We start from the raw sequence: 115,343 nt of genomic DNA, 5'->3' as shown, positions 1-115,343 counted from the left end.
GCCATCGCGCCTCCCCCGAGACAGCGCGCCTCCCCCGAGAACGCGTGCGGCCTGTCTCTCGAAGAGAGCTTCGCACCCGCCACTGACAGCAGCCCTTTTCGGGGCCAATCCCATCAGGTCGGACACAGGGGTATCAGGGGTGCGGGCGCGCCCCAGCCGTGACGCGCACCCGTCACACCCGGACCCGGACCGGGCCGGGATCCCGGCCCGGATCCGAGGGGAATCAGGCCGGTTCGAGGAAGCCCTGCTCCACCAGGAGGCGGATCTGGGCCGGTGTGCGGTCGCGCAGCAGGACCGGGTCCTCGCCGACCAGTTGGGCGATCGCGTCCAGGATGCGACCGGCGCTCAGCGAGCCGTCGCACACGCCCGCGAACCCCGCGCCGACCGTGTCGACCTTGGTGGCCCGGCGCATCCCGCGATGCTGGCGCAGCACGACGTGCTCGGGGTCCTCGGCGCCGGGCAGCCCGACCTGCTCCTGGATGACCTCTCCGGCCAGCCTGAAGTGTTCTTCGAGCAGGGCCGCGTCGTCGTGCGCCCGCAGGTAGTCGAGGCGGTCGAAGTGCGCCCGTACGGTCTCTCCGAGCGGCTGTTCGACCGGGTGCGGCCACTCCTCCGCGAGGATCGAGGGCTCGGCGGCGTCCGTCCTGCGCAGGGTGATCCAGCCGAAGCCCACGGCCCGCACCTTGCGCGCCTCGAACTCGTCCAGCCACGCGTCGTACCGCGCCTGGTACTCGGCCGGGTCCTCACGGTGGTCGCCGGCGTCCCGCAGCCACAGCTCGGCGTACTGCGTGACGTCCTGCACCTCTCGCTGCACGATCCACGCGTCGCAGCCGCGCGGCACCCACGACCGCAGCCGGTCCTGCCAGTCCTCCCCCTCCACGTGCTGCCAGTTGGCGAGGAACTGCGCGAACCCGCCCTCGGCCAGCCGCTCCCCCGCCTGCTGAACGAGCGTGCGGCACAGATCGTCCCCGCCCATCCCGCCGTCCCGGTACGTCAGCCGCGCGCCCGGCGAGATCACGAACGGCGGGTTCGACACGATCAGGTCGTACGTCTCCCCGTCCTTGACCGGCTCGAACAGCGAGCCCTCGCGCAGTTCGGCGGCCGGCGCGCCGGAGAGCGCCAGCGTGAGCGCGGTGATGTGCAACGCGCGCGGGTTCACGTCGGTCGCCGTCACGCGCGTGGCGTGCCGGGAGGCGTGCAGTGCCTGGATGCCGGAGCCGGTACCGAGGTCGAGGGCGGCCGGGACGGGCGTACGCACGGTGATGCCCGCGAGGGTGGTGGACGCGCCACCGACACCCAGGACGACGCCCTCCTCGCGGCTGCCGATCCCGCCGGCCCCGCCGACCGCGCACCCCAGGTCCGACACGATGAACCAGTCCTCGCCACCGGGTCCGCCGTACGGCCGCACGTCCACGGTCGCGGCGACCTCGTCCGCCCCGACGGCGACGAGCCATCCTGCCTCCAGACACGCGGCGACGGGCAGAACGCCCTCCACGCGCGCGTGCGGCACGGGCTGCTGCAACAGGAACAGCCGCACGAGCACCGCGAGCGGGGTGTCCCCTCTGGTCGCCCTCAGCGCGGGCACGGTCTCACTACGGGCCAGCGCCGCATAAGCGGGGGCCCCGAGCAGATCGAGCAGCCCGTCGGCGGTGAAGGACGCGGCAAGAAGGGCGTCCCGCAGCAGGGCGGCGACGTCGGAGCGGTCGGAAGCGGGCAGGGCGGGCAGGCCTGAGTTACTCACACACCCATTGTGTCCGGGCGCACGGCTAAGCGCGTAGCGGTGCGCCTACGACAGCCGTACCCGCCCAGTCCGGACGCCGAGCGCCCCTGCCCGCACCCCCTGCAGCGTCAGCTGGCCGTGGACGAGGAAGAAGCCGACGCGCTCTTGCAGGTGGCCTGCTTGGCCATCGCCTTCCCCACGTCACCCTCCTCCAGCGTCTTCAGCGCGTCGTTCCCGCTCTGCCCCAGTTTGTCGAGCGAGGTCGCGATGTCCTTGAGGCCGTCGGCGAACTTCGCCTGGTCCTTGGTGTCGAGCTTGTCGACCTGCGTCTTCAAGGAGGCGTACGACGTGGCGATCCCGTCGAGCTCCTTCACCGCGTTCGTCTGCTTCTTCGCACCGTCGTCGACATCCGGGGCCCCGGCCTTCTCCACGGCGTCCCCGATCGCCTTGTAGGCGTCGGACATGTCCTGGAAAGCCTGTGCATCCGTCTTCTGGACGTCCTCCGGAGTGCTGTTGTCCGAGGTCTGCTGCTGGATCGCGGCGTTGGCGGCCTCGATCTTCTTGGCCTGCGGCTGCACCGCGTCGCACACCTGCTTGGCCCAGGCGTCCAGCTTCTCGTTGCTGTCGTCGCTGCTGCATCCCGACAGCGCCAGTACCAGTACCGCACCGCCGGACAGTGCGGCCGTGAGCTTCTTGTTCACCGGATTGGTCCCTTCCATGGCTCTCGGCCCCGGAACATACACGCCGTGCGGACGTCAGCCGTATGTCGGGCGTCCCCTACAGACGCTTTTAGAGCCATTTGCACCAGGCGAGAGAAGGCTCACGAAAAGGGCGCGCCCACACGACGGCGGGCGGTCGACGCGTCAACGCGCGCCTCCCGCCCGCCCCTTGGGCCGGCCCGGTCGGACCGTGTCGTGGGACCGCCTACGAAACCACCGCGGGATCCGGCGACTTGGTCTTCTGCTCCCCGTCCTCCTCCTCGTCGCCCATGGTGATCCCGCGCCGCTTGGAGATGTAGACCGACCCGACGATGACCAGGAACGCCAGGACCGCGATCGTGATCCGGACGCCGAGGTTCTTGTCGGCGCCGTAACTGAACTTGATGACCGCGGGCGCGATGAGCAGCGACACCAGGTTCATCACCTTCAGCAGCGGGTTGATCGCGGGTCCGGCGGTGTCCTTGAAGGGGTCACCGACCGTGTCGCCGATCACGGTGGCGGCGTGGGCCTCACTGCCCTTGCCGCCGTGGTTGCCGTCCTCGACGAGTTTCTTGGCGTTGTCCCACGCCCCACCGGAGTTGGCGAGGAACACCGCCATCAGCGTGCCCGCGCCGATCGCGCCGGCGAGATACGACCCGAGGGCGCCGACACCGAGCGTGAACCCGATGAAGATGGGCGCCATGACAGCGAGCAGACCTGGCGTGGCCAACTCCCGCAACGCGTCCTTCGTACAGATGTCGACGACTCGTCCGTACTCCGGCTTCTCGGTGTAGTCCATGATCCCGGGGTGCTCGCGGAACTGCCGCCGCACCTCGTAGACCACCGACCCCGCCGACCGCGACACCGCGCTGATGGCCAGCCCCGAGAAGAGGAAGACGACCGCGGCGCCCGCGATGAGCCCGACGAGGTTGTTGGGCTGCGAGATGTCCATGGAGAGGGTCAGCGGCGCACCCGCCCCGGTGAGTTTCTCGCCCACGTCCGCCACATTCGTGGTGATCGCGTCCCGGTACGACCCGAAGAGCGCCGACGCGGCCAGGACGGCGGTGGCGATGGCGATGCCCTTGGTGATGGCCTTGGTCGTGTTGCCGACCGCGTCCAGGTTGGTGAGCACCTGCGCGCCCGCGCCCTCGACGTCGCCGGACATCTCCGCGATGCCCTGCGCGTTGTCGGAGACGGGTCCGAAGGTGTCCATGGCGACGATCACGCCGACCGTGGTGAGCAGGCCGGTGCCGGCCAGCGCGACCGCGAACAGCGCGAGCATGATCGACGTACCGCCGAGCAGGAAGGCGCCGTAGACGCCCAGGCCGATCAACAAGGCGGTGTAGACGGCCGATTCGAGCCCCAGTGAGATCCCGGCGAGGACGACGGTGGCGGGCCCCGTGAGCGAGGTCTTGCCGATGTCGCGCACCGGGCGGCGGGTGGTCTCGGTGAAGTAGCCGGTCAGCTGCTGGATGACGGCCGCCAGCACGATGCCGATCGCCACCGCGACGACCGCGAGGATCCGCGGATCGCCGTCCTTGGCCCGGATCGCGGCATCGGTGACGCCATCCAGGTCGGAGTACTTCCCGGGCAGATAGATGAAGACGGCCACCGCGACCAGTACGAGCGAGATCACCGCGGAGATGAAGAAGCCGCGGTTGATCGCGGACATGCCGCTGCGGTCGGTCCTGCGCGGGGCGACCGCGAAGATGCCGATCATGGCGGTGACGACGCCGATCGCGGGCACGATCAGCGGGAAGGCGAGTCCGGAGTCGCCGAAGGCGGCCTTGCCGAGGATCAGCGCGGCCACCAGGGTCACGGCGTACGACTCGAAGAGGTCGGCGGCCATGCCCGCGCAGTCGCCGACGTTGTCGCCCACGTTGTCGGCGATGGTCGCGGCATTGCGCGGGTCGTCCTCCGGAATACCCTTCTCGACCTTGCCGACCAGGTCGGCGCCGACGTCGGCGGCCTTGGTGAAGATGCCACCGCCGACACGCATGAACATCGCGATCAGCGCGGCGCCGAGGCCGAAGCCTTCGAGCACCTTCGGCGCGTCGGCCGCGTACACCAGCACCACACACGAGGCGCCCAGCAGACCGAGCCCCACTGTGAACATGCCGACGACGCCGCCCGTGCGGAAAGCGATCTTCATGGCTTTGTGCGAGACGGTGATGAGATCCTTTTCCGGTTCTCCCTCCGCCGGGGTCGCTTCCCGGGCCGCCGCGGCGACCCGCACATTACTGCGCACGGCGAGCCACATGCCGATATAGCCGGTGGCCGCCGAGAACCCCGCGCCGATCAAGAAGAACACCGATCGTCCGGCGCGCTGATTCCAGTCGTCCGCGGGCAGCAGCATGAGCAGGAAGAAGACCACGACGGCGAATACGCCCAGTGTGCGCATCTGTCGGGCCAGATAGGCGTTGGCGCCTTCCTGGACCGCCGACGCGATCTCCTTCATCTTGTCGGTGCCCTCGCCCGCCGCGAGCACCTGGCGTACCAGGACGCCCGCGACCACGAGCGCGGCCAGGGCGACCACCGCGATCACGATCACGATGATCCGGTTGTCGTCGGTCAGTACCGCGGCTGCGAGGGTTGTGGGGTGGTCCAACTGCTGAGGGGTAGAAAGCCCCGCCATTCGTCCTCCTTGACGCCTGTGCTGAGCTCAAGATGTGGACGGATTCTAGGTACCCGCACCTGATCAAAACAGAGCGCGGTAAACGGAATCAGCATTCACATGCCCTACAGCAAATGATCGACAACACGCCACGGAACCCGAATGGAGTAATGCCCCGGAGGCATTGACGCCTGCATCGGCGCTTGATCGAATTATCGGGCCATTGATCGTGAATTGATTCACGAATTCCCGGGATGCGACTGAAAAACACCAAGGGCCCTGCTCAGCAGGGCCCTTGAAGATCGTACGCGAGTTAGTTCAGTGGCTGAACTGGGGTGAGCTCAGGAGAGGACCGCGGCCGGCGGCGTGGTCGGCCAAGTCATGCGGATCAGTCCGCCGTGCTCTCCTGCGGTCACCTCGACATCGTCGACGAGCCCGCTGATGACCGCGAGACCCATCTCGTCCTCTTCGATGTCCACATCGTCGCCCGCCGATCCCGAAGCGCTGTCACCGGGGGCCGCATGCGGCGCCTCGTCGCCGACCTCGATGGAGAACTGCTTCTCCTCCTCGATCAGCAGCACCTTCACGGGGGCGGTGATGCCACCGCTCTGGTGCAGCCCCACGGCACGGGTACAGGCCTCGCCGACCGCGAGTCTGACCTCGTCGAGGACGGCCTCGTCCACTCCGGCCCTGCGCGCCACCGCTGCCGCCACCAGTCGGGCGGTCCTGACGTGCTCGGGCAGCGCGCTGAAGCGGAGTTCAACGGTGGCCATGCATCCCCCTCAGACTTCGGGCGTGCTGTCGGGGGACCGGGCCGCCGAAAGCCCGGACCCCCTGTTGGTACTGCTGCCGTCCCTGGAGCGGTCCTTTCCCGCTCGGGTGGGACGGTGGTCAGTCGGTGGCCGCCACCGCTTCCTCGACCGAGGTGTGGATCGGGAACACCTTGGTGAGGCCGGTGATGCGGAAGATCTTGAGAATGCGCTCCTGGTTGCAGACCAGGCGCAGCGAGCCCTCATGGGCACGCACCCGCTTCAGGCCGCCGACCAGCACGCCGAGCCCGGTGGAGTCGAGGAAGTCGACGCCCTCCATGTCGACGACGAGGTGGAAACTCCCGTCGTTCACCAGCTCGACCAACTGCTCGCGCAGCTTTGGCGCGGTATATACGTCGATTTCTCCACCGACCTCGACGACCGTACGATCGCCGACGGTACGGGTCGACAGGGACAGGTCCACGGATCCTCCAGCACCTTGCTATCGAGCGGTCGCCCCTCGGGACACCTCGGCAGAGCCCCCGGAACGGATCGCCAGCCGCGATGGCATTCAATCACTTACCGGCAGGCGTGCACGACGCCTTGGTCCCATTGTCCGTCACGCCAGTGACACACTCGGTGCCGATGGCCAAGAATCATCGATCCGACAGATCCCCGACGGACCCCGTTTCCCAGCTCTCGCCGGGCACGGTCCTGGGCCGACTCGCCTCCGGGCCGAGCCGGGCTTCGCGCATCACTCATACGGAGCACTTGCCCCCACGTGCGGGCCGTCATGCCGTCTGGCCTGACCGGATTCGTTCGGAAGTCATCGCCGCCGTGCAGGCGGCCGGTATCGAACACCCCTGGGCCCACCAGGCACGGGCCGCCGAGCACGCCCTGGACGGCGAATCCGTGATCGTCGCCACAGGGACTGCTTCCGGCAAGTCGCTGGCGTACCTGGTCCCGGTGCTCTCGACCCTCCTGGACGGTTCCGAGGCCCCGAACGGCCGCGGCGCCACCGCCCTCTACCTGGCCCCGACCAAGGCGCTCGCGGCGGACCAGCGGCGATCCGTGAAGGAACTTTCACAACCTCTGGGAAATGCGGTACGTCCCGCGGTGTACGACGGTGACACCCCGTTCGAGGAACGCGAGTGGATCCGCCAGTACGCGAACTATGTCCTGACCAACCCGGACATGCTCCACCGCGGCATCCTCCCGTCCCACCCCCGCTGGTCCTCCTTCCTGAAGTCGCTGAAGTACGTCGTCATCGACGAGTGCCACACCTATCGGGGCGTCTTCGGCTCGCACGTCGCCCAGGTACTGCGCCGGCTGCGCCGCCTCTGCGCCCGCTACGGCTCCTCTCCCGTCTTCCTGCTGGCCTCCGCGACCGCCGCCGAGCCCTCGGTCGCCGCCCGCCGCCTGACCGGCCTCCCGGTCGTCGAGATCGCCGACGACGCCTCACCGCGCGGTGAACTGGTCTTCGCCCTCTGGGAACCCCCGCTCACCGAGTTGCACGGCGAGAGAGGCGCCCCGGTCCGCCGCACGGCCACCGCCGAGACGGCCGACCTGCTCACCGACCTCACGCTCCAGGGCGTGCGCTCGGTCGCCTTCGTCCGCTCCCGGCGCGGCGCCGAGCTGATCGCGGTGATCGCCCAGGAGCGCCTCGCCGAGATCGACCGCTCCCTCGCCCGGCGTGTCGCGGCCTACCGCGGCGGCTACCTCCCCGAGGAACGCCGCGCCCTCGAACAGGCCCTCCACTCCGGCGAACTCCTCGGCCTCGCCGCCACCACCGCCCTCGAACTCGGCATCGACGTCTCCGGGTTGGACGCCGTCGTGATCGCCGGTTACCCAGGCACCCGCGCCTCCCTGTGGCAGCAGGCGGGCCGCGCGGGCCGCTCCGGGCAGGGCGCGCTCGCCGTCCTGGTCGCCCGCGACGACCCCCTGGACACCTACCTCGTCCACCACCCCGAGGCCCTGTTCGACCAGCCCGTGGAGTCCACGGTCCTCGACCCCGACAATCCCTACGTCCTCGCCCCGCACCTGTGCGCTGCCGCCGCCGAACTCCCGCTCACCGACGACGACCTGCCCCTCTTCGGCCCCGCCTGCGAGGAACTGCTCCCCCAGCTGGAAGCCGCGAAGCTCCTGCGCCGCCGATCGAAGGCCTGGCACTGGACGCGCCGGGAGCGGGCCGCCGACCTGGCCGACATCCGCGGCGAGGGCGGTCGCCCGGTCCAGATAGTGGAAGCCGGCACGGGCCGCCTCATGGGCACGGTCGACGCGGGCTCCGCCCACACGACCGTCCACGAGGGAGCGGTCCACCTCCACCAAGGGCTCACCTACCTCGTGCGCTCCCTGGACCTGGAGGACTCGGTGGCCCTGGTCGAGCAGGCCAGCCCCTCCTACTCGACGGTCGCCCGCGACACCACCGCCATCTCCGTCCTGTCCACGGACACCGAGATCCCCTGGGGCGACGGCCGCCTGTGCTACGGCTCCGTCGAGGTCACCAACCAGGTCGTCTCCTACCTGCGCCGGCGCCTCATCACCGGTGAAGTGCTGGGCGAGACCAAACTCGACCTCCCTCCTCGTACGCTGCGCACCCGCGCGGTGTGGTGGACGGTCACCGAGGACCAGCTCGACGAGGCCCGGATCAACCCGGAGATCCTCGGCGGCGCCCTGCACGCCGCCGAACACGCCTCGATCGGCATGCTCCCCCTCTTCGCGACCTGCGACCGCTGGGACATCGGCGGAGTCTCCGTCCCCCTGCACCCGGACACCCTGCTCCCCACGGTCTTCGTCTACGACGGCCACCCGGGCGGCGCGGGCTTCGCGGAGCGCGCCTTCCACACCGCCGCCGCCTGGCTCACCGCCACCCGCCAGGCCATCGCCTCCTGCGAGTGCGAGGCCGGTTGCCCGTCCTGCATCCAGTCCCCCAAGTGCGGCAACGGCAACGATCCGCTGCACAAGCGGGGGGCCGTGCGGCTGCTCACGGTGCTGTTGCGGGGGGCGCCGGAGAAGAAGAGCGGGGAGGAGGGGGTGGGGGAGGCGGGGGTTCGACCACGGCCTGGGGAGCCACCCCTGGAGGGGGAGGCTGGGGTTCGACTGCGGCCCGGGGAGCCACCCAGGGAGGGGGACGCTGGGGTTCACGTACGGCCCGGGGAGCCACCCCTGGAGGGGGCGGCGCCGGAACCAGGCCCGCGAGACCTCACGACGGAGGAGCCGACGCCGGGTCCGGGCCCGCAGGCCCCGCCCGTGCCCTGACCTCCGCCGCGAACGGCCCCCGCCCCGACGCCGCCGTCACGTCCGAGGTGTCGCCGACGAGAGCGCACCGCACGAGCCTGGTGCCCTGCGCGCGAGCCACCTCGTCCGCCCGGGCGCAGGCCGCCGCGGCACCCTGCGCCCAGTGGTCCGCCGCCGCGAGCGCCGCGAGATCGGCACCACCGGCCGCGCGATGCCGGGTCACGACGGCGTGCCCCATCGCGAGCACGATCCCGAACACCACGCACAGCACGGCGATGGCACCGAGGCTCCAGACGGTGGCGGAGCCACGATCGGCGTCCGCAGAGGTCACGGTCCTGCTCCTCATCCCCCGACCCCCACCATCTCCTCCGCGTCCGCCACGGCCTCCTCCCGCACCTCGAAGGGCAGACCGCTCAGAGCCGGCGGCTTCGCCACCACGACCACGCGGACTTGATCCCCTTCCCGGCTGACCGTGACGTCCGCGCCGCCCGGGGCCGTCCCGCGAGCCACCTCCACGACGGCGTCGGCCGGATCCTGGCGGGCAGCCGCACGGGCTCCCGCACGCGCCGCGTCCACGCACTGGATCTGCGCGGCCACCACCAACAGCCCCCAGACCAGCCCCATCGCGAAGAGCACCAGCACGGGCAGCACCACGGCCGACTCCGCCGTCACGAACCCCCGGTCCGCGCCCTCCACACGTCCGCTCCCGCCGCCGCGCTCACACCCCCGCATCGAGCGCCCTCTTCACGATGCCCTGCAGCTCAGCGCTCACCTCCCCGCTGGTCACCACCTTGTAGAGGACCACCGCGAAGGCCACCGCGGCCACGATCCCCATCGCGTACTCCGAGGTCACCATCCCGGCATCCCGTCGCGCCGCCCACGCCCTGCACACCAGAGCAGTCAGCCGCGCTCGCATCACCTTGTACATCTCAACCCCCGTAAGAAATCAGTCCCGTTGACGATCTGTCTCGCGATGCCGCGCTGGTCGACGCCGCACCTTTCACTGCCGTGGTTCTTCACTGCCGTACTTCTCAGCGCCGCGCTTCTGGCGGCCGTACTTCTCAGTGCCGCGGACCTCGCGGCCGCACGTCCCGCTGCCGCGCCTCTTGGTGCCGACTCTCTCGGTGCCGGCTCTCCCGGTGCCGGCTCTCCCGGTGGCGCTCTCCCGCCTACGGATCCCGCCCGCCGGCCACGGCTACGCACCCCCATCACCCACCACCCCCTCCCAGCACCCCACCCGCCAACCCGATCACCACGGGCAGTACGCCGACCGCGATGAACGCGGGCAGGAAGCACAGCCCCACCGGCACGGTGACCATCACCGCCGCCCGTCTCGCCCGTGCCGTGGCCGAGCGCGTCCACTCGGCTCGGGCCTCCGCCGCGAGCCGGGCCACCGGCCCCGCGGCGGGGAGCCCGGACACATCGGCGCGTTCCAGCAACCGGGCCAGGGGCCCGGCACCGGGCAGTTCGGCCAACCTCCGCCAGGCCTCGGCCGGTTCCCCACCGAGCCGTACTTCCGCCGCACCCCGGGCGAGCGCTTCCCCGACGGGGCCACCGAGCGCCTCGCCCACCGCCTGTGCCGCGACCACGGGACCGGCGCCCGCGGCGATACACGCGGCCAACAGATCGGACGAGAGAGGCAGTTGGCGCGCCGCCTCGCCCTCGTCGTACGCCCGCACACCACCCGCTGCCGACTGCCGCTCACGCCACCACCACAGGCCGGCCGCGACGACCAGCCCCACGGCGACACCGGCAAAGCCCCCGACCAGTGCCCACCCGGCGCACCCCGCCGCCACCAAGGGCAGTTGCCGCCACACGCCCGTCCGCATCTCGCCCCACGGACGCCCGGACGTCAGTTCCGCGGCAGCCAGCAGCTCGGCCACTCGCCGCCGCACCCGCCGTTCACGCCGGACCCCTTCGGCCCACCGCAGCAGCCACCCCAGGACGCACAACACCCCCAAGGTCACCCCCACCCTGTGGACAACTTCCGCACTCACACCGCCCAGCCCCTTCCGCACTCCCGATCCACTCCCGACACCACGCCACGGCCTCCCGCCCGTGCCCCGCTTCGTCTTCACACCGTTGACCCGTCGCACCCGCTCTCGTCCTCACACCACCTCCCGCCCGCGCCCCTTCTCCGACCGCGCGCCACGCTCCCGATCACACGCCCACGTCCGCCCACACGGCGCCTCCCGCCCACGTCCAGGGCCTCACTCGGGCCCGCGCAGCCCCCGGCCCTCTCCGCCCCGGCCCGCACCGGACCCTCTCGTCGGCCCCGCCCGGCTCACGCCCTCACACCGCCTCAGCCCCCTTCACGATCCGCATCGCCCACCACATCCCGACCCCCTCCAGCGCGCCTCCGACCACCAGGCACCCCAACCCCGCGCCGGTGTGCAACAGGACATGCAGTGGGTCGGCGCCCAGGGCCACGCCGAGGAGGAGACCCAGGACCGGCAGGCCCGCGAGCATCACGGCCGTCGACCGGGCGCCGGCCAACTGAGCTCGCAGATCGGCACGTTGGTCCCGCTCCGCGCGCAACGCCCCTTCGAGCCGGTCGAGTCCGGCCGCCAGACCCGCGCCCTGGCCGACCGCCACCCGCCAACACGCGGCCAGGCCCAACAGACCCTCTGCGCCCGGTCGTCGAGCCGCCACAGCGAGCGCCGCGGGGACATCGCCTCCGAACCGCGCCGCCGCCAGCACGGCGGCCTGCCCGTCCCCGAGCCCGCCGGAATCCCGAGCGGCATACAGCAACGCCTCCCCCGGCTGCCGCCCCGCCCGCACCTCCCCGGCGACCGCCCCGCACAGCGCGATCACCGCATCCGCCCGCTGCTCCCGGCAACGCCGAGCTTCGCTCGCCACCCGCACCCGGCGCAGCAACGGCACCCCGGCCGCCCCCGCGACGACCGGCAACACCGAACCACCCAGCACGGCCAGCACCAGCCCGGCAACCGGCGCCCACCACTCGGCGCCCAGCCGCCCCCGAAGCCGCCGCAACTCCCCGACCGCCTCTCGCCAGAACGGCGGCCCGCTCCCCACCGCCCCGCCACCGGCGAGCAGCAACTGCGCCCGCCGAGCCCCGGCCTGCCGCCCGCTCAAGAGCCACACCACCGCGCCGGCACACAGCACGGCCGCACCCAACACTGCCTCCGCCATCCCGATCTCTCCCATCCGGATCACTCCCATCCCGTCCTCCACCACCGCTCCGTCATTGCAGCCGTCGCCGTCTCACCCATCGCGTCCTCCCTCGACGAACCCGCTGTTCAGCAGCCCCTGCGCCCGCTCCCGAGGTCCCGCACGCGATGCCCGCCTCATCCACATCCGTCTCGCCCGCCCTCGAAGAACCCGCCGTCCAACAACCCCCGCAGCCGCTCCCACCCCCGCTCGTACACGAACGCCGTCTCCCCCCACCGCAGCGCCGGCACCGTCCGCACCAAGCCGGACTGGTCCCGCTCCAACACATGCACCTCAGCGATCCGCCGCCGTCCGGTCCGGTCGCGCACGAGATGCAGGACCACCGCCAACGCCGCCCCCAACTGGCTGTGCAGCGCCGCTCGATCGAGCCCGGCCGCCGCGCCGAGCGCCTCCAACCGCGCCGGTACATCCGCCGCCGCGTTGGCGTGGACGGTGCCGCAGCCGCCCTCGTGGCCGGTGTTCAACGCGGCCAAGAGATCCACCACTTCACTTCCGCGCACCTCACCGACCACCAACCGGTCGGGCCGCATCCGCAGCGCCTGCCGGACCAGGTCCTGGAGGGTGACGAGGCCCGCTCCCTCCTGGTTGGCGGGTCTGGTCTCCAGGCGGACGACGTGGGGATGGTCCGGCCGCAACTCCGCCGAGTCCTCCGCGAGCACGATCCGCTCGCCGGGCCCGATCAACCCCAGCAGCGCGCTCAAGAGAGTCGTCTTTCCGGTGCCGGTACCCCCGCTGATCAGGAAGGACAGCCGTGCGTCGAGCAGCGCCCGCAGCACCCGGTCCCCGCCCGGCGGCACCGTACCCGCCGCGACCAGTTCGTCAAGCGTGAAGGCCCGGGGCCGTACGACCCGCAGGGCCAGGCAGGTGCAGCCGACGGCAACCGGCGGCAGCACCGCGTGCAGTCGCGTCCCGTCGGGCAACCGCGCGTCCACCCACGGCCGGGCGTCGTCGAGTCGGCGTCCGGCCACCGCCGCCAGGCGCTGCGCGAGCCGGCGTACGGCCGCGGCGTCCGCGAAGGCCACGGAGGTCAACTCCAGGCCGCCGCCCCGGTCCACCCAGACCCGGTCCGGCGCGGACACCAGCACGTCGGTCACCGACGGATCGGCGAGCAGCGGTTCCAGCGGGCCGCTGCCGACCAACTCGGACCGCAACTGCTCGGCCGCCCCGAGGACTTCGGCGTCCCCGAGGACCCGCCCCTGCTCCCGCAGCGCCTGCGCCACGCGCGCGGGAGTCGGCTCGGCCCCGCTCTCGACCAGCCACTGGCGCACTCCGTCGAGCAGCCCGGACGGCATCTCAGGCGCCGCCACCGAAGTCGCCGACCAGCCATCCGACCCGCCGTTCGACCCGCCGTTCGACCCCCACGGCAGCCCCGAAGAAGCCTGGGAGGCCACCCCGGAAGCATCCCAGGACGGCAATCCCGGCGACTCCGACTCCCGCAACGACACCCCCGGCGCGGTCCGCAACGGCACCGCCGACGCCGTCCCGAACGGCACCGCCGACGCCGTCCCGAACGGCACCGCCGACGCCGTCCCGAACGGCACCGCCGACGCCGTCCCGAACGGCACCGCCGACGCCGCCCCGGACGACACCCCCGTAGACGCCTCATGCGGCACTCCCGCCGACGCCCACGAAGGCACCCGCGCAGCCATTCCCGCAGATACCCGCACCGCAGCAACCGCCGAACCACCCCCGCCCCCGCCCCCGCCTCGGCCTCGGCCTCGGCCCCCAACTCCGTCTCGGTCTCGGCCGCCGTCTCGACCTCCCTCGTCCCGACCTCCCTCGTCCCGACCTCCGCCGTCCCGACCTCCGCCGTCCCGACCTCCCCCGTCCCGACCTCCCCCGTCCCGGCCCGCGCCTCCGCCCCTGCCCATCCGCTCAACCCCAGACCCGGAATCCGTCCTCACGCGCTGCCCACCTCCAGCAACGCCCGCTCCCAGAACTCCTTGCAGAACCGCGCCAGCGGACCGCGCCCCGCCCCACCCGGTGGCGCCTTCGCCTCGCCCGCGCGCAGCAGTCCCGACTCGACGGGCACTTCGCCCGCCAGGGGCAGGCCGAGCAGTCGGGCCACCGCGCGGTCGTCGAGCCCCGGCGCGTACGGCCCCCGTACCGCGATCCGCAGATCGCGCAGGACCATCCCCACCGCCGAGGCCACCCGGCCGGCCGCCGCGACGGCGCGCAGTTCGCCGGGGACCACGAGGAGCCCGAGGTCGAGCTGGGCGAGGACCTCGGCGACGCCGTCGTCGACGCGGCGGGGCAGATCCACGACGACCGTGCCGCCCCGGCGTCTGGCAGCGGCGAGGACCGCCCGCACGGCCTGTGGCGGGACGGCGACGCAGTCGCCGCGGTCCCAGCTGAGGACCCGCAGGGAGTGGAGCTCGGGCAGCGACTCCTCCAGGGCGCCGCCGCCGACCCTCCCGCGCGAGGCGGCGAAGGCGGGCCAGCGCAAACCTTCCGCGGTCTCGCCGCCGAGGAGTACGTCGAGTCCGCCGCCCAGCGGATCGGCGTCCACGAGCAGGGTGCGCAGCCCCTCACGCGCGGAGGTGACGGCGAGGGCGCACGCGAGCGTGGACGCTCCCGCGCCGCCTCGGCCACCGATGACGCCGACGGTGAGGGCGGGGCGTCCGACGCCCTCGGCCACGTCCGCGATGCGGTCGACCAGCCACTGCTCCCCGTCAGGAAGCATCAGGACGTGATCGGCGCCGATCTCCACGGCCCGGCGCCAGACCCCCGAGTCGTCCTGATCGCGCCCGACCAGCACCACTCCACGTCTGCGGGCGGCCCCGCGCACCCGCCGCGCGGCGTCGTCGCCGACCAGCACGAGCGGCGCGGCCTCCCAGCCGCCCGCGCGCTCCGGCACCGAGTGGTGCACCTCCGGCGTCGCGCCGGCCGCGGCGCACAGGCGCAGCAGGTCGTCCAGCAGACCCGGGTCCTCCGTGACGATCAACGGTCCGGCCTGCCGCCCCGAGGCGGCGGGCGGTGGTTCGTGTGTGACGGCTCCGGCCACGATCTCCATCCCCCTTCGCTGCATCTCTCGCGCAGCCCCTGCGGCCACGCGATTCCCAAACGCATGAAGAACCGGTGAGCGGCCCTCCATATGAACGGCCGATAGGAACCGGCCAAACCCGCCCGACAAACCACGGTTCCGGTCACGAACTCGGTGCCGGCGGGACGCGTTTGAATCACGGTGCAGCGATCCGGAAAATCTTGTGGATCTTGGTCGAAATCTGTGGACAACTCGAAGCCTGTGAATATCGCCGTCACCCATACCGGTGAGGCCTGTACCAATGGCTGTACCGCGGCCCAGGCCGCCCAGGGACCGCCCGGAAAACCTCCGCAGAGCAGCCCGACGGCTACGTACAGTGACGGATCGCGGACATGCGAAAGAGGCGGCCGCAGCCGCCTCGACACGGCCGAACGGCCGCTTGCAACAAGGGAGAAACCCACCCGGACATGCGACGACCCCCACCGGGGGGGGAGAGTGGGGGTCGCCTTCACGGCCGACTCGGGGGGGGAGGAGCCGGACCGCGTTAGCACGGTCGCGAACGATCCGTGACTTCCATGGTGTACCCGAAGGCCCTCTCAGGCAAACCCACGCGCCACACCTTACGCCGAATGGGCTGCGCCTATGCTCGGGGTCGTGGAAAACCACTCGTTGCCCCGCACAGCCGCCTTCTTTGACCTGGACAAGACGGTCATTGCGAAGTCGAGCACGCTCACGTTCAGCAAGTCGTTCTACCAAGGCGGCCTGATCAACCGCAGGGACGCCCTGCGGAGCGCCTATGCCCAGTTCGTCTTCCTCGTCGGCGGTATGGACCACGACCAGATGGAGCGCACACGCGAGTACTTGTCCGCACTGGTTCGCGGCTGGAACGTCCAGCAGGTCAAACAGATCGTCGCCGAGACGCTGCACGACCTGATCGACCCGATCATCTACGACGAGGCCGCCTCGCTCATCGAGGAGCACCACACCGCCGGCCGGGATGTCGTCATCGTGTCGACGTCGGGTGCCGAGGTGGTCGAGCCCATCGGTGAACTGCTCGGCGCGGACCGGGTGGTGGCGACCCGCATGGTCGTCGGCGAGGACGGCTGCTTCACCGGAGAGGTGGCGTACTACGCGTACGGCCCGACGAAGGCCGAGGCCATCAAGGAACTGGCCGAGTCCGAGGGGTACGACCTCGAGCGCTGCTACGCCTACAGCGACTCGGCGACCGACCTGCCGATGCTGGAGACGGTCGGCCATCCGCACGCCGTCAACCCGGACCGGACACTGCGGCGTGAGGCACTCGCGCGCGGGTGGCCCATTCTCGATTTCCACCGCCCGGTGCGGCTCAAGCAGCGCATCCCCACGCTCTCCGTACCGCCCCGTCCGGCACTCGTCGCGGCCGCGGCCATAGGTGCCGCGGCGGCCACCGCGGGCCTGGTCTGGTACGCCAGTCGGCGTCGGGCGGCAACTGCCTGATCACACCGCCCTTTTTGGACCTGATTGAGAGTAAAAGTAAAGAAGCACAGCCGGGGGTTCCGCTTGCTTCGGTCCTGGAGTACAAAGAGATTACGGCCCGCGAAGCCAAGGACGTCCGAGAGGATCACCTTTACTAATCGCATTTGGCCCCACGGACCGCGCATGGACACAGGGCACCCACGCGACGTCGACCCGTCGATTACGGGCCAGCCGCACCAGGTGACGGGCTATGTTCCCGACCTGATGGGCAATATTTCGAGGACGCTTGGTAACCCGGTGAACATGCCAGCGGCGGTACGAATCCTCGTACCGCCGCAACTCTTGTCCGGGAACTCCAAGAACGCCGAGGACTCCGAGGGTTCCACGAACTCCCAGGCCCCGCACGCTCCTTACGCCGCCCCGCGCTGCAACGCCTCGCACACCGCCGTCGACTCGCGCGCGCCGAGTTCGGTCGACCTGCCGCAGTGGGCGATCCACGCGCCCATCCCCTCCGGGGTGCCGGAGACGTATCCGTCGAGCGCCGCGAGGTAGGCCGCGCGGCCCTGTTCGGCGTGGCCGACCTCCGCAGGGCACACGGACTTTGGGTCGAGGCCGCTGCCCACCAGGACGATACGTTCGGCGGTGCGCGCGATCAGGCCGTTGTGCGAGGTGAAGGGGCGCAGCGCGAGCAGTTCACCGTGCACGATCGCGGCCGTCACCAGGGCGGGCGCCAAACTGCCCTTGATGATCAGCTCGGAGAGGCCCTCCAGCCGTCCGTGCACCTCGGCCGCGGCCGGCAGCGGCAGTTCGACGAGCGGCTCGTCGACCGGCTCCCCCTGCTGCCGCGGTCGTCCGACGGTGTCGTCGGAGCTCGCGGCGGCCACCAGGTGCAGCCGGGCCAGCACGCGCAGCGGCGACTGCCGCCAGATGGACAGGAGTTGGCCCGCCTCGGCGGTCAGCCGCAGGGCGGCGCCCACCACGCGCGCGTCCGCGTCACCGCTGAAGTCGGTCCGCCTGCGCACCTCTTCGAGCGCCCAGTCCGCGCCGGACAGCGCAGCGGAACCGCGCGCACCGCGCAGCGCGGCCTCGGAGGTGATCTCGTTGCTGCGGCGCCGCATGATCCGGTGCCCGTAGACCCGGTCCACGGACTTGCGCACGGACTCCACGGACTCGGCCACGCCGGGCAGTGCGCCCAGGGCCGCGAGCGGATCAGCGGTCGCGCCTGTCGTACTCATGAGTACGACCCTACGCACCCCGGGCGCGGACCCCACGAAGGAGTGGTCTTCTTCACGTACGCCTGACACGTACAGCTATCGCCCGACTACCCTTCGTGAACATGAAAATTGCTTTCGTCGGGAAGGGCGGCAGCGGCAAGACGACCCTGTCCTCCCTGTTCATCCGGCATCTCGCGGCGGCCGGCGCCCCGGTCGTCGCGGTCGACGCCGACATCAACCAGCACCTGGGCGCCGCGCTGGGACTGGACGAGACCGAGGCGGCCGGGCTGCCGGCGATGGGTGAGCGGCTGCCGCTGATCAAGGACTACCTGCGCGGCTCCAACCCGCGCATCGCCTCCGCCGAGACGATGATCAAGACGACTCCGCCCGGCGAAGGCTCCCGGCTGCTGCGCGTCGACGAGGACAACCCGGTCTACGAGGCCTGCGCGCGGCCGGTGGAACTCGACGGCGGCGCCGTCCGTTTGATGGTCACCGGCCCCTTCACGGACGCCGACCTGGGGGTCGCCTGCTACCACTCCAAGACGGGAGCGGTGGAGCTGTGCCTGAACCACCTGGTGGACGGGCAGGGCGAGTACGTCGTGGTGGACATGACGGCGGGCTCGGACTCCTTCGCCTCCGGCATGTTCACCCGCTTCGACATCACGTTCCTCGTCGCCGAGCCGACCCGGAAGGGGGTCTCCGTCTATCGCCAGTACAAGGAGTACGCCCGTGACTTCGGCGTCGTACTGAAAGTCGTCGGCAACAAGGTGCAGGGCCAGGACGACCTCGACTTCCTCCGCGCCGAGGTCGGGGACGACCTGTTGGTGACCGTCGGGCACTCGGACTGGGTGCGCGCCATGGAGAAGGGCCGCCCGCCCCGGTTCGCGCTCCTGGAGGACGTCAACCGCCGCGCCCTGCGCACCCTTCAGGTCGCCGCCGACGCGACGTACGACCTGCGTGACTGGGAGCGCTACACACGCCAGACGGTGCACTTCCATCTGAAGAACGCGGCCTCCTGGGGCAACGAGCGCACCGGGGTCGACCTGGCGGCGCAGGTCGACCCCGGTTTCGTGCTCGGCGAGGGGCTCACCACCGCCGTGTGACACTCACGACGGCCGAGCCCGCCGATGACGGCTACCGCTTGGCCGCCGGCGCTCCGGGCACGCCCTTGGGGGCCGGGGCCGGCCGGCCCGACAGGAAGGACGCCCAGCCCTGCTTCGGGGCCTCGCCGACGGTCAGGCCGTGCAGCTTCTCCAGCACCTTCGGGTCCTGGGCGTCCAGCCAGTCGGCCAGCTGCCGGAAGGACACACAGCGCACGTCGGGCTTGTTGCAGACGCTCTCGACGACCTCGTCGACGGCACGCATGTAGGTGCCGCCGTTCCAGGACTCGAAGTGGTTGCCGATGACCAGGGGCGCGCGGTTGCCGTCGTAGGCGCGGTGGAAGCCCTTGAGCAGGCCGTCGCGCATCTGGTCGCCCCAGAACTGGTACTTGTCGGGGTCACCCTGGGTCTGCGTGCCGGACTGGTTGACCATGAAGTTGTAGTCCATGGTGAGCTGCTCGTAGGAGTGCCCGGGGAAGGGCACGAGCTGCATCGACAGGTCCCACAGGCCTTCCTTCTTCTTCGGCCAGAGCTGGTCGTTGACGCCGCTGGTGTCGTAGCGGAAGCCCAGTTCGCGGGCGGCCTTCATGAAGTTCCGCTGGCCTTCGAGACACGGTGTGCGGGCTCCGACGAGTTCCTTGTCGTAGTCGAAGGGCAGCGCGGCCGCCTTCTTCATGCCGGTGTTGGTCTTCCAGGACTTGACGAACTGCTTCGCCTGGGCGATCTCGTCCTTCCAGTCCGCGACCGACCACTCGCCGACGCCACCGCCCTTGCCGCAGAAGTGGCCGTTGAAGTGCGTGCCGATCTCGTTGCCCTCCAGCCACGCCAGGCGCAGCTGCTTGACGGTGTCGGCGATGCCCTTGGTGTCGTTGAAGCCGATGTCGGAGCGGCCCGGTGAGTGCTGCGGCGGCTTGTACTCGTCGCGCTTGTCCTCCGGCAGCATGTACACGCCGCTCAGGAAGTACGTCATCGTCGCGTGGTTGGCTTTGGCGACCTTGCGGAAGTGGGAGAACAGCTGCTGGCTGTCCTCGCCGGCGCCGTCCCAGGAGAAGACGACGAACTGCGGGGGCTTCTGACCCGGCTTGAGCCGCTCCGGCCTCGGCAGATGCGGCTGGGCCCCGGTGTACGAGGTGGAGCCGTCGCCGATCAGCCGGACCACGCTCTTGGGCGGCTGGGCCGGCTTGGCCTTCTGCGGACCGGGAGCACCTGCCTTGGAACCGTCGGAACCGATCCCGCAGCCGGCGAGCGATGCGGCACAGGCCGCGGCGATCACGGCGCCCGCGGCGATCCTCTGGGTGGCGGCCATGTTCCGCCCACCTTCTTCCTTCTCTCAGGCCAACGCCGCTGAGGGCGTTTTCTGGTGATATGCCGGGAAGGCCCGACAGCGCCGCCAAGGTGACACGGGGCCGAGAAGGAATTAGTACGACAAGCCGATCAAATAATTGCTTCGCTCTTCCGGGTGACTTATAGGGCTATTTGCCAGGAAAGTCCATGCCTAGCCTTTACTCTGCATTACGATTCGTTTACCGAGCGTTGATTCATCCCGCCGCTGCACGCCGTGACCCACGGCCGCGACCCGACCCCGCCACCGACGGGGACCCCTGTTCCGCGACCGCGCTGCCCCGGAGGAGACGGGAACCATGTCAGCCTGCGTACGTACTCACGCCACCGACCCCCACTCGACCCGCACCGAGCGCACCCACCGACCCCACAGCCCGCCGCCGGCCCCCTCCCGCCGCTTCCGGATCGCCGGCGCCGACGTGTCGGCCTCCATCGCCGTCTTCCTGATCGCCCTGCCGCTCTCCCTGGGCATCGCCCTCGCCACCGGCGCCCCGCTCCAGGCGGGCCTGGTCGCCGCCGCGGTCGGCGGCCTCGTCGTCGGCCGGCTCGGCGGCTGCCCGCTCCAGGTCAGCGGCCCCGCCGCCGGACTCACGGTGGTCACCGCCGACCTCATCCAGCGCTACGGCTGGCGCACGACCTGTGCCATCACGGTCCTCGCCGGTCTCGCCCAACTCGGCCTCGGCTGCCTGCGCGTGGCCCGCACCGCGCTCGCCGTCAGCCCCGCCATCGTGCACGGCATGCTCGCCGGTATCGGCGTCACCATCGCCGTCGCCCAGCTGCACATCGTCCTCGGCGGCACCCCGCAGAGCTCCGTCCTCGCCAACCTCCGCGCCCTGCCCGCCCAGTTGGCGCGGCTGCAGCCGGCCGCCGTGTCGGTGAGCGTGCTGACGCTGGCCCTGCTGCTGCTCTGGCCGCGGATCCCTGGCCGGGTCGGACACCTGCTGCGCAAGATCCCCGCCGCGCTGATCGCGGTCGCCGGCGCCACCACGGCCGCCTCCCTCATCGGCCTCAGCCTGCCCAAGGTCGACCTGCCGTCCTGGAGCAGCCACGCCCTGGCCGGACTCCCCGAGGGCCCGGTGCTCGGCATCACCGCCGCCGTGCTCACCACCACGCTGGTGTGCAGTGTGCAGTCGCTGCTCGGCGCGGTCGCCGTGGACAAGATGATGGCCACCCGGCCCGGCCTCACCGCCCGCGTCGGCCGCTCCCGCCTGGACCGCGAACTGCTCGGCCAGGGCGCCGCCAACATCGTCTCCGGCGCCCTCGGCGGACTGCCGGTCGCCGGGGTGGCCGTACGCAGCGCGGCGAATGTCAACGCGGGTGCCGTGAGCCGGAACTCCACGCTGCTGCACGGCGTTCTCGTAGTGATCGCCGCGCTGCTGATGGTCCCGATCCTTGAGCTCATCCCGCTCGCCTCACTCGCCGCCCTGGTGATGGCCGTCGGCATCCAGATGGTGTCCCTGCACCACATCCGCACGGTGACCCGCCACCGAGAAGTGCTGGTCTACGCCGTCACCACCTTCGGCGTGGTCGTCTTCGGCGTCCTGGAGGGCGTCACGCTGGGGATCGCCGTCGCCGTGGCCGTCGCCATGCAACGCCTCGCCCGCACCCGCATCACCCACGAGGAGAAGGAAGGAGTCCATCACATCCAGGTCCGCGGCCAGTTGACGTTCCTCGCCGTGCCACGCCTCAGCCGGGCCCTGCATCTCGTACCCCAAGGCGCGCACGCCGTCGTGGAGTTGGACGGCTCGTTCATGGACCACGCGGCGTACGAGTCCCTGCACGACTGGCAGAGCACGCACACCGCACAGGGCGGCACCGCCGAACTGACCGGCCGCCGTACGAGCACGCGCGTCGCCGGTGCCGGCCACACCGGGGGCGAGGCGACCCCGACCGGTGAGCGGACGGCATCCCCCGGCTGCCGCTGCCGCCCCTGGACGCCTTGGCGCAACCACCAATGCGAGCCCCTGGAGACCGCGCCGCCGAGCGGCCACCCGGGTGAGCCAAGCGGCAGCGCCTCCCTCGGCAACTCCCAGTCCGACAGCTCCGATCCAGGCGACACCAGCACCAGCCCCGCCCACAGCACCAACACCAGTACCTCCGACGTCGGCAGCGGCGTCGGCAGCGGTGGACGCCAACTCGCCCAAGGCATCAGCGCGTTCCAGCGCAACACCGCTCCGCTCGTGCGCGGTGAGCTGGCTCGGCTGGCCAGGGAAGGGCAGCGGCCCTCGCAGCTCTTTCTCACCTGTGCCGACTCCCGGCTGGTGACCTCGATGATCACCTCCAGTGGTCCGGGCGATCTGTTCGTGGTGCGCAACGTCGGCAACCTCGTCCCGCTGCCCGGCGAGGAGGGCGGCGACGACTCGGTGGCGGCCGCGATCGAGTACGCGGTGGACGTGCTGAAGGTGCGGTCCATCACGGTGTGCGGGCACTCCGGGTGCGGGGCCATGCAAGCGCTGCTCACCTCGGAGCCGGGGGGCGCGCGGACTCCGCTCAAGCGGTGGCTTCGGCACGGGCTGCCGAGTCTGGAGCGGATGGCCGACGACAACAGACCGTGGGCGCGGCTCGCCGGGCGGGCGCCCGCCGATGCCGTCGAGCAGCTCTCGCTGACCAATGTGGTCCAGCAGTTGGAGCATCTGCGGGCGCACGAGTCGGTGACGCGGGCGCTGCGGGACGGGGCGCTGGAGCTGCACGGGATGTACTTCCACGTGGGCGAGGCGCAGGCGTATCTACTGACCGAGGGGAGTCCGGAGAACGGGGAGAACAGGGAGAACCGGGACGAGGTGTTCGACCACGTGAGCGCGGCGGACCTCCCGACCCGAGACCTCGCCTGAACCCCCTTCACCCGGGGTCCGTGGCTATGGACAACCCCTGGCCGCACGAGTCCGATGACAGGTCTAAACCAATTCCAGGTCGACTCTTGTCATCGGACCCCCGGGTCTGATGAGCTGGCCCGGGACACAACGGACACCCTGGGAAAGGCAGATGCCGTGAGCAACGAAAGCCTGGCCAACCTGCTCAAAGAAGAACGCAGGTTCGCACCCCCCGCGGACCTGGCGGCGAACGCCAACGTCACGGCGGAGGCGTATGAACAGGCCAAGGCTGACCGGCTCGGCTTCTGGGCCGCGCAGGCCCGTCGGCTGACCTGGGCCAAGGAACCGACCGAGACGCTGGACTGGTCGAACCCGCCGTTCGCCAAGTGGTTCAAGGACGGCACGCTCAACGTCGCGTACAACTGCGTGGACCGCCATGTGGAGGCCGGGCTCGGCGACCGGGTCGCCATCCACTTCGAGGGCGAGCCGGGCGACAGCCGCGCCATCACCTACGCCGAGCTCAAGGACGAGGTCTCCAAGGCGGCCAACGCCCTGCTGGAGCTGGGTGTCCGCAAGGGTGACCGGGTCGCCGTCTACATGCCGATGATCCCGGAGACGGCGGTCGCGATGCTCGCGTGCGCCCGGATCGGCGCCGCCCACTCGGTGGTCTTCGGCGGCTTCTCGGCCGACGCGCTCGCGACCCGCATCCAGGACGCCGACGCCAAGGTCGTCATCACCACCGACGGCGGCTACCGGCGCGGCAAGCCGTCCGCGCTCAAGCCGGCCGTCGACGAGGCGGTCACCAAGGTCGACAACGTGGAGCACGTCCTCGTGGTCCGCCGTACCGGCCAGGAGGTCGCCTGGGACGGCGAGCGGGACGTGTGGTGGCACGAGATCGTCGAGCGCCAGTCGGCCGAGCACACGCCCGAGGCCTTCGACGCCGAGCACCCGCTCTTCATCCTGTACACGTCCGGTACGACGGGTAAGCCCAAGGGCATCCTGCACACCTCCGGCGGCTACCTCACCCAGGCCTCGTACACCCACCACGCCGTCTTCGACCTCAAGCCGGAGACCGACGTCTACTGGTGCACGGCCGACGTCGGCTGGGTGACCGGCCACTCGTACATCGTCTACGGGCCGCTGGCCAACGGCGCCACCCAGGTCATGTACGAAGGCACCCCGGACACCCCGCACCAGGGCCGCTTCTGGGAGATCGTGCAGAAGTACGGGGTGACGATCCTGTACACGGCGCCCACCGCCATTCGTACGTTCATGAAGTGGGGCGACGACATCCCCGCGAAGTTCGACCTCAGCAGCCTGCGCGTGCTGGGCTCGGTGGGCGAGCCGATCAACCCCGAGGCGTGGATCTGGTACCGCAAGCACATCGGCGGCGACAAGGCCCCGATCGTCGACACCTGGTGGCAGACCGAGACCGGCGCGATGATGATCTCCCCGCTGCCCGGCGTCACGGCGACCAAGCCCGGCTCGGCGCAGACCCCGCTGCCCGGCATCTCCGCCACGGTCGTGGACGACGAAGCCAACGAGGTGCCCAACGGCGGTGGCGGTTACCTGGTCCTGACCGAGCCGTGGCCGTCGATGCTGCGCACCATCTGGGGCGACGACCAGCGCTTCCTCGACACGTACTGGTCGCGCTTCGAGGGCAAGTACTTCGCCGGCGACGGCGCGAAGAAGGACGACGACGGCGACATCTGGCTCCTGGGCCGGGTCGACGACGTGATGCTCGTGTCCGGCCACAACATCTCCACCACGGAGGTCGAGTCGGCGCTCGTCTCGCACCCCTCCGTCGCCGAGGCGGCGGTCGTCGGGGCCGCCGACGAGACGACCGGACAGGCCATCGTCGCCTTCGTGATCCTGCGCGGCACGGCGAACGCCGAGGACGAGAGCCTCGTCAACGATCTGCGCAACCACGTCGGCAGCGTCCTCGGCCCGATCGCCAAGCCCAAGCGGGTGCTGCCGGTGGCCGAGCTGCCGAAGACCCGCTCCGGCAAGATCATGCGCCGCCTGCTGCGCGATGTGGCCGAGAACCGCCAGCTCGGCGACGTGACCACGCTGACCGACTCGACGGTCATGGACCTCATCCAGGCCAAGCTGCCGGCCGCGCCCAGCGAGGACTGAGCAGTCGTACGACCGTAAGAGGGGTGTCCGGTGCGAAGAGCGCCGGGCACCCCTCTTAGGTAAACTAAGCAAAACTGCGTGACCCTCAAGGTGTGCCGGGAAGTCTGGTCGGCGAACGGTTCAGCCCTGCCCACCACCCGGAGGCCCCCCGTGAGCGCGCCCCGCACCACCCCCGCCCGCAAGGTCCTCGGCCGTCTGTCCCTGCCCGAGCGGACCTTCGTCACGGACGCCCTGCGCGCCGAGACGGTCGGCGGTGTGCTGCTGCTCGTGGCCGCGGTCACCGCGCTGATCTGGACCAACATCCCGGCACTGCACAGCAGTTACGAGAGCGTCAGCCACTTCCACTTCGGCCCCTCCGCCCTCGGCCTGAACCTGTCCGTCGCGCACTGGGCGGCCGACGGCCTCCTCGCGGTCTTCTTCTTCGTCGCCGGCATCGAGCTCAAGCGCGAACTGGTCGCCGGTGACCTGCGCGACCCCAAGGCGGCCGCCCTCCCGGTCGTGGCGGCCCTGTGCGGCATGGCCGTACCGGCACTCGTCTACACGCTCACCAACCTCACCGGCGACGGCTCCCTGGCCGGCTGGGCGGTGCCCACCGCCACCGACATCGCCTTCGCGCTCGCCGTGCTCGCGGTCATCGGCACCTCGCTGCCGAGCGCCCTGCGTGCCTTCCTGCTCACGCTCGCCGTCGTCGACGACCTCTTCGCGATCCTGATCATCGCGATCTTCTTCACCAGCGACATCGACCTCGCCGCGCTCGGCGGCGCCGTCGTGGGCCTCGCCGTCTTCTGGCTGCTGCTGCGCGGGGGCGTACGCGGCTGGTACGTGTACGTCCCGCTCGCGCTCGTCATCTGGGCGCTGATGTACAACAGTGGCGTCCACGCCACCATCGCCGGTGTCGCCATGGGCCTGATGCTGCGCTGCCACCGCCACGAGGGCGAGGCGCGGGCGCCCGGCGAGCGCGTCGAGCACCTCGTGCGCCCCCTGTCGGCGGGCCTCGCCGTCCCGCTGTTCGCGCTCTTCAGCGCCGGCGTCACCGTGTCGGGCGGCGCGCTGGGCGATGTGTTCACCAGGCCCGAGACGCTGGGCGTGGTCCTCGGCCTGGTCGTCGGCAAGGCCGTCGGCATCTTCGGCGGTACGTGGCTGACGGCCCGTTTCACCAGGGCCTCGCTCAGCGAGGAACTCGCCTGGGCCGACGTGTTCGCGGTGGCGACGCTGGCCGGCATCGGCTTCACCGTGTCGCTGCTCATCGGTGAACTGGCTTTCGACGGCGATGCCGTACTGACGGACGAAGTCAAGGCCGCCGTACTGACCGCCTCGCTGATCGCGGCCGTCCTCGCGACCGTGTTGCTGAAGGTCCGCAACGCCAAGTACCGCAGGATGTGCGAGGACGAGGAGCGCGACGAGGACCGCGACGGGATCCCGGACATCTACGAGCAGGACGACCCGGCGTACCACCTGCGGATGGCCGAGATCTTCGACCGCAAGGCCGCCGAGCACCGCCGGATCGCCGCGCTCAAGGAGGCCGAGGCGCGCGGGGAAGCCGAGGCCCGGTAGACAGGGCGCACGACGCGGGCTTGCCGAAGTGGTGGGCGGGGCAGGCGTCGAGGACCACCGTCCGGCATGATCTGACGGGACGGTACAAAAGACTTACGAGGGAGACGGCGATGAGCGCACCCGACGGCAGCCCGGTCGGCGCCGAACGCAGCATCGGTCAGTTGTTCGCCTCGGCGACGACCGAGATGTCCGCGCTGGTGCATGACGAGATCGCGCTGGCCAAGGCGCAGCTCAAGCGGGACGTGATCCGCGGGGCGATGAGCGGCGGCGCGTTCACCGTGGCCGCCGGCGTACTGGTGTTCTCCCTGCCGATGCTCAACTTCGCGCTGGCGTACGGCATCCGCACCTGGAGCGACTGGAACCTGGCGATCTGCTTCCTGCTGTCCTTCGCGGCGAACGTGCTGGTCGCGGTCGTCCTCGTGCTGGTCGGCGTGTTCTTCGCGAAGAAGGCCGCCAAGGGCAAGGGCCCGCAGAAGGTGGCCGCGTCGGTGAAGGAGACGGCGGGCGTGCTGCAGAACGCGAAGCCGCACACGCGTCCGGAAATCCCGGCTCTGGAGGACCGTGCGCCCGCGGCCCTCGAGGCTGTGGCACGCTCGTCCTCATGACGGACCCCGCCACACCTTCGGCGCAACCCACGTCGGTCGTCCGAGTCGACGGCCCCTGGACGCACCGGGACGTCGCCGCCAACGGCGCGCGCTTCCACATCGCGGAGATCGGCGACGGGCCGCTGGTCATGATGGTGCACGGCTTCCCCCAGTTCTGGTGGACCTGGCGGCACCAGATGACGGCCCTCGCCGACGCCGGCTTCCGCGCCGTCGCCATGGACCTGCGGGGCGTCGGCGGCAGCGACCGCACCCCGCGGGGCTACGACCCCGCCAACCTCGCCCTCGACATCACCGGTGTGATCCGCTCCCTCGGCGAGCCGGACGCCGCGCTCGTCGGCCACGACCTGGGCGGCTACCTCGCGTGGACGGCGGCCGTGATGCGGCCCAAGCTGGTGCGGCGGCTCGCGGTCTCCTCGATGCCTCATCCCCGGCGCTGGCGCTCGGCGATGCTCTCCGACGTCAAGCAGACGCGCGCCGGTTCGTACATCTGGGGGTTCCAGCGCCCCTGGTTGCCGGAGCGGCAGCTGACCGCCGACGACAGCGCGCTGGTCGGCGAGCTGATCCGGGAGTGGTCCGGCCCGAACGCACCGGACGACAAGGCCGTGGACACCTACCGCCGCGCGATGAGCATCCCCTCGACGGCGCACTGCGCGATCGAGCCGTACCGGTGGATGGTCCGCTCGATCGCCCGCCCGGACGGCATCCAGTTCAACCGGCGTATGAAGCGCCCGCTGCGCGTGCCGACCCTCCACCTCCACGGCTCGCTGGACCCCGTGATGCGCACCCGCAGCGCGGCCGGCTCCGGCGAGTACGTCGAAGCGCCCTACCGCTGGCGGCTGTTCGACGGCCTCGGGCACTTCCCGCACGAGGAGGATCCGGTCGCTTTCAGTACAGAACTGGTCAACTGGCTGAAGGACCCCGAACCCGATCGGTGACCGCTCCGATGCGCCCGGTATCCGGAACGGAACACCTGTCCTACGAACAGCCACTTGCCCGGCGCATAGGCCGATTGGGGGCCCCTGGGGCGGTTATCGACCATGGGGCAGGGGCAGACGTCGGGGTATGGGCTGGACGCACGACTACAGTGACACAGCACGCAGTCGCCGCTCGGTGGGCGGCCTGAGTCCCCACCAGCGAGGCAGCGCCCCGCAGCTGGCGGGCACGGATCTCCGCGTGGGCATTCCGCGCATCCTGCGTCGCCGGGCCCGCTGGGTCTCGGTGCGCCTGCGCCATCCCCGAGGCTGAGCGCCTTCTTTTTCGAGCCCCTCCCAGGGCTTCGAAGATCTTTACCGGTACGGCGGTCTACAGCGCGCAGCTGTCGCTGTCCACCTGCTGGTTGGCGGTGCGCCCCTTGACGATGTCCTCCTGGATCTCGTCCGCGGTGAGGGCGTATCCGGTGTCGGCGTCGTCGAGCGACTTGGCGAACACCACGCCGTACACCTTGCCTTCCGGCGTGAGCAGCGGGCCGCCGGAGTTGCCCTGACGGACGGTCGTGAACAGCGAGTAGACGTCACGGCGGACGGTGCCGCGGTGGTAGATGTCCGCGCCGCTGGCCGGCAGCCGCCCACGCACGCGTGCGGCCCGGACGTCGTACGACCCGTTCTCCGGGAAGCCCGCGACGATCGCGCCGTCGCCGCTTTTCGCGTCCGTGGCCGTGAACTTCAGCACGGGCGCCTTCAGATCGGGTACGTCGAGCACGGCGATGTCGCGCTTCCAGTCGTACAGGACGACCGTCGCGTCGTACTTCCTGCCCTCGCCGCCGATCTGGACGGTGGGCTCGTCCACGCCCCCGACCACGTGCGCGTTGGTCATCACGCGGCGGTCGCCGAAGACGAAGCCGGAGCCCTCCAGGACCTTGCCGCAGCTCTGGGCGGTGCCCATGACCTTGACGATGGAGCGCTTGGCGCCGGCGGCGACCTGGCTGCTCGCGAGCGCGGGGTCGGGCGGCTGGACCTCCTTGATCGGCTCGTTCGAGAACGGGCTGAAGACCTGCGGGAAGCCGTTCTGCGCGAGGACCGAGGTGAAGTCCTTGAACCAGGTGTCGGCCTGGGTGGGCAGCACCTCGGACACTCCGAGGAGCACCTTGGAGCTGCGGACCTCCTTGCCGACCGTCGGCATCGTGGTCTGCGCGAGGGCGGAGCCGATCAGCCAGGCGACCAGGAGCATCGCCAGGACGTTGACGAGGGCGCCGCCGGTCGCGTCCAGGGCGCGGGCCGGGGACCAGGTGATGTACCGGCGCAGCTTGTTGCCCAGGTGGGTGGTCAGGGCCTGGCCCACGGAGGCGCAGACGATGACGACGACGACCGCGACGACGGCGGCGGTCGTGCTCACCTCCGAGTTGTCGGTCAGCGCGTCCCACACGACGGGCAGCACATACACCGCCACGAGACCGCCGCCCAGGAAGCCGATCACCGACAGGATGCCGACGACGAAGCCCTGGCGATAACCGACGATCGCGAACCACACGGCGGCGACCAGCAACAGGATGTCCAGCACGTTCACGGCAGACACCCTGTCATGACCTCCAGTCGAGGGGGACCTGCTTGTCCTGGTCCCAGGGGCGCTCCCAGCCGGCGTAGTGGAACAGTCGGTCGATGATTCCGGCCGTGAAGCCCCACACCAGGGCCGATTCGACCAGGAATGCCGGACCTCGGTGACCTTGGGGGTGCACGGCCGTCGCGCGGTTGGCCGGGTCCGTGAGATCCGCCACGGGGACCGTGAAGACCCGCGCCGTCTCGTTCGGATCGACCACTCCGACCGGGGTCGGCACGCGCCACCAGCCCAGCACGGGGGTCACAACGAAGCCGCTGACCGGGATGTAGAGCCGGGGCAGCACGCCGAAGAGCTGGACGCCGGAGGGGTCGAGCCCGGTCTCCTCCTCGGCCTCGCGCAGGGCGGCCCGCAGCGGCCCGTCGGTCCCCGGGTCGCCGTCCTCGGGGTCGAGGGCGCCGCCCGGGAAGGACGGCTGCCCGGCGTGCGAGCGCAGCGAGCTCGCCCGCTCCATGAGCAGCAGCTCGGGACCGCGCTCACCTTCGCCGAACAGGACGAGGACCGCCGACTGCCGGCCGCCCCCGTCCTCGGGCGGCAGGAAGCGGCTGAGCTGCGGCGGCTGCACCGTCTCCACCGCCCGCACCACCGGCTCCAGCCAGTCGGGCAGGCCTTCCTTGCTGAGCGTCACCGCACCGCCCCGCGTATTGCTCGCACGCGTCATCGCCACCCCCGAAGTCCTGCTGGTTCCAACGCCCGCCGCCCCGTTGATCGTTCCTGTCGGCGACCCTGAGATCGCCCCCGAGAACACCCCTGAGACGGAGTCCGGGTCCCCGGCGCGCAGTGCGCCGCCGCCAGAGAACCCGGTGAACCCGGCGAGCGGTCCGTCATCCGGCCGCCCCCAGCGGCGGCGCCGCCTTGCCGCCCGCGTCCAGGTAGGCCTGCGGCGGGTTGAGGCGCTGGCCCGGGAAGCCGCCCTTCTCGTACTTGAGGAGCTTCTTCGCCTTCTCCGGGTCCGTCTCGCCCTCGCCGTACGCCGGGCAGAGCGGGGCGATGGGGCAGGCGCCGCAGGCGGGCTTGCGGGCGTGGCAGATGCGGCGGCCGTGCCAGATCACGTGGTGCGAGAGGTCCGTCCAGTCGCCCTTGGGGAAGAGCGCTCCCACGGCGGCCTCGATCTTGTCCGGGTCGGTCTGGTCGGTCCACTGCCAGCGCCGCACCAGCCGCTGGAAGTGGGTGTCCACGGTGATGCCGGGCCGCCCGAAAGCGTTCCCCAGCACCACGAAGGCGGTCTTGCGGCCGACGCCGGGCAGCTTGACGAGGTCTTCGAGGCGGCCGGGGACCTCGCCGCCGAACTGCTCCACGAGCCCCTTGGACAGCCCTATGACCGACTTCGTCTTGGCCCGGAAGAAACCGGTCGGGCGGAGGATCTCCTCGACCTCCTCGGGATTGGCGGCGGCCAGGTCCTCCGGGGTGGGGTACTTGGCGAACAGCGCGGGCGTCGTCTGGTTCACCCTGAGGTCGGTGGTCTGGGCCGACAGGACCGTGGCCACCACCAGTTGGAAGGGGTTCTCGAAGTCCAGCTCGGGGTGGGCGTACGGATAGACCTCGGCGAGCTCGCGGTCGATGCGGCGGGCACGGCGGACGAGGGCGGTGTGCGACTCGGCGCTGGGCGGCTTGGCGACGGCGGCCGTCTTCTTCGCGGGCGCGGCCTTCTTCGCGGGCGCCGCCTTCTTCGCGGGTACGGCGGTCTTCGCGGCCGCGGCCTTCTTGCCGACCGCGGCCTTCTTCACGGCCGCAGTCCTATTCACGGCCGCAGTCTTCTTAACGGCCGCGGCCTTCTTCACAGCCGCCGTCTTCTTCACGGCCGTCGCCGCCTCGGTGGCCGTCGTCTTCTTCGCCGGAGTCGCCTTCTTCACCGCAGCCTTCTTTGTCACTTTTGCCGGTTTCTTTCCGCCACCAGAGTCCTGTTCGCCCACAGCGGAATCACGACGTACAGCCACCCGCTCAGCCCCCTTGGCCTGTGCTCTCACCGGCGATTTGGACACCCGGCCAGCCTAGAGCCCGACACTGACATCCGCCCCGGACCCAGGAGATCAGCCCCCAATTGGACCCCTGCCGCTTACCTCGGGACACCAGTGCGGCATCCTTGTGACAGATCACACTGTTTGGACCGTCCGGCAAGATGGGGAGCACGGTCCCCTGGTACCAAGGGGAAGATCCCCTGAGCAGGTCGACAAGGAGAGAACTCGTGGACGACGTTCTGCGGCGGAACCCGCTTTTCGCGGCGCTCGACGACGAGCAGGCCACGGAGCTTCGCGCCTCCATGAGCGAGGTGACCCTCGCGCGCGGAGACTCGCTCTTCCACGAAGGCGACCCCGGAGACCGGCTGTACGTGGTCACCGAGGGCAAGGTCAAGCTGCACCGCACCTCCCCCGACGGCCGCGAGAACATGCTCGCCGTCGTCGGCCCCGGCGAGTTGATCGGCGAGCTGTCGCTGTTCGACCCGGGCCCGCGCACCGCGACCGCCACCGCGCTCACCGAGGTCAAGCTGCTCGGCCTGGGCCACGGCGACCTCCAGCCCTGGCTGAGCGCCCGACCCGAGGTGGCCGGCGCCCTGCTGCGCGCCGTCGCCCGCCGGCTGCGCAAGACGAACGACGCGATGTCGGACCTCGTCTTCTCCGACGTCCCCGGCCGCGTAGCCCGCGCCCTTCTGGACCTCTCCCGCCGCTTCGGCGTGCAGTCCGAAGAGGGCATCCACGTCGTCCACGACCTCACGCAGGAGGAGCTGGCCCAGCTGGTCGGCGCCTCCCGCGAGACCGTGAACAAGGCGCTCGCCGACTTCGCCCAGCGCGGGTGGCTCCGCCTGGAGGCGCGTGCGGTGATCCTGCTGGACGTCGAGCGGCTGGCCAAGCGGTCGCGCTGACGCTGGTCTTGGCGGTACGACTTCGGGGCCCTTCTTAAGAGGTGGGCCCCGTTTTCGTGTGCGCAGAGCGCCTGAGTGCGCAAGGCGCCTAGATGAGGCCGTGCTCCCGCAGATAGTCCAGCTGCGCCCGTACCGACAGCTCCGCCGCCGGCCAGAGTGAACGGTCCACATCCGCGTACACATGGGCGACGATCTCGGACGACGTGCCGTAACCGTTCTCGACGGCCGTCTCGACCTGGGCGAGGCGGTGGGCGCGGTGGGCGAGGTAGAACTCGACGACTCCCTGGGCGTCGTCCAGGACGGGACCGTGGCCCGGGAGCACCGTGTGGACGCCGTCGTCGACCGTGAGGGATCTGAGGCGGCGCAGGGAGTCCAGGTAGTCGCCGAGGCGGCCGTCGGGGTGGGCCACGACCGTCGTACCGCGTCCCAGGACCGTGTCTCCCGTCAGGACCGCCTGATCGGCCGGGAGATGGAAGCACAGCGAGTCCGAGGTGTGGCCGGGGGTCGGGACGACCAGCAGCTCCAGGCCGCCGACCCGGACGAGGTCCCCGGCGCCCAGCCCCTCGTCACCCAGTCGCAGCGCCGGGTCCAGCGCTCGCACCTTCGTGCCGGTCAGCTCGGCGAAGCGGACGGCTCCCTCGGCGTGGTCAGGGTGACCGTGGGTCAGCAGGGTGAGCGCGATCCGCTTGCCGGCCTTCTCGGCGGTGTCGACGACATTGCGCAGGTGCCCGTCGTCCAGGGGGCCCGGGTCGACGACGACGGCCAGTTCCGAGTCGGGCTCGGCGAGGATCCAGGTGTTGGTGCCGTCGAGGGTCATCGCCGAGGCGTTGGGCGCCAGGACGTTGACCGCGCGGGCGGTGGCGGGACCCGAGAGGACCCCGCCCCTGGGCTGACCGGGAAGGGCTGCTGCATCCGTCATGCCGTGGCTCCACCGGTCGCGAGGTCGTTCGGACGGTCGGTCGGGATGTGCTTGGTGAACTCGTCGTGGCCCGGCCAGGACAGCACGATCTCGCCGTCCGCCAACCGGGCGCGGGCGAGGACCGGGGTGAGGTCACGGTCGGGGGCCGCGGCGAGGGCCTGAGCCGCCGTGGCGTACGGCAGCAGCTGGCGCAGGGTCGCGATCGTGGGCGGCATCATCAGCAACTCGCCCTTGTCGTAGGCGACCGCCGCCTCCTCGGGCCGGATCCACACCGTGCGGTCGGCCTCCGTGGAGGCGTTGCGGGTGCGCTGGCCGTGCGGGAGGGCGGCGACGAAGAACCAGGTGTCGTAGCGGCGGGTCTCGAACTCCGGGGTGATCCAGCGGGTCCAGGCGCCCAGCAGGTCGGACCGCAGGACCAGGCCGCGCCGGTCCAGGAACTCGGCGAAGGACAGCTCGCGGTCCACCAGGGCCGCCCGGTCCGTCTCCCACTGAGGGCCGGTCGTGTCGCCGACCACGGAGTCGGGGGTCTCACCGGCGAGCAGGACGCCCGCCTCCTCGTACGTCTCCCGGACGGCCGCGCAGACGATCGCCTGGGCCTCCGTCTCGTCGACGCCGAACCGCTTCGCCCACCACGCGCGCGTGGGGCCCGCCCAGCGGATGTGGTGCTCGTCGTCGCGGGGGTCGACACCGCCGCCCGGATACGCGTACGCGCCTCCGGCGAAGGCCATGGAGGCGCGTCTGCGCAGCATGTGGACGGCGGGGCCGCCGTCGGTGTCCTTGAGGAGCATGACGGTGGCCGCGCGCTTCGGGGTGACCGGGGTGAGTGTGCCGTCCGCCAGCGCGCGGATGCGGTCCGGCCAGTCCTGGGGGAACCACTGCCCATTCGCCATGGGCGGAGGCTATCCCCTGGTGCGCGAATGTTCGAGAGGTGCCCGAGGTCAGAGCGGGTTACCGGTCCAGCTCGACCTGGATCTCGACCTCCACCGGAGCGTCCAGCGGCAGCACCGCCACGCCGACGGCGCTGCGCGCGTGCACGCCCTTGTCGCCGAGGGCGGCGGCGAGCAGCTCGCTGGCGCCGTTGATGACGGCAGGCTGGCCGGTGAAGTCGGGCGCCGAGGCGACGAAGCCCACGACCTTCACCACGCGCGCGATGCGGTCCAGGTCACCGGCCACGGACTTGACGGCGGCCAGCGCGTTCAGCGCGCAGATGCGGGCCAGGTCCTTGGCCTCCTCCGGCGTGACCTCGGCGCCGACCTTGCCGGTGACGGGCAGCTTGCCCTCCACCATCGGGAGCTGGCCCGCGGTGTAGACGTAGACGCCCGACAGCACGGCGGGCTGGTAGGCGGCCAGCGGCGGGACGACCTCCGGCAGGGTCAGGCCGAGTTCGGCCAGCTTCGCCTCGACGGCGCTCATGCCTTCTCCCGCTTCAGGTAGGCCACCAGCTGTTCGGGGTTGTTGGGCCCGGGCACGACCTGGACGAGCTCCCAGCCGTCCTCGCCCCAGGTGTCCAGGATCTGCTTCGTGGCGTGGACGAGCAGCGGCACGGTTGCGTATTCCCACTTGGTCATGTGGCCGACTTTAGCGGCTGGTCCGGACGCCTCAGGGGGCGACTGTCGTCACGTTGTCCACAGGCTGCCGCGTAGCTTGCGCACAGACTGGTTAGGCTCGAAGACGTGAGCAGGCTCCAGGTCGTCAGCGGCAAGGGCGGGACCGGCAAGACGACGGTCGCCGCCGCACTCGCGCTGGCCCTCGCGACCGAGGGGAAGCGGACGCTTCTCGTCGAGGTCGAGGGCCGCCAGGGCATCGCGCAGCTCTTCGAGACGGACGCGCTGCCCTATGAGGAGCGGAAGATCGCCGTCGCTCCGGGGGGCGGGGAGGTGTTCGCCCTCGCCATCGACCCCGAGCTGGCCCTTCTGGACTACCTCCAGATGTTCTACAAACTCGGGGGCGCCGGACGGGCCCTGAAGAAGCTCGGCGCGATCGACTTCGCCACCACCATCGCGCCCGGCCTCAGGGACGTCCTGCTGACCGGCAAGGCGTGCGAGGCGGTGCGCCGCAAGGACAAGAGCGGCCGCTTCGCGTACGACTACGTCGTCATGGACGCGCCCCCCACCGGCCGCATCACCCGCTTCCTGAACGTGAACGACGAGGTCGCGGGCCTCGCGAAGATCGGCCCGATACACAATCAGGCCCAGGCCGTGATGCGGGTGCTGAAGTCCAAGGAGACGGCCGTGCACCTGGTCACGCTCCTGGAGGAGATGCCCGTCCAGGAGACCGCCGACGGAATCGCCGAACTGCGAGCGGCGCGGCTGCCGGTGGGCCGGATCATGGTGAACATGGTGCGGCCCGAGGTGTTGGACGCCGCGGACCTGGAACTCGTGGGCAGCACACCGCGTACGGCCCTCGCGAAGTCCCTGTCCGCCGCGGGCCTGGGCGGGGCGCGGCGCGGCGGGAACGCGGAGAAGCTGGTGGACCCGCTGCTCGCTGAGGCGAGGGAGTACGCCGAGCGGTACGCGCTGGAAGGCGAACAGCGCGCTGTCCTGGCCGAGTTGGGCCTGCCGCTGCACGAACTGCCGCTGCTCGCCGAGGGCATGGACCTCGGCGGCCTGTACGGACTGGCCAGGGAGCTGCGCCGGCAGGGCCTGTCATGAGCCGGGGCACGAGTGGGCACCCGGACCGGGACAGGAGTCGGTACGTGAACCGGAGCACGAGTCGAACGCGGCGCAACCAGCGGAAGCAGGAGATGTCATGAGCCCGGAGGCGGCCAAGACCGACGCCCAGGAGAACGCGCGCCACCGCCTCTCCCCCGCGCGCGTGCTCGACGTCGACCCGCTGCTCGACGACCCGAAGACGCGGATCATGGTGTGCTGCGGCTCGGGCGGGGTCGGCAAGACCACCACCGCGGCGGCACTGGGGCTGCGGGCCGCCGAGCGCGGGCGCAAGGTGGTCGTCCTGACCATCGACCCGGCCCGCAGGCTCGCCCAGTCCATGGGCATCGACTCGCTGGACAACATCCCGCGCCGGGTGAAGGGCATCGAGGACTCCGGCAACGGCGGCGAACTGCACGCGATGATGCTCGACATGAAGCGCACCTTCGACGAGATCGTCGAGGCGCACGCGGATCCCGAGCGGGCCGCCGCGATCCTGTCGAACCCCTTCTACCAGTCGCTGTCGGCTGGCTTCGCGGGCACGCAGGAGTACATGGCGATGGAGAAGCTCGGGCAGCTGCGGGCGAAGGAGGAGTGGGACCTGATCGTCGTCGACACCCCGCCCTCCCGCTCGGCGCTCGACTTCCTGGACGCCCCCAAGCGGCTCGGCTCCTTCCTCGACGGCAAGCTGATCCGGCTGCTGCTCGCGCCCGCCAAGGTGGGCGGACGCGCGGGGATGAAGTTCCTGAACGTCGGGATGTCGATGATGACCGGCGCCCTGGGCAAGCTGCTCGGCGGTCAACTGCTCAAGGACGTGCAGACGTTCGTGGCCGCGATGGACTCGATGTTCGGCGGCTTCCGCACGCGCGCGGACGCCACGTACAAGCTGCTGCAGGCGCCCGGGACGGCGTTCCTGGTGGTCGCGGCGCCCGAGCGGGACGCGCTGCGCGAGGCCGCGTACTTCGTGGAGCGGCTGGCGGCCGAGGACATGCCGCTGGCCGGACTGGTGCTCAACCGGGTCCACGGCAGCGGCGCCGACCGGCTGTCGGCCGAGCGCGCGCTCGCCGCCGCGGAAAATCTTGTGGAGCCCCGCATTGTCGATCAGCACGGCGGGAAAGCTGCTCTTCGTAACTCTCCCGACACGTACGGCAGTTCAGAATCTCCCGCATCCACGGCCCACGACACCGCCGACGACGCGACCGGCGGGTTCACCACGTCCGAGCCCGGCTCCCCCGGTCCGGATCAGGAGGACCAGAGCGTCGACCGGCTCACCGCGGGCCTGTTGAGGCTGCACGCCGACCGTATGCACGTGCTCTCCCGCGAGCAGCGCACGCGTGACCGCTTCACGGCTCGCCACCCCGAGGTGGCGGTGACCGAAGTGGCCGCGCTGCCCGGTGACGTACACGACCTCGTGGGTCTGCGGGACATCGGTGACCGGCTCGCGGCCAACCGGCCGGAGCTGCCCGAGGCCGACGCCGACTGAGCCGACGGCGACGGCTGTTGAGGCGTGGTGCTGTCGGTGCGAGGTGCCGAGGGGTCGCCTCAGCTCACCGCCGCGTAGTTCTCGTAGATCTCGTCGTCGTCGAGCGGCAGGATGCCCACCCCGCGCTCGTACTCGACACGAGCCGTCTCCAGCAGCCTGCGCCACGAGGTGACGGTCGGCCGCCGGCGCAGCAGTGCGCGGCGTTCCCGCTCCGTCATGCCTCCCCACACGCCGAACTCGACGCGGTTGTCGAGCGCATCGGCCAGGCACTCGGTGCGTACCGGACATCCGGTGCACACCGCCTTGGCCCGGTTCTGCGCTGCTCCCTGCACGAACAGTTCATCCGGATCGGTAGTGCGGCAGGCGGCCTGCGCACTCCAGTCGGTTACCCAGCCCATACCGGCGCCGTCCTCTCCCGAATCGAGGCTCCCCCACGGCGGTAGCGGCATATTCACCGCTGCCAGTTGAGGACGTTACGGAAGGTGGGCACAGCGCAACACCCCCTTCGGGCCCAATCTTGAATGGCCCGAACGGACTATGCGTAAGCGGCAGATCACCCGGGGGAGTGAGCTGGTGACATACGTGACTTTCCCGGAAAACCGGGACAGTTCAGCCGAGTCACAACGGGCACCTGGTGACACACAAGGCGGATTCGGACACGCCCCCACCAGAAAGTCGGGGAACCTCCGGAACGATTCGGGGTCGCCGGACGTATTGATACGTGGACCTACTGCTGTGACAGTTGTGAGCAGCTTAGGCCAAGGCATATACGTGTGTCCGGCGAATGAGAACGTAGGCTGCCCCCATGCCAAAGAAGCGTTCGGGCGGTGGTCTGTCCCCAACACAACAGGCCGCCAAGTTCCTAGGTGTCAGCGTCCTCGCGGGAGCCGTCCTGGCGGGCATCGCGCTGCCCGCCTTCGGCGCGCTCGGGCTCGCGGCGAAGGGTTCGGTGGAGAGCTTCGACGAGCTCCCGGCCAATCTGAAGACCCCGCCGCTGAGCCAGCGCACGACGATCCTCGACGCCAAGGGCGGCCAGATCGCGGCCGTCTACTCCCGCAACCGCACCGTGGTCGAGCTCAAGAGCGTCTCGCCGTACATGCAGAAGGCGATCGTCGCGATCGAGGACTCGCGCTTCTACCAGCACGGCGCCGTCGACCTGAAGGGCGTGCTGCGCGCGCTCAACAAGAACGTGCAGAGCAGCGGGGTCGCCGAGGGCGCCTCCACGCTCACCCAGCAGTACGTGAAGAACGTCTTCGTGGAGGAGGCCGGCGACGACCCGACGAAGGTCGCGCAGGCCACCCAGCAGACCCTCGGCCGCAAGATCAAGGAGCTGAAGTACGCGATCCAGGTCGAGGAGGAGCTGGGCAAGAAGAAGATCCTCGAGAACTACCTGAACATCACGTTCTTCGGCGAGCAGGCCTACGGCGTCGAGGCCGCCGCCCAGCGCTACTTCTCCAAGCACGCCAAGGACCTGAACCTCCAGGAGTCGGCGCTGCTCGCGGGCATCGTGCAGTCGCCCACCCGCTACGACCCGGTCAACGACGAGGCGGAGGCCACCAAGCGCCGCAACACTGTGCTGGCGCGCATGGCCGAGGTCGGCGACGTCTCCAAGGCGGAGGCCGACAAGGCCATGGAGGCGCCGCTGGGCCTGAAGGTCAGCAAGCCCAAGAACGGCTGCATCACGGCCGTGAAGGGCGCCGGCTTCTTCTGCGACTACGTGCGCGAGGTCTTCCTGAACGACCCGGTCTTCGGCAAGACCAGCGCGGCCCGCGCGAAGATCTGGAACCAGGGCGGTCTGACGATCCGCACGACGATGGACCCGCAGTCGCAGGAAGCGGCCCAGGCGTCCATCAAGGAGCACGTCTACCAGAGCGACGAGGTGGCCACCGCGGCCACCATCGTCCAGCCCGGCACCGGCAAGATCCTGGCGATGGGCCAGTCACGGCCGTACGGCATCGACACCAAGGACCACCAGACCACGATCAACCTCTCGGTGAACCAGGACATGGGCGGTGGCGCCGGCTACCAGCCCGGTTCGACGTTCAAGCCGATCGTGGCCGCCGCCGCCCTGGAGGGCGGCACCCCGGCGAACCAGCAGTACTCGTCGCCGTATGAGATGAACTACCCGAGCCCGGTCTCGGCCTGTGACGGCAAGACCTGGAGGACCGACCCGAACAGCCCGGCCAAGCTGACCAACGAGGACGAGTCGGAGCACGGCCCGTACTCGATGAAGGTGGCGACCGCGAAGTCGGTCAACACCTACTACGTCCAGCTGATCAGCGACATCGGCATCTGCCCGGTCATCGACATGGCCAAGAAGATGGGCGTGCAGCGGGCCAACGGCGGCAAGATCGACCAGGCGCCGTCCATCGCGCTCGGCACCCAGGAGATGTCCCCGCTGACGATGGCGAACGCGTACGCGACCTTCGCCGCGCGCGGCATGTACTGCACGCCGGTCGCCATCGAGTCGATCACGCAGACCGTCGGCAACCAGAAGAAGTCGCTCCAGGTGCCCAAGTCGACCTGCTCGCGGGCGATGTCGGAGACCACCGCGGACACCGTCAGCACGCTCCTGAAGGGTGTGGTCGAGGACGGTACGGGTTCCGAGGCGGGCCTCGGCAGCCGGCCGAGCGCCGGTAAGACCGGTACCACGGACAACCGCTACGCGGCCTGGTTCGTCGGCTACACCCCGAACATGGCGGCCGCGGTCTGGGTCGGCGACCCGGCCCACAAGCGCAGGATGATCAACATCACCATCGGCGGCGTCGATCGCGGCAAGGTGTACGGCGGTCAGGTGCCCGGTCCGATCTGGCGCGACATGATGAACGGCGCGCTGGAGGGCAAGCCGGTGGAGAACCTCAGCCTCGGCTACATCCCGCCGGACCCGCCCAAGAACAAGGGCGACGGGAACGGCAACGACGACGGTGACAACGGCGACGACCGGGGCAACGACAACGGCGGCACGGACGGGGGCACGACCCCGACGCCGAGCTTCTCCCTCCCGGAAGGCTTCATCCAGGGCAACGAGAACGGCGGGAACGGCAACGGCGGTAACAACGGTGGAAACGGCAACGGCGGGAATTTCCCGTAAGAGCTGAGCCCCCGGACACTGACCAACGGCTCCACGAGGCGCCTTCCTTTCGAGGGGGGGCGCCTCGTTCGCGCCAAGGGCGACGGAGACTTCCGCTCCGGACGGGACGGCCGGAAGATTCGGGCAGGACGGGACGGCCGGAAGGTCCGGGCAGCACGGCCTGACGCCTGAACGGCCATGCCAGGTGGGCGACATGACAGGTGAGCGACCAGGCAGGACCGCACCGTGGGCGAAGGCCCTCGGTGCGGTCCTGCTCGCCCTGGTGGTGACGCTCGTGGTCTCCTGGGTCGTCGCCGGCGCCCGGGAGTCCGCACGCGAGCACACGGCGTTCGAGAACACCCGCGACGACGCCCGCCGCTTCGCCGACGCCCTCATCGCCCGGGGCGGCCCGCTCTCCCGCCAGGACGTCGAGAACACCTTGGATCAGGCCACCGGCAAGGGGCGGGGCGACGGCCTGCTGTACAAGGTGAGTTCCGTGGACGGACGGACGCGTGCCGTCGTGCAGTTCGCCCGTGTCTACCAGCGCTCGGTGCACCTCTTCGGACCGGCCGAGGCCACGGCCGACCGCTGCTTCACCGTCGACCTGCCCCCGTCGGCGGCCACCCGGGACAACGTCCGCATCCTCGCCCACGGTGCGGACGAATCCTGTACGCAGGTGGCGGCGGGCGTCGGCTGAGTGGAGCGGCGGTGGCGGCGCCGGTCGGGGCGCCGCCGCCACTCTCGTACGAAGATGCGGGGCCGCTCTCGTACGAAGAAGCGCTCAGCCGCTGCCGGAGGAAGCCGGCGGAAGAAGCACCCAGCCCGCGGCCGCAGGGCCAGGGAGGAGGGCTGAACCGCCGCCGGACGAGCAGGTACTCAGCCCGCCAGCAGCTTCTTGACCACCGCGGCGACCCGGCCGCCCTCGGCCAGGCCGGCCACCTTCGGGTTCACGATCTTCATGACGGCGCCCATGGCACGCGGTCCCTCGGCGCCGGCCGCCTTCGCCTCCTGGACGGCCTGGGCGACGATCTGCTCCAGCTCCTCGTCGCCGAGCTGCTTGGGCAGGTACTCGGCGAGCACCACGCCCTCCGCCTTCTCCCGCTCGGCGCTCTCGGCCCGACCGCCCTGCGCGAAGGCGTCGGCCGCCTCACGGCGCTTCTTCGCCTCCTTGGCGATCACCTTCTGCACCTCGTCGTCGGAGAGCTCGCGCTTCGTCTTGCCCGCGACCTCCTCCTTGGTGATCGCGGCGAGCGTCAGCCGGAGGGTCGAGGAGCGCAGCTCGTCTCGCTCCCTGACGGCGGCGGTGAGGTCTTCCTGCAGCTTCGACTTGAGCGACGTGGTCATGTGGTCGATTGTCGCAGGTGCGGGGAGGCTGTCGCCTGTCGATTTGGAGGGGCGGTGCGGTGCACGGACCCAAAGGGCAGGAGGGGCTTCGGACTTGAGCGGGATCGCCGGAGTCGGCGAGTCACGGGACGAGGGACCGTGGGCACGAGGTGTCCGCGCGGTCTGACACGATGGCGGTATGCGCGCACGTTACGGAGTACCCCTGGGAATCGTGGCGGCCGGTGCCGCCGGTGTCGCCTACGCGGCGGGCTTCGAGGCCCGCTCCTACCGACTGCGACGGGTGACGGTCCCCGTCCTGCCGGCCGGGATGCGCCCGCTGCGGGTACTGCAGGTCTCCGACATCCACATGGTCGGCGGCCAGCGCAAGAAGCAGAACTGGCTGCGCTCGCTGGCGGGCCTGCGCCCCGACTTCGTCATCAACACGGGCGACAACCTGTCCGACCCGGAGGGCATCCCCGAGGTCCTGGACGCGCTGGGCCCGCTGATGGAGTTCCCGGGCGCGTACGTCTTCGGCTCCAACGACTACTACGGCCCCAAACCCCGCAACCCCGCCCGGTACTTGCTGGAGAAGGTCAACGGCAAGCACGGTCTCAACGGCAACCCACCGGTCGTCGGCGTGATCCACAACCCGTGGGAGGACCTGCGGGACGGTTTCGACGCGGCGGGCTGGCAGAACCTCACCAACACCCGCGGGCTGCTGAAGGTCGAGGGCGTGTCCGTCGAGCTGACCGGCCTGGACGACCCGCACATCAAGCGCGACCGCTACACCGAGGTGACCGGCGGCCCGTCCGGGACGGCGGACTTCTCGATGGGCGTCGTCCACGCGCCGTATCTGCGCGTACTGGACTCCTTCACCGCCGACGGCTACCCCCTGATCCTCGCCGGCCACACCCACGGCGGCCAGATCTGCGTCCCCTTCTACGGCGCCCTCGTCACCAACTGCGACCTGGACGCGGACCGGGTGAAGGGCCTGTCGACGCACCGCGCGGAGGGACGCACGTCCTACCTGCACGTGTCCGCGGGCTGCGGGCAGAACCGCTACACGCCGGTACGGTTCGCGTGCCCGCCGGAGGTGACGTTGCTGACGTTGGTGGGGCGGGACGAGGGGCGGGGGCGGAAATAAGGGGCGGATACAAGGAGCGGAGATAAGGAGCGGGGCAAAAGAGGGCTGAGGCAGGGACGACGGGTCGCTTACGTCGATGACCGCGACCTGAGCTGCGACCGCGGTGCGGACCGGGGTAACCCACACAGCCCGCCCGTATCGCCCGTTTCGTCCCTCCTGCTTAGCGTGAGGGCATGACCGCCCCGATACCCAGGGACATCCCGAACCTCCCCGCGATCCCGGGTGTACCCGCGCTGCTCCCGTCCCCCGTCCCCGCCACAGCGGTGGTGACTCCTGTACGCCGCCCCCTCACCGCCGTCTACCGACTCCTGGTCGCGCTGGTCGCGGCGGGGGCGGTGACCGTGGACCTGCTGCTCGGCAGCCCGGTCCGCGTCCTGAGCCACTTCGCGATCCAGAGCAACATCCTTCTCGCCCTGGTCCTTGTCCTCTCGGCCCGCCGAGCGTGGTCCGCCCGCCGCCCCCTCCCCTCGGCACTGACCGGCGCGACCCTCCTCTACGTCGCCGTCACCGGCCTCGTGTACCACCTGCTCCTGGTGGACGCGGCGACCCCGTTCTCGGTGACGAGCGGCTCCCTGACCGGCTGGCAGACGATCACCAACCACGTCCTGCACACGGTGACGCCGGCAGCCGCGGCCCTGGACTGGCTGCTGCTGACCTCCCCCGGCCGCCTCCACCTCCGGCAAGCGGCGGCGTGGCTGCTGTACCCCCTGGCATACCTGGCCTTCTCACTCGGCCGCGGCGAGCTGATCGTCCCGGGCACGCGGGGGCGCTACCTCTACCCGTTCCTGGACGTCGACCTCCACGGCTACAAGAGCGTCCTGGGCAACGCCCTCCTCCTCGGCCTCGCCTTCTACGCCCTCGCGATCCTGCTGGTCGCCCTGGACCACATCCGCCCGAACCTCATCCGCCACCGCCCCAAAACCGGATTTCGTCTCGGGCCACCCGTGGGCTAAAGTAGCGATGTCGCCGCGACGAGCAGTACAGCAGCGACATCGGGGTGTAGCGCAGCTTGGCAGCGCGCTTCGTTCGGGACGAAGAGGTCGTGGGTTCAAATCCCGCCACCCCGACAGCTGAAACACCAGGTCAGGTCCGGTTTCCAGAAGTGGAAACCGGACCTGACTCGTTCTCCGGGGGCAGCTGGGGAGTGACTGAGGAGTGGATCATGGAGATCTCACTCCGGGGAGTGGCAGGGAGCTCCGTCATCCGAGCGGCAGGGAGCACCTCGCCTACAGCCTGAGAGCTGTTGCGAGTTTCTCTCCATCAAGGGCGGCTCGCTCCGCGCCCTGGGCCGCCGCCCTTGCTCTCCGTCCCTCTCCGCCTGGACGGGCCAGCAGCTCGATCTCACGGTTCGCGTAGCCGCACATCACCCCGCGACTGACCCCGAAACTGCTGCCAGCTGCGCAAAAGTGCCGCTCCTCCGCAGCTACACCATCGCGACAAGCGACCGCTGGTGAGACGGAAGTTTGCGTAACCGGTTACTCGCGTGGATGACGGGCCGTATCGTGATTCCTCAACAACCTCGCGCGAGGCATTGAGTGCGGCAGGGTAGGTCACCAACAAGGGCGCCTTGCCAGCAAGCTGTGGGTATGACGCCGGGGTCAACAGCCTGGGGTTCCGTCCGTAGAGTGCTGAGCATCAATAGTCACCAAAAGGGGATCAGAATTGGTTTTCGATGCGGTTCAACGCACGATTGGGGAGATCGTTCTCATTGGGGAACATGTTGTCCCTCGCTACCAAAGGCCGTACGCGTGGGATGACGAGAATGTATTGGACCTCTGGAATGACCTCAGAGACAACTCGGTAGGACATTTCCTCGGAAACATGGTCGTGCATCCCTCGGATAGCGACAGTTGGGACCTCGTTGATGGACAACAGCGTCTCACAACTGTCCTTATCGCGATCAGGGCAATTAAAGATGCGTACGAAAAAATCGGCGAGATGGGGCGGGCGCAAGGGCTGTCCAATTATCTGCAGCGCGTCGACCTGTCCGGCGAACCCACCTTCCGTCTCAAATATCGAACGGAATCCGGATTCCTACACCTAAGTCTATTCTCAGATCCTGAATCAATAATCCGGCAGGCGAATCCGGAAAGCAGTGCAGAAAAAGCACAATATTCCGCCTACAAAATTTTCGCGAAAAACATCGAGGAGGAAGTAGCCAAGTCGACAGATCCTAACGCAGAAACTATCGACGCAATCCGCGATCGCTTCATTCGCTCAACCGTAGTCTACGTACGAGTGGATGATCGTCAGGATGCATTTAGAATCTTTGAGACTCTTAATGATCGCGGAAAGAGTCTCAATCAAGTTGACTTGGTGAAGAACCAGGTAATCTCGTCCATTGCGGCGACGGCCGCCCAGGAAGAGGAGCACCTCTGGGGAAAAAGCGTGAAGAGAATTGAATCCATCTCTTGGTCGAAGATGAAGGTGGAGGATTTCTTCGGTTATCTCTGGAACTCAACTTCGCACCAACCGGACGACGAAATTGTCGCGATAAACAGAATTCGTCGATCTGTTGATGCATTCATGCGCAGTAAGGCAAACGTCGAGCAGGGTGCGCGTGATTTTATCCGCCTCTTCAGCGAGACGGCAGAAATCTTCGCGGAGTTCGACGAATGCCTCGCTTCTCCCAACGGAAGGCATTGGGAGACGGTGGTTTCCGCAGCACGTTGGCGGGCCGACCGGTATGCAGCCGTCGACCGCTCCTTGTATGGCTGCCTGGTACCGGGATCAAATCTGCCGTTGAATCTTCTCTTCTCCTTGCTTCGGAACTACATTCATGGCCCTCGTAGCACGATTTCTAACGCTCGGTTGGTCGATTTTCTGAAGGCAATCGAGAACCTGCAGTTCAGGTGGTCTATTTCCCAGCGCCCTTCCACTTCAACAATCCGTCGAGCATACCGACGGGCGGCCTATTCAGTGGATTCTTCAACCTCAGCAAACGACATAGTAAAAGCCCTTCAACAATTCAAGCGTGACGCGAATTCTCTCATGCCCACCGATACACAGTTCAAAGACGGACTTAAGAAGCTAACGTACTTTACTCAACGACCGCAAGACGTTCATCGTGTTCGGTATACACTAGAGAAGATCGATGAATTCTGGGGCTCGCCGAAACTCTCACGCAATCAAAGCATAACCCTTGAGCATATTGAGCCTCAGGGAGGAAAATCTATCAATTCTAACCAGAACTTCTGGGTGGGGAAGCTAGGTAATCTCATGCTCCTACCCATGGAGGTTAATAGCGCCCTACCTTCCACTTTTTCGGGTAAAGCACCCAAGCTAGCAAAGTGGGTAAACGATAAAGACCTAATTCTTCAAGGGCAGATCCGTCTGGGCAAATGGAGTAATGCAGTCGCGAATAAACGCATGGAGGAGCTCCTTGATGCGGCTATCTCTGTTTGGCCGAAAGAGATGACCATTTCGACTTCGCCCTGAAATTCCCCCTTCCAGGCGACTGGCGCACTGGCGCAAGTTAATTCGGGGCGAAGACCTCAAAGCTGTAACACACTTGGCGCCGCGCCGGTAGCCGGAGTTGAGGAAGCCGCAGACCTCTTCGCTGCCGCCTGCTTTGGGCCCAAATACGGTGTCGATCTCGTCGAAGCGGAGTGTCGAGGTGCCCTCGTCTGCGGAGACGAGCCGGAACAGGGCGTTCGCCGATGCGTTGACGGTGGTGGCCGCGCGCGGGGTGAGGGTTTCGATGATCTCCAGCGCCCGTGACTTCCCGGAGCCGCGTTCGGGGCTGAGGAACGCGATGCGGGCGGTGCTGTCCAGTGCGTCCATCAGGTGCGCGTGCGCGTCCCACAACGCGACAGCCGCGTAGGCGTGTTCGGTGGGGAAGACATTGAAGCGACGGTGGAAGGCTTCCACCTCATCCAGCAGCGCGGCCCCGTCGATGATGTCGGTCATGCGGCGTTCCTCCCTTCGGAGTTACGTGTCGAGCGCGAGGTACGGTGGGTCAGGGGAAGAGATGAAAGGACGCCCTTGCGGGCGGCCTCTTTCGGGCGCCCACTCCCCGCCCATCGCGGGCGGGTGGGGCGTGCTGCGGCCGGTCGGGCGGGGATGAGGCAATCCAGGCGGGGGGAACGGGCGGGCGCGGTGGTCATGCGGCCTCCCGCGGTGTGGCGTTGGCGAGGATCCACTGCATGGCGCTGCGGATCGTCGTTCGGCACTCGGCAGCCGGCGGTCCCGTGGACTCCCCCGCCGCCTGGATTGCTTCTTCGACCGTGTGGCGGGGGATGTGTCCCCAGGCCACGAACCGGGCCACCTTGCACGCGCTGCGGTACAGCGTGGTGTTGCAGCCGGTCGGGCCCGCCCTCGGTGGTGGCTCGAATGACCGCGCACTCCCGCTCCAGCGCGGTGCGGGCGGCCTTGGTGCCGTCTCGCAACGGAGCCAGCGAGGGCACAACCGCCGACTTGGCCGGCTTGGTGAGCAGGGCGGTGAGCCAGGCGGGCAACGTGGCGACCGGGGCAGCCTCGGCCACCTCCTAGGCGCCCTGCTCGGTGGTGCTGTTGGCGGCGACGACGTAGCCGCCCCACGCGCGGGTGTCGATGTGCGGGGCGAGCCGTTTAACGCTGCACTTCAACGTCACGCCGGGCGGGACGTTGAAGTACAGGTGGCGCCCTCCGCTAGGAGTCCGCACCTGGTGGGTGTACGGGTAAGGCTGTCCGGCGCGCTCGCAGAGCGCCTTGAAGGAAGTGGCGCCGTCAGGCGCTCCTTCCGGCTCTTCCGGTTTGGGCACGTCCAGATCGACCACGAGCAGGCCGGCCGGTCCGGTCGCGATCCCCACGTTGTACGGCCGGTTCACCCACGCGGTTTGGATCAACTCGGGGTCGGTGGCCCTGCGGTGCAGCGGCCTGTACGCGGGCAGTCCCGTTCGGGGTGTCCGGCGGGCCGCTTAGTGTTCGGCACGAGAGGGATGACGGGCCAGCCGCGCTCCGCCGACAGCAGGGCTGCGGCGAGCAGGTGCAGGGTCTCCAGAGAGACGGGCGGTGGCGCTCATGCCGCGCTCCTTGCTTCGAGGGCGAAGTACTGAGTGGCGATCCAGTGGGCGTAGACGGGTGGGATGGCCTCGCGCACGCCACTGACGGTGGTGATCCATGGGGTGCCCAGGGCCTGGGCGGCGGCGCGCTGCCACGCCTTGGAGAGCCGGCCGCCGGTGATGGTCATGAACGGCCGTTCGGGGGTGGGGAGGTAACCGTTGCGGGTGCAGCGCGCCACATGCGCCGGGCGGGGTGGGGCGGTGAGGGGGGAACGAGGTCTCGAACAGGCGGTGGCGGTACAGGGGTGGGTCGAACATGGGCCCGCACAGGGTGATGGGATGGCGCATCTGCCAGCCGGCGGCGGGGACGTTCTTCATCACGTACGGCTTGCCGACGTTGTGGAGGGCGGTGTGGGTGGGGCCGATCAGGCGGGGATAGGTCTTCTTGTTGTAGGCGTTGAGCGGGGGAGTCGGCCTGGCTGGGCGGGGAGGCGTGGATCAGGTCGTAGTCGTGGCCGGGGGCGAGCAGGTAGTCGATGGCGTCGCCGTGGACGAACGTGAACGAGTATTCCTCGGCGCAGGTGGCGTCCTGGTCGACGCCGACGACGTCGAAGCCGGCTTGGTGGAAGCCCATGGCCATGCCACCGCGATGGCAGTACAGGTCCAGCACCCGAGGCCGGCGATCGGAGCCGGTTGGGCGCAGGCGGATGGGGTGGGTCATGCTCGAGACCTCCATCAGTTCAGTCCCGTTGGCGGGTGGAGAAAAAGGGGCCGCCGCCGTCTTGCGGTGAGGGGCGGCCGCCCGCGAAAACCCCCGGCCACACGCGGAGCGCTCAGGCGGGGAGCGTGAGGCGGCCCCACCGGCGAGGGTGGGGCCGGGAGAATCGCGTGGGGCGTTGTCAGGGGGCCCGCTACGTTGAACGCAGGCGCTCGTGCGGGAACGTGCCCGCGTGCTGGCGTGTGGTTCGGTGTGCCTAACGGGAGGGCGTCATGACGGCGTGGTTGGTGCTGGCCAAGGACGGCAGTAAGCGGATCAGCGTGGGATACGACGACAACCCGGCCACCCACTACAGCTGGGACAGCACGGTCCCCAACCACGCGACCTTGCGGGTCGGTGACGTGATCGCGTTGTGGGACGCCACCGAGCTGTTGGGCCTGTCGGTGATCGAGGACATCGAGGTCGGCGAGGGTGAGAAGGAGACCCCGTACTGTCTAAAGTGCGGGAAGGCGGACGTGGCCAAACGCAAGCAGAAGCTCCCCCGGTTCGTGTGCTGGAACCAGGAGTGCAAGCACGAGAACGACAAGGCCGGCTGGAAGATCAGGCAGATCACCACCTACCGCAGCCGGCACGAGGCGGGCTGGATCGACGCGCGCGGCACCCTGAGCGCGCCGGAGTTGCGCGCCCTGTGCGTGAAGCCGGCCTCGCAGAACTCGCTGCGCGAGTTGCGTTTCGACGACTTTCACCACGCCCTCACCCACGGTGGCGTGCTGTTGCCATTGCGGGTCATAGACACCACCCAGAAGGTGATCGCCGAAGGGCACGGCACGGCCACCATCCGGGTCCGCAAGGGACAGCCGGCCTTCCGCAACCATCTGCTGGAGGTGTTCGGCGAGGTGTGCGCATTCACCGGACCGGCCCCTGTACAGGCGTTGGAGGCCGCCCACCTGTACAGCTACGCGGCCAACGGCAAGCACCACAAGGGCGGCGGTCTGCTGCTGCGCCGCGACTTGCGCCGTCTGTTCGACCTCGGGCTGATCGCCGTCCACCCACAGGCCCAGACGCTGCACTTGGACGACGCGCTCAAGGTCTACCCGGACTACGCCAAGCTCGATGGCGCCCCGCTCGCCGTGCCCGTGACCGCTGATCACGTGAAGTGGCTGGCCAAGCACTGGGACATGCACCGCCCGAACCTGCCGGCGGCCAGCCTCCAGGCGTAGATCACCCCCGCTGTGGGCGCCAGTACTCGCCGAACAGGGATGGGTTGAGCCATGGTGGATGCTCGCCAGTTCCTTGATGGGTGACTGGCTGGCAAGAGCGACCCCGCTTCTTTGGCGAGACATGGGGGGGGTCGCCCCTGGCACGGCTAGAAAGGGGGCTCGGCGTCCGCCGAGACTCCGGTACTGGTCTTGACCCACGGGTCGCCGCCGGCCGCACCGTTGGTGGCGGGCTTGGCGTTGATGTTCACGGTGGTGAAGCGGATCGAGGCGCCGATCTCGTCGACTTCAACGGCGAGCATGGAGCGCTTCTCGCCCTGCTCGTTGGTCCAGTCGTGCTGGCGCATTCGCCCCGAGGCGACCACGCGCGAGCCTTTCTTCAGGCTGTCGGCCACATGCTCCGCGAGAGTGCGCCAGGCCGCGCAGCGGTGGAACGCGATGGTGCCGTCCTTCCACGTGTTGGCGGTGCGGTCGAAGGGGCGCGGGGTGACGACGATGGTGAACTTTCGCGAGCGCGGCGCCGCCCTCGGTGAACTTCAACTCGGGTCGTCGGTCTTCACAAGGTAGCTGCGGGTGCGCTTGGCTGCGATCTCCAGTAGCTCGTCCGCGACACCGTACGAGTCCGCCGCCCCGTACGCGACGGCGGCCAGCACGCGGAGACCTTTTGGTAGCTGGAGTATGCGAGCTTGAGTGCGGAGGCTTTCCCAATGCTGTCGCCCACGATGTGAGGCCGCACATCGGTGCCGGCGAAGAGTTCGGCGATCCGGTCGGATTGCTTGTCTGGGCCGGACGGATAGAGCGTCGGGTACTTGCCGCTCCCCCCCCCCCGGAGGCGATCCGACCACGGCGGCGTCGACGAATGCCAATGGGGCCAGGCGGTCAGCGATGCGCTGCGCGCGCGATGGCGAGACGGCGTTCGCTTCAATGTAGATCGTGCCCCCGCCGGCCATACAAGGCTCGGCAACCTGGGCGGCGGTCTCCTCCGCTGCGGCGGGAGGGCACAGGGAGAGCATCACGTCGGAGCGGGAAACGAACTCAGGTAGTGCTTCGGCTTCGAGGCCCGCGTGCTCGGCCCGGCGACGGGTCGTGTCGCTGCGTCCGTCGGGGCACCACAACACGATGTGGCTGCGGGCACGCAGCTGGGCGCCGAAGGCTGATCATGCTGCCGGGGTGCACAGCCCGATGGTCTATGTCATGACGTGGTCCTCGTGTGGCCGACGGAGTGCAGAAGCAGCAGGTCGATGGCGGCGCGGGCATGCGGCACCGTGTGAGCCGGTCCGAGATCGTTCGGCGGCCAGGAGCGGTTGTTGCGCATCCAAATAATGCTCAGCCCCGCACTGCGTCCGCCGCCGATGTCGTTGACGGGGTTGTCGCTGACCATCCAGCCGCCGTCGCCCAGCTCGGTGCCGCAGCGGGACGCAGCCAGGGGGAAGTGCCGGGTCTGCGGCTTGCGTGCATCGGCCTCCCCAGAGACGAAGACACCGTCCACATGCTCAGCGACACCGGCAGCCCGCAGCTTGGCGCGCTGTATGTCCACCGCGCCGTTGGTCGCCACCCCACTCGCCAGCCGGCCACACGCAGCTCGTCCACGCCGTCGAGGTCGAAGAGAACGAGAAGGCGCCGCACATCCCGCATCCTAATGAGTGCGAGCGGCCCAACCTTTGGGCAGCACCCCGCCTGGCCGCGTGACCTGGGAAAATCGGCCCCGTAATCGCGGCCTACCTAAATCATGACGCCCGGCAGCCGCCTGGATCACAGTGTGTCAAGGTCCAGATAAGCGTCTGTAGTCGGGTGAGGCCACGGCAGTTCGTGATAGTCGCACACCTGCCGCGCTATGTGAGCCTTGGCCTCCACAACCAGCTTCTCAACATCGTGGACGACACCGCCGTGAGTACGCCGACGCCCATCATGCACTGTGTCCCACTTGCTCTTCTTGCTCTGGCGGGTCGTCGCCCCCTGCTCTTTGCTGCCGAAGCCCTTCAGCTTGCTGTTCCAGATCGGCGTGTATCCCACGCGCAGCGCGTTTTCGCCCAAGTCGGCGTGCACATCAGGCAGTAGGAGGGCCCGGAACCGGAACTCGGCGATCGGCAGGCCGCCTTCCATGATCGACAGACGATGTTGCTTGAGCCTGCTATGGAGGGGATAGCGCTCCCGAACCCTCTCCCCGGTGGCGGTGTTACTGGAAAGGGCCTGCCCCGCATATACCGGGATTTGAAGGCTGGCGAGCGGAAAGTACAAGTCTACGCTCGCACCGCGGTAGTACAGGGCATAGAGCCCGGAGCCCTCGAACCTCGGGATCTCGTACGTCATAGAGACCAGGGGTTGCCGCTCGAAGGTCTCGCAGATGGTGGTCGCGATCTGCATGGTCGACAGAGGGTCGAACCACGCGGGTGTGTACTCGGCGGGCATGGCTTCCTGATCGGTAATCCAGCGTATGCGGGGAGGTCCACTGGAACGGGCTCGGTTACGTTCGACTTCTGTGCTTCATGGTCACTCGCCAGCGTCGAAAAGATCGTCCTGGGTGATCTCCTCGGGCGACGCCTCGGGCTCGCTCTCGAACACTTTGCCAGACCGGTAGTACCGCCAGGCACTCTTGTACTCGTTCGGGGAGTCCGCGTACATGATCACGTACCCCATAAGGGCAGCGATCTGCCACGCCTCTGGAAGCGCCTCGGATACCAAATAGAACGCCGCGTCGGCGGACAGACCAGCATGCGGCACAGCCAAGAAGGTCGCCTTCGAGCGCGGCGGCTCGATGTGCCGGAAGTTGTACGGCAGCCCGTTCTCAAGAACCTTGAGAAATACGCTCAGCGGGATCTTGCCGGGCGCCAGTCCCTTGACGGGACGATCCAGGTCGATCGGGTAGACGACGTCGAAGTGATTCTTCTTCAGGACTGTGCTGCCACGCTGGCGTCCCGGGCCCTTATTGCCAAACCCATTGTTATCCACCGTATGTTTCCCATTTCCTTGTGGTGGTTTATGAGCAGCTGCTCGGGAGCCAGGGCGGAGAAATCCTCTTCGACGTACAGGCAGGAGAACGAAACGTCGCGGAGGTCGATGTTGTGCCGACCCGAGAGCTTTCGCAGATGGTTGGCCAGTCGACTGGGCAGCGACTTATCAGCCTTGCCCACGTAAACGAACTCACCGTGAAGGTACAGCTGGTAGACGCCGGGCCGCTCATCAAGACTGGCGAGGTACTGCTCGGCGAGCGGGGCGCGGCCGAGGTGCGTCAGCGCCTGCGCCAATTGATGGCCAAGGGCCTTGGTGATGCTCAGCCGGAAGTCGCCGCGGTAGGTGCCACGGCCGTCCGACCTGAACCGCCTGCGTCATCCCCTTGGGCCCCTTCTGCCGCGTTGATCACCACGGACGTTATGGCCTTGCTCACTTATAGGCGACTCGCTCGAGTGAAAACCCGCCATGATCACCATCTCCGCGGTATGGTTTCCTCATGGTTGACCTGCCTGAAGAAGCAAAGAAGCCGCGGACCAGCGTTGAACTGTTCGCGGGTGGGGGCGGCCTTGCCATGGCGGTCCATCAAGCGGGCTTCCGCCCACTCCTGTTCAACGAGTTCAACAACCGGGCCTGCGAGACGCTCATCGCGAGTGCGCGGAAGACCCTCGGAGTCCACGGCCTGGAGCGCACCGAGGAGAAGGAGCCCAAGCCGCCCCGACCAGGGCAGCCCGCCCCCCTATACCCAGGGGACGTGCGCGATCTAGACCTGAGCGCCCTCCAGGGTGAGGTCGATGTCCTCGCCGGAGGCCCTCCATGCCAGCCGTTCAGCGCCGGCGGGGCCGCCAAAGGCGACGAAGACAAGCGCAACATGTTCCCCGCCATGTTCAAGGCCGTGCGAGAGATGCGACCGAAAGCGGTTATCTGCGAGAACGTCCGCGGACTACTGCGGCCATCATTCGCCGAATATTTCCAATACATCCAGAACGAGCTGCGCCTCCCGTTTGAGAAGCGCGTCGATGAGATCAAGTGGCAGGACCACAACGCCCACCTGACCCGCATTCTCGACCAACTGTCCGATGGTGACAGCGACCCGGATCACTACAAAGTCGTGATGGTGCGGGTCAATGCCGCCAACTACGGAGTCCCGCAGGTGCGCAACCGCGTCGTGCTCGTGGCCTTCCGGGCTGACCTCGGCGTAGACGTCGACGCCTTCGAAAAGTATGTCAAGACGGAGAGGTTCTCCGCGGATGCCTTGTTCCGCTCCATGCGCGATGAGGACGGACCCTACTGGAAGCGCCACTCAGACGTAGAAGACCACGTTCGCGACCGAGTACGAAAGCACCTTCCGAAGGTGATCAAGGAAGACGACTGCAAGCCGTGGCGCACATTGCGCGACGCTATCCAGGGCTACGGCACGGACGTGAAGCTCCCGGCGCTGCCCCCTGTCGATCTGGAACGACTCCACGAGAAGTTCGACTTCGGCCGGGAGATCGACGCCGTCGGTCACATCGGATGGCCTGGAGCCCGCATTTACAAGGGGCACACCCCGAACGAACTCGACCGTCCCGCGAAGACCGTCAAAGCCGGCGTTCACGGCGTGCCGGGTGGTGAGTCAGTGATGCGACTGGACGAGCGGGCGCCCGACATCGACGGCTTGCACCGCTACATGACCGTGCGCGAGACCGCCCGGGTAATGACGTTCCCGGACGAATGGCACGGCTCAGGCCCCCGAGGCGAGCAAATGAGGCAGTTGGGCAACGCTGTTCCAGTCGTCCTCGGTGAGTTCTTCGCCAAGGCCGTCGCTGATGCCTTGTCTGCGGCGGGACACTAGAGTCATGCCGCAGACAAGGGTCGGGGGGCACTGGAAGGACAGGCTGCCCCCGGAGCGCGCATATAAGCGTCGAGCCGGTGCGGCCGCGCCAGCAGTTGAGCAAGACCGCGCCTCCGGAGGCCGCAATCGACGCAACGTCGACCTGGGCGACGGGCGCCTCGCACGCGCCTCGATCACGCTCCGCTTGTACCGGAGCACACGGCGCATTCGCGCCTATCTGCGCTGGTCACAGGACGGCAAGACCGAGGAGAGGTACGTCTGCGAGGTCGAGTTTGGCTCGCGCAAACAGAACCTGGCTGAGGCATGGCAACAAGCACGAGCAAAGGGGCTTCTGGCGGAAGAAACACTACCGCCCGAGTCGACCGCGTCGTCGCTGGAGGTGCGGGCCTCGATGCGCGGAAACCGCAGCAAGAACACTAAACCGGAACTGCTTCTCCGTGGCTTACTCTATCGCCGCGGCATTCGCTATAGAGTCGACACACGGCCAATCGCCGACGTCCGACGGAGAGCCGACGTCGTCTTCCCAGGCGACCGCATCGCGGTATTCGTGGACGGCTGCTTCTGGCATGGCTGCCCAGACCACTACCGGCCCGCCATGAAGAACGCGGACTTCTGGCGGGAAAAGATCAACGGCAACAGGGCAAGGGACGCGCAGACCAACGACACGCTGGCTACGGCCGGCTGGACAGTCATCCGCGTTTGGGAGCACGATGACCTCGCCCAGGCAGCGACTCGAATCGAGAACGCCGTCCGACGAAAGCGCGGATCAGCGCACGTCGCTGCTACAGCGGGCGACCAGTGATCAGGTCACTGCTAGCGTATCCAAACGGCGCAGAACGATCCTGCCACCCTCACCACTGTGAGCCAGCAATGTCTCACCAGGGTTAATGCCAGCCTCGACCAAGATGCTCATAGGCAGGGCAACCGTACCGTTGGTGCCGACGGTGACTTCGGAGGGGCGTCGAATCACCACCCCAGTCTTATATGCGTGGTAGAGGCGAGATCGGGTCGATGCGGCACTGCGGCGAGTAAGACAGCTCGCCGTATGGCTGAGTCGACGGGGTGCCGATGGCCGAGGCTCGGACGCTGCGGTTGGTGAAGGAGCGACCGCGGTCGATCGGATCGTGGGAGTCATGGCCCTTGGCGAGGGCCTCAATGCACGGCATCAAAGACAAGGGCCAGCGCCAGGGACGACCTTCTCGTCACTATCGCACGGACGGGGCGCGAAGACTCTGAAGTCGCGGCGGAATGCGCCGCGAACCTGGCGTGTGAGAAGATCGCGGCCGCGACGGCCATCCGCTACCTCACCCATCTCTGACCAGATCGTCCCTGTTCGCGAAGGTTCCACACTTTCGCTGGCATCCCGGGTAGCCACACGATTCGCCGAGGTTCGCAAACTCCGGCCGGATTGTCAGTGGTCGCCTCTACCCTCGGGTTCGAATACTCAACTCATGAGAGTCGGGCGGCTTCGCCGTGCCCACGCACGCCGCGGCCGTCATAACAGCGCCCCCACCCCGTCAGGAGGGTTCCGCCGGAGTGAAGATCACCCCTTCCGCCCGCGTGCTCAGCATGCTGGGCGAGATCGATTTCGACGAGTGGCAGTGTGTGGCCGAACTCGTCGACAACCCCTTCGACGACTTCCTCGACGTCCTCCGCTCGGGAGTGGAGTGGCCTGACGGCTTCACGGTCAGCGTGACCCTGCCGTCATCCCCGAAGGGAGTCCTGGAAGTCCGCGACACTGGACGGGGCATGTCGTACGACCGGCTGGCGCGCGCAGTGCGGGCCGGCTGGTCCGGGAACGACATGCACGACAAGCTCGGCCTGTTCGGCATGGGTTTCAACATCTCGACCGCCCGCCTCGGCAGGCGCACACGTGTCCTGACTACCCGCGCCGGCGACACGGAGTGGATCGGAGTCGAGATCGACCTCGACCAGATCAAGGACGACTTCGAAGCGAAGGACATCACCGAGCCGAAGGACAACCCATCCCACCATGGCACGAGGATCATCGTCGACCGCCTGCAGCCGACGCGCGCTGAGTGGCTGCGCCGCAACGGCGCCTCGCTCCGCAACATCCTGGGCTCGGTGTACTCGTGGATCCTGACTGAGCATCCCTTCGAGCTCTACGTCGGTGGGACCCAGGTCAAGCCGGTTCGCCACTGCCGATGGGGCGACAACCGTTGCGTGCTCTACAACGGCAAGGAGCGGGTCCCCGCCTATATCCCGATCAACGAGAAACTCCAGGACGGGATCGCCTGCCGGGACTGTGGGGAATGGCAGATCGGTTCGGGTGAGGTCTGCTCGGTCTGCGGCAGCGGCAACCTGGCCGTGCGCGAGCGCCGGATCCACGGCTGGCTTGGCGTACAGCGCTACCTCGACAAGACCGAGTACGGGATCGACTTCCTACGCAACGGCCGAAAGATTTTGCGCTGGGACAAGCAGCTCTTCACCTGGAACAACCCCGACGGCGTCGCGGGGAACGAAGAGCCCGAGTACCCGGTCGAGCTCGCCCACCAAGGCGGCCGCCTCATCGGTGAGATCCATCTCGACCACGTTCCCGTCACGTACCAGAAGGACGCCTTCGAGTACGGGGACCGCAGCTGGCTCACCGCCGTGGAACTGCTGCGCGGCGTGGCACCACTCCAGCCCCAGCGCGCCAGCAAGCTCGGCTACGCAGAAAACGAGAGCCCGCTGGCCCTGCTATTCAAGGGCTTCCGCCGCAACGACGCGGGCCAGCGATGCCTCGTCCCCGGCGACGGCCACAAGCCGATCCACGCGGACACTCGAGACTGGGGCCGAAAGTTCCGAGCGGGCTTCTCCGAGTTCCAGACAGACGAGCACTGGTGGCAGGCGGTCCTGCGCCACGAGGAGATCAAGAAGCGGGGCAAGGAAGCCAAGACCACGGCCAGTGTGCCAACACAGCCCGATGAACAGGCCGTCCTGGGTGCTCTCGGCCTCCCCGCCGACATCCCCGCTTCCGGCGCCGGCGCCGTCCGACCTGAGACCGGCTCCAAGGCCGTCTCCACCCTGCCCGCCCACACCGCCGTGGCGGTCAAGGAGAAGACGGAGACCCGCAGCGAGCGCCTGGGTCGGTACGAGAGGGCGGCGTCACCGCACATCTACCTGAGTCGGTCATTCGGCCACCCCGAGCTCGGTTACGTCAAGGTGCGGACCCTGCTGCTGAAGCCGAGCGAGCGGCTCCTCGACGACAACGGCCTGCGCATCCCCGTCCTCCTGGATCAGCGATCCGGCAACGAGCTAACCGCCCTCGTCGACCCCGAGCACGCCGCGTTCCAGCGGTTCGGCGCGGACTACGCTGACCTCCTCCTGGTCGAACTGGCCGCCGTTCTAAAGGTTCGGGCGCGCTCCGACTGGAGCCCTTCCCAGCTAGTCGCCGGGATCCGCGCCGAATCTCTTCAGGACAGCGCGCTCGACGGCACCACCGTCGGCGCGGAGGCCCGCAACCTCCTAGCGGAGATCCGCGAGCGTGTGGCCGAGGCCCTCAATCGGAGCGGCGACTACGCGACCGCCTACGATCACCTCTCCGACGAGGGAAAGATCGCGACCGAGGAGGCGGTGATCGCCGCCGGACGTGTCGGCCTCGCCGGCCGTCTCGGCCAGGACTCCGGGTTCGTCCATCACGTCCCCGCGCTGGCCCTGGTCCGGCTCGTTGAGGCGATGCCGGCCTCATTCATGGACGGAGCAGTCTTCCGTGGCCCGTATACCGGGGTGTCCTCGCCGTCCGGGAAAGCCCTGAGCCTGGCCCGGGTCACGGGCTGTCTCGCGGACGTCGCGACACTTGGCACCTTCGCAGGGGAGGCCACCGCGCCCCAGCTGCGGCGCGCCCGCCTGAGCATCGCCCTTCTGCGCGACGAACTGGCGGGTGAGGAGTGAGTGCCGCGTTCCTGACGGCCGCCGAACTGCGTGACGGCGGCCCGGAGGGACTAACCAAGGCACTCGAACGGACTCTGTGGCATCTGGGTTTCCACGACGTCCGCGTCATAGACGGCGCCCACGACCATGGCGCCGACCTGCTCGCGGTCCGCGACCGCGAGCAGTGGGTGTTCCAGAGCAAGTGGAAGGCGCACGGCACGGCCGACCACGCGGGCGTCGACGACCTCGAACGCGCTCGCACCCACTACCGCGCCGACAAGGCTGTCCTGGTGACCAACACGAACATCACCGCGTCGGCAGAGGCACGGCGCAGGGCGTTGGCGGGGATCGGTGTCGACATCGCCCTGTGGCACGGAGCCACACTGGACGCTATCGGCCAGAGGATGCCGGACCACGTGCCCACCCCCTACGCCCTGCGGCCGTACCAGGAGCAGGCCGTCGCCGCGATCGAGCGGGACCTCGACGCCGAAGGGACGGCGCTGCTGGTGCTGGCGACGGGGCTGGGTAAGACGGTCGTCGGCGGCGAGGTCATCGGCAATCACCTCGCCGTGCGTCCGGACGCGCGCATCCTGGTCGTCGCGCACATGCGCGACCTGGTTGGCCAGCTGGAGAAGGCTCTGTGGCGGCACCTCCCGAAGAACGTGCCCACTCGCCTCCTCACCGGTGAGATCAAGCCCCGGGCCCTCGATGGCGTCGTCGTCGCGACCGTCGAGTCGGCGCTGTCCGCCGTGCAGGCTGGCTACAAACCCGACCTCATCATGATCGATGAGACTCATCACGTGGCCGAGACCGGCAGGTTTGCGGAACTCCTCGATCTGTGCGGGACTGCGGGACGATTCGGAGTCACCGCTACCCCTTGGCGTGGCGACAAGTTCGACATCACTGCCCGCTTCGGCAGCCCCAGCTTCAAGATGGGTATCGCAGAGGGCATGGCAGCGGGCTATCTGTCAGCAGTCGACTACAAGCTGTACGCGGACGGTGTCGACTGGGACGCTGTCCAAGACATCAGCCGCCACGGCTACTCCATCAAGGATCTGAACAGGCGTCTGTTCCTTCCTCAACGGGACGAGGAGATCGTCGAGCACCTACGGACGGCCTGGCGGGAGACCGCCGAGCCCCGCGCCATCGTCTTCTGCCAGACCATTGAGCACGCCGAGCACATGGCGGACCTTTTCGCCGTCGCGGACCCGGCATGGGCCAACGCCTCCCACCTGCACAGCGGTCTGTCGAAGCGTCACCGTGACGTCCTACTCAATGAGTTCCGTCTCGGCCGCGTCCCAGTAATCACCTGCGTTGACGTTTTCAACGAAGGCGTCGACGTGCCCGACGTGAACCTGATCGCCTTCCTGCGCGTCACCCACAGCCGAAGGATCTTCGTGCAGCAGCTCGGACGGGGGCTACGCCTGAGCTCCGGCAAGAAGGCTCTGAAGGTCCTCGACTTCGTGACCGACATTCGTCGCGCCGCCGCGGTACTGAACCTGCGGCGGACGCTGGAGGCTGAGGAGACCGAGCACCTCGAACTCCCGCATGTCTCCCGGATCGAGTTCCAGGACGAGACAGTCGGCTCCCTGATGGACATGTGGATCCAGGACGCCGCCGACCTCGAGACCGCCGCAGACGAAGTCCGCCTCCAATTCCCCCTGCCGAAAGGAATCCTGTGACCGACTACAAGATCCCGCCCGCCGTCGAGAAGGCCGTGGTCACACGGATCTATACCCAGGCCGACGAGGCACGGTGGCCACACCTCCAGGACGGGGACCGCACCCGCCTTTACCGGGAATGGACGGAGGACCCGGAGATCGGCGGCCGCCTTCTCGACTTCGTGGGACAGCAGGCGAACATCCGCCCGTGGCTGAAGGACTGCCCTATGAAGGAGTACGAGCGGGCGCGGCGAGGGGAAGGCAAGTACGCCAAGTACGTGTCGCGGCCAGCCGCGACGCTCGAACAGATGGTGGCGGCGACCCTCGGACCCGACTGGGAAATTGTTCCCGGGACCACCCAGCAGAAGCCGATGCGTACGAGAATCCGCGAGATCGGGAAGGAGGACGAGGAGCGGCACTTCGTAGCTGGCACGGCGGCGAACCTCAAGCACCTTGTGTGGCCGGCCATCCTTGATCGGTCCACAGGAGAGACCTGGCCCTGGATGATCTGCGTCGTCGATCCGTTCCGCGCCCCCGTGTCGCCCGAGCAGAAGGAGGAGCACCGACACATGGCCAAGTTCCTCGGTGTGCAGGTCGTCTATTTCAACGAGATGTAGGGGGAACCAATGGGGGACCAGTGGTCAATGGGCGACTGGCTGGTGAGAGCGTGGAAGACTGGGGTCTTCGACGAGCGGGAACAAGCCGTCGTCACAGGCCGGGCAGAGGGTCGGACTCTGGACGAGCTCGGGATGACGCTCGGACTGAGCCGCGAGCGTGTGCGCCAGATCCAGAACCGGGCCCGTAATCGGCTCGCGGACATGTCGGACGTCGTCCAGGACGGCTGGCGGGAGACGGCCCGCGCCGCAGGAGCGGGTCCGGCCGCCCCGCGAGAAGCCTTCGCCGCCGCACTCGGGGTCGTCGACCATGTGGCGCTGGAGGAGCTTCTGACCGCAGCCGGTCTGAACGCGCCACGGACGTGGGCAGGGCCGCTGCGCGGCTGGTGGAGTGCCGACCCCGGCGCGCTGGGCGGCGCCCTGCGCCGTCTTGTTGACACCGCTCCCTTCAGGGGCGACGACCTCAGCCGGGCTGCCTCCGAGGCCGGACTGCCCGCGGGTCTCCCCTTGACCTGGCTCCTGAGCCACTCCGAGTCGCGGCTCGCGCTGAGTTTCGGCGGGCACTGGGTCCGCCGCAAGGCGCGGGGGCGCGACGCCGCGTACTTGTGGCTGCTGGAGGCTGGGCGTCCTTGCCAGCCCGGCGAGCTGCTCTCCCCCATGGCCGCGACGACCGTCGCGGCCGTGCGGGAGGCGTTGCGCCGTGACGACCGGTTTCGACAGATCCGCCCCGAGGGAACTTGGGCCCTGACCGAGTGGACACACCTACGCGCTTCTCCGTACGGCACGGCGGTGGAAGCAATGGTCACAGTGGTCACCGAGTCGGGCCCCCTCTCCCGCGCTCAGCTCTTCGCCCGGGTGACGGAGCTGCACCCGGTCACCCCATGGCGTCTGACGCAGTGTTTGATCAGCAACCAGCTGGGTGAGACTCCCGACGGCCTAATCGACCTGGTCTCCCGCGGCGCCCGACCAATTGAGGAAGAAGAACCAGTTCAGCCTGACTCAATGGCCATCGAGGGCGACGTCCTAGGGGCGCGGATCCCCGTCACCCAAGATGTCCTGCGCGGCAGCGGTATCAACGTAAACACCTGGCTGACCTGGCGACTCGGGCTCCGCCAGGCTCCCACGAGCCGCACGTTCGCCACGGCCGGCGAACACCTACCCCTCATCGTCCGCCGCCGCACCAGCAGCGCCCAGCTGTCCAGCCTCCGCCTCCACGCGCTCGAACTTGAGGTCGTCAACGGCTGCGTACTCGCCGTCCTCCTCCGTCTCGACGACGACACAGCACGCGTCGGTCACGGCTGCGCACCGGCGGTCTGCCCGGCGCGGCGGGAACGGGCCGCCGCGCCACCGACGGCAGTGAACGTCTGACGCAGGGTCGGGACCAATAGTCCCGGCCCCGCATGAGGGCCGCTGGCCGAGATCCACCTGCCTCGGCCCTCATGGGGCCGTCTCCGCCGAACGGAGCCGCCGTTCCAGAAGCCCGCTGCCGCCGGAGGCGCTCAAGCGCCTGCCCGACAGCTGCCCCCGCCACCTCGAGACAGCAGACGTCAGCGGCGCCACAGACCGAATATTTACCTCAAATGAGACCTCCAATATGAGGGAAACATGAATCGACTCTAACTGCGCAAGGTAGGGCACAGCTCCGCGAAACGCTGCAAGACACCGAGTTGGATGCTCGACGACGTCGATGCGGCAATCGCGGCGGGAGTCCCTGAGGAGAAGATCCTCCGCCGACGCCAGCTGCGCCACGGTGATGACTTCCCCGCCGCGAGCCCGGCCGCAGCAGCGCTTCGATACGAGGTCGTGGACCGTGGCGTGCTTGGCCTCGTCGACTTCGAGGCATCGCGCAAGCAGGGATCGCTGGTCATCGCGACGCGAGGCGTGACAGATGAAGAGCGCGTCCAGCTCTTCCTCGATGCGATGAGGCGAGTCCTCGTCGAGCTGCCTGAAATGGAACTGGAGGTGCTGAATACGCTCCGAACCGAGCCCGAGGGCGACGCTGGCAGCCGGAGCATCGCCGAAGAGGTCGTGTTCGAACCGGACGAAAGCGCTCGATCGCGCCGTACGCGAACGGAGTTCCGGGGCGATCGGATGCCAACTGAGCGACGTACACGCGTCCGTCAGCTGCTGGCCGATGTGACGAGAGAGGCCGGCAATCGAGCACTGTCGATCACCTGGTCAACGAGATCAAGACCCTTCTGGCGGCGGGGGCGGTATCGTACGACTCCGCTTCGAAGCCTTCCGATGTCTACGAGGGCTTCATCTTCTCCCTGATCGTCCCCACTGCGAGTCGGCACGGCGCTACTGTCACCTACGAGGACGTCTACGGGGCGAAGGCCAGCAGCCTTGTCTTTCGGACGGGCCCTGGTCATCTCTACGGCAATAGCCAGCCCTTCACCCACGCCGTGATCGAGTTCGGCGGTGCTCCCATTCTTGACGTCCACCTCGGCGTGTACGTGACCGGTACGTCGGGCGTCCTGCACGAGTGTGACGTACTGGTGCTGCCAGCCGAGGAAGCCGCCCTGAGCCGAGCACAGGGGATTGCGCCACGAGACAGTCAGTGCGTCCTCATCGTCGAGTGCAAGTACTACCTCTCCAACCTCGGCATCGGTCTCGCGCGGAACTTCGAGGGACTGCGCGCGGACATTCGCACCCAGAACGAGCTCTTCGTCTCCAACATCAGGTCATCGAGTATCGTGCGGTATCTCGATGCCCGAAAGAGGGACTTCGAGCCGGACGTGGTGCCCAATTCGCCGCAGGCGGGCTATCTCCAGTCGGAGATCAGGAAGACCTTCAAGAGCTACCTGAGCAAGCACCCACCCTCAACGGTGATCTGAGTCCCCCGGACGAGCGTCGCGCATCACGGCTTCCGCGCGCGCCGATGCTGCGGGACAGGCGGCATCAGCGGCCGTCGGCTGGGAGCCGACCCGCTCCCCAAGCCCCTCCGACACCACCCGAGAGCACCCCCGCCCCAGCGCTCTGAACAGGTAAAACACCAAACTGCCCAGTGTCGATCTTGCCCGAACCTCATTCGGGACGAAGAGGTCGTGGGTTCAAATCCCGCCACCCCGACGCTAGTCGGAGGCCTATTCGCTTGATCGCGAATGGGCCTCTTTCATGCCCGGGTGCCAAACGGGGGCTAACTGTCATAGACCTACGAGCACCTGGATCAGCTCGTGTTCCTCCTGACCTCCTCCGCGCTGAGATCGAGATGGTTTACGACCGTGGCAAGCAGGATGGTCGCGACGCGGACGTGAGCGTGCGTGATATGCCCAGCGACCTCGGTGAGCTGATTCCAGGCCCCCCAGCGTGTCCGCCACCCGCCTTGGCCAGGTTGTAGTGACCAAGAACCGCGCGGCCGGCTCGCTCGTCGAAGTCGTGCGACTTTGCAATGTCTCACATGGAATGAGGCTATGTGCCACCACTGACAGCCGTCCGCCCTACTTCTGAGTAGGGCTGGACGAGAGCTCCTAGGTGCCACGGAGCACCAAAGATCTCGTCCATCGCTTCGGCTCCCTGCGTCATCACCGGACGAAGCTGCTTGCGGTGGACCGCTTCTGTCGTCGTCTCCGGCGGTGCGGCCGCCGCGGTCACGACGTATCAGCCGGGCGTGGACGGGCTGCCGGGTGCGGTCGTCAGTTTCGGCTACGCGGCACGGTAGGAGGGTTCCGGCTGTATCGCCTGGCTGGTGGTACGGCCGGTTCCGCAATGTCACAATGTCCGGGTGAATTCTGAATTCTACGCGGACGTCATCGAAGCCGGCGGCCTAACGAACGCGCTGGAGCAAACGGCGGCCAGCCTCGATATCTCTCTCATTCTCGTTCCCGGTCGAAAGAAAGTGGCGGATTCGGTCGGTATCGCCAGCACGGCCCCCGGACGGCTTCCGCTGCTGGTGTTCGTGCGCGCCGACACTCGCGGCTTCCGGCTCGTCGGCCGGTCCAGGGAGGTCGACATCCTCACCGGGGAGACACGGGAGCTTGGGGACGTCGTCGAGGCAGGTGCGGCATGGGCGGCGGGAACACCGGTGCCGGTAATGCGCGATGTGCAGCCCTTCCTCCAGATCGACGTGCTCGCCGAAGCCCACGAGCTCGGACCTGAGGCGGCGGTAGCAGCGCAGTGGGAGCGGTTGAAGGAGAAGGCCGCCGACACCCCTGCCTTCCCCGAGTTCGGACGGCTGGTAGAGGCGGCGTACGCGGAACCTCGGCTGCGGCAGCTCTTCCCGTTCACCAGCCACTGGACGGTCGCATTCAGCTCCTGCACCGACCGCCCATACCACGACGAGATCGCGATCGCCCCGCAGTACGGCGGCGGCCCTTATCTCGTCCTACGGCATCCGAACAGCGGAATGCTGGGTGAAGCCGCCACCGTGGAGGAGGCGGTGGCGCTCGCCCTGGCGCACCTTCCGGAATCCTCCGGTCCGGCTGTGGCGGGTTTCAACAGCAATTCTGTCTAAATCCTCCGTAACAGTTCTCTGCATCCATCTGGTTATCCTCTTCCTTGGCAAATATCCCAGCGTTCGACAAAAGGGAATGGCAGGCCGACTGGGCAGCCTTCCCGGGGGTGGAAGAGGAAATTTGTGAGAGGGAAAAAATCTGGGCGCCCTGGAATACGCAAGGGCCCCCACAGACGCACGGCGGGTTCCCTGGCCCTGGCCGTGCTAGCTGGCCTGTTAGCCGCGTACCCGGCCGTCGCCGACGGCACGGCGGATGACACGGTCGTACCGGTATCCCGCAGCTCCCGTCAGCAGGTGGTGGACCTCTGGGCGGCCGGGGGCAGCGAGGTTCGGTCGGCCGCCGAAGCTGCCCTGGTCGGCAGCGGTGACGACATCGTCACCTTCCTCACGACCTATGGGAACCATCAGATCCAGGATTTCCGGGTCGAGGCGGCCCAGCTGGCCAGTGTCGGAGGGGGGAGCACCCTCGAAGCCGTCCGCACCGCGCTGAGCGGCAGCGACAGCGATCTCGCCGCCTTCATGAAATCAGGCTGGGAGGAGCCCCTGGAGCAGGACCAGCGGGTCCTGGTCGCGCGGGTGATCGACGCAGGTGGCCCTGAGGTACAGACGCGCGGCCGAGCCGCGCTGGCCGGCACCACCGAGGACATCCAGACTTTCCTGGACACGGAGATCACAGAGGCCCGGGAGCAGGACGACCGGGTCCTGCTGACCCAGATCATCTCCACCGGCGGCACCAATGTGCGGGCCGCCGGACGGCTCGCGCTGAGCGGCACCATCGACGACGTTCGAGAGTTCCTGGACGTCGGACAGTTCGTAGCTCGTAACCGCGACGAGGAGCACGCGAGCATCGCAGAGCTCGCGGAACAGGCGGAAAAGGCGGGCAAACTCGCCGCGACGGAGACCACCAAGGCCGAAGACGCCTCGGAGGAGGCCGTCGAAGCCGCCGCGCAGGCGAAAAAGGCCGCACAGAAGGCGGCTGCGGAGGCCGAAGCCACCCAGGCGGACACCAAGGATGCGGCACGCGCGGCAAACCGGGCGGCGAGCGCCGCGTCCGGAGCCGCGAAGGCCGCGCAGCGGGCCATCTCCGCGGCCAACTCCGCCGAGCAGTCCGCGCGGACTGCGGCGGCTGCCGCAGCCCAGGCGGCGGCAGCCGCGGTCGGCGCCGCCAACGCGGCTTCCGACGCGCGCAACGCGGCCGCAGCCGCCTCGACGGACGCTGCCAACGCGGCCGCCGCCAGGAAGGCCGCGACCAAGGCCAGTGACGCCGCAAAGGGCGCGGACAAGGCGGCGAACGCCGCAGACAAGGCGATGAAGGCCGCCAACGCAGCCGGTGACGCTGCGGTGTCCGCCGCCAGCGCGGGCAACAACGCCGCCGCAGCAGCCGACGCGGCGGTAACCGCCAGCCACTACGCCGGTGCGGGTAGTACGGCAGCGGCTAATGCCCGAGCCGCTGCGGCTTCGGCGCACCGGCAGGCCGCCGAAGCCAACCGGGCCGCAGGCCAGGCCGAGTCGCTCGCCCGTAAGGCGGCCACAGCGGCCGGCGACGCGCGAGACGCGGCACGGTCGGCCGCGACGCACGCCAGGAACGCGGCGAAGGCCGCGCAGGAGGCCGCCGACAGTGCGGTCGACGCATCCACCGCGGCCGCCAAGTCCACCGCCCACGCCAACGCGGCTACCGAGGCGGCGAAGGTCGCCACCAAGGCCGCAGCAGAGGCCCAGACCGTCTACACACTAGCCCGCGAGGTCGAGGCAGAGGAGCTGCTGGGCCGGACCAATGCCGGCATCGAGAACGCCCGAGACCTCAAGGCACAGGAGACGGAGGGACAGCAACAGCGCGAACAGGAGGCCGCCGACCTCGCCGAACAGCAGGCCACCGCACAGAAGCTGGCGCAGCAGGCCCAGTCCGGCACCGACGACGAGGAGATCACGGCGCAGGGCCGTCGCCTCGCCCTGCTCGACATGAAGAACGGTGAGCCCTGGCTGCGCGAGGCCGCCCAGGAGGCGCTGGGCAGCGACACCGCCGGAGTCGTCGCGTACGTCCGCACCGGGCGATCCGAGGCCCAGGCCCAGGACGATCGCACGGAGGTGGAGCGCCTCGCCGAGGAGAGCTCCGTCAAGGAGATCCGGGACGCGGCGGAGACCGCGCTGGACGGTGGCACGGCCACGGTCAATGCGTTCCTGAAGAATGGTCAGTACGAGGCCGGCCGGGAGGCGTTCCGGGTGGCGGTCGCCCGGGCGGCGGACGTCGGCGGCCCCAATGTCAAGGACAAGGCGCGCGCCGCCCTCACCACCGGCACCATCGGGGCCTACCGCACCTTCCTCACCAAGACCCTGGCCGAGGCCCAGGTACAGGACGACCGGGTGACCGCCGCGCAGCTGGTGGACAGCGGCGACCCGGAGGTGAAGTCCGCCGCGCGGATCGCTCTGGAGGGCCCCGCGGACCTGCTGCACCGGTTCGTACAGTCCGGGCGGTACACCGCCCAGCGCAAGGACTTCCTGTCCCTGACCCACCAGTTGCAGGTCCAGCAGCTCGTCGCCGAGGCCTCGCAAGTGGCCGCACAGGCACAACACGACGCCGCCACCGCCCAGGCCACCGCGGCGACAGCCCGCAAGGCGTCGGCGGAGGCAAAGAACTGGGCGGCGCAAGCAAAAGCGTCCTCCGAAAAGGCCGACGCCTACTCCGCACAGGCGGACCAGTACGCCAAGGACGCCAACGCGTCCGCAGCACAGGCCGCGGAATCGGCGAAGACGGCGCGTGCTGCGGCGAACCGGGCCGACACAGCGGCGCGGAACGCTGCCAGGTCCGCCAGCGACGCGACCGTGTCCGCAGAACTCGCCCAGACCTCCGCCGGGTCGGCTTGGGCCTCGGCCGCCCAGGCCCAGACCTCGGCGGAGCGGGCCGGCAAGAGCGCCGCCGAGGCGGCGACCGCCGCGACCGAGGCGTTCGTGGCCACCGTCCAGAAGTACCGCGAGGAGGAGGAGACCCGCCGCCGCGCGGCCGTCGCCGCGAAGGAGGCCAAGGAAAAGGACGGCGTCACGGCCGCCGAGCTCTATCGGTGCGGAATCCTCGGCTGCGAGGCGATCGGCAACCCCGGCCGGTGGTGCCAACACCACGAAGCCTACTGCGATGTACTCGTCCGGGGACCCGCCTTCGAGGCGAGCATGAAGCAGCTCAACGACATCATCAACGCCATCACCGGTCTCACCCAGCTGGAGAACTGCGCCCGCAAGGGCGATCTCGAAGCCTGCTGGGAACTGAACAAGGACGTCATCATGTCGTCCAAGTTCCGCATGCTGGGCGCGGCCTACCGCACGCTGCGAGTCCTTCAGCGCGGCTGCACGCAGTGTTTCCTGCCCGGTACCCACGTCCTGATGTCGGACGGCGGCACCCAGCCGATCGAAAAGGTCCAGGCCGGCGACCTGGTCCGGGCCACCGACCCGGAGACCGGCGAGACCGCGGCCCGACGGGTCGCGCAGCAGATCGTCACCGAGTACGACGACAAGTACCTCGCGGCCCTCACCATCCGGGGACCGACCGGTGACGTCAGCGAACTCTCCGCCACCTACGAGCACCCCTTCTGGAGCGTCGGTCTCCGCTCCTGGGTGCCCGCAGAGGACCTGCGTACCGGCGACACCCTGCGCACGGACGGTGGCGAGACCGCCACGGTGCTCGCCAACCGCCCCTACAACCGTACGACCGTCACGTACAGCCTCACGGTCGCGGGGCTGCACTCCTTCTACGTCCTGGCCGGGAAGACCCCGGTCCTGGCCCATAACTCCGAGTGCAAACCCCTGGTCCTCGGTCTAGAGAACTACATCGACGAGGCGACCACACAGCACAAGGGCTACAACTTCATGGACCCCGAGTACGCGAAGGTGGAGGGCAGGATGCCCGACGGAACGCCGTTGGCCACCTGGATGTCCGAGGTCACCAACGTGATGCGGAACAACGGCAAGATCGTCGTGAGCCTGAAGGGTTTCAGACCGATCGACGGCACATACCAGGAGAAGTTCAACCGAGCCGTGGAGAACTTCGAGAACGGTACGTGGAGTGCCACGGACTGGGAGATGGGCCAGCTCGTGAAGTACAACAGGTGGGGCAATCTGGACTGGGACAACGTGAAGTTCTATGACGACAACGGCGTGAAGGTGAGCATCGACCCGCCGAAGCCGAAGGGGTAGGCGGAGTGGGCAGCGCTTCGCCAGGGGCGCTGCCCAGCCCACCGAGCGCGGCAGACCAAGGGACACGACCGTGCGACGCAGCCCTCCGCCCCGAAGATCGCGGAGCCGGCCGGCCCGCAGCCCTTTCGAGGTCCGTTGCGATATTGTCCGCGCGACCGAGGGAAATCTGCCGCGGCCGGGCCACATCCGTGCCGCCCGCGGCGTTAGGGTTGGAGCAGGAGGCGGATTCGGTGCCGGATCCTCGTGGAGCTCGGGTCACGGACCCGGCCGGGCCGCTCGCCTCGCCCCGAAACGAAGGTGCCATGCCCGCTGAGAACGATCCCGTCACCGACAACCTGGACGATGACGACTACCCCGCCTACACCATGGGTCGGGCCGCCGACGTTCTCGGCATCACCCCGGCCTTCCTGCGGGCCGTGGGCGAGGCCGAGTTGATCACTCCGTTGCGTTCGGAGGGCGGTCACCGGCGGTACTCGCGGCGGCAGTTGCGGGTCGCCGCCCGGGCCCGTGAGCTCGTCGACCAGGGCACTCCCGTCGAGGCCGCGTGCCGCATCGTGTCGCTGGAGGACCAGCTGGAGGACGCCCTCCGGCTGAACGAGGAAATGCGCAAGATGCTGGCGGAGCGGGGCGCGAATATCTAGTGCGGCGGGTGCAGAAATGAGGAGTTCGGCCGGGCGAGAATTCTTGATCGAACTCCAGGCCGGCATGGGGTTTCCGGCCGACCTGTGTTAGCGTGATACCAGTTGCAGTTTTGGTTACCAGAGACTTGTTTCACAGCCAGTTTCTTTGCAGAGCTTTCCGGATCTTTCCGGAGGGGTGATCATCGCGGCGACTCGGGATCGGCAAAGTGCAGGTCCCGGCACTGCCCCCCAAGGGAGATTCAATATGGCATCTGGCACCGTGAAGTGGTTCAACGCGGAAAAGGGCTTCGGCTTCATCGAGCAGGACGGCGGCGGCGCTGACGTCTTCGCCCACTACTCGAACATCGCCGCCTCCGGCTTCCGCGAGCTTCAGGAAGGCCAGAAGGTTACTTTCGACGTCACGCAGGGCCAGAAGGGCCCCCAGGCCGAGAACATCGTTCCCGCCTGATTGCTTGACGCATGACAGTAGCTGGGGCCCGCACTCTATGGGGTGCGGGCCTCAGCTCGTTCACTTTTCGCATGTTCCCAGCCGCCGCTCTCAGCTGACTCCGACCGTCACCCGCTGCTCCAACGCAGTTCCCGTTTCAGTCAGTTCAAGCTGATTCCTGCGCGAGAACCGCCCCGGTTCACCCACCGGTTCACACCGGTTCATAAACCGCGAGGCGTTCGCACAGCGCGAGGCGCGGCTTTCGCTATTTTCACGGCTCATTCTTGTGAATCCTCATGCGGCTATTCGCCGCTGGACGGAATTCCTCGATACGTGCCGTATCGAGGAGGGTTCCACCATGAACCGCGACCGTCGCAGCAGCAGCGCCAGTTCGGGCCGCGTCCGCACTGACAGGAAGTCCACGGGAGGTTCCGGCTCCGCACACGGCAGCCGCTTCCGTACCCACGAACCCCGCCGGACCTCGCGTCCGGGCGGTGCGGGAAAGAACGGCCAGGGCCCGCGCTCGGCCGGCCCGCAGCAGGAGTTCGCGCTCCCCACCACGATCACCGAACCGCTCCCGGCCGTCGAGTCGTTCGACCAACTCGACATGCCCGAGGGCCTGTTGGCCGCCCTCAGCACCGAGGGCGTCACCGTGCCCTTCCCGATCCAGGCCGCCACGCTGCCCAACGCGCTGGCCGGCCGGGACGTCCTGGGCCGCGGCCGCACCGGTTCCGGCAAGACGCTCGCCTTCGGGCTCGCCCTGCTGGCCCGGCTCCACGGCAAGCGGGCACAGCCCCGGCAGCCGCTCGCCCTCGTCCTGGTCCCCACCCGCGAGCTGGCCCAGCAGGTCACCGACGCGCTCGCCCCCTACGCCCGCGCCCTGCGGCTGCGGACCACCACCGTGGTGGGCGGCATGTCGATCGGCCGCCAGGCCAGCAGCCTGCGCGGCGGCGCCGAAGTCGTCGTAGCCACCCCCGGTCGTCTCAAGGACCTCATCGAGCGCGGCGACTGCCGGCTCGACCAGGTCGGCATCACCGTGCTGGACGAGGCCGACCAGATGGCCGACATGGGCTTCATGCCCCAGGTCACCGCGCTGCTCGACCAGGTCCGCACCGGCGGCCAGCGGCTGCTGTTCTCGGCCACCCTGGACCGCAACATCGACCTGCTGGTCCGCCGCTACCTGCACGACCCGGTCGTGCACTCGGTCGACCCGACCGCCGGCGGTGTCTCCACCATGGAGCACCACCTGCTGCACGTGCGGGACACCGAGAAGCACTCCACGGCGACCGAGATCGCCGCCCGCGACGGGCGCGTGATCCTCTTCCTGGACACCAAGCACGCGGTGGACAAGCTGACCAAGCACCTGCTGTCCGTCGGTGTCCGCGCCTCGGCGCTGCACGGCGGCAAGTCCCAGTCGCAGCGCAACCGGACGCTCGCCCAGTTCAAGGACGGTCACCTCACCGCCCTGGTCGCCACCAACGTGGCCGCGCGCGGTATCCACGTCGACAACCTCGACCTGGTCGTGAACGTCGACCCGCCGGGCGACCACAAGGACTACCTGCACCGCGGCGGCCGTACCGCGCGCGCCGGTGAGTCCGGCACCGTCGTCACCCTGGTGCTGCCGCACCAGCGGCGCTCGATGGACCGGCTGATGCAGGACGCCGGGATCACCCCGGCCACCAGCACCCGGGTCAGCCCCGGCGAGGCCGAGTTGCAGCGCATCACCGGCGCCCGCACCCCCTCCGGCGTACCGGTCGTCGTGACGGCGCCCGCGCCGGCCGCGGACCGGCGTGAGCGTTCCGGTGCTCCCGGTCGTGGCCGGGGCGGACGGGCCGGCGGCTCCCGCGGGCGCCGTACCCCGACCCGTAACCCCCGCTAGTCGCACCCTCACAGGTCAAGGCGGTCAGGACGCCCACCCGCGTGTCCTGACCGCTCCTCGGTGTCACCCTCCACCGCTGTACTCCGCTCTCTTCCCCTGCCTTCCCCTCGGTTCAACTCCCCTTATCTGTTGGAGGCATTCATGCGCTGTGTCATCGCCCGATTCCCCTTCGACCTGCGCAAGAACGAGGTCGAGCAGTCGATGGACGGCATCACGCCCGAAACCGTCACCGGTGTCTCCGTCACCATCGGCCAGCAGGTCTACCCCGTCCTGCAGGTCGGCGAAGTCATCACCCGGCAGAACCGCCGCGATTTCACCACCGGCGAGATGCGCCGCGCGCTCACCCGGCTCGGTTTCGTGTGCCACGACGCCCCGCAGCCCGCCCAGCCCCGTACCGTGGCCACCGACCAGGAATCGCTCGGCTGGTGAATGACTGGGGCCGCTGAGCCCCCGGCGAACGGAGACCGGTGACCCGCGACGGGATGGCCGAGGCACTGCGGTCGCTACGGCCGGGCAGCGGCGCCGATCCCGCGGCGACCGGCGCGCGAGCGCTGGGCGTCGCGGGCGTCGTGATCTCCGTCTTCCCGGTGCCGGCCGCGGACCCGGACGCCATCCGCGCACCGGAACCGCGTTGGTGGTTCCCCGAGTTGAGCCTGCGGTTCGAGGAACTGCAGTTCACGCTCGGCGAGGGCCCCGGCCCCGACGCCACCCGCGCCGGCACCGCCGTACTGGAACCCGATCTCGACCGGGTGCGCCCGGACCGCTGGCCCGCGCTGCTGCCGGCCGCCCGCCAGCTCGGCGTCGACGGGGTCTGCTGCTTCCCGCTCGGCCTGGGGGCCGTACGCCTGGGCATGCTCACCCTGCTGTGCGACGGGCGGCACGGTCTGGACGACCGTCGGCTCGCGGACGCGAACACGCTGGCCGCCGCCCTGACCGCGACCCTGGTGGACGGACGGCGACCGGCCGGCCGCGACGACGGCCTGCCGTGGCCGGGCGACGGGCTGCACCGGGCCGTGGTGCACCAGGCGACCGGCATGATCAGCGTCCAGCTCGACATCCCGCTGGCCGAAGCCCTGGTGCGGCTGCGTGCCTTCGCCTACGGCAGCGAACGCCTGGTCGGCGACGTGGCGGAAGACGTCGTGGCCCGACGACTGAGATTCGACGACGATGGAAGCGGGACCCACGCGCCCGTCGGTGGAGAGGGATGATCGGCATGACGCGAGAACAACGCCTCGCGGAGGTGTTCGTCGAGATCGCGGACTCACTCATCGACGACTTCGACGTCCTCGACCTGCTGCAGCGGCTGTCCGCGCGCTGCGTGGAGCTCCTGGAGGTCTCCGCGGCCGGCATCCTGCTCGCCGACCCGCACGGTGAACTGCAGGTCATCGCCGCCTCGGACGAGCACACCCGGCTGCTTGAACTGCTCGCCCTGCAGCACGACCAGGGGCCCTGCGTGGAGTGCTTCCACACCGGTTCGGCCCGTACGAACATCGACTTCGAGCACCCCGAGGCGGCCACCGCCTGGCCCCGCTTCACCCCACGGGCGCGCGAGCTCGGGTTCGTCGCCACGCACGCCATCCCGCTGCGGCTGCGGGACCGGGTGGTGGGCGCCCTGAACCTCTTCCAGACCTCTGTGCACCGGCTCGACGACTCCGAGATCGCCCTCGCCCAGGCGCTCGCGGACGTGGCCACGATCACGATCCTGCAGCAGCGCACGCTCGAGAAGACCTATGTCGAGAACACCCAGTTGAACACCGCGCTGACCAGCCGGATCCTGGTGGAACAGGTCAAGGGCGTGCTGGCCGAGCGCTGGGGCACCTCGGTCGACGAGGCCTTCACCGCCTTCCGCGCCTACGCCCGCGCCCATCACCTGCGCCTGACGGACTTCGCCCGGCACATCGTCGACGGCACGTTCGACACGTCCACCATCCCGGCCCCGGAGACCGCCTAGATCGACTAGATCGCCGAGTTCACCTAGGTCTCCGAGAGCTGCGAGATCCAGCAGTTCTACGAGTCCTGCGAGTTCTGCGAGGTCTACGAGTGGCGGTCACGGGTCGAGGTACAGGACCCGGCGCGGATCGGCCGGGTGCGTCCGGTGCTCGTCGGCCGGGAGGTCCCGCCAGCCCCAGGCCCGCAGGGCGGCCAGCGTCGGTACGTCGAAACGGGCGACCAGGGTGACGCCGGTGGCGTCCGCGTGCTCACCGAGCAGGCGCCGCTGCAGCCGCCGGGCCAGATTCCAGTCGCGGTCCGTGGACTGCCGGCGCACCTGGGGGCGTACGACGATCTCGCGGATCGCGAACAGCCCTGCGCGGAGCGGGAATCCGTAGGCGCACGCCGTCGTCATCGTCGAGTTCTCCGCGACCAGCAGGGTGAAACCGGGGCGGCGCATGTCGTCGGTCAGACGGCTCAGGAACGTGTGGCGCAGGAGGTCCCACCGACAGGGCTCGGCGCCGGAGTTGGCCGCGTACATCTCGCACAGTTCCGGCAGCCGGTCCATGACCTGGCCGCGGGACAAGGGGCGCAGTCGCTCCGCCTCCCAGGGCGAGGGGCACTGCCGGCCGGGCCCGGCCCGCGCCCGCGGGTGCTCCAGGGCCGACCGGAGCGCGTTCTGTGTCATGAGGCGGACCTGTTCCGGGCGCCGTCGCAGCCGACCTGGTCTCGTCGATCGCCGAGAACGGCACGGGCGTGACAGCCGGCGCACGAGGAACCCTCGGTCCTTTCACGATACTCCGGGCCCCGCCGGCCGCCCGGGGGAGAGATCGCGCCTCAGTTGTTCCACGTCTCGTCGTAGGGATCCGCGGGCGTCGGCACCGGTGTCGCCGAGCTGACCTGCAAGAAGGGAATGGGGCCGTTGTTCACCGGGTCCTTGACCTCGCGGGTGGTGTACGTCCCGGTCACCTCAAGCCACTTGTCGGGCTGCAGGACCGGGGGGACCTTGCCGGTCAGGCCGATCTTCACCGGCTGGGCGTCCGCCGCACAGCAGTTGAGGGCCATGCGGACCAGGTAGGGCGTACCGGCCTTGTCCAGTGCGACGAAGCCGGTGACCTTGATCTGGCGGCCGTCGAGGGTGCGGCCGTGCTGGTAGACCGCGCGGCCGGCGTAGTCGACCACGGAGAGGCGCAGTGGTCCGGCCGCGGGCAACTTGTCGTACCCGTAAGGCTGTTGGAGCGCCGTCCCGGTGCGCATCGCGCTGTAGGAGCCGAGCGCCGGCGGGGCGACCAGGATCAGGGCGAGGAGGGGGAGGACGAGGAGCCAGGAGATGCGGGGTTCGCGGTGGGTGTGCTCGTGGTCGGCATCGGCGGCGGAGCCATCGAGGTCGGCGGGCCGGTGCTCCTCGTGCCCGTCCTCCGCACGCTCGGCCACGTCCGCCTTCTTCGCCCCCTGCGGCTCCCCTTCTCGTTCTTGCGACTCCCCCTGCTTGCGCCCCCGCCACTCGTACCAGACCGTCGCCAGCGCCGCCGCGATCAGCACCACGCCCGCCAGCAGCAACAACGGCTGCAGGCCCGCCTTGACGTACCGCAGATACAGATCCGTGAACCCGGCGTGCAGCAGTGCCGCGCCGGTGAGGAAGAGGACCGCCGCCTGGGCCTGCCGGTTCACAGCAGCACCGCCCCGGTCAGGACCGCGCCCACGATCGCGACGGCGAAGGTGGCGGGTCCGAAGCGCAGGGCGAAGCCCCGGCCGAACGTGCCCGCCTGCATCGCGAACAGCTTCAGGTCGATCATCGGGCCCACGATCAGGAACGCCAGCTTGGCCGTGAGCGAGAACTGGGTCAGCGAGGCCGCCACGAACGCGTCCGCCTCCGAACAGATCGACAGCAGTACGGCGAGCAGGGACAGGGCGAGGACCGCGACCACCGGGTTGTCCGCCGCCGTGCGCAGCCAGCTCGCCGGGGCCACCGCCTTCAGCGTCGCCGCGGCCATCGCGCCGACGACCAGGAAGCCGCCCGCGTGCATCACGTCGTGCCGGACCGACCCCCAGAACGCGGCGCCCTTGCTCTGGCCCTCGTAGTGCGACCGGTGGGGCATGCGCAGCCAGTCCGTGCGGCCCAGGCGCTGCCAGAGCCAGCCCATCGAGCAGGCCACCAGCAGGCTGCCGACGAAGCGGGCGAGGACCATCTCGGGGTTGCGCGGGAAGGCCACCGCGGTCGCGGTGAGCACGATCGGGTTGATCGCCGGCGCGGACAGCAGGAACGCGATCGCCGCGGCCGGGGTGACGCCCCTTCGCACCAGCGCGCCCGCCACCGGCACGGACGCGCACTCGCAGCCCGGCAGCACCGCGCCCGCCATCCCGGCCACCGGCACCGCGAGGGCGGGCCGGCTCGGCAGGGCGCGGGCGAAGAACGTCGGCGGTACGAACACCGCGATCGCCGCCGAGAGCAGTACGCCGAGCACCAGGAAGGGCAGCGCCTGGACGAGCACGGCGACGAACACCGTCATCCAGCTCTGCATCACGGGCGCCGACAGCGCGCCGCGGATGGGGTCCTGCATCAGCACCAGGACGAGCAGCAGCAGGATGAGGATCAAGGACGACCGGGACTGGGGCTGGTGCTGGGGCTGGGCGGCAGGTGGCGCTTCCGATGTCGGGGCACCCGCTGCCGGCTCCTGGGCATCCGCCACCTGCTCCGGCGCACCCCGTACCGGCTCATGGCTGTCCGCCCCGGTGGGGGCTGGTCTGGTGATGGCCACGGGCGAGGTACCTCCGGTGGTGCGGAAAGCGCTGGTTTCCGTCCCTATCCATACGAAGGAGAGGGAACAGCCGTTCAGTTGACTCTGGAACCGCCCCTCCCCATAAGGCAGTCTTTCCCCTCGTGGCGAGCGTTCCTCAGCAGGGTGTGACAGGCGACCTGTCCGGACACATGGTCGTGTGCGGCGACGACGGGCTGGCGCACCGGCTGGCCGCCGAACTGCGGGGGGTCTACGGCGAACAGGTCACGCTCATCGTGCCACCGTCCGAGCGCGGTGTCCGTCCCCCGGTGATCGGCAGGGCACGGGCGACCACCGCGGCCCTGCTCGACCGGGTGGTGAACGCGGCCGTCAACCGTGCGGCCGGCGGCGATCCGACCGCGCCCGCCACGACCGCCGTCAACGGCGGCGAACGGGTCGTCGAGGCCGCCGAGGCGACCGAGGCCGCGCTCGCCGAGGCGGGCGTGGAACGGGCCGCCGCACTGGCGCTCGTGTACGACGACGACGAGACCAACATCCGCGCCGCCCTCACCGCCCGCCGCCTCAACCCCCGCCTGCGCCTGGTCCTGCGCCTCTACAACCGCCGGTTGGGCCAGCACATCGAGGAGCTCCTCGACCAGGCGGCCGCGTTGGCGGCAGGCGACGGATCGGCTGACGGCAGTGGCACGGGCTTCGACGCTTCCACGACCGTGCTGTCCGACGCCGATACGGCCGCGCCGGCGCTGGCCGCCACCGCCGTGACCGGCACCAGCAAGGTCGTACAGACCGACGGGCTGATGCTGCGCGCGGTCGAACGGCCGGCGCCGGAGCCCGGGCAGGAGGCCGATCCGGGTCTGGCCACGCTGGCGCTGCTGTCCACGGCCGGCGGCGATCCCGCCGACGGCTCCGAACGCGACGGCGCCTTGGGGCCCCGGCTGCTGCCGGACGCGGCGACGGTACGGGCCGCGACCGGGCGCGGGACCGTCGTACTGGAGCAAGTGGCGTACTCGGGGCCCTCGTTGCCGCCCGCGCGCGGGAGTGTCGTACCGCCGTTCGCGTCGCTGTTCTCCCGGCGGCTGCGGTGGTCGCTGGCGGGGCTCGTGGCGTGTGTGGTCGGGCTCGGGGTCGCGCTGTCGGTGGTGACGCGGATGCATCCGCTGAACGCGTTCTATCTGACGCTCCTCGATCTGTTCGCCATCGACGATCCGGCGGTCGGTGCCTCCCTGGGACGGCAGATCCTCCAACTCCTCTCCGGTCTGGTCGGGTTGCTGCTGCTGCCGGTACTGCTGGCCGCGGTCCTCGAAGCGCTCGGTACCTTCCGTACCGCGTCCGGGCTGCGCAAACCGCCGCGCGGGCTGGGCGGGCACGTGGTGCTGCTCGGGCTCGGCAAGATCGGCACGCGCGTGCTGATCCGGTTGCGCGAGCTGAATATCCCGGTGGTGTGCGTCGAGTCCGACCCCGAGGCCCGCGGGCTCGCGGTCGCGCGCCGGCTGCGGGTGCCGGTGGTCCTCGGTGACGTCACCCAGGAGGGGGTCCTGGAGGCGGCCAAGATCCACCGCGCGACCGCGCTGCTCGCGGTGACCAGTGCGGACACGACGAATCTCGAGGCCGCGCTGTACGCCCGGTCCGTGCGGCCCGAACTGCGGGTGGTGCTGCGGCTGTACGACGACGACTTCGCGACCGCCGTGTACCGGACGCTGCGGGCCGCGCATCCTCTTGCGACCACGCGGAGTCGGAGTGTTTCTCATCTGGCCGCGCCCGCGTTCGCCGGGGCGATGATGGGGCGGCAGATTCTGGGGGCGATTCCCGTGGAGCGGCGGGTGCTGCTTTTCGCCGCCGTCGAGGTGGGGGCGCATCCTCAGTTGGTGGGGCGGACGGTGGCGGAGGCGTTTCGGGCGGGTGCTTGGCGGGTGTTGGCCCTGGACACCGCCAAGGGGGCACATGGGGACGTTCGGGGGGCGGGGTTGGTGTGGGATCTCCCTGATACGTATGTCCTGCGGGACTCGGATCGGGTTGTGCTGGCCGCCACTCGTCGGGGAATGGCTGAGTTGTTGGGGCGTCGGCGGCGGGATCGGGCCGGTTCCGGGCCCGGTTCCGGTTCCTGATCTGCGCCGGCGCCGGGGCGGGGGTCGGGTGGGTTTCGCTTGGCCGCGTTCAGCGGGTGCCGTGCGCCCACCCGTGCCGCCCCAGCGGCACGACTGCCCGCGGTCGGGCTAGGGGGCCAAATACCTTTCCGCGAACTCCAGTTCAAGCCGCACCTGCTTGATTCGTTCGTCCACCACCAACGACCCGTGGCCCGCGTCATAGCGGTACACCTCGTGGGGCGCGCCCCTCGCTTCCAGGCGCTTCACGTAGTTCTCGATCTGGCGGATCGGGCAGCGGGGGTCGTTGACGCCCGCCGAGATGTAGACGGGGGCCTTGACCTTGTCGACGTAGGTCAGGGGGGAGGAGGCCTCGAAGCGGTCGGGGACCTCTTCCGGGGTGCCGCCCAGGAGGGTGCGGTCCATGGCCTTCAGGGCTTCCATCTCGTCGTGGTACGCCGTGACGTAGTCGGCGACCGGGACCGCCGCGATGCCCAGGGTCCAGGCGTCCGGCTGGGTGCCGATGCCGAGGAGGGTGAGGTAGCCGCCCCAGGAGCCGCCGGTGAGGATCAGGCGGGCGGGGTCCGCGAGGCCGGAGGTCACCGCCCACTCGCGGACCGCCTCGATGTCCTCCAGCTCGATCAGGCCGACCCGGTGCTTGAGGGCGTCGGTCCAGGCGCGGCCGTAGCCCGTGGAGCCGCGGTAGTTGACCCGGACCACCGCGTATCCGTGGTCGACCCAGGCCGCGGGGCCGGCCGCGAAGGAGTCGCTGTCGTGCCAGGTGGGGCCGCCGTGGATGTCGAAGACCGTCGGGAGCGGGCCGGTCGCCCCGGCGGGCTTCTGGACCAGGGCGTGGATGCGGCCGCCCGGGCCCTCGACCCACACGTCCTGCACCGGGACCGAGCCGGGGGACTTCAGGCCGGGCGGGTCCAGGACCACCCCGCCCTTGGTGGAGCGGACCGCCGACGGCTCGGCCGACGACGACCACAGGTACTCCACCGTGCCGTCGGGGCGGGCCGTCGCGCCGGAGACCGTGCCGGGCGGGGTTGGGATCCGCTCCGGCGCACGGCTCGCGAGGTCGTAGCGGAACAGCTCGCTGCGGGCCTCGAAGCTGTGCGCGACGAGCAGGCCCGTGCCGTCCGGGTACCACTCGGCGCTCACGTCACCGGGCAGGTCCAGGGCGAGGTCGGTCTGCTCCCCTGTCGCCACGTCCCACACCAGGGGCTCCCAACGGCCGCGGCGCTGATGGCCGATGAGCAGCCGGGTGTCGCCGTCCACAGGCGCGAAGCCGAGGACCTCCAGGCCCAGCTCCTTCGTGCCGCCCTCGGTGTCGTCGAGGTCGGCGACCGCCGTGCCGTCGGGGCGCAGCACGCGCAGCGCGGAGTGCATCGCGTCACCGTGCTCGGTGTGCTCGATCGCGATCAGCGTGCCGTCGCGGGAGAGGTCGCCGACGCCCGCCGACTCGCGGTGGCGGTAGATCTGCACCGGGGGCTCGCCCTCGCGCACGAGATGGATCGTCGTACCGTCCTCGTCGGTCGAGCGGCCCACCACCGCCGTGCGGCCGTCCCGGCCGAGGGCCAGGCCCGCCGGGTACGACGGCTCCAGGCCCGGGGCGGCGGAGTCGTCCGCGCCGCCGCCGAAGGGCTGCCTGCGCCAGACGCCGAACTCGTCGCCGTCCTTGTCGTCGAACCACCAGATCCAGGCGCCGTCCGGGGACAGGACGCCGTCCGTCGTGCCGTTGGGCCGGTCGGTGACCTGGCGCTGCTCGCCACTGGCGCGGTCCCAGGCGTACAGCTCGTACGTCCCCGTCGCGTTCGACACGAACAGGGAGCGGTCCGGGGCGTCCTCCGCCCAGTCGGGCAGCGACACCCTCGGCGCCCGGAAGCGCTTCTCCCAGTCCGGCATTACCTCGCGCTGTGCCTGCTGATCCGGCGAGGCGGACCCGTTGCTCTCAGTCATGGCCCCATACTGCCCGTCCTCACAGACAATTCACTGGCCGGGTGCGCAGGCTGTGGACAACTTCTACCCACCGCTTACCCTGCACGCCTCCCGCGCCGCCCGGGAAAGGGTGTTTGTGCAGGTCGGGACCGATTGTCAGTGGCGGGGTGCAGACTCTTGGGCATGACCGAACTGCGCAAGACAGTCGAGAGGTTCTGGGCCGCCGCCGAGGCCCGGGACTGGACCGCGTTCGCCGAGACCCTCGCCGAGGACGTCGTCTACACCCTGCCGCAGACCCGCGAGCGCATCGCGGGACGGGAGAGGTACGTGCAGTTCAACCGGGAGTACCCGGGCGACTGGCACCTGCGGACCGAGCGCATCGTCGCCGAGCCCGGACAGGTGGTCACCTGGGCGCACTTCACGGTCGGGCTGGAGGAGATGTACGCGATCACGTTCTTCACCGGCACCGAGAAGATCACGTCCATAACCGAGTTCTGGCCCGAGCCCTACGAACCCCCGGCCGGCCGCGACCACCTCTCCGAGAGGTACTGACCCCGCGGCCGAGCCCCCCGCAGGGGCCCCGTACCGTGGAAGGCGTGTACCGGTTTCTGCTGACGCGCCGCTGGTGGGGAATCAACGTCTTCGTGCTGCTCGCCATCCCCTTCTGCATCTTCATGGGGTCCTGGCAGCTGAGCCGCTTCGAGGACCGCGTGCAGAGCCACCACACCGCGGACGAGCAGCTCGCGGACACCCACGAGAAGGCGCGCCCGCTGCGGGAGTTGCTGCCCGTGGACCAGGCGACCTCCGGCGAGCAGACCACCGCGACCGGGCACTACGGCAAGCAGCTGCTGGTCCCGGACCGCCAACTGGACGGCAGGGACGGCTACTACGTCCTGACGCTGCTGCGCACCGACGGCGGCCAGGCGCTGCCCGTGGTGCGGGGCTGGCTGCCGGGGAAGGCCGACGCGGCCAAGGCGCCGGCCGCGCCCACCGGTGAGGTCACCGTCACCGGTGCGCTGCAGGCGTCCGAGACGCCGGGGGACAACGGAGTGAGCGCCCAGGGCGGGCTGCCGGCCGGGCAGACCGGCGCGATCAGCTCGGCGTCCCTGATCAACATCGTGCCGTACAAGGTGTATGACGCCTGGGTCACGCTGGACAGGGCCGACGCCGGGATGACGGCCGTGCCGGCGACCGCGCCGCAGAACACCGGCCTGGATCTGAAGGCCTTCCAGAACCTGGGTTACACCGGGGAGTGGTTCGTCTTCGCCGGGTTCGTGGTGTTCATGTGGTTCCGGCTGCTGCGCCGCGAGGTGGAGTTCCTGCGGGACGCGGAGATGGGGCTCGTGGCCGAGGAGGAGCAACCCGTCACCGTATGACGGCTGAATCCGTCACCGTACGACGGCTGAATCCGTCAGCGTGGGACCGCTGAACCCCTCACCGTACGACCGGCTGTCACGCTCCGGACGCCAGCACTCCCGTGTAGTACACCGTGCCCGCGCACGCGTTGGTCACGACCGTCGAGACCGTCGGCGACCCGGACTCCGCCGTGTTCGACACCTCGACGCTGCCGTCGGCCGTGCCGCCGTCGGTGAGGAGCTGGGTGGTCGTGCCGTCGGTGGTGGCGCCGGACGTCGTGCCGGAGGTGCCGCCCGAGGGGTCGCTGGAGCTCGGGTCGGGCGAGGGCTCGCCGGTGTTGCCGCCGTCGCTGGTCCCCGTGCTGGGGCAGGTCTCCGAGGGCACCCAGGCGAACTTCACCTCGTAGGCGGAGCCGGGCTGGAGCACCAGGGCGGTGGACTCGGTGGACGGGTCGGGCAGTCCGGCCGCCGGGTCACCGGCCACATGCCGGACGGCACCGACCTTGGAGCCGTCCGCGGCGCCCCGGGCGGAGGTGCTGACGGTGCCGGGGCCGGAGACCGTACACGCGGCGGTGGAGATGTTGACGACGCTGAACGTGCCGTAGACCGCGCCCGCGGCGTCGGCGGCGGACGACGTGCCGGTGGGGTTGCCGAGCTGGACGGACGTACAGGCCGGGGCGTCGGCGGCGGTGGTCGCCGAAGGGTTGGCGCCCGAGGTGCCACCCGTGCCCGCCCCGGTGCCCTTGCCGCCGTCGCCTCCCTTGGTGCCGCCCGGGTCCTTGTCCTCGGTCTTGCCCGAGGAGCCCCCGGCGGTGCTCTCATTTCCGTCGGCGCCTTTTCCCGAGCCGGCCCCGCCCTGGGCCTGGGAGGCCTGGCCGACGGCGGACGGGTTGACGCCGGAGCCGGTGGCGCCCGAGACGTGCAGCAGGGCGGGGACGGCGGTGCCGACGAAGAGGGCGGCGGCCGCCATGCCGACGACGGCCTGTCGCTTGCGGGCCCGCCGGGCGGGAACGGCCTTGCGCAGGTGGTCGAGCGAGCCGTCGCGCGGCTCGACCGTCCGCACCGCCTCGTGCAGCAGCGTGCGCAGTGTCAGCTCTTCCGAGTCCAGCCCTTCCGGGCTCGGGTCCTCGGGGCCGTCGTGGTTCACAGTTCCGTTCCCAGCGTGCGGTTGCGTGTGGTTCTGGTCGTGCGGTGCCGTCGGCTCGTGCCAGGCGTAGGGCTCGTGACGTCCATGGGAATCCGGTCCTTCGGCGTCCCTGTCGGCGCCGGCGTCCTTGCTCATGCCGGCGCCTCCATCGCGATGCGGAGGGCCGCGATGCCGCGCGAGCCGTACGCCTTGACCGAGCCCAGCGATATGCCGAGCGAGTCGGCGACCTGGGCCTCGGTCATGTCCGCGAAGTAGCGCAGCACGAGGACCTCGCGCTGGCGGCGCTGCAGCCCCTTCATCGCCTTGATGAGGGAGTCGCGCTCCAGCTGGTCGTAGGCGCCCTCCTCGGCGCTCGCCATGTCCGGCATCGGCTTGGACAGGAGCTTGAGTCCGAGGATGCGGCGGCGCAGGGCGGAACGGGAGAGATTGACGACCGTCTGCCGCAGATAGGCCAGCGTCTTCTCGGGGTCGCGCACCCGCTTGCGTGCCGAGTGCACCCGGATGAAGGCCTCCTGGACGACATCCTCGCAGGAGGCGGTGTCGTCCAGGAGCAGGGCGGCGAGCCCGAGCAGCGAGCGGTAGTGGGCGCGGTAGGTCTCGGTGAGGTGGTCGACGGTCGTGCCGGCCGCCACCGCTTCGTCGGCGTCGTCGCGCTGGTTCGGGATGCGGGCGGGCCGCGCTGCGGGCATGGGCGCGATCACCGGCATGCCGCCGGGCGCACCGGGCATGCGGGGCCTGACGGCCGCGCGGGGCGGCCGTAGAGCCGTGCCTGCGGGCGCCGCGCTGAAGAAATCGAGAACCTCTGCCACGCCAGTTGGACACGCTTCCCCCCTGGAGGGTTGTACGTGCCGGGCGTCACGTTTGCTTCGCGTGATGCCATCGGTCGTCCGGTGTCAGGCAGCACAGCCGACCGTGCGTCAAGCGCCCTCATGCCTACCCGCTCTTCCCCTGTGTCCTGAATGACCAGGGCGTCCCCACGCCCCGTACCGCATCCCCGCGCCCCCGAAGGGCGTTCGCAAAGACGCTCCCCGCCCTTCGCGCGGTTGCGAAGAGCGGGGAGAGAATCTTCGGACGCCGAAGAGGTCGGGTTCAAGTGGTATGAACCATCGATCGGCTCACACTTCACGTGAATCCTACAAATGATTTCCGTGCTGGCCAGGGGGTTTTGCCAGGCGAGACCGCGGGCGGCGGCCGGTCGCCGCCCGGGCCTCAGACGAACTCGGTGGCGATCAGCTCGGCGATCTGCGCGGTGTTGAGGGCGGCGCCCTTGCGCAGGTTGTCGCCGCAAACGAAGAGTTCGAGCGCCGTCGGGTCGTCCAGCGCCCGCCGCACCCGGCCCACCCACGTGGGGTCGGTGCCCACCACGTCGGCCGGGGTCGGGAACTCCCCCGCGGCCGGATTGTCGAAGAGGACGACCCCGGGGGCGGTGGCGAGGATCTCGCGGGCCCCGTCGACGGTGACCTCGCCCTGGAAGCGGGCGTGGACGGTCAGGGAGTGCGTGGTGACGACCGGGACGCGTACGCAGGTCACGGCGACGGGCAGTCTGGCGAGGCCGAGGATCTTGCGGGTCTCGTCCCGCACCTTCATCTCCTCCGAGGACCAGCCGTCCTCGCGGAGCGACCCGGCCCACGGTACGACGTTCAGCGCGACCGGCTCCGGGAACGGCCCGGTGTCGTCGCCGACGGCCCGCCGCACGTCCCCGGGATGCGTCCCCAACTCCGTGCCGGCCACCAGCTTCAGCTGCCGGCGCAGGGTGTCGATGCCCTCCCGGCCCGCACCGCTCACGGCCTGGTACGAGGAGACGACCAGCTCGCGCAGTCCGAACTCGGCGTGCAACGCGCCCAGGGCGACGATCATGGACAGGGTCGTGCAGTTGGGGTTGGCGATGATCCCGCGCGGCCGCAGCCGGGCCGCGTGCGGATTGACCTCGGGGACGACCAGGGGCACGTCCGGGTCCATCCGGAACGCGCCGGAGTTGTCCACCACCACCGCGCCCTTGGCGGCGGCGACGGGCGCCCACCGCGCGGCCAGGTCGTCGGGTACGTCGAACATGGCGACATCGACCCCGTCGAACGCCTCCTCGGTGAGCGCCACCACCTCGACCTGCTCACCGCGCACGGCCAGCTTGCGGCCGGCCGAGCGCGGTGAGGCGATCAGGCGGATCTCGCCCCAGATGTCCGCGTGCTGGGACAGGATCTGGAGCATGACCGTGCCGACGGCTCCGGTCGCGCCCACGACCGCGAGCGTCGGTCGTCGAGTACCGGACATCAGCGTCCGGTGCCTCCGTAGACGACGGCTTCGACGGTGTCGGAGTCGAGCCCGAAGGCGGAGTGGACGGCGCGGACGGCCTCGGGGACGTCGTCGGCGCGGGTGACGACCGAGATGCGGATCTCGGAGGTCGAGATCAGCTCGATGTTGACCCCGGCGTCGCTGAGCGCCTCGAAGAAGGACGCGGTGACGCCCGGATTGGTCTTCATGCCGGCGCCGACCAGGGAGATCTTGCCGATCTGGTCGTCGTAGCGCAGGGAGTCGAAGCCGATGCCGCCCTTGTTGCGCTCCAGGGCGTCGATGGCCTTGCGGCCCTCGGTCTTCGGCAGCGTGAAGGAGATGTCGGTCAGCCCGGTGGAGGCGGCCGACACGTTCTGCACGACCATGTCGATGTTGATCTGGGCGTCCGCGATCGTGCGGAAGATCGCCGCGGCCTCACCCGGCTTGTCCGGTACGCCGACGACCGTGACCTTGGCCTCGGAGGTGTCGTGCGCGACACCCGAGATGATGGCCTGCTCCACCTTCTGGTCCCCTTGAGTGATCGGTGCGCTGCTGACCCAGGTGCCCTGCAGTCCGCTGAAGCTGGACCGGACGTGGATCGGGATGTCGTAACGGCGGGCGTACTCCACACAGCGGTGGAGCAGCACCTTGGAGCCGGAGGCCGCGAGTTCCAGCATGTCCTCGAAGGCGATCCAGTCGATCTTCCGCGCCTTCTTCACCACGCGCGGGTCGGCGGTGAACACGCCGTCGACGTCGGTGTAGATCTCGCAGACCTCCGCGTCGAGCGCGGCGGCGAGGGCGACGGCGGTCGTGTCGGACCCACCGCGCCCCAGCGTGGTGATGTCCTTCTTGTCCTGGCTGACGCCCTGGAAGCCGGCGACGATGGCGATGTTGCCCTCGTCCAGCGCGGTGCGGATGCGGCCCGGCGTGACGTCGATGATCCGGGCTTTGTTGTGGACCGAGTCGGTGATGACGCCTGCCTGGCTGCCGGTGAACGACTGGGCCTCGTGGCCCAGGTTTTTGATCGCCATGGCCAGCAGTGCCATGGAGATACGCTCTCCGGCGGTCAGCAGCATGTCGAACTCACGCCCGGCAGGCATCGGGGATACCTGTTCGGCGAGATCGATCAGCTCGTCCGTCGTGTCGCCCATCGCGGAAACCACGACAACCACCTGGTTGCCGTTCTTCTTGGCTTCCACGATTCGCTTGGCGACGCGCTTGATGCCCTCGGCATCGGCTACGGAGGAGCCTCCGTACTTCTGCACGACAAGGCCCACGTGCGCTCCTCGCTCAGTCCCGTATATGTCGGCTCAGTCTAACGAGCGCCCGAATCTCGCTTCCGCGGTATCGCATCGTGAGATTCGGACGCCCAGGTCAGCGCATGCCCATCTCGGAGAGCCGGGAAAAGTGCCGAGCGTCACAAGTGAGGGTTGTGAATTAAGTTTCAAGCACCGGAGCTGTCCTAAAGTGCCGCTGTGCGCGTACTCCTGGTGGAAGACGATGAGCCGGTCGCCGAGTCACTGCGACGGGGGCTGATCCGGTACGGCTTCGAGGTCGACTGGGTCACCACGGGCGCCGCCGCCCTCGCCCACTCCGCCCCCTACGACGTCGTCCTGCTCGACCTCGGTCTTCCCGACACCGACGGGCTCGACGTCTGCAAGGCGCTGCGGCTGCGCGGGAGCGTGCCGATCATCGTGATCAGCGCGCGCAGCGACGAGACGGACCGGGTGGTGGGCCTGGAGATCGGCGCGGACGACTACGTCTCCAAGCCGTTCGGGGTGCGGGAGGTCATCGCGCGGATAAGGGCGGTGATGCGGCGCGTGCAGCCGCCCACCGCCGCCGGCGCCGGTCCCGAGCGCTACGGCCCTCGCCTCACCCTCGACCGCAAGGCCGCCCGGGTCCGCCTGGACGGCACGGAGGTGGCCCTCGCCCCCAAGGAGTACGACCTGCTGGCCTTCCTCACCGAGGAGCCCGGCGCGCTGATGTCGCGCGAGCAGATCATGGAGGCGGTCTGGGACGCGAACTGGTTCGGGCCGACGAAGACACTGGACGTCCATGTGGCCGCCCTGCGAAGGAAGTTGGCGGGCGCGATCACCATCGAGGCGGTACGGGGAGTCGGCTTCCGGCTGGAGATCCTGGACGGCGAGGGGGCCGGGAGCGCCTCCGACGACGGCGGTGCCGCCGACGGCAGTCGCACCTCATGATCCGCCAGCTGATCGTCAGCTACGTCCTGTTGGTGGCCGTCGCGCTCGCCGCCTTCACCATTCCGGTGGCGTTCACGCTGACCGCGCAGTTGCGGGGAGACACGGAGCAGTCCGTGCGGCGGGAGGCCAGGACGATGGCGCTGCTGCTGGGCGACGGGCAGGCCGACTCGTGGGCCACCCTCGACCGGCTGATCGTCGCGTACGCCGCCGAGACGCCCGGCACCGCCGAAGTGCTGCCCGCAGCGCGGGCGAAGACCGCCACGCACTGGGGCGACGGCGCGCTGGAGGTCACCGAGCCGGCCGAGCGCGACGGGCGGATCGTGGGCGCCGTGCGGATCAGCTACCCGACCTCCGACCTGACCCGGCGGCTGTGGCAGATCTGGGGCTTCCGTGCGTTCCTCGCCCTCGGCGTGCTCGCGGTGGCCGCGGGGATCGGCGCGGTGGTGGCCCGGCGGCTGACCCGTCCGTTGCGCCAACTCAACGACATGGCCAGCAAGTTCAGCGACGGCGACCTCACCGCGCGCTCCCCGGTGGAGGGCCCGGAGGAGACCCGGACCCTCGCCCGCACGCTCAACCAGGCCGGCGAGCGCCTCGACACCCTGATCGCCTCGCAGCGCATCTTCGTCGCCGACGCCTCCCACCAACTCCGCACCCCTCTCACGGCCTTGCGGCTGTCGCTGGACAACATCGCGGACGGCACGGACGACGAGTTCGTACGGGAGGACGTGGAGCAGGCGACCGCGGAGGTCGTCCGGATGAGCCGGCTGGTCAACGGGCTGCTCGTGCTGGCGCGGGCCGAGGCCAGGGTGACCGCGGCCGAGCCGCTGCCGCTCACGGACATCGTGCGTGAACGGCTCTCGGTGTGGAGACCGGCCGCCGACGAGCGCGGAGTCACCATCGCGCTCAAGGGGTTCGCCGACGGCCGGCCGGCCGCGCTGGCCAGTCCCGGTCATCTGGAACAGGTGCTGGACAACGTGCTCTCGAACGCCCTGGAGGTGTCGCCGGACGGGGCGACGATCACCGTGCGGGTCGCATCACGGGGTGACGAGGTGGAGTTGTCTGTGACGGACGAGGGGCCCGGCATGTCCGACGCGGACAAGTCCCGCGCCTTCGACCGCTTCTGGCGCGGTCAGGGCCTCACCGGGCGCACCGGTTCGGGCCTGGGCCTCGCCGTCGTACGGCAGTTGGTGACGGACGACGGCGGAACGGTGGCCCTCGGGGACGCCCCCGGAAGCGGCCTGTCGGTGGTCATCACCCTTCGGGCATCACCGAGGAGTGGTGGTTGACGATCAGCCACTTGCCGCCGCGCTTCTCGTACTCGTAGGTGTAACGGGCCTCCACCACACGCTTGTCGCCGGTCTTCGGGTCGGTGAGCGTGATGTCGTAGGCACCGGCGTCGATGGCCGAGTTGCTGTCGAGGACGTCGATGTACGTCTCGACCTTCTTCGCGACCGGCTTGTTCGGCAGGAAGTGCTCGAAGTAGTCGATGATCTCGCCGCGGTCGGTGCGGATCTCGTTGGACACGGTGGGCAGCAGCACGGCGTCCGGCGCGTAGCGGTTCGCCACCTTCTTCGGGTCACCGGTCCGCAGCGCGGCGTTCCAGCCGTCAAAGAGAGCGGCTATCTGCTTCTTGGTCGGCTTGGCATCGCGCTGAGGGCCGGCGGTCGCGGCGACGGTGCCGGCGGTGCCGAGGGCCAGGGCGGTGGTGACGGCGACGAAGGCCGCACGCCTGCTGATGGGGCGAGTCATCACAACTCCAGTTGAGCTGGTGTCCGTTGGGATGACTCAAGACTCGCTTCGTGCCGGTTAGCGCCCGTGCAGCCGACGTACAGGAGACGTCCAGGACGTTGCCAATTCACGCACGGTGCGCGCCCGATGACACAGGGCGCGCACCGGATCCCGCCCGGCCCTGGGGCGGGCGGCTACTTCGCCGAGCGCAGGCCCAGCGGTTCCGCGATCTCCTCCACCATCACCTTGCCCGCCTCGAACTCGAGGGTCTCGTCGCCCATGCCCTGGTCCGTGTCGAGACCGTCCAGCTCTTCCAAGGGCTGGTCGAGGCGGATGTGGGCGAGGACGGAGTGCAGGGCGCGCAGGGTCGCGGAGGCGGTGGAGCCCCAGTTGGAGAAGTAGGAGAACTGCCACCACCACAGGGCCTCGGTCACCCGGCCCGCCCGGTAGTGGGCCATGCCGTGGCGGAGGTCGGCGATGACGTCGGCCAGGTCGTCGGAGATCCGCGCCGGGACCCGGGACTTGCTGGGCTCGTAGGGGTCGAAGACCTCGGAGTAGACGTCGATCGGCTCCAGCAGGCGCGCGAGGTTCTCGCGGAGCTCGTCCACGTCCGCCTCCGGGCCCAGGTCGGGCTCGTAGCGCTCGTCGGGGACGATGTCCTCGTGCGCGCCCAGGCGGCCGCCGGCCAGGAGCAGCTGGGAGACCTCCAGGAGGAGGAAGGGCACGGCCGAACCCGGCTCGTCGCCCTTGGCCACCTCGGCGGTGGCCACCAGGAAGCTCTCGACCTGGTCCGCGATCTGGACCGCGAAGTCGTCCGGGTCCTGCGCTGTGGCGTGCAGCTTGGCGTCAGACATCTAGGAGTCGTCTCCCCTCGAAGGCGCGGCCGAGGGTCACCTCGTCCGCGTATTCCAGGTCGCCACCCACCGGGAGGCCGCTGGCCAGGCGGGTGACCTTGAGGCCCATGGGCTTGATCATGCGGGCGAGGTACGTGGCCGTGGCCTCGCCTTCCAGATTCGGGTCCGTCGCAAGGATCAGTTCCGTAACCGTCCCGTCGGCCAACCGCGCGAGAAGTTCTCGTATACGCAGGTCGTCCGGGCCCACCCCCTCGATGGGGCTGATCGCGCCGCCGAGCACGTGGTAGCGGCCGCGGAACTCACGGGTCCGCTCGATCGCGACCACGTCCTTGGGCTCCTCGACCACACAGATGACGGTGAGGTCGCGGCGGCTGTCCCGGCAGATGTTGCACAGCTCCTCCTGCGCGACATTGCCGCAGGTCGCGCAGAAGCGGACCTTCGCCTTGACCTCCATCAGGCACTGCGCGAGCCGCCGTACGTCGGTCGGTTCCGCCTGCAGGATGTGGAAGGCGATCCGCTGGGCGCTCTTGGGACCGACGCCGGGCAACCGCCCCAGTTCGTCGATGAGGTCCTGCACCACGCCTTCGTACAACGGACTGCCGTCCTTCCTGGGGGTGGTTCCTTACGGTACGTACGGTAGTTGGCTGCGGCCCCTCTTAGATAGGCGGACCCGGCCGCGAAACGGACGGGCCCGTCCCCGAGAGGCGGGGCCGGTCTCAGAACGGCAGGCCCGGGATGCCGCTGCCACCGCCGCCCAGGCCCTGGGCCAGCGGGCCCAGCTTCTGCTGCTGGAGATTCTGCGCGTTCTCGTTCGCCGCCTGGACCGCCGCGATGATCAGGTCCGCGAGGGTCTCGGTGTCGTCCGGGTCCACCGCCTTGGGGTCGATCTTCAGGGCCCGCAGCTCGCCGGCGCCGGTGACGGTCGCCTTGACCAGGCCACCGCCCGCCTGACCGTCCACCTCGGTCTGTGCGAGTTCCTCCTGCGCGCGTGCCAGGTCCTGCTGCATCTTCTGCGCCTGCTGCAGCAGCTGCTGCATGTTCGGCTGGCCACCACCGGGGATCACGATTCAGCTCCTTGGTCCGTACGGTCTTCGGGCGGTCTTCCCGCTCGGCACGAGCCTACGTGCTCCGCGCAGGCATCGCCCCGGCACTCTTTCGAGTGGTTTGATCGCGAGGCCTATACCTGATCAAGGGCCTCTTCCGGGCGGAAAAGCCGTCAAAGCTCCTCCTTCGCCACCCATTGGGCGGTAGGAAGGGTCCGGCACATCAGCATCAGGCGTCACGCAGGGTGACCGATCAGTTAGGGAGCACCGGGTGGGTCAGCCGGAGATGCAGCCCGAGGGTCCGCCTCAGGACGGGTGGGGCGAGGGCGCGGCCGGGCTGCGGCCGGGCGATCTGACCGGGCGGGCCTTTCCGCTCGGGGACTGGGGTGAGCCCGCCGAGCGGCTGCACGAGCTGTACCGGTGGGTGGAGCGCGGGGCGCTGGAGACGGCGTCCTGGTACCTCGCGGACCGGGTGTGGAAGCGGCGGGGCGCGCGGGCACTGCGGGCCGGGGCGGCCACGGGCGCGGTCACGGCCGCCGCGCTGCCGCTGCTCGACCTGACCGGCGCGCTCGCCGGAGCCGCCCCCTGGGGCTATCTCGCGCTGCTGCTCGCGGTGGCCTGCGTGGCCGCGGACCGGTTCTTCGGGCTGACGTCCGGCTGGATAAGGGACGTGGCGACCGCGCAGGCGGTGCAGCGCCGACTGCAGGTACTCCAGTTCGAGTGGGCGACCGAGAGCGTGCGGGAGATGCTGGGCCCCGCGGACGGCACGGCGAGCGAGGCGGCGGAGCGGTGCCTGGGGGTGCTGCGGCGGTTCTCGGAGGACGTGACCGAGCTGGTGCGTACGGAGACGGCCGACTGGATGGTGGAGTTCCGCACCGGCACGGCCCCCATGGGCATCCAGTCGGCGGTCGCGGCGACGGCCCGCCCGGACGCCGGCGCCTCCCAGGGCCGCTTCCCCCTGCCCCCGGGCCCCAACGCCCGGCCGAACATGCCCAGGCAGCGACCGCCGGAGCCGCGGTGACCGACGCGGCCGGCGCACGGACACCCGGTGGGGTCACCGCGGGAATCGTCCTGCCGGACAAGGGCGTTGGGCACTGACCGGACGGCCCGGACGCTGTCACAATGACCGCGTGGAGGACGGGCCGAGGGACCGCGCGGCGGGGCTGACGAGCTTCCGTCGCTACACCTGGTGGGCCGTGCCGGGCACCACCGTCGTCCTGCTGGTGCTCACCTACGGCGCCTGGATCCTGGACGGCGACGTGCCACTCTGGGCCCGCGCGCCGGCCGCCCCCGCACTCGTCGTCGAGGTCGCGGCGACCGTCGTCCTGCTCAACGACCTGCTGACCGCGCGGGCCGACCCGCCCGCGCGACCCCGCCGGGGCCGGCTGCTCGCCGCGGGCTGCGCCTCCCTCGTGCTGGCCGCCCTCCCGCTGGCCCGGCACAACTACGGACTGTGGGCGATCGCCCCCGCGGTGACGGTCGCGATCGGCGCGACGTATCTCCCCGCGCCCGCACGGCGGTTGCTCGTGGCCGGCGCCACCTGCGGCGCGCTCGTGCCCGGCGCTGCGGTGAGTCTGGCCGCCGGGGACGGGGAGTCGGTGTACGCGGCGCTGTTCCCGGCGGGGCTGGTCGTGTTCACCGTGTGGATGATGCTCGGGCCGCTGTGGGCCTGGGACGTGGCGGGGCGGCTGGACCGGGCGCGGCGGCTGGAGGCGGAGCTGGCGGTCAAGGACGAGCGGCTGCGGTTCGCCGGGGACCTGCACGACATCCAGGGCCACCACCTCCAGGTGATCGCCCTCAAGGCGGAGTCGGCGTCCCGGCTCACCGGGACGGACCCGGCGCGCGCGTCCGCCGAGATGCAGGAGGTACGGCAGCTGTGCGCGGAGGCGCTGCGGGACACCCGGGCCGTGGTGCAGGGCTACCGGCGTACGACACTGGACGACGAGATCGCCAACGCCACCCGCGTGCTGGCCGCGGCCGGCATCGACGCCCGCACGGACCGGGCGTCCGGCGCCGACGAACTGCCCGCCACCGCAGGCCACTTGCTCGGCCTGGTGATGCGCGAGGCCACCACCAACGTGCTGCGGCACAGCACCGCCCGCCACGCCGAGGTCGACTACCGCGTCACCGAGGGCAGCGCCCGCCTGCGGATCCACAACGACGGAGCCGAGGAGACCACCGCGAGCCCGGACGGCACCGGCCTCACCACCCTGGCCGAACGACTCCGGGCGGCGGAGGGGGAGTTGACGTGGAACCGGGACGGGGACCGCTTCACGGTGACGGCCAGGGTGCCCGTGCAAAGGGACGGACCGGGCTGAATCCGGACCCGGCTCCCAGGCCCCGTGTCACGACTGCGGGTCCGGGAACGCCACCGGGCTGCGCAGGCCCTGCCGGTTCACCGCCCGCACGCCGAAGAACACGTTGTCCTTCGACAGATCCACCTCGTACGTCGTCACGTCACCGGCGCGCAGCACATGCGTCCACTCCGGTGCCGTCGTCTCGCGCCAGACGATCTCGTAGCCGGCGAGGTCCGGCTCGGTGCCCCGACTCCACACCAGCGTCGTGGAGTTGGTGAGTGCGTTGGTGAGGATCTTCGCGCCGCGCGGGGTGCCCGGCGCCTGCGCCAGGGTCCACAGGGCCGCGCCGTTGACCCGGGCCACCCGGCCGACGTAGCCGAAGTCGCAGAACTCGGGCAGGTCGCCGTACTGCTTGCCGGTCTCGTCGACGCGTACGTCCTGGTGCTGGTGGGCGAAGTCCTCGGCCGGTTCGGTAAAGCGGGCGGCCGGGTAGCCGCGCTCCAGGAAGGGGATCTGGTCGCCGCCGCGGAGATAGCGGTCCCGGCGGTGGACGACGCGGACATGCATGCCGGTGGCGTCGTTGTCGGCCACATCCCTGACGAACCGGGCGAGTTGGCGGGTCGCGGAGTCGTTCTCGCCGCCGACCGAGCGGCGCAGCGCGGCCTGTGCCGCCGTCTCCGAGGAGGGCACGCCCTCGGCGAACAGCCGGATCGTGTACGGGTCCCTCGTACCGTCGTCGGCGGTCGGACTGCCCACGATGTCGTTGGTGAACATGCCCTGTACGTCCGTGCCCGCCGCCTTCAACTGCTGGGCCAGATACGTCGATCCGTACAGTCCCTGCTCCTCCCCCGCCACCGCCGCGAACACGATCGTCGCGGCCGGCCGGCGCCGGGCCAGCACCCGGGCCAGCTCCAGGACCACGGCCACCCCGGAGGCGTCGTCGTCCGCGCCGGGCGCGTCGGAGGTGGCGTCCATGACGTCGGTGACACGGGAGTCGTAGTGCCCGGAGACGACGTAGACGCGCTCGGGGGTCACCGAGCCGCGCAGGGTCGCGAGCACGTTGGTGATCTTCGTGGCGGTGGGGATGCGGGAAGCCGGTTGCTGGACGTACGACTGGAGTTCGGCCGTCATCCGGCCGCCGGACGCGGCGGCGTAGGAGCGGAGTTCGGCGAGCAGCCAGTCGCGGGCGGCGCCGATCCCGCGCGCGGGGTCGTCCTGGACGGAGAGGGTGTGGCGGGTGCCGAAGGAGACCAGCTTGCGGACCGTGGCCTCGATGCGGGCCGGGTCGATCTCCCGCAGCAGGGACCGGAGTTCACGGGTCGGGGGCTGTGCGGTGGCCGGCGGGCGGGCGCCGCCCGAGGACGTGGCCTCGGCGCCGGAGGCCGCGCCCAGCGTCACCGCCGCGCTCGCCGCCGTGGCCGTCAGAACCGTTCTCCTGGTGGGGCTGGGACGCATGTGTCCTCCTGTGGCCGCGAATGCCTCCGGCCATCGTCATGGACACGCCAGCATGGGACAAGGGTGCCCGCCGTCCCGGCCCCGGCGGACTCCCGCCGCCGTCCCCCTCCCCTCCCGACCGGCTCGTCACACGTGGCACAGGACACGTTCATGACAGGTTGCGTCGGCGAGGGACCAGGGAAGTGATAGGGCGCCCACGATTGCCGTGAAAGGACGACCAGTGACGTCCACCGCGCCTCCCCCCATACCCCGAGCCGCGGGATCGTTCCCGCTCATCGGCCACGCTCTGAAGATGCGCGACAACCTCGGCTTCATCGACTCACTGCGCGAGACGCGGGAACCACTCGTCGAGATCATCCTGCAACCCGGGACGCGCACCATCGTGGTCCAGGACCCGGCCCTGATCCACCAGATGCTCAAGGCGCTGGGACCCTCCCTCGACAAGGGCAGGCTCTACGACAAGCTGGGCCAGCTGCTGGGCGACAGTGTCGTCACGGCCGTCGGCCGGAACCACGTGCGCAAGCGCCGCCAGCTGCAACCGGCGTTCGCCCACACCGAGATCAGCCGCTACGTCGACCTCATGCGCGCCGAGGTGACGGCCACCGTCGCCCGCTGGGAACCCGGGCGGACCCTCGACGTACGCGAGGCGATGGTCGGACTCAGCCTCGACATGCTGGCCAAGACGGTGTTCGCGGGCAGCCTCGACGACGCCGTCTTCCGCCGGCTGCGCAGCGACCTGTCGGTGGTGCTGAACGACGTCGGTGTGCGCATCATGGTGCCCGACTGGGCCGAGCGCCTGCCGCTGCCCTTCAACCGCCGCTTCGACCGGGCCCGGGACGGCGTACGCGCCACCATCAGCGCCGCCGTCGACGAACTGCAGGCCTCCGGGCACGACACCGGGGACATGCTCTCCATGCTGCTGCGCGCCGTCGACGAGGAGACCGGGGAGCCGCTGACCGGGCATCAGATCTGCTCCGAGATCCTCACCCTGGCCGTGGCGGGCACCGAGACCACCGCGTCGGTGCTGTCGTGGACCCTGTACGAACTCGCCCGCAACCCCGACATCGAGGCCCGGATCCTGGCCGAGCTGGACGAGGTCGTCGGCGACCGGCCGGTCACCTTCGACGACGTGACCCGGCTGCCCTACCTGAACCGGGTGATCACCGAGACCCTGCGGCTGCACCACCCCGGCTGGCTGGTCACCCGCCGCACCACCGAGGAGACCCGGCTCGGCGGGTGGACGCTGCCCGCGGGCACCGAACTGGCCTACTGCCAGCACGCCCTGCACCGCGACCCCGAGCGCTTTCCCGACCCGGACACCTTCGACCCGGACCGGTGGACCGACCCCGCGCAGCAGCAGCCTCCGCCGGGCGCGTTCCTGCCCTTCGGGGACGGCAAGCACAAGTGCATGGGGGACCGGCTCGCCCTCACCGAGATGGTCACGGCGCTCTCGACGATGCTGCGTTCGGTACGGCTGGAACTCTCCGAGGGCCAGGTCATCCGCCAGGTCGCCCGGCTGACCGTGAGGCCGCGCAGCCTGCGGATGACCATCCGGTCCCGCAACCGTCCCCGGGCCGAGGTCGGCCTCCAGCAGCCCTGACCACGGAGTCGGCCTTCAGCGGTCCCGGCCGTACGGACCGACAGGCACGCGGCGGGGTCAGAAGTGGTTCTCGCCGCCGTCGACGTACACGGTGGTGCCGAGCATGAAGCCGCTGTCCGCGGAGGCGAGAAAGGCCACGGCCGCGGCGACCTCCTCGGGCAGCCCCCGCCGGCCGAGCGGCACTCCCGCCGCGAGGCCGGCCTTGAGGGCGGCCGCGTTCTCCTCGCCGAGGGCGATGTCGACTCCAGGGGTGTCGATCGCGCCCGGCGCGACCGTGTTGACCCGGATGCCCCTGCCCTTCAGCTCGTTGGCCAGGGTCCGCCCGAGCGACCGGACCGCGGCCTTCGACGCCGAGTACAGGCCGAAGTTCTCCCAGCCGTCGTCGGCTCGGATGGAGTCGTTCAGGATGACCGAGGCGCCGTCGTTGAGCAGCGGCAGCGCCTTCTGCACGGTCAGCAGCGTGCCCCGGACGTTGACGCCGAAGATCTGGTCGAACTGTTCCCGGGTGGCCTCGGCCAGGGGCGCGAGCGCGCCCACGCCGGCGTTGGCGAACAGCACGTCCAGGCCCCGGCCCCGGTCGCGAACGGCGTCGTGGAGCCGGTCGAGGTCGGCCGGCTCCGCTATGTCGCCCGGCACCGCGGTGACCGCGGGACCGATCGACTCGACGGCCCTGTCGAGCGCGTCCTTGCGGCGGCCGGTGATGAACACATGGGCACCCTCCGACGCCAGCCGCGCGGCGGTGGCGAGGCCGATCCCGGTGCTGCCGCCGGTGACGACGGCGGTCTTGCCTTCCAACATGCCCATGGGCTGAGCTCCTCACATTTAGATACCGATCGGTGCAGAATCGGACTGTAGCACTTCCGCACCGATCGGTATCAAAGAGGTACGATGGCGCCGTGGAGATCACCCGGAGAGCGCCGGTCGGCCGGCCGAGAGGCTTCGACGCCGACGAGGCCCTGGAGCAGGCCATGCTGGTCTTCTGGGAACGGGGCTACGAGGGCGCCAGCCTTACCGACCTGACCAGCGCCATGGGCATCACCCGCAAGAGCATGTACGCGGCCTTCGGCAACAAGGAGGAGCTGTTCCGCAAGGCTCTGGAGCGCTACACGCAGGGCCCCGCCGCCTATGCGGCCCGCGCGCTGGAGCAGCCGAGCGCCCGGGACGTGGCCACCGCGTTCCTCGCCGGCTCGGTCAGGACGACCACCCGCCCCGGCTGCCCCGCCGGCTGCCTGGGCGTGCAGGGCTCACTGGCCGCGGGCGACTCCGGACGGGCCGCCCAGGAGACCCTGATCGCCTGGCGCGACGACGGCCGTATCCGCCTCCGCGACCGGTTCCGGCGAGCTGTGGACGAGGGCGATCTGCCCGAGGGCACGGACCCGGAGCTGCTCGCCCGCTACCTCATGACGGTGTCGAACGGCATCGCCGTCCAGGCCGCCGGCGGCGCCACCCGTTCCGAACTCCAGCAGGTGGCCGACGCGGCACTGCGCACCTGGCCACCGGTCTGAGAACGGGCGCCCCGGGAAGCGGCGCGGCCCCGGCGTTCGTATCGGACCATGATCCCGGACACGAATATGCCGAGCACCGCGGTGCCCACGGCGACGACGTTCTCTGCGCTCCGCCACTCCACCGGCGTCACCGTACGACGGTGCGAGCGCACGGCGCGTGTGCGGGAGCCGAAGTTCGCCCTACGCTCAACTGCCCCGCAGAAACCGTCACTTCGCAGCTCGCCCAGTCGCACGGCTCGCTCTCGTCCGCGCCTCTCACTGCCTGCTGTACGTGAGTTTCTCCCCGTTGCTGGTGTTGACCCGCTCCAGGCTGCCGTCCGCGAGCAGGGTGATCTCGGTGGGGTCGCCCGGTGCGCAGGCGCCCGACTCGCCGGAGGTCACCGTGGACGGGCCGATCTCCAACGGGCCGTCGGCGGACGGCTGTCGGGTCAGGGCCGCCTCGAAGACGCAGTGGTAGCTGCCGTTGCTGGTGGGGCCGTCGGCCACCAGGGACAGGACCGAGTCGCCGACCTCGCCCTGCCGGATGGTGAGTGTGCGGGTGTTCTCGCCGTCGGCGTTCGTGATCGTCGTCGTCCAGGTGCCCAGGTAGCCGGTCGGGACGGCGCCGTCGGAGGGCGCGGAGGCGGAGGCGCTCGGGGACGTGCTCGCCCGGGACGGGTCCGGGGTGGTCGGTCCGGGCGCGCTGGTGCTCGGGGCGGCGGACGGCTTGCCGTCGGCCTGGTCGTCGCCGCCGTTCATGAGGGCGTAGACCGAGGCGCCCGCGCCCAGCGCGACGACCAGCGCGACCGCGACGAGCGCCGCCGTGGACCGGCCGCTGCGGCGCGGCGACGGCTCGGCCGGCAGGAACGGCGTCGGACCGAACGGCGGGGTCGGCCCACCGGGTCCGTACGGCGGGGTCGGGCCGTAGGGCGGGGTCGGCCCGCCGGGTCCGTACGGCGGGGTGCCGCCGAGGGCGCCCTGCTGCGGGTAGCCGTAGCCCGGGGGGTGCTGCGGATAGCCGTAGGCGCCGGGCTGTTGCGGGTAGCCGTAGGCGCCGGGGTGCTGGGGATCGCCGTGGGCGGCGGGCTGTTGGGGGTGGCCCTGGGCCGGGGTGTGCGGGTGCGGTGGGGGATGGCCGTACCCGGAGCCGGCGGGCGCGGCGGCGGGCGCGCCGAAAGCACCGGCGGGCGGGCCCGCGCCCGGCGCGGGAGTCGGGGGCCGGCCCTCGCCCGGTCCCACGGCCATGGTGGGCAGGTGGTTCAGCGCCGGCCCGTTCCCCGGCTGCCCCGGCGGTGGCGGACCGTCGGGCGAACCACCGGACTGCGAAGCGGAGTTGGCAGCGGAGTCGGCCGCGGGGGCATGCTCGGGCGGAGCTTCGGACCGGCCGGGACCGCGCTCGGGTGAACCCGGGGGGTGTGCGGGCACCTCCGGGGGATGCGCGGCCGAGCCGGACGGGCCCGGCGGGTGCGCGGGCGCCTCCGGCGGGTAGTCACGCGAACCCGGCGAGTCCGCGGGCGAACCCGGCGGATACGCGGGTGCCTTCGGCGGATACCCGGGCGCCTCGGACGGACGATCAGGCGCCCCTGACGGACGATCGGGCGCCGCGCCCTTCTCCGGTACGGCCCCTTCCGGTCCCGTCGGGTTCTCCGCGTCCAGCAACCGCACGGCGTGCCGCCCGAGTTGGGCCACCAGCGCGCTCGGCAGCCACGGGTCGCGGGAGCGGCCGTCGGAGACGGTGTCCTCGGCGCCGGTGCGCTCCAGGATCCGCTCCAGCGAAGGACGGGCGGCCGGGTCCTTCTTCAGACAGTCCCGTACGAGGTCGGCGATGCCCTCGGGCACGCCCGTGAGGTCCGGTTCCTCCTGGGCGATCCGGAACATCAGCGCGTGCACACCGCTGCCCGCGCTGCCGAACGGCAGATGCCCGGTGGCCGCGTACGCCAGCACCGAGCCGAGGCAGAAGACGTCGCACGCGGGCGTGATCCGGTCGCCGCGCACCTGCTCGGGCGCCATGAAGCCGGGCGAGCCGACCAGCGCGCCGGTGCGGGTGAGCCCGGCCTCGGCCACGGTCTCCAGGGCCCGGGCGATCCCGAAGTCGATGACGCGCGGCCCGTCGATGGTCACCAGCACGTTGGACGGCTTCAGGTCCCGGTGGACGATCCCGGCGGCGTGGATGTCCTGGAGCGCGTGCGCGAGCCCGGCGGCCAGGATCCGCACCGACCGCTCGGGCAGCGCCCCGTGGTCGTGCCCGACGACCTGTTCCAGGCTCGGCCCGGCGACGTACCCGGTGGCCACCCACGGCACGGCGGCCTCGGTGTCGGCGTCCAGCACGGGCGCCGTCCAGTACCCGCCGACCTGTCGGGCGGCCTGCACCTCCTGCCGGAACCGCGCCCGGAACTCCTCCTGTTCGGCCAGCTCGCCCCGCACCAGCTTCACCGCGACGGTACGGCCGCGCTCCGAGCGCGCGAGATACACGTGCCCCATCCCGCCGGCCCCCAGCCGAGCGAGCAGTCGATACGCCCCGATCCGCTGTGGATCCCCGGCCCCCAGTTCGTCCATCCGCGCGCCGCCTCCCCCCGAAATACCCCATTACGCCCCTGCGCGACAGATCGAGAATAGTGCGGACGCGGGGGGAGAGGGCGGGAGCGGTGTCTACGGTTCCGTAACAGCGGGCGGTTCAGCGGTGGGTACGGTTCCGTAACAGCGGGCGGTTCCGCGGTGGGTACGGCGGGCGGTTCAGAAGCCGATGGCCTCGCGCAGCAACAGGACGGTCCCGCGTCCGGGTTGGTGTTCCGCGTTGAGGACGAGCAGCCGATTCACCGCGCTCGGCCACCCGTACGCCTCCTTCGTACGGGCGCTCTCCAGCGGGAGGCAGTGGTCCTCGACGCGTCGCAGCGCGGTGTCCAGATCGGGTACGACCTTCTGCGCCCCGACGATCCAGATGGCGCGGGCGGCTCCGCCCGCGTAGCCGGGCAACTGGGTTCCGCTGCCCGAGGCGATCACGAGGGAGCCGGTCTCGGTGACCGCGGCGACACTGCCCACGATGACGTCGGGACTCGCGATCAGGCGCCGGATGTCGTCGGCCTCGGTGGCGCGGTCCATGGCCAACACGCGTGGCCTGATGGCCTCGTAGCGGTCGCCGGCGTTGATGTCCTCGTCGATCCCGGACCGCCGGAGGGTCTCGCTGGCACCGGTGAACACGCGGGCGCCCTCCGGGATCAGGTCCTCGACACGGGTCCGCGCGACGGCGACGTCGTCGAGGATCTCCACGGTGAATCCGTGCGCGGTCAGCGCGGTGGCCGCCCGCTCCAGTCGCCGGGCGGGCGCGGGGTCGGTGAACGATGTGGCGGGCATCTGGGTGGTCATGGTGTCCGGGGCTCCCTGTTCGCTGGGTCTGGGGATCTGGATGACGTGCGTCCGTCTCACAGGTCCGACTCCGCAGCGCCCCGGAATGTGAGGTGCCGGCGTACGGGACGACGTGACGGGTCACCGGTCCCCGCGCGAGGACGCCCGCCGCCATTGACCGCCCCTTTCCCTCCCCCCGTCCGGAAATTGACCCGGACATGGCCTGTTCCTGGTTCCTGGTGCGCGGCCCGCCCAGAAGCATCTACGCGTGTAGTGCCCGCACGGCAGACCCCGTAGCCCCGTTGACTCCGGTCACCACCCATCACCAGGAGCCCTTCCATGCCCGTCAGTCCCATGAACCGCCGGGAGTTCGTGAAGAAGTCGGCCGTCACCGGGGCGGCCGTCGCCGCCACCGGGGCCGTGGCCGCGGCACCCGCCGAGGCGGCCGAGCGCACGCCGCACAAGCCCCACAAGGCGCCGAAGACCTGGTCGTTCTCGATCCTGGGCACCACCGACCTGCACAGCCACGTCTTCGACTGGGACTACTACCTGGACAAGGCCTACTCGGACGCCAAGGGCAACTCCGTCGGGGTCGCCCGGGTCGCGACCCTCGTCAAGCAGCAGCGCGAGGCGAAGGGCGAGGGACACGTGCTGCTCGTCGACGCCGGCGACATCATCCAAGGCACCTCCCTGGCCTACTACTTCGCGAGCGTCGACCCGATCACCGGCACGGCCGGCAAGAAGGGCCCGAAGCACCCGATGGCCACGGCCATGAACCACATGCGCTACGACGCCGCCGCCCTCGGCAACCACGAGTTCAACTACGGCATCGACGTGCTGCGCATGTTCGAGAGCCAGTGCCGCTTCCCGCTGCTGGGCGCCAACGCGCTGGACGCCAAGACCCTGCGGCCCGCGTTCGCGCCGTACACGGTGAAGAGGATCCGGGTCCCCGGCGCCCCGGACATCAAGGTCGGCATCCTCGGCCTCACCAACCCGGGCATCGCGATCTGGGACAAGGACAACGTCAGCGGCAAGATGGTCTTCCCGGGGCTCGTGGAGCAGGCGAAGAAGTACGTGCCCCGGCTGCGCGCCCTCGGCTGTGACGTCGTCTTCCTCACCGACCACTCCGGCCTGGACGGCTCCTCGTCCTACGGCGACCAACTCCCCTACGTCGAGAACGCGTCGAACCTCGTCGCCGAGCAGGTCCCCGGCATCGACGCGATCCTCGTCGGCCACACCCACGTCGAAGTGCCGTCGTACCTCGTGAAGAACGAGAAGACCGGCGAGGACGTCCTGCTCTCCGAGCCGTACTGCTGGGGCTACCGCCTGAGCGTCTTCGACTTCGAGGTCGAGCTGGAGCACGGCCGTTGGAAGGTCACGAAGAAGACCGCGCAGACCCTCAACCCCCACACCGTGGACGAGGACCCGGAGATCAAGAAGCTCCTGGAGGCCGACCACGAGCTGGTGGTGAAGTACGTCAACACGGCCGTCGGCACGTGCACCGAGGACCTCTCGGCGGCGGAGTCGTGCTGGAAGGACGTCCCGATCATGGACTTCATCCACGAGGTCCAGACGCAGACGGTGAAGGCGGGCCTGTCCGCGGCGGACGCGGCCCTCCCGCTGATCTCGGTCGCCGCGCCCTTCTCCCGCACGGCCGACATCCCGGCCGGCAACGTCACCATCAAGGACATCGCCGGCCTCTACATCTACGACAACACCCTGTACGGCAAGAAGCTCACGGGCGCCCAGCTCAAGGACTACCTGGAGTACGCGGCCAAGTACTACTTCCAGGTGCCGGCCGGCACGAAGGTGGACACGGCGACCCTCACGAACGCCAACAGCTTCTGGGACTACATGTACGACACGGCGGCCGGCGTCTCGTACGACATCGACATCGCCCAGGCCGAGGGCTCCCGCATCAAGAACCTGGCCTACGACGGCACGGCCGTCACCGACGACCAGGTCTTCGTCGTCGCCGTCAACAACTACCGCGCCAACGGCGGTTCCGGTTACCCGCACATCGCCGCCGCCGACATCGCGTACAGCTCCACCAACGAGATCCGCCAGCTGATGATCGACTACGTCGTCGGCAAGGGCGAGTTGAACCCGGCGGACTTCGCGGCGACCAACTGGAGGCTGACGCAGGCGGGGACCTCCGTCTTCTAGACGCTTCCCGACCGCTCCCGCGCGGTGAACGCCCCCGCATGCTCCCCCGCCCACCGCGCGAACGTCCGGGCCGGGCGGCCCAGGAGCTTCTCCGCCGTGGGGAGGACCTCCGCGCCGCGGTCGCTGTTCAGGGTGCGGTGCATGATCGCGTCGACGACGTCGGGCGGGAAGCCGTAACGGGACATGCCGGTGCGGGCCACGTCGTCCGGGAGGGGGCGCAGGCGCAGGGTGCGGCCCAGGACCTCGCCGAGGATCCGCAGTTCCTCGGCGGGGGTCAGGGTCTGGGGGCCGCTCAACTCGTAAGTCGCGCCCGTGTGTTCGTCGGTCGTCAGGGCGAGGGCGGCGATCTCCGCCAGGTCGGCCGGGTCGATGCTCGCCGCGGGGCGGTCGGCGAAGGGGGTGGAGACCTCGTCGCCGACGCGGAGTTGGCCCACCCACTGCAGGGCGTTGGACATGAAGCGGCCGGGGCGCAGGAGGGTCCAGGCGAAGTCCCCTGCGGTCACCGCCGCCTCCGCCGCCGCGTGCCAGCGGGCGATCACGTCGGACCCGGCGCCGCCGTCCAGCACCGACAGCTTCACCACCCGCCGTACGCCCGCCCGGGCCGCGGCCTCGGCGAGCGCCCGGTCGTGCGTCGGGCCTTCATCCGCGCCGACGACCTGCGCCGACATTAGGAAGGCCCCGGTCACGCCCGCGAACGCCGTCTCCAGGCTCGCCGGGTCCGCCGCGTCGCCGTACACCGCCGTCGCGCCCTCGGGCAGCCGGGCCTCGGCCGGGCGGCGCGTCATCGCCCGTACCGGCTCGCCCGCGGCCGTCAGCCGCCGTACCAGCTCGCTCCCCACATGGCCCGTCGCCCCGGTCACCAGGATCATCGCCGTCTCCTTCGCTCGCCGATCCGCTCGCTGCTTTTCCTCAGCGTGCGCGGAGTCGGCGGGCGAGGGCATCGGACGGTGGGAGGCATCCCTGGGTCTCCCGGCGGAGTACGGACGGGACAGGACCGGCCAATACTTACATTTCAGGCATAGGCTGGGACCGTACGCGTGCGAGCGCCGGCAGAAGAAGGTGAGTGCTATGCGCGTGTTGTTGAAAGCCTCGCTCAACACCGAGAAGACCAACGAGATCATCCGAAGCGGCAAGATGCCCCAGCTGATGCAGGAAGCCCTGGACAACATCAAGCCCGAGGCGGCCTACTTCACCGTCGACGGCGGTGTCCGTACGGCCTTCCTGTTCTTCGACATGCAGGACAGCTCGCAGATGCCCGCGCTCGGTGAGCCCTTCTTCCTCGACATGGACGCCAAGATCGAGTTGACGCCCGTGATGAACGGCGACGATCTGCAGAAGGGCCTGTCCCAACTGCGTTAGCCGTCACCGCTCCGCAGGGGTCGGTCAACTGAAGACGATCATCGACCCCTGCGCCAGACTCCGGGTCGCCGCCGCGTGCAGGCCCAGCCAGACATGGCGTTCCCGGGAGAAGGGGCTGGGGTCGTACGGAGGCGGTACCGCGGGCTCCTCCAACCCCGTGGGCGCCCGCGGCGGTTCGGGCGGCGTCGGCGGGTTGGCGGGGTCGATGCCGATCGACGGGGCGACGAATTCCAGTTCCCGCAGCAGGGCCTGCGCGGAGCCCAGCGGGCCGCCCCCGGCGAGGAGTTCGTCGTTGGAGAGGGGGTGGGGGAAGTCCACGGGGACGTACGCGCCCGCGTGGTCGTAGTGCCAGACCAGGTGCGACTGCTGGGCCGTCGTCTCGAACATCTCCAGCAACTGCTCGTAGTCGCCGCCCAGTTCGTCGACCGGCGTCACCGGCAGCCGGCACAGCTGCAGGAGGTACACCCGGCGCAGGAAGTGCAGCGCGTCGTAGTCGAAGCCCGCCACCGGGGCGACGTCGCCGGACAGGCCGGGCATGTACTGGTACACCGGGACCGGCGGGAGCCCCGCGTCGGCCAGCGCCTTGTTGAACTGCGCGAGTTCCTCGGCGAACGGATTGTCGGGGGTGTGGCACAACACGTCGACGAGTGGGACCAGCCACAGGTCACAGGCCAACTGTCAGCTCCTAGCGTGGGTCCGGTCGTGGGTGGGGCGGTCGCGGGTGGGTCGGTCGTGGGACGGTCGGTCAGGGAAGGGTAATCGGTGCCGGGCTCACCCAGCCCCTTCCTGACTGTTCTTCCCTCTCCACTGGCCGGATCCCCTCCCGGACGCCATCGAGTCAGTCGTCGGCCAGCCGCTCGATGAGCGCGAGCGAGTGCGTGTTGTACGCGGCGACAATCTTGTGGGCCGTGCCGATGTCCAGCAGCGCCAGCGCGTCGACCAGATCGGTGTGGTCGGACCACAGCCGGCCGCGCAGCTCGGTCAGCCGGCGCAGATGCTGCACCACGCACACCCAGGACTGGACCCGCAGCCGGTGCAGGAAGTCCGTCAGATACGGATTGCCGAAGAGGATGCCCAGCTCGCGCCAGAACCGCAGGTCGTAGCCGATCAGCACGGTGACGTCACCGGCGAGCGCGGACCGCTGCGCCTCCTCGCCGCGCCGGCGCACCCCGGCGAGGGCGAGGGCCCGGCGCGGATCCTCGCCGGGCCGCATGAGCTCATGGCCCGCGTGCAGGGCGTGGAACATGCCGTCGGTGACCAGGCTGCGGGCCTCGACGATGCCGCGGTAGTCGGCGAAGGAGTACTCGTGGACGTGGAAGCCACGGTGCTGGTCGGCGTCCAGGAGTCCCTGCGCGGACAGGTCGACCAGCGCCTCGCGCACGGGCGTCGCGGAGACGCCGTACTGCTCGGCGATCTCCTTGACGGTGAACTCCTGACCCGGCTGCAGCCGTCCCGCCAGCACCTCGTCGCGAAGCGCGTCGGCGATCTGCTGTCGCAGTGTGCTGCGGGTGACGGCGCCGCTGCTGCCGGGCATGTGTCGGACGTCTCCTCGTCGCGTCGGGTGGCGTGCTCGTACACATCTCTACGAGCAAGCCACCCTACGCGTTCGGATTCTCCGTGTTGACCCGCGTGACAGCGCACGATCGGAGTCGCCTCCGATGCGTCCGCTGTGACTACTTTGTGTACTCGTCCGCCACGCCGAGCGCCGCGTCCAGCGCCGCGAAGCCCTCCTTCAGCTCGGCCTCGGTCACGTTGCACGGCGGCACGACATGGGTACGGTTCATGTTGATGAACGGCCAGATGCCGTGCTTCTTGGCGGCGGCCCCGAAGGCGGCCATCGGCGCGTTCGCCTCACCGGCCGCGTTGTACGGCACCAGCGGCTCGCGCGTCTCGCGGTCCCTGACCAGCTCCAGCGCCCAGAACATGCCGGTGCCGCGCACCTCGCCGACGCTCGGGTGCCGCTCGGCGAGCGCGCGCAGGGCCGGCTCGACGACCGTCGCACCCAGGGTCCTGGCGTTCTCGACGACCCCCTCCTCCGCCATGACATTGATCGTCGCGACGGCGGCGGCACAGGCCAGCGGGTGCCCGGAGTAGGTCAGACCGCCCGGGTAGGGCCGCTTGGCGAAGGTCTCGGCGATCGCGCCGGAGATGGCGACACCGCCCAGCGGCACATAACCGCTGTTCACGCCCTTGGCGAAGGTCAGCAGGTCGGGGGTGACGTCGAACAGGTCGGCCGCGAACCACTCACCGGTGCGCCCGAACCCGGCCATCACCTCGTCCAGCACGAACACGATTCCGTACGTGTCGCAGATCTCCCGGACCCCGGCGAGATAGCCCGGCGGCGGCACCATGATCCCGGCCGTCCCCGGAATGGTCTCCAGGACGATCGCGGCGACGGTGGCGGGCCCCTCGAAGGCGATCGTCGTCTCCAGGTGCTCAAGGGCCCGCGCGCACTCCTGCTCCTCGGTCTGCGCGTAGAAGCGGGAGCGGTACAGGAAGGGCGCCCAGAAGTGCACGACACCGGCGGCGGCCCCGTCGGAGGCCCAGCGCCGGGGATCACCGGTGAGGTTGATCGCCTGCTGCGTACCACCGTGGTACGAGCGGTACGCCGACAGCACCTTCGGGCGGCCGGTGTGCAGCCGGGCCATCCGCGTCGCGTGCTCGATCGCGTCGGCGCCCCCGTTGGTGAAGAAGATCTTGTCCAGATCCCCCGGCGTCCGCTCGGCGATCAGCCGGGCCGCCTCGGAGCGGGCCTCGATCGCGAAGGCGGGCGCGAACGTGGTCAGGCGTGCGGCCTGTTCCTGGATCGCGGCGACGACCTTCGGGTGCTGGTAGCCGATGTTCGTGTAGACGAGCCCGCTGGTGAAGTCCAGATACCGGGTTCCGTCGTAGTCCCAGAAGTACGAACCCTCCGCGCCGGCCACGGCGAGCGGGTCGATGAGTTCCTGCGCGGACCAGGAGTGGAACACATGCGCACGGTCCGCGGCCTTCACGGCGGCGCCGACCTCGGGATCTGTCTGAGGGGTCATGCGGGTGAGGGTAGGTGTCCGCGATACGGACGCGACATCGGCGTCCTGTCTGCGGTCGCGCCCGCGTCTTCGACAGGTTGTCCAAGACGCGGGCGCGATGTCCCCTCAAGGACTGCCGTCTACAGGAACGAGTTGACCTCGATCGTCTCGGTGCGGCCCGGGCCCACGCCGATCGCCGAGATCGGCGCGCCGGACATCTCCTCCAGCGCCTTCACGTACGACTGCGCGTTCTTGGGGAGGTCGGCGAAGGTCTTGGCCTTCGTGATGTCCTCGCTCCAGCCCGGCAGGTTCTCATAGATCGGCTTCGCGTGGTGGAAGTCGGTCTGGGAGTACGGGAGTTCCTCGACGCGCTTGCCGTCGATCTCGTAGGCCACGCAGACCGGGATCTGCTCCCAGCCGGTGAGGACGTCGAGCTTGGTGAGGAAGAAGTCCGTGAGGCCGTTGACGCGGGTCGCGTACCGCGCGATCACCGCGTCGAACCAGCCGCAGCGCCGGTCGCGGCCGGTGGTGACGCCCCGCTCGCCGCCGATGCGGCGCAGCGCCTCGCCGTCCTCGTCGAACAGCTCGGTCGGGAAGGGACCCGAGCCGACACGGGTCGTGTACGCCTTGAGGATGCCGATGACCCGGCTGATCTTGGTGGGGCCGACACCCGCGCCCGTGCACGCACCGCCCGCGGTGGGGTTGGAGGACGTGACGAAGGGATAGGTCCCGTGGTCGATGTCCAGGAGCGTGCCCTGGCCGCCCTCGAAGAGGACGACCTTGTCGGCCTCCAGGGCCTGGTTGAGCACCAGGACGGTGTCGGCGACGTAGGGCTTGAGCCGGTCGGCGTAGCCCAGCAGTTCCTCGACGACCTGGCCGACCTCGATGGCGCGGCGGTTGAAGACCTTGGTGAGGAGCTGGTTCTTGCCGTCGAGGGCCGCCTCGACCTTCTGGGTGAGGATCGACTCGTCGTAGAGGTCCTGGACCCGGATGCCGACGCGGTTGATCTTGTCCGCGTAGGTCGGGCCGATGCCACGGCCGGTGGTGCCGATCTTCCGCTTCCCGAGGAAGCGTTCCGTCACCTTGTCCACCGTCACGTTGTACGGCGTGATGATGTGGGCGTTTCCGCTGATGAGGAGCTTGGAGGTGTCGACGCCGCGGTCGTTCAGTCCGTTCAGCTCGGAGAACAGGACCGACGGGTCGACGACGACTCCGTTGCCGATGACAGGAGTACATCCGGGCGACAGAATTCCGGAAGGGAGCAGGTGCAGGGCGTACTTCTGATCGCCCACGACTACCGTGTGGCCGGCGTTGTTGCCGCCTTGGTAGCGCACCACGTAGTCGACGGATCCGCCGAGCAGGTCCGTCGCCTTCCCCTTGCCTTCGTCACCCCACTGAGCACCGAGCAGCACAAGTGCGGGCACGCGCGTACACCCCTTCCGGGCGGGGCATGTCCAAGGTCAGGGACGCACGCGTACGGTTCACCGCCGTGTGCGCCGCGACCGTCTTCGGCCGCGCGTTGCCGGACCCGGGTGCCCCGGAATAGACCAAGCCCCTGGCGCAATAGCGCAAGGGGCTCTTGCACAAAGATGCTACCCGAGGAAGCGAGGCAGGACCGAGGTGGCGACTTCCGCGACTTCCGAACAGCTGCTGGTGGTGATCGATCCGGTCGCCCGGCGGACGGACGGGGAGTCGGTACGCATCGCGAAGGACGTGCTCAGCGCGGGTGCCACCACGAAGGTGTGCCTGCCCGAGGGACCGGAGGAATTCGCCCGGGCGCTGGCCCGCCGGGGCGCGCGGCGGCCGGTGGTGATCGGCGACGACCGGGCCCTGATCCGCGCGGTGGCCCTGCTGCACCGGCAGCGGGAGCTGGCCGGATGTGTGCTGTCGCTGGTGCCGGTGGGCGGTGCGCTGACCCTGGCGGGGGCGCTGGGCGTGCCCACGGGGGCGGTGGCGGCGGCCCGGGCGGTGCTGGACGGGGTCGCGCGGCGGATGGATCTGCTGGTCGACGACAGTGACGGCGTGGTGCTCGGTGCGCTGCGGATCCCTCCGGTGTCCTTGCGGGAGGCTCCGCTGGAGGAACCACTGCCGTCGGCGCCGGGTGGCGGGGCCGGGCACGCGTCCTGGCTGCGGACCTGCCAGTCGCTGGTACGGACCCTGGTGCCGGCCCGGCCGGCCCGTGACCCCCTTGCCGTCCTCCCCCGGCCCCGGCCGGCCCGGCTGCGGATCGAGGTCGACGGGGTGACGCTGGTGGATCTCGATCAGCCGGTGGAGGGCATCTCGGTGACTCCGTGCGCGTCGGGTCTGGCGGAGGTGGAGGTGCGGCCGGTCTCGGTGGGTGCGGAGGCGTCTCCGCTGGTGGCTCGGGGGCGGCGGGTGACGGTGTCGGGGGCGGATTTCCGGTACCGGGCGGATGCGGTGGTGGCGGGGCCGGTGCGGACTCGGACGTGGGTGGTTCGGGAGGGGGCTTGGGGGCTTACGTTGCCGGCCTGAGTTTTCTCGCCCCCGCCGCCCCTACCCGTCCCATCCTCCAGGGGCTCTGCCCCTTCAACCCCGTTCCGGGGGCCAGCCCCCGAGCCCCCGCCCCTCAAACGCCGGAGGGGCTGGATTCGAGTCGTCCTTCAGGGCGACCCCCGTCGAACCCAACTCCCTTGCCCTTCCCATCAGTCCCGCCAGTTTTGCCGCCGCCACCTCGTACGTCAGGCCCAGCGGCGGCCTGATGTTGGACAGGCAGTTGCGGTCCGCGTCCGTCGTCACTCCCGGGGTCGGGCGGTACGTCAGGTAGGCGCCCAGGGAGTCCGCCGCTGACATGCCGGGGCGTTCGCCGATCAGGACGATCACCGATTCCGCGCCCATCGTGGACGCGATGTCGTCGCCGAGGGCCACGCGGGACTGTTCGGCCAGGACGACGGGGGCGATCCGCCAGGTCGGGAGGCGGCTCACCGTCTCCCGGACCATCGCCGCCGCGTGCTCGTGGATCGCCCGGCTGGAGAGGCCGTCCGCGATCACGAACACCGCGTCCCAGTCGCCGGTGGGGAGGTGGGCGCGGTCGGTGGGGTGCAACCGGCGGCCCAGGTCGGGGCGTTGGAGGTAGGTGAGGCGGTCGGTGGCCGCGCTGCGCACCCGTACCGTCGGCATCCCGGTCAGTCCCGCGGCGACCAGGTCCGGGTCGAACGGTGAGTGCACCGCGTCCCGGGCGGCGGCGTGCGCGGTCTGCAACTCCAGGCGGTGCCGGGTGGGCAGGGCGGTGCCGGCCCGGCCCAGGCCGATGCGGGCCTGGGTGCGCAGGCGCAGGGATGCCCACAAGTCGCCGGTTTCCAGGGCAGGTTGGTCGGTCACCTGGGCGGTCACCTGATCCGTCACCTGGTCCGTCATTTGGTCGGTCATGCGGCCAGTTCCCGTCCGATCGCCGTCAATGGGTGCGCCCCCGGCGCGGCAGCGATCGCGCCCCGCTCGTCCAGCAGCCCGATCGACGCCAGCCATGCCTCGAACTCCGGTGCCGGGCGCAGTCCCAGCACCTCACGCAGGTACAACGCGTCGTGGTAGGAGGCGGATTGGTAGTTGAGCATGATGTCGTCGCCGCCCGGTGTGCAGATCACGAAGGAGGCGCCGGCCACGCCCAGCATGGTGAGCATCGTGGCGATGTCGTCGTCATCGGCGTCCGCGTGGTTGGTGTAGCAGATGTCCAGGCCCATCGGCAGACCGAGCAACTTGCCGCAGAAGTGGTCCTCCAGGGCGGCACGGAGGATCTGCCGGCCGTCGTACAGGTACTCCGGGCCGATGAAGCCCACCACCGTGTTCACCAGCAGCGGGTCGTAGCGGCGGGCCACCGCGTACGCCCTCGCCTCCACCGTCTGCTGGTCCACCCCGTGGTGCGCGTCGGCGGACAGCGCGCTGCCCTGGCCGGTCTCGAAGTACATGACGTTGTCGCCGACCGTGCCCCGGCCCAGCGCCCGCGCCGCCTCGTACGCCTCGTCGAGCAGGCCGAGGGTGACACCGAAGGACGCGTTCGCCGCCTGCGTACCGGCGATGGACTGGAAGACGAGATCGACGGGCGCTCCGCGTTCCATCAGGTCCACGCTCGTCGTGACGTGGCACAGGACGCAGGACTGGGTCGGGATCGCGTACCGGCTGATCACGCCGTCCAGCAGCTCCAGCAGGTCGCGTACCGCCTTCGGGCTGTCCGTCGCCGGGTTGATGCCGATGACCGCGTCGCCCGAGCCAAGGAGGAGGCCGTCGAGGAGGGCCGCGGCCACGCCGGCCGGGTCGTCGGTGGGGTGGTTGGGCTGCAGGCGGGTGGCGAGACGGCCCGGGAGGCCGATCGTGGAGCGGAAAGCCGTCACCACCCGCACCTTCCGCGCGACCGCGACCAGGTCCGCGTTGCCCATCAGCTTCGACACCGCCGCGACCATCTCCGGCGTGAGACCGGGCGAGACGGCGGCCAGCGCCGCCGCGTCCGCCGCCTCCGACAGCAGCCACTCCCGCAGCTCCCCGACCGTCAGCCCGGCCACCGGCGCGAAGGCGACCGTGTCGTGCGTGTCGAGGATAAGTCGGGTGACGTCGTCGGTCTCGTACGGGATCAGCGGCTCGGTCAGGAAGGTCGCGAGCGGCACCTCGGCCAACGCCCAGCGGGCGGCGACCCGTTCGCGGGCGCTGTCGGCGGCGAGCCCGGCGAGACGGTCGCCGGAGCGCTCGGGGCTCGCGGCGGCGAGGAGGCGGGCGAGCGTGTCGAAACGGTGGCGCTCGCCGCCGAGGGTGGAGGTGTAGGCGCTCATGCGGTGACCGTACGAGCCGCGTGTTGCGGCCAGATTTCTAAAGGTCTGGTTGACAAGTATTTAACGTCCCGACACCCTTGGGCGACTCATTAGGGCGACAGAGTTCCGGTCCGGCGCACCAGCGGACGACCAGGAGAGGGGCCACCCCGATGGCAGTGGACGAGGGAGTCGCCCCGGCGACGAAACCGGGCGAGGAAGGGGCCGTTCACCGGCTCAAGCCGAACGCGATCGGCCTGCTGGGCGTGGTCTTCATGGCGGTCGCGACCGCCGCGCCGATCACCGCGATGACGGGCAATGTCCCCTTCATGGTGTCGTCCGGCAACGGCGTAGGCGCCCCGGCGAGCTACCTCGTCGCAATGGTCGTCCTGGCAATCTTTTCGGTCGGCTTCACGTCGATGGCGAAGCACATCACGTCGACGGGCGCGTTCTACGGCTTCATCTCCTACGGCCTCGGCCGCACAGTGGGCCTCGCGTCCGGGCTCCTCGCCACCTTCGCGTACGTCGTGTTCGAGCCGGCGCTGATCGGCATCTTCTCGACCTTCGCCACCGGAACCCTCAAGGACCAGACGGGACTTGACATCCCCTGGTGGGCCTTCGCGATCCTGATGCTGGCGATCAACGCGACGGGCACGTGGTTCGGCGTATCGGTCGCGGAGAAACTGCTGGTCGTCCTGCTGGCGACCGAGGTGACGGTCCTCGCGGCGATGGCGATCTCGGTCGCCCTGCACGGCGGCGGCCCGAACGGCTTCAGCCTCGACCCGGTCAACCCGGTGAACGCCTTCAAGGGCACCTCCGCCGGCCTCGGCCTCTTCTTCGCCTTCTGGTCGTGGGTCGGCTTCGAGTCGACGGCGATGTACGGCGAGGAGTCCCGCAACCCGAAGAAGATCATCCCCAGGGCGACGATGATCTCCGTCCTGGGCGTCGGCGTCTTCTACGTCTTCGTCTCCTGGATGGCCATCTCGGGCACGGGCGAGTCGAAGGCCGTACAGGTCGCCACCGCGAACCCCCTCGGCCTCTTCTTCAACCCCACGGAACGCTATGTGGGCCACTGGGCGGTCGACGTCATGCAGTGGCTGATGATCACCGGCTCGCTCGCCTGCGGCATGGCCTTCCACAACTGCGCCAGCCGCTACATGTACGCGCTGGGCCGCGAGGGCGTCCTCCCCTCCCTCAAGAACACCATCGGCCGCACCCACGCCCGCCACGGCTCCCCGCACATAGCGGGCCTGGTGCAGACGGTGGTGAGCGCCGTCCTCATCGGGGCGTTCTGGGTGGCGGGCAAGGACCCGTACAACGCGCTCTACGTCCTCCTGGCCATCCTCGGCACGATGGCGATCCTCGTGGTGCAGGCCGTGTGCTCGTTCGCCGTCCTGGCCTACTTCCGCAAGAACCACCCCGAGAGCCGGCACTGGTTCAAGACCTTCACGGCTCCCCTCGTGGGCGGCATCGCGATGCTCGCGGTGGTCGTCCTGCTGGTCTCCAACATGGGTGTGGCCGCGGGCGCGGAATCCGGCTCCCTGGTCCTGAAGGCCACCCCCTGGCTGGTAGCCCTGGTCGCGGCAACGGGCATCGGCTACGCCCAGTACCTGAAGCGCCGGGCCCCCGAGCGGTACGCGCTGCTGGGCCGCACGGTGCTGGAGGAGACGAAGGAGCGGTAGGGGTGGGGGTGGGGGGTCCGGTGACCGGTGGAGGGGGCCGGTCATCGGTGCGGGCCGCCGTGCGGGGGGCCGGTGGCCGGTG

Annotated in this window: 99 protein-coding genes, 1 tRNA gene and 3 pseudogenes (1 of these 103 cut by a window edge); 48 read left to right on the top strand and 55 right to left on the bottom strand. The window is 69.8% G+C overall.

What is annotated here, in order from left to right:
* The 6 genes from ACIQI8_RS31315 to bldG form a co-directional block, all read right to left on the bottom strand.
* Positions 1–5, bottom strand: the 5' portion of a protein-coding gene (locus ACIQI8_RS31315; RefSeq protein ID WP_402357560.1) for a protein kinase. It extends 1,723 nt beyond the left edge of the window; 5 of the gene's 1,728 nt are visible here — the first part of the coding sequence; the start codon lies at positions 3–5; its stop codon lies off the left edge, out of view.
* Between the two features lie 218 nt (positions 6–223).
* Entirely contained in the window at positions 224–1,741 is a 1,518-nt protein-coding gene (locus tag ACIQI8_RS31310; protein ID WP_402357557.1) for a methyltransferase, read from the bottom strand.
* 107 nt (positions 1,742–1,848) lie between these two features.
* A complete protein-coding gene (locus ACIQI8_RS31305) occupies positions 1,849–2,439 on the bottom strand; it encodes a small secreted protein (RefSeq protein ID WP_402357554.1) in 591 nt (196 codons plus the stop codon).
* A 205-nt stretch (positions 2,440–2,644) separates the two neighbouring features.
* Positions 2,645–5,053 (bottom strand): sodium-translocating pyrophosphatase, encoded by a 2,409-nt coding sequence (locus ACIQI8_RS31300; protein WP_402357551.1) that lies wholly within the window; start codon positions 5,051–5,053, stop codon positions 2,645–2,647.
* Positions 5,054–5,373: 320 nt separating this feature from the next.
* Positions 5,374–5,805: an ATP-binding protein gene (locus tag ACIQI8_RS31295; protein ID WP_123998665.1), complete on the bottom strand. Its 432-nt coding sequence runs from the start codon at positions 5,803–5,805 to the stop codon at positions 5,374–5,376.
* 118 nt (positions 5,806–5,923) lie between these two features.
* The gene (gene bldG, locus ACIQI8_RS31290) at positions 5,924–6,265 is read right to left on the bottom strand and encodes an anti-sigma factor antagonist BldG (RefSeq protein ID WP_003975386.1); all 342 of its coding nucleotides are present in this window, start codon (positions 6,263–6,265) and stop codon (positions 5,924–5,926) included.
* 80 nt (positions 6,266–6,345) lie between these two features.
* Here bldG and ACIQI8_RS31285 point away from each other — a divergent pair, with 80 nt between their 5' ends.
* On the top strand, positions 6,346–9,039 hold the full coding sequence (locus ACIQI8_RS31285) for a DEAD/DEAH box helicase (RefSeq protein WP_402357546.1): 2,694 nt from the start codon (positions 6,346–6,348) through the stop codon (positions 9,037–9,039).
* Here the strand turns inward: ACIQI8_RS31285 and ACIQI8_RS31280 are convergent.
* The 7 genes from ACIQI8_RS31280 to ssd all read right to left on the bottom strand — a co-directional run bounded on the left by ACIQI8_RS31280 (position 8,984) and on the right by ssd (position 15,214).
* Positions 8,984–9,364: an Rv3654c family TadE-like protein gene (locus tag ACIQI8_RS31280; protein WP_402357543.1), complete on the bottom strand. Its 381-nt coding sequence runs from the start codon at positions 9,362–9,364 to the stop codon at positions 8,984–8,986. The genes ACIQI8_RS31285 and ACIQI8_RS31280 overlap by 56 nt on opposite strands.
* The gene (locus tag ACIQI8_RS31275) at positions 9,361–9,750 is read right to left on the bottom strand and encodes a TadE family type IV pilus minor pilin (protein WP_402357540.1); all 390 of its coding nucleotides are present in this window, start codon (positions 9,748–9,750) and stop codon (positions 9,361–9,363) included. Before ACIQI8_RS31275 ends, ACIQI8_RS31280 begins: the two co-directional genes overlap by 4 nt.
* Complete coding sequence (locus tag ACIQI8_RS31270) at positions 9,737–9,946, bottom strand: DUF4244 domain-containing protein (RefSeq protein ID WP_402357537.1); 210 nt, start codon at positions 9,944–9,946, stop codon at positions 9,737–9,739. The genes ACIQI8_RS31275 and ACIQI8_RS31270 overlap by 14 nt, the downstream gene beginning before the upstream one ends.
* Positions 9,947–10,226: 280 nt before the next feature.
* On the bottom strand, positions 10,227–11,015 hold the full coding sequence (locus tag ACIQI8_RS31265) for a type II secretion system F family protein (RefSeq protein ID WP_402357534.1): 789 nt from the start codon (positions 11,013–11,015) through the stop codon (positions 10,227–10,229).
* Between the two features lie 295 nt (positions 11,016–11,310).
* On the bottom strand, positions 11,311–12,171 hold the full coding sequence (locus ACIQI8_RS31260; RefSeq protein WP_402357531.1) for a type II secretion system F family protein: 861 nt from the start codon (positions 12,169–12,171) through the stop codon (positions 11,311–11,313).
* Positions 12,172–12,326: 155 nt separating this feature from the next.
* The gene (locus ACIQI8_RS31255) at positions 12,327–13,502 is read right to left on the bottom strand and encodes a TadA family conjugal transfer-associated ATPase (protein WP_402357977.1); all 1,176 of its coding nucleotides are present in this window, start codon (positions 13,500–13,502) and stop codon (positions 12,327–12,329) included.
* A 608-nt stretch (positions 13,503–14,110) separates the two neighbouring features.
* Positions 14,111–15,214: a septum site-determining protein Ssd gene (gene ssd / locus ACIQI8_RS31250; RefSeq protein WP_402357974.1), complete on the bottom strand. Its 1,104-nt coding sequence runs from the start codon at positions 15,212–15,214 to the stop codon at positions 14,111–14,113.
* 621 nt (positions 15,215–15,835) lie between these two features.
* Between ssd and ACIQI8_RS31245 the strand changes: the two genes are divergently transcribed.
* Positions 15,836–16,669, top strand: coding sequence for an HAD family hydrolase (locus ACIQI8_RS31245; RefSeq protein ID WP_402357529.1), 834 nt, complete (start codon positions 15,836–15,838; stop codon positions 16,667–16,669).
* Between the two features lie 389 nt (positions 16,670–17,058).
* Here the strand turns inward: ACIQI8_RS31245 and ACIQI8_RS31240 are convergent, their stop codons facing one another.
* Positions 17,059–17,883: an oxidoreductase gene (locus ACIQI8_RS31240; RefSeq protein ID WP_402357526.1), complete on the bottom strand. Its 825-nt coding sequence runs from the start codon at positions 17,881–17,883 to the stop codon at positions 17,059–17,061.
* A 101-nt stretch (positions 17,884–17,984) separates the two neighbouring features.
* Here ACIQI8_RS31240 and ACIQI8_RS31235 point away from each other — a divergent pair, with 101 nt between their 5' ends.
* Complete coding sequence (locus ACIQI8_RS31235) at positions 17,985–18,965, top strand: ATP-binding protein (RefSeq protein ID WP_402357523.1); 981 nt, start codon at positions 17,985–17,987, stop codon at positions 18,963–18,965.
* A 31-nt stretch (positions 18,966–18,996) separates the two neighbouring features.
* Here ACIQI8_RS31235 and ACIQI8_RS31230 read toward each other — a convergent pair whose 3' ends face one another.
* Positions 18,997–20,268 (bottom strand): hypothetical protein, encoded by a 1,272-nt coding sequence (locus ACIQI8_RS31230; protein WP_402357520.1) that lies wholly within the window; start codon positions 20,266–20,268, stop codon positions 18,997–18,999.
* A 334-nt stretch (positions 20,269–20,602) separates the two neighbouring features.
* On the opposite strand from ACIQI8_RS31230, the gene ACIQI8_RS31225 reads away from it, so the two are divergent.
* From ACIQI8_RS31225 to ACIQI8_RS31200, 6 genes and pseudogenes are all read left to right on the top strand, one after another.
* Complete coding sequence (locus tag ACIQI8_RS31225; protein WP_402357517.1) at positions 20,603–23,134, top strand: bifunctional SulP family inorganic anion transporter/carbonic anhydrase; 2,532 nt, start codon at positions 20,603–20,605, stop codon at positions 23,132–23,134.
* Positions 23,135–23,290: 156 nt separating this feature from the next.
* Positions 23,291–25,249: an acetate--CoA ligase gene (gene acs / locus ACIQI8_RS31220; RefSeq protein ID WP_402357514.1), complete on the top strand. Its 1,959-nt coding sequence runs from the start codon at positions 23,291–23,293 to the stop codon at positions 25,247–25,249.
* A 150-nt stretch (positions 25,250–25,399) separates the two neighbouring features.
* Positions 25,400–26,873 (top strand): annotated as a pseudogene (gene nhaA / locus ACIQI8_RS31215) (Na+/H+ antiporter NhaA).
* Positions 26,874–26,913: 40 nt separating this feature from the next.
* Positions 26,914–27,408: a phage holin family protein gene (locus tag ACIQI8_RS31210; RefSeq protein ID WP_402357511.1), complete on the top strand. Its 495-nt coding sequence runs from the start codon at positions 26,914–26,916 to the stop codon at positions 27,406–27,408.
* Positions 27,405–28,343 (top strand): alpha/beta fold hydrolase, encoded by a 939-nt coding sequence (locus ACIQI8_RS31205; RefSeq protein ID WP_402357508.1) that lies wholly within the window; start codon positions 27,405–27,407, stop codon positions 28,341–28,343. The genes ACIQI8_RS31210 and ACIQI8_RS31205 overlap by 4 nt, the downstream gene beginning before the upstream one ends.
* Before the next feature lie 127 nt (positions 28,344–28,470).
* Positions 28,471–28,653: a hypothetical protein gene (locus ACIQI8_RS31200; RefSeq protein WP_402357505.1), complete on the top strand. Its 183-nt coding sequence runs from the start codon at positions 28,471–28,473 to the stop codon at positions 28,651–28,653.
* A 57-nt stretch (positions 28,654–28,710) separates the two neighbouring features.
* Here ACIQI8_RS31200 and ACIQI8_RS31195 read toward each other — a convergent pair whose 3' ends face one another.
* From ACIQI8_RS31195 to nth, 3 genes are all read right to left on the bottom strand, one after another.
* A complete protein-coding gene (locus tag ACIQI8_RS31195) occupies positions 28,711–29,910 on the bottom strand; it encodes a MarP family serine protease (protein WP_402357502.1) in 1,200 nt (399 codons plus the stop codon).
* 13 nt (positions 29,911–29,923) lie between these two features.
* The gene (locus ACIQI8_RS31190; RefSeq protein ID WP_402357970.1) at positions 29,924–30,619 is read right to left on the bottom strand and encodes an NUDIX hydrolase; all 696 of its coding nucleotides are present in this window, start codon (positions 30,617–30,619) and stop codon (positions 29,924–29,926) included.
* 163 nt (positions 30,620–30,782) lie between these two features.
* Complete coding sequence (gene nth, locus ACIQI8_RS31185; RefSeq protein ID WP_402357967.1) at positions 30,783–31,811, bottom strand: endonuclease III; 1,029 nt, start codon at positions 31,809–31,811, stop codon at positions 30,783–30,785.
* Between the two features lie 332 nt (positions 31,812–32,143).
* Here nth and ACIQI8_RS31180 point away from each other — a divergent pair, with 332 nt between their 5' ends.
* A complete protein-coding gene (locus tag ACIQI8_RS31180; RefSeq protein WP_123998683.1) occupies positions 32,144–32,818 on the top strand; it encodes a Crp/Fnr family transcriptional regulator in 675 nt (224 codons plus the stop codon).
* Between the two features lie 88 nt (positions 32,819–32,906).
* Here the strand turns inward: ACIQI8_RS31180 and ACIQI8_RS31175 are convergent, their stop codons facing one another.
* Genes ACIQI8_RS31175 through ACIQI8_RS31160 form a run of 4 tightly spaced genes read right to left on the bottom strand, consistent with a single transcriptional unit; the run spans position 32,907 to position 35,305 of the window.
* Positions 32,907–33,737, bottom strand: a complete 831-nt coding sequence (locus ACIQI8_RS31175; protein WP_402357499.1) for an MBL fold metallo-hydrolase — start codon at positions 33,735–33,737, stop codon at positions 32,907–32,909.
* Positions 33,734–34,627 (bottom strand): NUDIX hydrolase, encoded by an 894-nt coding sequence (locus tag ACIQI8_RS31170; RefSeq protein ID WP_402357496.1) that lies wholly within the window; start codon positions 34,625–34,627, stop codon positions 33,734–33,736. The genes ACIQI8_RS31175 and ACIQI8_RS31170 overlap by 4 nt, the downstream gene beginning before the upstream one ends.
* A 58-nt stretch (positions 34,628–34,685) precedes the next feature.
* Positions 34,686–35,150, bottom strand: a complete 465-nt coding sequence (locus ACIQI8_RS31165) for a RidA family protein (RefSeq protein ID WP_402357493.1) — start codon at positions 35,148–35,150, stop codon at positions 34,686–34,688.
* Complete coding sequence (locus ACIQI8_RS31160; protein WP_003967454.1) at positions 35,147–35,305, bottom strand: DUF4177 domain-containing protein; 159 nt, start codon at positions 35,303–35,305, stop codon at positions 35,147–35,149. The genes ACIQI8_RS31165 and ACIQI8_RS31160 overlap by 4 nt, the downstream gene beginning before the upstream one ends.
* Before the next feature lie 105 nt (positions 35,306–35,410).
* On the opposite strand from ACIQI8_RS31160, the gene ACIQI8_RS31155 reads away from it, so the two are divergent.
* Positions 35,411–36,388, top strand: coding sequence for an ArsA family ATPase (locus ACIQI8_RS31155; protein WP_402357489.1), 978 nt, complete (start codon positions 35,411–35,413; stop codon positions 36,386–36,388).
* 97 nt (positions 36,389–36,485) lie between these two features.
* The gene (locus ACIQI8_RS31150) at positions 36,486–37,868 is read left to right on the top strand and encodes an ArsA family ATPase (protein WP_402357486.1); all 1,383 of its coding nucleotides are present in this window, start codon (positions 36,486–36,488) and stop codon (positions 37,866–37,868) included.
* Positions 37,869–37,927: 59 nt separating this feature from the next.
* On the opposite strand, the gene wblA is transcribed toward ACIQI8_RS31150, so the two are convergent.
* Entirely contained in the window at positions 37,928–38,266 is a 339-nt protein-coding gene (wblA, locus tag ACIQI8_RS31145) for a transcriptional regulator WblA (RefSeq protein ID WP_401719065.1), read from the bottom strand.
* A 407-nt stretch (positions 38,267–38,673) separates the two neighbouring features.
* Between wblA and ACIQI8_RS31140 the strand changes: the two genes are divergently transcribed.
* Both ACIQI8_RS31140 and ACIQI8_RS31135 read left to right on the top strand, forming a co-directional pair.
* Complete coding sequence (locus ACIQI8_RS31140) at positions 38,674–40,959, top strand: transglycosylase domain-containing protein (protein WP_402357482.1); 2,286 nt, start codon at positions 38,674–38,676, stop codon at positions 40,957–40,959.
* A 193-nt stretch (positions 40,960–41,152) separates the two neighbouring features.
* Complete coding sequence (locus tag ACIQI8_RS31135) at positions 41,153–41,635, top strand: hypothetical protein (RefSeq protein WP_402357479.1); 483 nt, start codon at positions 41,153–41,155, stop codon at positions 41,633–41,635.
* Positions 41,636–41,814: 179 nt separating this feature from the next.
* Here the strand turns inward: ACIQI8_RS31135 and ACIQI8_RS31130 are convergent, their stop codons facing one another.
* Positions 41,815–42,282, bottom strand: a complete 468-nt coding sequence (locus ACIQI8_RS31130) for a GatB/YqeY domain-containing protein (RefSeq protein ID WP_402357476.1) — start codon at positions 42,280–42,282, stop codon at positions 41,815–41,817.
* A 178-nt stretch (positions 42,283–42,460) separates the two neighbouring features.
* Between ACIQI8_RS31130 and ACIQI8_RS31125 the strand changes: the two genes are divergently transcribed.
* The 4 genes from ACIQI8_RS31125 (at position 42,461) to ACIQI8_RS31110 (ending at position 46,843) form a co-directional block, all read left to right on the top strand.
* Complete coding sequence (locus ACIQI8_RS31125) at positions 42,461–43,405, top strand: metallophosphoesterase (protein ID WP_402357473.1); 945 nt, start codon at positions 42,461–42,463, stop codon at positions 43,403–43,405.
* Between the two features lie 173 nt (positions 43,406–43,578).
* Entirely contained in the window at positions 43,579–44,358 is a 780-nt protein-coding gene (locus ACIQI8_RS31120; protein ID WP_402357470.1) for a Pr6Pr family membrane protein, read from the top strand.
* A gap of 40 nt (positions 44,359–44,398) precedes the next feature.
* A tRNA-Pro gene (locus tag ACIQI8_RS31115) sits at positions 44,399–44,472 on the top strand.
* Positions 44,473–45,067: 595 nt separating this feature from the next.
* Positions 45,068–46,843 carry a DUF262 domain-containing protein gene (locus ACIQI8_RS31110; RefSeq protein ID WP_402357467.1) on the top strand — a complete coding sequence of 592 codons (1,776 nt, stop codon included), beginning with the start codon at positions 45,068–45,070 and terminating at the stop codon, positions 46,841–46,843.
* Positions 46,844–46,915: 72 nt separating this feature from the next.
* On the opposite strand, the pseudogene ACIQI8_RS31105 reads toward ACIQI8_RS31110, so the two are convergent.
* The 3 genes and pseudogenes from ACIQI8_RS31105 to ACIQI8_RS31095 form a co-directional block, all read right to left on the bottom strand.
* Positions 46,916–47,314, bottom strand: a pseudogene (locus tag ACIQI8_RS31105) (DNA primase); the annotation flags it as partial.
* Positions 47,315–47,507: 193 nt separating this feature from the next.
* Positions 47,508–48,371: pseudogene (locus ACIQI8_RS31100) on the bottom strand (bifunctional DNA primase/polymerase).
* Between the two features lie 33 nt (positions 48,372–48,404).
* Entirely contained in the window at positions 48,405–48,575 is a 171-nt protein-coding gene (locus ACIQI8_RS31095) for a hypothetical protein (RefSeq protein WP_402357464.1), read from the bottom strand.
* 802 nt (positions 48,576–49,377) lie between these two features.
* Here ACIQI8_RS31095 and ACIQI8_RS31090 point away from each other — a divergent pair.
* Positions 49,378–50,325, top strand: a complete 948-nt coding sequence (locus tag ACIQI8_RS31090) for an HNH endonuclease (RefSeq protein WP_402357461.1) — start codon at positions 49,378–49,380, stop codon at positions 50,323–50,325.
* Between the two features lie 146 nt (positions 50,326–50,471).
* On the opposite strand, the gene ACIQI8_RS31085 is transcribed toward ACIQI8_RS31090, so the two are convergent.
* From ACIQI8_RS31085 to ACIQI8_RS31065, 5 genes are all read right to left on the bottom strand, one after another.
* Positions 50,472–50,819: a single-stranded DNA-binding protein gene (locus ACIQI8_RS31085; protein WP_402357964.1), complete on the bottom strand. Its 348-nt coding sequence runs from the start codon at positions 50,817–50,819 to the stop codon at positions 50,472–50,474.
* A gap of 695 nt (positions 50,820–51,514) precedes the next feature.
* Complete coding sequence (locus ACIQI8_RS31080) at positions 51,515–51,877, bottom strand: HAD family hydrolase (protein WP_402357458.1); 363 nt, start codon at positions 51,875–51,877, stop codon at positions 51,515–51,517.
* A 197-nt stretch (positions 51,878–52,074) separates the two neighbouring features.
* The gene (locus ACIQI8_RS31075) at positions 52,075–52,686 is read right to left on the bottom strand and encodes an Eco29kI family restriction endonuclease (protein WP_402357455.1); all 612 of its coding nucleotides are present in this window, start codon (positions 52,684–52,686) and stop codon (positions 52,075–52,077) included.
* 126 nt (positions 52,687–52,812) lie between these two features.
* Entirely contained in the window at positions 52,813–53,271 is a 459-nt protein-coding gene (locus ACIQI8_RS31070; protein ID WP_402357452.1) for a hypothetical protein, read from the bottom strand.
* Positions 53,211–53,567: a GIY-YIG nuclease family protein gene (locus ACIQI8_RS31065; protein ID WP_402357449.1), complete on the bottom strand. Its 357-nt coding sequence runs from the start codon at positions 53,565–53,567 to the stop codon at positions 53,211–53,213. The genes ACIQI8_RS31070 and ACIQI8_RS31065 overlap by 61 nt, the downstream gene beginning before the upstream one ends.
* 203 nt (positions 53,568–53,770) lie before the next feature.
* Between ACIQI8_RS31065 and ACIQI8_RS31060 the strand changes: the two genes are divergently transcribed.
* The 16 genes from ACIQI8_RS31060 to ACIQI8_RS30985 all read left to right on the top strand — a co-directional run bounded on the left by ACIQI8_RS31060 (position 53,771) and on the right by ACIQI8_RS30985 (position 74,786).
* Complete coding sequence (locus ACIQI8_RS31060; RefSeq protein ID WP_402357447.1) at positions 53,771–55,105, top strand: DNA cytosine methyltransferase; 1,335 nt, start codon at positions 53,771–53,773, stop codon at positions 55,103–55,105.
* A 4-nt stretch (positions 55,106–55,109) separates the two neighbouring features.
* On the top strand, positions 55,110–55,907 hold the full coding sequence (locus ACIQI8_RS31055) for a very short patch repair endonuclease (protein ID WP_402357444.1): 798 nt from the start codon (positions 55,110–55,112) through the stop codon (positions 55,905–55,907).
* A gap of 734 nt (positions 55,908–56,641) precedes the next feature.
* Entirely contained in the window at positions 56,642–58,999 is a 2,358-nt protein-coding gene (locus tag ACIQI8_RS31050) for an ATP-binding protein (RefSeq protein ID WP_402357441.1), read from the top strand.
* Positions 58,996–60,660: a DEAD/DEAH box helicase family protein gene (locus ACIQI8_RS31045; RefSeq protein WP_402357438.1), complete on the top strand. Its 1,665-nt coding sequence runs from the start codon at positions 58,996–58,998 to the stop codon at positions 60,658–60,660. Before ACIQI8_RS31050 ends, ACIQI8_RS31045 begins: the two co-directional genes overlap by 4 nt.
* Positions 60,657–61,256 carry a hypothetical protein gene (locus ACIQI8_RS31040; RefSeq protein ID WP_402357435.1) on the top strand — a complete coding sequence of 200 codons (600 nt, stop codon included), beginning with the start codon at positions 60,657–60,659 and terminating at the stop codon, positions 61,254–61,256. Before ACIQI8_RS31045 ends, ACIQI8_RS31040 begins: the two co-directional genes overlap by 4 nt.
* A gap of 9 nt (positions 61,257–61,265) precedes the next feature.
* Positions 61,266–62,621 carry a sigma factor-like helix-turn-helix DNA-binding protein gene (locus ACIQI8_RS31035; protein WP_402357432.1) on the top strand — a complete coding sequence of 452 codons (1,356 nt, stop codon included), beginning with the start codon at positions 61,266–61,268 and terminating at the stop codon, positions 62,619–62,621.
* A 303-nt stretch (positions 62,622–62,924) separates the two neighbouring features.
* On the top strand, positions 62,925–63,527 hold the full coding sequence (locus ACIQI8_RS31030) for a hypothetical protein (RefSeq protein ID WP_402357429.1): 603 nt from the start codon (positions 62,925–62,927) through the stop codon (positions 63,525–63,527).
* Between the two features lie 131 nt (positions 63,528–63,658).
* The gene (locus ACIQI8_RS31025) at positions 63,659–64,090 is read left to right on the top strand and encodes a hypothetical protein (protein ID WP_402357426.1); all 432 of its coding nucleotides are present in this window, start codon (positions 63,659–63,661) and stop codon (positions 64,088–64,090) included.
* A gap of 887 nt (positions 64,091–64,977) precedes the next feature.
* A complete protein-coding gene (locus ACIQI8_RS31020; protein WP_402357423.1) occupies positions 64,978–65,706 on the top strand; it encodes a DUF6193 family natural product biosynthesis protein in 729 nt (242 codons plus the stop codon).
* Between the two features lie 294 nt (positions 65,707–66,000).
* Entirely contained in the window at positions 66,001–69,888 is a 3,888-nt protein-coding gene (locus ACIQI8_RS31015) for a polymorphic toxin-type HINT domain-containing protein (RefSeq protein WP_402357420.1), read from the top strand.
* Positions 69,889–70,190: 302 nt separating this feature from the next.
* Positions 70,191–70,529 (top strand): MerR family transcriptional regulator, encoded by a 339-nt coding sequence (locus ACIQI8_RS31010; RefSeq protein ID WP_402357417.1) that lies wholly within the window; start codon positions 70,191–70,193, stop codon positions 70,527–70,529.
* A 244-nt stretch (positions 70,530–70,773) separates the two neighbouring features.
* Positions 70,774–70,977: a cold-shock protein gene (locus ACIQI8_RS31005; RefSeq protein ID WP_055489522.1), complete on the top strand. Its 204-nt coding sequence runs from the start codon at positions 70,774–70,776 to the stop codon at positions 70,975–70,977.
* Between the two features lie 337 nt (positions 70,978–71,314).
* Complete coding sequence (locus ACIQI8_RS31000) at positions 71,315–72,835, top strand: DEAD/DEAH box helicase (RefSeq protein WP_402357414.1); 1,521 nt, start codon at positions 71,315–71,317, stop codon at positions 72,833–72,835.
* A gap of 141 nt (positions 72,836–72,976) precedes the next feature.
* Complete coding sequence (locus ACIQI8_RS30995) at positions 72,977–73,264, top strand: SCO5918 family protein (RefSeq protein ID WP_402357411.1); 288 nt, start codon at positions 72,977–72,979, stop codon at positions 73,262–73,264.
* 38 nt (positions 73,265–73,302) lie between these two features.
* Positions 73,303–74,043: an ANTAR domain-containing protein gene (locus ACIQI8_RS30990; RefSeq protein ID WP_402357408.1), complete on the top strand. Its 741-nt coding sequence runs from the start codon at positions 73,303–73,305 to the stop codon at positions 74,041–74,043.
* Entirely contained in the window at positions 74,040–74,786 is a 747-nt protein-coding gene (locus ACIQI8_RS30985) for a GAF domain-containing protein (protein ID WP_402357405.1), read from the top strand. The genes ACIQI8_RS30990 and ACIQI8_RS30985 overlap by 4 nt, the downstream gene beginning before the upstream one ends.
* Positions 74,787–74,882: 96 nt before the next feature.
* Here the strand turns inward: ACIQI8_RS30985 and ACIQI8_RS30980 are convergent, their stop codons facing one another.
* The 3 genes from ACIQI8_RS30980 to ACIQI8_RS30970 all read right to left on the bottom strand — a co-directional run bounded on the left by ACIQI8_RS30980 (position 74,883) and on the right by ACIQI8_RS30970 (position 77,523).
* Entirely contained in the window at positions 74,883–75,452 is a 570-nt protein-coding gene (locus tag ACIQI8_RS30980; RefSeq protein WP_402357402.1) for a hypothetical protein, read from the bottom strand.
* 149 nt (positions 75,453–75,601) lie between these two features.
* A complete protein-coding gene (locus ACIQI8_RS30975; protein WP_402357399.1) occupies positions 75,602–76,435 on the bottom strand; it encodes a TIGR03943 family putative permease subunit in 834 nt (277 codons plus the stop codon).
* A complete protein-coding gene (locus tag ACIQI8_RS30970) occupies positions 76,432–77,523 on the bottom strand; it encodes a permease (protein WP_402357396.1) in 1,092 nt (363 codons plus the stop codon). The genes ACIQI8_RS30975 and ACIQI8_RS30970 overlap by 4 nt, the downstream gene beginning before the upstream one ends.
* 170 nt (positions 77,524–77,693) lie before the next feature.
* Here ACIQI8_RS30970 and ACIQI8_RS30965 point away from each other — a divergent pair, with 170 nt between their 5' ends.
* Positions 77,694–79,604 carry an NAD-binding protein gene (locus ACIQI8_RS30965; RefSeq protein WP_402357961.1) on the top strand — a complete coding sequence of 637 codons (1,911 nt, stop codon included), beginning with the start codon at positions 77,694–77,696 and terminating at the stop codon, positions 79,602–79,604.
* A gap of 108 nt (positions 79,605–79,712) precedes the next feature.
* Here the strand turns inward: ACIQI8_RS30965 and ACIQI8_RS30960 are convergent, their stop codons facing one another.
* Positions 79,713–81,539 (bottom strand): prolyl oligopeptidase family serine peptidase, encoded by a 1,827-nt coding sequence (locus tag ACIQI8_RS30960; RefSeq protein WP_402357393.1) that lies wholly within the window; start codon positions 81,537–81,539, stop codon positions 79,713–79,715.
* A 162-nt stretch (positions 81,540–81,701) separates the two neighbouring features.
* On the opposite strand from ACIQI8_RS30960, the gene ACIQI8_RS30955 reads away from it, so the two are divergent.
* Both ACIQI8_RS30955 and ACIQI8_RS30950 read left to right on the top strand, forming a co-directional pair.
* The gene (locus tag ACIQI8_RS30955) at positions 81,702–82,070 is read left to right on the top strand and encodes a nuclear transport factor 2 family protein (protein ID WP_402357390.1); all 369 of its coding nucleotides are present in this window, start codon (positions 81,702–81,704) and stop codon (positions 82,068–82,070) included.
* A 44-nt stretch (positions 82,071–82,114) separates the two neighbouring features.
* Complete coding sequence (locus ACIQI8_RS30950) at positions 82,115–82,894, top strand: SURF1 family protein (RefSeq protein ID WP_402357387.1); 780 nt, start codon at positions 82,115–82,117, stop codon at positions 82,892–82,894.
* Between the two features lie 76 nt (positions 82,895–82,970).
* On the opposite strand, the gene ACIQI8_RS30945 is transcribed toward ACIQI8_RS30950, so the two are convergent.
* The 4 genes from ACIQI8_RS30945 to ACIQI8_RS30930 all read right to left on the bottom strand — a co-directional run bounded on the left by ACIQI8_RS30945 (position 82,971) and on the right by ACIQI8_RS30930 (position 87,565).
* Entirely contained in the window at positions 82,971–84,155 is a 1,185-nt protein-coding gene (locus tag ACIQI8_RS30945) for a hypothetical protein (RefSeq protein ID WP_402357384.1), read from the bottom strand.
* Entirely contained in the window at positions 84,152–84,829 is a 678-nt protein-coding gene (locus ACIQI8_RS30940) for a SigE family RNA polymerase sigma factor (RefSeq protein ID WP_402357381.1), read from the bottom strand. The genes ACIQI8_RS30945 and ACIQI8_RS30940 overlap by 4 nt, the downstream gene beginning before the upstream one ends.
* 400 nt (positions 84,830–85,229) lie before the next feature.
* On the bottom strand, positions 85,230–86,288 hold the full coding sequence (locus tag ACIQI8_RS30935; RefSeq protein WP_402357378.1) for an aspartate-semialdehyde dehydrogenase: 1,059 nt from the start codon (positions 86,286–86,288) through the stop codon (positions 85,230–85,232).
* The gene (locus ACIQI8_RS30930) at positions 86,288–87,565 is read right to left on the bottom strand and encodes an aspartate kinase (RefSeq protein WP_402357375.1); all 1,278 of its coding nucleotides are present in this window, start codon (positions 87,563–87,565) and stop codon (positions 86,288–86,290) included. The genes ACIQI8_RS30935 and ACIQI8_RS30930 overlap by 1 nt, the downstream gene beginning before the upstream one ends.
* Positions 87,566–87,763: 198 nt before the next feature.
* Between ACIQI8_RS30930 and ACIQI8_RS30925 the strand changes: the two genes are divergently transcribed.
* A complete protein-coding gene (locus ACIQI8_RS30925) occupies positions 87,764–88,492 on the top strand; it encodes a response regulator transcription factor (protein ID WP_402357372.1) in 729 nt (242 codons plus the stop codon).
* Positions 88,489–89,778, top strand: a complete 1,290-nt coding sequence (locus ACIQI8_RS30920) for an ATP-binding protein (protein ID WP_402357369.1) — start codon at positions 88,489–88,491, stop codon at positions 89,776–89,778. Before ACIQI8_RS30925 ends, ACIQI8_RS30920 begins: the two co-directional genes overlap by 4 nt.
* Here the strand turns inward: ACIQI8_RS30920 and ACIQI8_RS30915 are convergent.
* From ACIQI8_RS30915 to ACIQI8_RS30900, 4 genes are all read right to left on the bottom strand, one after another.
* Positions 89,744–90,241 carry an SgcJ/EcaC family oxidoreductase gene (locus ACIQI8_RS30915; protein WP_402357366.1) on the bottom strand — a complete coding sequence of 166 codons (498 nt, stop codon included), beginning with the start codon at positions 90,239–90,241 and terminating at the stop codon, positions 89,744–89,746. The genes ACIQI8_RS30920 and ACIQI8_RS30915 overlap by 35 nt on opposite strands.
* A 173-nt stretch (positions 90,242–90,414) precedes the next feature.
* Entirely contained in the window at positions 90,415–91,074 is a 660-nt protein-coding gene (locus ACIQI8_RS30910; protein WP_401719191.1) for a DUF5063 domain-containing protein, read from the bottom strand.
* Entirely contained in the window at positions 91,067–91,666 is a 600-nt protein-coding gene (gene recR, locus ACIQI8_RS30905; protein ID WP_401719193.1) for a recombination mediator RecR, read from the bottom strand. Before recR ends, ACIQI8_RS30910 begins: the two co-directional genes overlap by 8 nt.
* Before the next feature lie 124 nt (positions 91,667–91,790).
* On the bottom strand, positions 91,791–92,138 hold the full coding sequence (locus tag ACIQI8_RS30900) for a YbaB/EbfC family nucleoid-associated protein (protein ID WP_402357362.1): 348 nt from the start codon (positions 92,136–92,138) through the stop codon (positions 91,791–91,793).
* A gap of 250 nt (positions 92,139–92,388) precedes the next feature.
* On the opposite strand from ACIQI8_RS30900, the gene ACIQI8_RS30895 reads away from it, so the two are divergent.
* Together ACIQI8_RS30895 and ACIQI8_RS30890 are read left to right on the top strand one after the other, a co-directional pair.
* The gene (locus ACIQI8_RS30895) at positions 92,389–93,138 is read left to right on the top strand and encodes an SLATT domain-containing protein (protein ID WP_402357359.1); all 750 of its coding nucleotides are present in this window, start codon (positions 92,389–92,391) and stop codon (positions 93,136–93,138) included.
* A 109-nt stretch (positions 93,139–93,247) separates the two neighbouring features.
* On the top strand, positions 93,248–94,435 hold the full coding sequence (locus ACIQI8_RS30890; protein ID WP_402357356.1) for a histidine kinase: 1,188 nt from the start codon (positions 93,248–93,250) through the stop codon (positions 94,433–94,435).
* A 27-nt stretch (positions 94,436–94,462) separates the two neighbouring features.
* Here the strand turns inward: ACIQI8_RS30890 and ACIQI8_RS30885 are convergent, their stop codons facing one another.
* Positions 94,463–95,869, bottom strand: coding sequence for a M20/M25/M40 family metallo-hydrolase (locus ACIQI8_RS30885; protein WP_402357353.1), 1,407 nt, complete (start codon positions 95,867–95,869; stop codon positions 94,463–94,465).
* Between the two features lie 205 nt (positions 95,870–96,074).
* Between ACIQI8_RS30885 and ACIQI8_RS30880 the strand changes: the two genes are divergently transcribed.
* Positions 96,075–97,469, top strand: coding sequence for a cytochrome P450 (locus ACIQI8_RS30880; RefSeq protein WP_402357350.1), 1,395 nt, complete (start codon positions 96,075–96,077; stop codon positions 97,467–97,469).
* Positions 97,470–97,526: 57 nt separating this feature from the next.
* Here the strand turns inward: ACIQI8_RS30880 and ACIQI8_RS30875 are convergent, their stop codons facing one another.
* On the bottom strand, positions 97,527–98,273 hold the full coding sequence (locus ACIQI8_RS30875) for an SDR family oxidoreductase (RefSeq protein WP_402357348.1): 747 nt from the start codon (positions 98,271–98,273) through the stop codon (positions 97,527–97,529).
* A gap of 92 nt (positions 98,274–98,365) precedes the next feature.
* Here ACIQI8_RS30875 and ACIQI8_RS30870 point away from each other — a divergent pair, with 92 nt between their 5' ends.
* Positions 98,366–98,974, top strand: a complete 609-nt coding sequence (locus ACIQI8_RS30870; protein WP_402357345.1) for a TetR/AcrR family transcriptional regulator — start codon at positions 98,366–98,368, stop codon at positions 98,972–98,974.
* 255 nt (positions 98,975–99,229) lie between these two features.
* Here ACIQI8_RS30870 and ACIQI8_RS30865 read toward each other — a convergent pair whose 3' ends face one another.
* Positions 99,230–101,509: a protein kinase gene (locus ACIQI8_RS30865; RefSeq protein ID WP_402357342.1), complete on the bottom strand. Its 2,280-nt coding sequence runs from the start codon at positions 101,507–101,509 to the stop codon at positions 99,230–99,232.
* 177 nt (positions 101,510–101,686) lie between these two features.
* Positions 101,687–102,316 (bottom strand): LUD domain-containing protein, encoded by a 630-nt coding sequence (locus ACIQI8_RS30860; protein ID WP_402357339.1) that lies wholly within the window; start codon positions 102,314–102,316, stop codon positions 101,687–101,689.
* 318 nt (positions 102,317–102,634) lie between these two features.
* Here ACIQI8_RS30860 and ACIQI8_RS30855 point away from each other — a divergent pair, with 318 nt between their 5' ends.
* Positions 102,635–104,461 carry a bifunctional metallophosphatase/5'-nucleotidase gene (locus tag ACIQI8_RS30855; protein WP_402357336.1) on the top strand — a complete coding sequence of 609 codons (1,827 nt, stop codon included), beginning with the start codon at positions 102,635–102,637 and terminating at the stop codon, positions 104,459–104,461.
* On the opposite strand, the gene ACIQI8_RS30850 is transcribed toward ACIQI8_RS30855, so the two are convergent.
* Entirely contained in the window at positions 104,458–105,330 is an 873-nt protein-coding gene (locus ACIQI8_RS30850; protein WP_402357333.1) for an NAD(P)H-binding protein, read from the bottom strand. The two genes, ACIQI8_RS30855 and ACIQI8_RS30850, sit on opposite strands and share 4 nt — an antisense overlap.
* Before the next feature lie 199 nt (positions 105,331–105,529).
* Between ACIQI8_RS30850 and ACIQI8_RS30845 the strand changes: the two genes are divergently transcribed.
* A complete protein-coding gene (locus ACIQI8_RS30845; RefSeq protein WP_402357330.1) occupies positions 105,530–105,820 on the top strand; it encodes a hypothetical protein in 291 nt (96 codons plus the stop codon).
* A gap of 24 nt (positions 105,821–105,844) precedes the next feature.
* On the opposite strand, the gene ACIQI8_RS30840 is transcribed toward ACIQI8_RS30845, so the two are convergent.
* From ACIQI8_RS30840 to ACIQI8_RS30825, 4 genes are all read right to left on the bottom strand, one after another.
* A complete protein-coding gene (locus ACIQI8_RS30840) occupies positions 105,845–106,495 on the bottom strand; it encodes a hypothetical protein (protein WP_402357327.1) in 651 nt (216 codons plus the stop codon).
* 163 nt (positions 106,496–106,658) lie between these two features.
* The gene (locus ACIQI8_RS30835) at positions 106,659–107,354 is read right to left on the bottom strand and encodes a GntR family transcriptional regulator (protein WP_402357324.1); all 696 of its coding nucleotides are present in this window, start codon (positions 107,352–107,354) and stop codon (positions 106,659–106,661) included.
* Between the two features lie 139 nt (positions 107,355–107,493).
* Positions 107,494–108,849, bottom strand: a complete 1,356-nt coding sequence (locus ACIQI8_RS30830; protein WP_402357321.1) for an aspartate aminotransferase family protein — start codon at positions 108,847–108,849, stop codon at positions 107,494–107,496.
* 119 nt (positions 108,850–108,968) lie between these two features.
* Positions 108,969–110,252, bottom strand: coding sequence for an adenylosuccinate synthase (locus ACIQI8_RS30825; RefSeq protein ID WP_402357318.1), 1,284 nt, complete (start codon positions 110,250–110,252; stop codon positions 108,969–108,971).
* A gap of 196 nt (positions 110,253–110,448) precedes the next feature.
* On the opposite strand from ACIQI8_RS30825, the gene ACIQI8_RS30820 reads away from it, so the two are divergent.
* Positions 110,449–111,321 (top strand): diacylglycerol kinase, encoded by an 873-nt coding sequence (locus tag ACIQI8_RS30820; protein ID WP_402357315.1) that lies wholly within the window; start codon positions 110,449–110,451, stop codon positions 111,319–111,321.
* A 54-nt stretch (positions 111,322–111,375) separates the two neighbouring features.
* Here the strand turns inward: ACIQI8_RS30820 and eutC are convergent, their stop codons facing one another.
* Positions 111,376–112,203 (bottom strand): ethanolamine ammonia-lyase subunit EutC, encoded by an 828-nt coding sequence (eutC, locus tag ACIQI8_RS30815; RefSeq protein WP_402357958.1) that lies wholly within the window; start codon positions 112,201–112,203, stop codon positions 111,376–111,378.
* Between the two features lie 8 nt (positions 112,204–112,211).
* Positions 112,212–113,603, bottom strand: a complete 1,392-nt coding sequence (locus tag ACIQI8_RS30810) for an ethanolamine ammonia-lyase subunit EutB (protein WP_402357312.1) — start codon at positions 113,601–113,603, stop codon at positions 112,212–112,214.
* Positions 113,604–113,752: 149 nt separating this feature from the next.
* Here ACIQI8_RS30810 and ACIQI8_RS30805 point away from each other — a divergent pair, with 149 nt between their 5' ends.
* Entirely contained in the window at positions 113,753–115,261 is a 1,509-nt protein-coding gene (locus ACIQI8_RS30805; protein ID WP_402357309.1) for an APC family permease, read from the top strand.
* Positions 115,262–115,343 lie beyond the last annotated feature (82 nt).

This window comes from Streptomyces sp. NPDC092369 (assembly GCF_044755245.1).
GTDB lineage: Bacteria > Actinomycetota > Actinomycetes > Streptomycetales > Streptomycetaceae > Streptomyces.
The sequence above is the reverse complement of the archived record's forward strand: the minus strand, read 5'-3'. Positions and strand labels throughout refer to the sequence as shown.

Coding starts and splice junctions, on each gene's coding strand:
- ACIQI8_RS30860 (WP_402357339.1), bottom strand. CDS start 102,316: ATGACCACCCAGATGCCCGCCACATCGTTCACCGACCCCGCGCCCGCC.
- ACIQI8_RS31055 (WP_402357444.1), top strand. CDS start 55,110: ATGCCGCAGACAAGGGTCGGGGGGCACTGGAAGGACAGGCTGCCCCCG.
- ACIQI8_RS31305 (WP_402357554.1), bottom strand. CDS start 2,439: ATGGAAGGGACCAATCCGGTGAACAAGAAGCTCACGGCCGCACTGTCC.
- ACIQI8_RS30955 (WP_402357390.1), top strand. CDS start 81,702: ATGACCGAACTGCGCAAGACAGTCGAGAGGTTCTGGGCCGCCGCCGAG.
- ACIQI8_RS30835 (WP_402357324.1), bottom strand. CDS start 107,354: ATGCCCGGCAGCAGCGGCGCCGTCACCCGCAGCACACTGCGACAGCAG.
- eutC (WP_402357958.1), bottom strand. CDS start 112,203: ATGACGGACCAGGTGACGGATCAGGTGACCGCCCAGGTGACCGACCAA.
- ACIQI8_RS31205 (WP_402357508.1), top strand. CDS start 27,405: ATGACGGACCCCGCCACACCTTCGGCGCAACCCACGTCGGTCGTCCGA.
- ACIQI8_RS31225 (WP_402357517.1), top strand. CDS start 20,603: ATGTCAGCCTGCGTACGTACTCACGCCACCGACCCCCACTCGACCCGC.
- ACIQI8_RS30875 (WP_402357348.1), bottom strand. CDS start 98,273: ATGGGCATGTTGGAAGGCAAGACCGCCGTCGTCACCGGCGGCAGCACC.
- ACIQI8_RS31165 (WP_402357493.1), bottom strand. CDS start 35,150: ATGAGCGCCGTCGAGGCGAAGCTGGCCGAACTCGGCCTGACCCTGCCG.
- ACIQI8_RS31125 (WP_402357473.1), top strand. CDS start 42,461: ATGCGCGCACGTTACGGAGTACCCCTGGGAATCGTGGCGGCCGGTGCC.
- ACIQI8_RS31140 (WP_402357482.1), top strand. CDS start 38,674: ATGCCAAAGAAGCGTTCGGGCGGTGGTCTGTCCCCAACACAACAGGCC.
- ACIQI8_RS30810 (WP_402357312.1), bottom strand. CDS start 113,603: ATGAGCGCCTACACCTCCACCCTCGGCGGCGAGCGCCACCGTTTCGAC.
- ACIQI8_RS31075 (WP_402357455.1), bottom strand. CDS start 52,686: ATGCAGATCGCGACCACCATCTGCGAGACCTTCGAGCGGCAACCCCTG.
- ACIQI8_RS30830 (WP_402357321.1), bottom strand. CDS start 108,849: ATGACCCCTCAGACAGATCCCGAGGTCGGCGCCGCCGTGAAGGCCGCG.
- ACIQI8_RS31210 (WP_402357511.1), top strand. CDS start 26,914: ATGAGCGCACCCGACGGCAGCCCGGTCGGCGCCGAACGCAGCATCGGT.
- ACIQI8_RS30920 (WP_402357369.1), top strand. CDS start 88,489: ATGATCCGCCAGCTGATCGTCAGCTACGTCCTGTTGGTGGCCGTCGCG.
- wblA (WP_401719065.1), bottom strand. CDS start 38,266: ATGGGCTGGGTAACCGACTGGAGTGCGCAGGCCGCCTGCCGCACTACC.
- ACIQI8_RS30960 (WP_402357393.1), bottom strand. CDS start 81,539: ATGACTGAGAGCAACGGGTCCGCCTCGCCGGATCAGCAGGCACAGCGC.
- ACIQI8_RS30910 (WP_401719191.1), bottom strand. CDS start 91,074: ATGTCTGACGCCAAGCTGCACGCCACAGCGCAGGACCCGGACGACTTC.
- ACIQI8_RS31270 (WP_402357537.1), bottom strand. CDS start 9,946: ATGTACAAGGTGATGCGAGCGCGGCTGACTGCTCTGGTGTGCAGGGCG.
- ACIQI8_RS31295 (WP_123998665.1), bottom strand. CDS start 5,805: ATGGCCACCGTTGAACTCCGCTTCAGCGCGCTGCCCGAGCACGTCAGG.
- ACIQI8_RS31000 (WP_402357414.1), top strand. CDS start 71,315: ATGAACCGCGACCGTCGCAGCAGCAGCGCCAGTTCGGGCCGCGTCCGC.
- ACIQI8_RS31060 (WP_402357447.1), top strand. CDS start 53,771: ATGGTTGACCTGCCTGAAGAAGCAAAGAAGCCGCGGACCAGCGTTGAA.
- ACIQI8_RS31030 (WP_402357429.1), top strand. CDS start 62,925: ATGCTCGACGACGTCGATGCGGCAATCGCGGCGGGAGTCCCTGAGGAG.
- ACIQI8_RS31275 (WP_402357540.1), bottom strand. CDS start 9,750: ATGCGGGGGTGTGAGCGCGGCGGCGGGAGCGGACGTGTGGAGGGCGCG.
- ACIQI8_RS31150 (WP_402357486.1), top strand. CDS start 36,486: ATGAGCCCGGAGGCGGCCAAGACCGACGCCCAGGAGAACGCGCGCCAC.
- ACIQI8_RS31130 (WP_402357476.1), bottom strand. CDS start 42,282: ATGACCACGTCGCTCAAGTCGAAGCTGCAGGAAGACCTCACCGCCGCC.
- ACIQI8_RS30855 (WP_402357336.1), top strand. CDS start 102,635: ATGCCCGTCAGTCCCATGAACCGCCGGGAGTTCGTGAAGAAGTCGGCC.
- ACIQI8_RS30805 (WP_402357309.1), top strand. CDS start 113,753: ATGGCAGTGGACGAGGGAGTCGCCCCGGCGACGAAACCGGGCGAGGAA.
- ACIQI8_RS31160 (WP_003967454.1), bottom strand. CDS start 35,305: ATGACCAAGTGGGAATACGCAACCGTGCCGCTGCTCGTCCACGCCACG.
- ACIQI8_RS31200 (WP_402357505.1), top strand. CDS start 28,471: ATGGGCTGGACGCACGACTACAGTGACACAGCACGCAGTCGCCGCTCG.
- ACIQI8_RS30995 (WP_402357411.1), top strand. CDS start 72,977: ATGCGCTGTGTCATCGCCCGATTCCCCTTCGACCTGCGCAAGAACGAG.
- ACIQI8_RS31245 (WP_402357529.1), top strand. CDS start 15,836: ATGCTCGGGGTCGTGGAAAACCACTCGTTGCCCCGCACAGCCGCCTTC.
- ACIQI8_RS30945 (WP_402357384.1), bottom strand. CDS start 84,155: ATGAGCAAGGACGCCGGCGCCGACAGGGACGCCGAAGGACCGGATTCC.
- ACIQI8_RS30915 (WP_402357366.1), bottom strand. CDS start 90,241: ATGACTCGCCCCATCAGCAGGCGTGCGGCCTTCGTCGCCGTCACCACC.
- ACIQI8_RS31120 (WP_402357470.1), top strand. CDS start 43,579: ATGACCGCCCCGATACCCAGGGACATCCCGAACCTCCCCGCGATCCCG.
- ACIQI8_RS31035 (WP_402357432.1), top strand. CDS start 61,266: ATGGGGGACCAGTGGTCAATGGGCGACTGGCTGGTGAGAGCGTGGAAG.
- ACIQI8_RS31090 (WP_402357461.1), top strand. CDS start 49,378: ATGACGGCGTGGTTGGTGCTGGCCAAGGACGGCAGTAAGCGGATCAGC.
- ACIQI8_RS30980 (WP_402357402.1), bottom strand. CDS start 75,452: ATGACACAGAACGCGCTCCGGTCGGCCCTGGAGCACCCGCGGGCGCGG.
- ACIQI8_RS31255 (WP_402357977.1), bottom strand. CDS start 13,502: ATGCCGTCCGGGCTGCTCGACGGAGTGCGCCAGTGGCTGGTCGAGAGC.
- ACIQI8_RS31285 (WP_402357546.1), top strand. CDS start 6,346: ATGGCATTCAATCACTTACCGGCAGGCGTGCACGACGCCTTGGTCCCA.
- ACIQI8_RS31190 (WP_402357970.1), bottom strand. CDS start 30,619: ATGACGCGTGCGAGCAATACGCGGGGCGGTGCGGTGACGCTCAGCAAG.
- ACIQI8_RS31135 (WP_402357479.1), top strand. CDS start 41,153: ATGACAGGTGAGCGACCAGGCAGGACCGCACCGTGGGCGAAGGCCCTC.
- ACIQI8_RS31280 (WP_402357543.1), bottom strand. CDS start 9,364: ATGAGGAGCAGGACCGTGACCTCTGCGGACGCCGATCGTGGCTCCGCC.
- ACIQI8_RS31005 (WP_055489522.1), top strand. CDS start 70,774: ATGGCATCTGGCACCGTGAAGTGGTTCAACGCGGAAAAGGGCTTCGGC.
- ACIQI8_RS30885 (WP_402357353.1), bottom strand. CDS start 95,869: ATGCGTCCCAGCCCCACCAGGAGAACGGTTCTGACGGCCACGGCGGCG.
- ACIQI8_RS31300 (WP_402357551.1), bottom strand. CDS start 5,053: ATGGCGGGGCTTTCTACCCCTCAGCAGTTGGACCACCCCACAACCCTC.
- ACIQI8_RS31235 (WP_402357523.1), top strand. CDS start 17,985: ATGAAAATTGCTTTCGTCGGGAAGGGCGGCAGCGGCAAGACGACCCTG.
- ACIQI8_RS31175 (WP_402357499.1), bottom strand. CDS start 33,737: ATGACGGATGCAGCAGCCCTTCCCGGTCAGCCCAGGGGCGGGGTCCTC.
- ACIQI8_RS30850 (WP_402357333.1), bottom strand. CDS start 105,330: ATGATCCTGGTGACCGGGGCGACGGGCCATGTGGGGAGCGAGCTGGTA.
- ACIQI8_RS30845 (WP_402357330.1), top strand. CDS start 105,530: ATGCGCGTGTTGTTGAAAGCCTCGCTCAACACCGAGAAGACCAACGAG.
- ACIQI8_RS30865 (WP_402357342.1), bottom strand. CDS start 101,509: ATGGACGAACTGGGGGCCGGGGATCCACAGCGGATCGGGGCGTATCGA.
- ACIQI8_RS31170 (WP_402357496.1), bottom strand. CDS start 34,627: ATGGCGAATGGGCAGTGGTTCCCCCAGGACTGGCCGGACCGCATCCGC.
- ACIQI8_RS30985 (WP_402357405.1), top strand. CDS start 74,040: ATGATCGGCATGACGCGAGAACAACGCCTCGCGGAGGTGTTCGTCGAG.
- ACIQI8_RS31260 (WP_402357531.1), bottom strand. CDS start 12,171: ATGGCGGAGGCAGTGTTGGGTGCGGCCGTGCTGTGTGCCGGCGCGGTG.
- ACIQI8_RS31230 (WP_402357520.1), bottom strand. CDS start 20,268: ATGGCCGCCACCCAGAGGATCGCCGCGGGCGCCGTGATCGCCGCGGCC.
- ACIQI8_RS31240 (WP_402357526.1), bottom strand. CDS start 17,883: ATGAGTACGACAGGCGCGACCGCTGATCCGCTCGCGGCCCTGGGCGCA.
- ACIQI8_RS31010 (WP_402357417.1), top strand. CDS start 70,191: ATGCCCGCTGAGAACGATCCCGTCACCGACAACCTGGACGATGACGAC.
- ACIQI8_RS31095 (WP_402357464.1), bottom strand. CDS start 48,575: ATGACCATCACCGGCGGCCGGCTCTCCAAGGCGTGGCAGCGCGCCGCC.
- ACIQI8_RS30965 (WP_402357961.1), top strand. CDS start 77,694: ATGGTCGTGTGCGGCGACGACGGGCTGGCGCACCGGCTGGCCGCCGAA.
- ACIQI8_RS30935 (WP_402357378.1), bottom strand. CDS start 86,288: ATGTCCGGTACTCGACGACCGACGCTCGCGGTCGTGGGCGCGACCGGA.